At 67.1% G+C, this 92,485-nt stretch carries 83 protein-coding genes, 2 tRNA genes and 1 pseudogene; 43 read left to right on the top strand and 43 right to left on the bottom strand.

Features of this window, described 5'->3' with window-relative positions; genetic code table 11:
* The 20 genes and pseudogenes from dctM to ACTJJX_RS26670 form a co-directional block, all read right to left on the bottom strand.
* A pseudogene (dctM, locus tag ACTJJX_RS26765) lies at window positions 1-513 on the bottom strand (C4-dicarboxylate TRAP transporter large permease protein DctM); the annotation flags it as partial.
* Window positions 510-1,142, bottom strand: a complete 633-nt coding sequence (dctQ, locus tag ACTJJX_RS26760) for a C4-dicarboxylate TRAP transporter small permease protein DctQ (RefSeq protein ID WP_003105527.1) — start codon at window positions 1,140-1,142, stop codon at window positions 510-512. The gene dctQ and the pseudogene dctM, both read right to left, overlap by 4 nt.
* A gap of 18 nt (window positions 1,143-1,160) precedes the next feature.
* On the bottom strand, window positions 1,161-2,156 hold the full coding sequence (gene dctP, locus ACTJJX_RS26755) for a C4-dicarboxylate TRAP substrate-binding protein DctP (RefSeq protein WP_003105525.1): 996 nt from the start codon (window positions 2,154-2,156) through the stop codon (window positions 1,161-1,163).
* Window positions 2,157-2,396: 240 nt separating this feature from the next.
* Window positions 2,397-3,785, bottom strand: a complete 1,389-nt coding sequence (gene dctD / locus ACTJJX_RS26750) for a two-component system response regulator DctD (RefSeq protein ID WP_003105523.1) — start codon at window positions 3,783-3,785, stop codon at window positions 2,397-2,399.
* A complete protein-coding gene (gene dctB, locus ACTJJX_RS26745; RefSeq protein ID WP_003141891.1) occupies window positions 3,782-5,620 on the bottom strand; it encodes a two-component system sensor histidine kinase DctB in 1,839 nt (612 codons plus the stop codon). Before dctB ends, dctD begins: the two co-directional genes overlap by 4 nt.
* A gap of 59 nt (window positions 5,621-5,679) precedes the next feature.
* A complete protein-coding gene (gene rfbC, locus ACTJJX_RS26740; RefSeq protein WP_003105520.1) occupies window positions 5,680-6,225 on the bottom strand; it encodes a dTDP-4-dehydrorhamnose 3,5-epimerase in 546 nt (181 codons plus the stop codon).
* A complete protein-coding gene (gene rfbA / locus ACTJJX_RS26735; protein WP_003105518.1) occupies window positions 6,225-7,106 on the bottom strand; it encodes a glucose-1-phosphate thymidylyltransferase RfbA in 882 nt (293 codons plus the stop codon). The genes rfbC and rfbA overlap by 1 nt, the downstream gene beginning before the upstream one ends.
* Complete coding sequence (gene rfbD, locus ACTJJX_RS26730; RefSeq protein ID WP_016562463.1) at window positions 7,103-8,011, bottom strand: dTDP-4-dehydrorhamnose reductase; 909 nt, start codon at window positions 8,009-8,011, stop codon at window positions 7,103-7,105. The genes rfbA and rfbD overlap by 4 nt, the downstream gene beginning before the upstream one ends.
* Entirely contained in the window at window positions 8,008-9,066 is a 1,059-nt protein-coding gene (gene rfbB, locus ACTJJX_RS26725; protein ID WP_003105513.1) for a dTDP-glucose 4,6-dehydratase, read from the bottom strand. Before rfbB ends, rfbD begins: the two co-directional genes overlap by 4 nt.
* 234 nt (window positions 9,067-9,300) lie before the next feature.
* Window positions 9,301-9,376, bottom strand: a tRNA-Thr gene (locus tag ACTJJX_RS26720).
* A gap of 73 nt (window positions 9,377-9,449) precedes the next feature.
* Window positions 9,450-10,979, bottom strand: coding sequence for a DHA2 family efflux MFS transporter permease subunit (locus ACTJJX_RS26715; protein ID WP_003096173.1), 1,530 nt, complete (start codon window positions 10,977-10,979; stop codon window positions 9,450-9,452).
* Window positions 10,980-10,989: 10 nt separating this feature from the next.
* A complete protein-coding gene (locus tag ACTJJX_RS26710; RefSeq protein WP_003105511.1) occupies window positions 10,990-12,174 on the bottom strand; it encodes an HlyD family secretion protein in 1,185 nt (394 codons plus the stop codon).
* Window positions 12,175-12,188: 14 nt separating this feature from the next.
* Complete coding sequence (locus ACTJJX_RS26705) at window positions 12,189-13,667, bottom strand: efflux transporter outer membrane subunit (RefSeq protein WP_003158393.1); 1,479 nt, start codon at window positions 13,665-13,667, stop codon at window positions 12,189-12,191.
* Between the two features lie 3 nt (window positions 13,668-13,670).
* Complete coding sequence (locus tag ACTJJX_RS26700; protein ID WP_003105547.1) at window positions 13,671-14,141, bottom strand: MarR family winged helix-turn-helix transcriptional regulator; 471 nt, start codon at window positions 14,139-14,141, stop codon at window positions 13,671-13,673.
* A gap of 403 nt (window positions 14,142-14,544) precedes the next feature.
* A complete protein-coding gene (locus tag ACTJJX_RS26695; RefSeq protein WP_003105545.1) occupies window positions 14,545-15,765 on the bottom strand; it encodes a methyltransferase in 1,221 nt (406 codons plus the stop codon).
* 68 nt (window positions 15,766-15,833) lie between these two features.
* The gene (locus ACTJJX_RS26690) at window positions 15,834-16,526 is read right to left on the bottom strand and encodes an ABC transporter permease (protein WP_003096163.1); all 693 of its coding nucleotides are present in this window, start codon (window positions 16,524-16,526) and stop codon (window positions 15,834-15,836) included.
* On the bottom strand, window positions 16,523-17,218 hold the full coding sequence (locus ACTJJX_RS26685; protein ID WP_003105543.1) for an ABC transporter permease: 696 nt from the start codon (window positions 17,216-17,218) through the stop codon (window positions 16,523-16,525). The genes ACTJJX_RS26690 and ACTJJX_RS26685 overlap by 4 nt, the downstream gene beginning before the upstream one ends.
* 61 nt (window positions 17,219-17,279) lie before the next feature.
* On the bottom strand, window positions 17,280-18,032 hold the full coding sequence (locus ACTJJX_RS26680; RefSeq protein ID WP_003096156.1) for an ABC transporter substrate-binding protein: 753 nt from the start codon (window positions 18,030-18,032) through the stop codon (window positions 17,280-17,282).
* A 14-nt stretch (window positions 18,033-18,046) separates the two neighbouring features.
* Window positions 18,047-18,820, bottom strand: a complete 774-nt coding sequence (locus tag ACTJJX_RS26675) for an ABC transporter ATP-binding protein (protein ID WP_003096153.1) — start codon at window positions 18,818-18,820, stop codon at window positions 18,047-18,049.
* Between the two features lie 248 nt (window positions 18,821-19,068).
* Window positions 19,069-19,758: a DUF502 domain-containing protein gene (locus tag ACTJJX_RS26670; RefSeq protein ID WP_003105540.1), complete on the bottom strand. Its 690-nt coding sequence runs from the start codon at window positions 19,756-19,758 to the stop codon at window positions 19,069-19,071.
* 158 nt (window positions 19,759-19,916) lie between these two features.
* Between ACTJJX_RS26670 and ACTJJX_RS26665 the strand changes: the two genes are divergently transcribed.
* On the top strand, window positions 19,917-20,654 hold the full coding sequence (locus ACTJJX_RS26665; RefSeq protein ID WP_003096148.1) for an SDR family NAD(P)-dependent oxidoreductase: 738 nt from the start codon (window positions 19,917-19,919) through the stop codon (window positions 20,652-20,654).
* A 56-nt stretch (window positions 20,655-20,710) separates the two neighbouring features.
* Here the strand turns inward: ACTJJX_RS26665 and ACTJJX_RS26660 are convergent.
* The 8 genes from ACTJJX_RS26660 to ACTJJX_RS26625 all read right to left on the bottom strand — a co-directional run bounded on the left by ACTJJX_RS26660 (window position 20,711) and on the right by ACTJJX_RS26625 (window position 27,510).
* Window positions 20,711-20,786 (bottom strand) — tRNA-Phe (locus ACTJJX_RS26660).
* Between the two features lie 113 nt (window positions 20,787-20,899).
* The gene (locus ACTJJX_RS26655) at window positions 20,900-21,982 is read right to left on the bottom strand and encodes an oxidoreductase (protein ID WP_003105538.1); all 1,083 of its coding nucleotides are present in this window, start codon (window positions 21,980-21,982) and stop codon (window positions 20,900-20,902) included.
* Between the two features lie 27 nt (window positions 21,983-22,009).
* Window positions 22,010-22,282, bottom strand: a complete 273-nt coding sequence (locus ACTJJX_RS26650; protein ID WP_003096100.1) for an oxidative damage protection protein — start codon at window positions 22,280-22,282, stop codon at window positions 22,010-22,012.
* A 43-nt stretch (window positions 22,283-22,325) separates the two neighbouring features.
* Entirely contained in the window at window positions 22,326-23,393 is a 1,068-nt protein-coding gene (gene mutY, locus ACTJJX_RS26645) for an A/G-specific adenine glycosylase (protein ID WP_003096098.1), read from the bottom strand.
* Window positions 23,390-25,642: an AsmA family protein gene (locus ACTJJX_RS26640; RefSeq protein WP_003105535.1), complete on the bottom strand. Its 2,253-nt coding sequence runs from the start codon at window positions 25,640-25,642 to the stop codon at window positions 23,390-23,392. Before ACTJJX_RS26640 ends, mutY begins: the two co-directional genes overlap by 4 nt.
* A 93-nt stretch (window positions 25,643-25,735) precedes the next feature.
* Window positions 25,736-26,842 (bottom strand): NAD(P)/FAD-dependent oxidoreductase, encoded by a 1,107-nt coding sequence (locus ACTJJX_RS26635; protein ID WP_003123650.1) that lies wholly within the window; start codon window positions 26,840-26,842, stop codon window positions 25,736-25,738.
* Window positions 26,839-27,075 carry a hypothetical protein gene (locus ACTJJX_RS26630; RefSeq protein WP_003121252.1) on the bottom strand — a complete coding sequence of 79 codons (237 nt, stop codon included), beginning with the start codon at window positions 27,073-27,075 and terminating at the stop codon, window positions 26,839-26,841. Before ACTJJX_RS26630 ends, ACTJJX_RS26635 begins: the two co-directional genes overlap by 4 nt.
* 36 nt (window positions 27,076-27,111) lie before the next feature.
* Window positions 27,112-27,510 (bottom strand): acetyl-CoA sensor PanZ family protein, encoded by a 399-nt coding sequence (locus tag ACTJJX_RS26625; protein WP_003112623.1) that lies wholly within the window; start codon window positions 27,508-27,510, stop codon window positions 27,112-27,114.
* A 160-nt stretch (window positions 27,511-27,670) separates the two neighbouring features.
* Here ACTJJX_RS26625 and hisB point away from each other — a divergent pair, with 160 nt between their 5' ends.
* The 8 genes from hisB to ACTJJX_RS26585 all read left to right on the top strand — a co-directional run bounded on the left by hisB (window position 27,671) and on the right by ACTJJX_RS26585 (window position 33,383).
* Window positions 27,671-28,264 carry an imidazoleglycerol-phosphate dehydratase HisB gene (gene hisB, locus ACTJJX_RS26620; protein ID WP_003096088.1) on the top strand — a complete coding sequence of 198 codons (594 nt, stop codon included), beginning with the start codon at window positions 27,671-27,673 and terminating at the stop codon, window positions 28,262-28,264.
* Window positions 28,264-28,902 (top strand): imidazole glycerol phosphate synthase subunit HisH, encoded by a 639-nt coding sequence (hisH, locus tag ACTJJX_RS26615; RefSeq protein ID WP_003096087.1) that lies wholly within the window; start codon window positions 28,264-28,266, stop codon window positions 28,900-28,902. The genes hisB and hisH overlap by 1 nt, the downstream gene beginning before the upstream one ends.
* Before the next feature lie 3 nt (window positions 28,903-28,905).
* Window positions 28,906-29,166 (top strand): DUF2164 domain-containing protein, encoded by a 261-nt coding sequence (locus ACTJJX_RS26610; RefSeq protein WP_003112624.1) that lies wholly within the window; start codon window positions 28,906-28,908, stop codon window positions 29,164-29,166.
* Window positions 29,167-29,214: 48 nt separating this feature from the next.
* Complete coding sequence (hisA, locus tag ACTJJX_RS26605; RefSeq protein ID WP_003106336.1) at window positions 29,215-29,952, top strand: 1-(5-phosphoribosyl)-5-[(5-phosphoribosylamino)methylideneamino]imidazole-4-carboxamide isomerase; 738 nt, start codon at window positions 29,215-29,217, stop codon at window positions 29,950-29,952.
* Between the two features lie 10 nt (window positions 29,953-29,962).
* Complete coding sequence (gene hisF / locus ACTJJX_RS26600) at window positions 29,963-30,733, top strand: imidazole glycerol phosphate synthase subunit HisF (protein WP_003106334.1); 771 nt, start codon at window positions 29,963-29,965, stop codon at window positions 30,731-30,733.
* Between the two features lie 155 nt (window positions 30,734-30,888).
* Window positions 30,889-31,635, top strand: a complete 747-nt coding sequence (locus ACTJJX_RS26595) for a substrate-binding periplasmic protein (RefSeq protein ID WP_003106332.1) — start codon at window positions 30,889-30,891, stop codon at window positions 31,633-31,635.
* A gap of 90 nt (window positions 31,636-31,725) precedes the next feature.
* Window positions 31,726-32,478 (top strand): substrate-binding periplasmic protein, encoded by a 753-nt coding sequence (locus ACTJJX_RS26590; protein ID WP_003106330.1) that lies wholly within the window; start codon window positions 31,726-31,728, stop codon window positions 32,476-32,478.
* 149 nt (window positions 32,479-32,627) lie between these two features.
* On the top strand, window positions 32,628-33,383 hold the full coding sequence (locus ACTJJX_RS26585; protein WP_003096075.1) for a substrate-binding periplasmic protein: 756 nt from the start codon (window positions 32,628-32,630) through the stop codon (window positions 33,381-33,383).
* Between the two features lie 36 nt (window positions 33,384-33,419).
* Here ACTJJX_RS26585 and ACTJJX_RS26580 read toward each other — a convergent pair whose 3' ends face one another.
* From ACTJJX_RS26580 to gpmI, 6 genes are all read right to left on the bottom strand, one after another.
* Window positions 33,420-34,901 carry a hypothetical protein gene (locus tag ACTJJX_RS26580; RefSeq protein ID WP_016852229.1) on the bottom strand — a complete coding sequence of 494 codons (1,482 nt, stop codon included), beginning with the start codon at window positions 34,899-34,901 and terminating at the stop codon, window positions 33,420-33,422.
* 68 nt (window positions 34,902-34,969) lie between these two features.
* A complete protein-coding gene (locus ACTJJX_RS26575; RefSeq protein ID WP_003118013.1) occupies window positions 34,970-35,743 on the bottom strand; it encodes a divergent polysaccharide deacetylase family protein in 774 nt (257 codons plus the stop codon).
* Window positions 35,743-37,053, bottom strand: a complete 1,311-nt coding sequence (gene cptA / locus ACTJJX_RS26570) for a proteolytic complex protein CptA (RefSeq protein ID WP_003096067.1) — start codon at window positions 37,051-37,053, stop codon at window positions 35,743-35,745. The genes ACTJJX_RS26575 and cptA overlap by 1 nt, the downstream gene beginning before the upstream one ends.
* Window positions 37,054-37,081: 28 nt before the next feature.
* Window positions 37,082-38,368, bottom strand: coding sequence for a murein hydrolase activator EnvC family protein (locus ACTJJX_RS26565; protein WP_003123645.1), 1,287 nt, complete (start codon window positions 38,366-38,368; stop codon window positions 37,082-37,084).
* 149 nt (window positions 38,369-38,517) lie between these two features.
* Window positions 38,518-39,336, bottom strand: coding sequence for a CPBP family intramembrane glutamic endopeptidase (locus ACTJJX_RS26560; protein WP_016852228.1), 819 nt, complete (start codon window positions 39,334-39,336; stop codon window positions 38,518-38,520).
* A gap of 313 nt (window positions 39,337-39,649) precedes the next feature.
* A complete protein-coding gene (gene gpmI / locus ACTJJX_RS26555; protein WP_003114478.1) occupies window positions 39,650-41,197 on the bottom strand; it encodes a 2,3-bisphosphoglycerate-independent phosphoglycerate mutase in 1,548 nt (515 codons plus the stop codon).
* A 324-nt stretch (window positions 41,198-41,521) separates the two neighbouring features.
* Between gpmI and ACTJJX_RS26550 the strand changes: the two genes are divergently transcribed.
* The 3 genes from ACTJJX_RS26550 to secB are packed head-to-tail and all read left to right on the top strand — an operon-like array spanning window position 41,522 to window position 42,725.
* Window positions 41,522-41,941 (top strand): rhodanese-like domain-containing protein, encoded by a 420-nt coding sequence (locus ACTJJX_RS26550; protein ID WP_003096058.1) that lies wholly within the window; start codon window positions 41,522-41,524, stop codon window positions 41,939-41,941.
* Between the two features lies 1 nt (window position 41,942).
* Entirely contained in the window at window positions 41,943-42,197 is a 255-nt protein-coding gene (gene grxC, locus ACTJJX_RS26545; RefSeq protein WP_016852227.1) for a glutaredoxin 3, read from the top strand.
* A 36-nt stretch (window positions 42,198-42,233) separates the two neighbouring features.
* Window positions 42,234-42,725: a protein-export chaperone SecB gene (gene secB / locus ACTJJX_RS26540; protein WP_003096050.1), complete on the top strand. Its 492-nt coding sequence runs from the start codon at window positions 42,234-42,236 to the stop codon at window positions 42,723-42,725.
* A gap of 58 nt (window positions 42,726-42,783) precedes the next feature.
* Here secB and trmL read toward each other — a convergent pair whose 3' ends face one another.
* The gene (gene trmL / locus ACTJJX_RS26535; protein ID WP_003096047.1) at window positions 42,784-43,245 is read right to left on the bottom strand and encodes a tRNA (uridine(34)/cytosine(34)/5-carboxymethylaminomethyluridine(34)-2'-O)-methyltransferase TrmL; all 462 of its coding nucleotides are present in this window, start codon (window positions 43,243-43,245) and stop codon (window positions 42,784-42,786) included.
* On the opposite strand from trmL, the gene ACTJJX_RS26530 reads away from it, so the two are divergent.
* Window positions 43,244-43,711: a hypothetical protein gene (locus tag ACTJJX_RS26530; protein WP_003096038.1), complete on the top strand. Its 468-nt coding sequence runs from the start codon at window positions 43,244-43,246 to the stop codon at window positions 43,709-43,711. The genes trmL and ACTJJX_RS26530 overlap by 2 nt on opposite strands.
* Window positions 43,712-44,522: 811 nt before the next feature.
* Here the strand turns inward: ACTJJX_RS26530 and ntrC are convergent.
* The 4 genes from ntrC to ACTJJX_RS26510 form a co-directional block, all read right to left on the bottom strand.
* A complete protein-coding gene (gene ntrC / locus ACTJJX_RS26525; protein ID WP_003104661.1) occupies window positions 44,523-45,953 on the bottom strand; it encodes a two-component system response regulator NtrC in 1,431 nt (476 codons plus the stop codon).
* A gap of 2 nt (window positions 45,954-45,955) precedes the next feature.
* A complete protein-coding gene (gene ntrB, locus ACTJJX_RS26520) occupies window positions 45,956-47,032 on the bottom strand; it encodes a two-component system sensor histidine kinase NtrB (RefSeq protein WP_003096033.1) in 1,077 nt (358 codons plus the stop codon).
* A gap of 270 nt (window positions 47,033-47,302) precedes the next feature.
* Window positions 47,303-47,875: a DUF4124 domain-containing protein gene (locus ACTJJX_RS26515; protein WP_003114474.1), complete on the bottom strand. Its 573-nt coding sequence runs from the start codon at window positions 47,873-47,875 to the stop codon at window positions 47,303-47,305.
* The gene (locus ACTJJX_RS26510; protein WP_003096024.1) at window positions 47,872-48,393 is read right to left on the bottom strand and encodes a DUF4124 domain-containing protein; all 522 of its coding nucleotides are present in this window, start codon (window positions 48,391-48,393) and stop codon (window positions 47,872-47,874) included. The genes ACTJJX_RS26515 and ACTJJX_RS26510 overlap by 4 nt, the downstream gene beginning before the upstream one ends.
* Before the next feature lie 287 nt (window positions 48,394-48,680).
* On the opposite strand from ACTJJX_RS26510, the gene ACTJJX_RS26505 reads away from it, so the two are divergent.
* Complete coding sequence (locus ACTJJX_RS26505) at window positions 48,681-50,888, top strand: mechanosensitive ion channel family protein (protein WP_003111156.1); 2,208 nt, start codon at window positions 48,681-48,683, stop codon at window positions 50,886-50,888.
* Here ACTJJX_RS26505 and ACTJJX_RS26500 read toward each other — a convergent pair.
* Window positions 50,885-51,289, bottom strand: a complete 405-nt coding sequence (locus tag ACTJJX_RS26500; protein ID WP_003104642.1) for a hypothetical protein — start codon at window positions 51,287-51,289, stop codon at window positions 50,885-50,887. The two genes, ACTJJX_RS26505 and ACTJJX_RS26500, sit on opposite strands and share 4 nt — an antisense overlap.
* Before the next feature lie 147 nt (window positions 51,290-51,436).
* Window positions 51,437-52,846 carry a glutamate--ammonia ligase gene (gene glnA / locus ACTJJX_RS26495; RefSeq protein WP_003096016.1) on the bottom strand — a complete coding sequence of 470 codons (1,410 nt, stop codon included), beginning with the start codon at window positions 52,844-52,846 and terminating at the stop codon, window positions 51,437-51,439.
* 336 nt (window positions 52,847-53,182) lie between these two features.
* On the opposite strand from glnA, the gene thiI reads away from it, so the two are divergent.
* Together thiI and typA are read left to right on the top strand one after the other, a co-directional pair.
* Entirely contained in the window at window positions 53,183-54,637 is a 1,455-nt protein-coding gene (gene thiI / locus ACTJJX_RS26490) for a tRNA uracil 4-sulfurtransferase ThiI (RefSeq protein WP_003096011.1), read from the top strand.
* 216 nt (window positions 54,638-54,853) lie between these two features.
* Window positions 54,854-56,671 carry a translational GTPase TypA gene (gene typA, locus ACTJJX_RS26485; protein WP_003096009.1) on the top strand — a complete coding sequence of 606 codons (1,818 nt, stop codon included), beginning with the start codon at window positions 54,854-54,856 and terminating at the stop codon, window positions 56,669-56,671.
* Window positions 56,672-56,754: 83 nt separating this feature from the next.
* Here typA and ACTJJX_RS26480 read toward each other — a convergent pair whose 3' ends face one another.
* On the bottom strand, window positions 56,755-57,180 hold the full coding sequence (locus ACTJJX_RS26480; RefSeq protein WP_003114472.1) for a helix-turn-helix domain-containing protein: 426 nt from the start codon (window positions 57,178-57,180) through the stop codon (window positions 56,755-56,757).
* 83 nt (window positions 57,181-57,263) lie between these two features.
* On the opposite strand from ACTJJX_RS26480, the gene ACTJJX_RS26475 reads away from it, so the two are divergent.
* From ACTJJX_RS26475 to ACTJJX_RS26435, 9 genes are all read left to right on the top strand, one after another.
* On the top strand, window positions 57,264-57,848 hold the full coding sequence (locus tag ACTJJX_RS26475) for an SAM-dependent methyltransferase (RefSeq protein WP_003110179.1): 585 nt from the start codon (window positions 57,264-57,266) through the stop codon (window positions 57,846-57,848).
* A gap of 138 nt (window positions 57,849-57,986) precedes the next feature.
* Window positions 57,987-61,592, top strand: coding sequence for a DUF2339 domain-containing protein (locus ACTJJX_RS26470; RefSeq protein WP_016852226.1), 3,606 nt, complete (start codon window positions 57,987-57,989; stop codon window positions 61,590-61,592).
* Window positions 61,589-62,983: a DUF3999 domain-containing protein gene (locus ACTJJX_RS26465; RefSeq protein ID WP_016852225.1), complete on the top strand. Its 1,395-nt coding sequence runs from the start codon at window positions 61,589-61,591 to the stop codon at window positions 62,981-62,983. The genes ACTJJX_RS26470 and ACTJJX_RS26465 overlap by 4 nt, the downstream gene beginning before the upstream one ends.
* 108 nt (window positions 62,984-63,091) lie before the next feature.
* On the top strand, window positions 63,092-65,032 hold the full coding sequence (gene estA / locus ACTJJX_RS26460; RefSeq protein ID WP_016852224.1) for an esterase EstA: 1,941 nt from the start codon (window positions 63,092-63,094) through the stop codon (window positions 65,030-65,032).
* Between the two features lie 156 nt (window positions 65,033-65,188).
* Window positions 65,189-65,719, top strand: a complete 531-nt coding sequence (gene gloA, locus ACTJJX_RS26455) for a lactoylglutathione lyase (protein WP_003101793.1) — start codon at window positions 65,189-65,191, stop codon at window positions 65,717-65,719.
* A 139-nt stretch (window positions 65,720-65,858) separates the two neighbouring features.
* On the top strand, window positions 65,859-66,869 hold the full coding sequence (locus ACTJJX_RS26450; RefSeq protein WP_003095990.1) for a class 1 fructose-bisphosphatase: 1,011 nt from the start codon (window positions 65,859-65,861) through the stop codon (window positions 66,867-66,869).
* 4 nt (window positions 66,870-66,873) lie between these two features.
* A complete protein-coding gene (locus ACTJJX_RS26445; protein ID WP_003101790.1) occupies window positions 66,874-67,476 on the top strand; it encodes a DUF924 family protein in 603 nt (200 codons plus the stop codon).
* 72 nt (window positions 67,477-67,548) lie between these two features.
* Entirely contained in the window at window positions 67,549-67,806 is a 258-nt protein-coding gene (gene bamE, locus ACTJJX_RS26440; RefSeq protein WP_003095983.1) for an outer membrane protein assembly factor BamE domain-containing protein, read from the top strand.
* Window positions 67,803-68,372 (top strand): lipocalin family protein, encoded by a 570-nt coding sequence (locus ACTJJX_RS26435; protein ID WP_003095980.1) that lies wholly within the window; start codon window positions 67,803-67,805, stop codon window positions 68,370-68,372. Before bamE ends, ACTJJX_RS26435 begins: the two co-directional genes overlap by 4 nt.
* Window positions 68,373-68,514: 142 nt before the next feature.
* On the opposite strand, the gene ACTJJX_RS26430 is transcribed toward ACTJJX_RS26435, so the two are convergent.
* Window positions 68,515-69,876 (bottom strand): formimidoylglutamate deiminase, encoded by a 1,362-nt coding sequence (locus ACTJJX_RS26430; protein WP_003101785.1) that lies wholly within the window; start codon window positions 69,874-69,876, stop codon window positions 68,515-68,517.
* 100 nt (window positions 69,877-69,976) lie between these two features.
* On the opposite strand from ACTJJX_RS26430, the gene hutC reads away from it, so the two are divergent.
* The 18 genes from hutC to ACTJJX_RS26340 form a co-directional block, all read left to right on the top strand.
* Window positions 69,977-70,729: a histidine utilization repressor gene (gene hutC, locus ACTJJX_RS26425; RefSeq protein WP_003095970.1), complete on the top strand. Its 753-nt coding sequence runs from the start codon at window positions 69,977-69,979 to the stop codon at window positions 70,727-70,729.
* Entirely contained in the window at window positions 70,726-71,316 is a 591-nt protein-coding gene (locus ACTJJX_RS26420; RefSeq protein ID WP_003121232.1) for a HutD/Ves family protein, read from the top strand. The genes hutC and ACTJJX_RS26420 overlap by 4 nt, the downstream gene beginning before the upstream one ends.
* A 141-nt stretch (window positions 71,317-71,457) precedes the next feature.
* Window positions 71,458-72,480, top strand: a complete 1,023-nt coding sequence (locus ACTJJX_RS26415; RefSeq protein WP_003101766.1) for an ABC transporter substrate-binding protein — start codon at window positions 71,458-71,460, stop codon at window positions 72,478-72,480.
* 15 nt (window positions 72,481-72,495) lie between these two features.
* Entirely contained in the window at window positions 72,496-73,434 is a 939-nt protein-coding gene (locus tag ACTJJX_RS26410; protein ID WP_016852223.1) for a fatty acid desaturase, read from the top strand.
* An 18-nt stretch (window positions 73,435-73,452) separates the two neighbouring features.
* Window positions 73,453-74,250, top strand: coding sequence for a phosphate/phosphite/phosphonate ABC transporter substrate-binding protein (locus ACTJJX_RS26405; RefSeq protein ID WP_003114463.1), 798 nt, complete (start codon window positions 73,453-73,455; stop codon window positions 74,248-74,250).
* Between the two features lie 325 nt (window positions 74,251-74,575).
* Window positions 74,576-76,255 carry a urocanate hydratase gene (hutU, locus tag ACTJJX_RS26400; RefSeq protein ID WP_003095958.1) on the top strand — a complete coding sequence of 560 codons (1,680 nt, stop codon included), beginning with the start codon at window positions 74,576-74,578 and terminating at the stop codon, window positions 76,253-76,255.
* 107 nt (window positions 76,256-76,362) lie between these two features.
* Entirely contained in the window at window positions 76,363-77,805 is a 1,443-nt protein-coding gene (locus ACTJJX_RS26395; protein ID WP_016852222.1) for a purine-cytosine permease family protein, read from the top strand.
* A gap of 96 nt (window positions 77,806-77,901) precedes the next feature.
* Window positions 77,902-79,431, top strand: coding sequence for a histidine ammonia-lyase (hutH, locus tag ACTJJX_RS26390; protein ID WP_003114461.1), 1,530 nt, complete (start codon window positions 77,902-77,904; stop codon window positions 79,429-79,431).
* A 62-nt stretch (window positions 79,432-79,493) separates the two neighbouring features.
* Window positions 79,494-80,897 carry an amino acid permease gene (locus ACTJJX_RS26385; RefSeq protein WP_003114460.1) on the top strand — a complete coding sequence of 468 codons (1,404 nt, stop codon included), beginning with the start codon at window positions 79,494-79,496 and terminating at the stop codon, window positions 80,895-80,897.
* A 117-nt stretch (window positions 80,898-81,014) separates the two neighbouring features.
* Window positions 81,015-81,983 carry an ABC transporter substrate-binding protein gene (locus tag ACTJJX_RS26380; RefSeq protein ID WP_003095948.1) on the top strand — a complete coding sequence of 323 codons (969 nt, stop codon included), beginning with the start codon at window positions 81,015-81,017 and terminating at the stop codon, window positions 81,981-81,983.
* A gap of 24 nt (window positions 81,984-82,007) precedes the next feature.
* Window positions 82,008-82,859 carry an ABC transporter permease gene (locus ACTJJX_RS26375; RefSeq protein ID WP_016852221.1) on the top strand — a complete coding sequence of 284 codons (852 nt, stop codon included), beginning with the start codon at window positions 82,008-82,010 and terminating at the stop codon, window positions 82,857-82,859.
* On the top strand, window positions 82,856-83,686 hold the full coding sequence (locus ACTJJX_RS26370) for a quaternary amine ABC transporter ATP-binding protein (RefSeq protein WP_003101756.1): 831 nt from the start codon (window positions 82,856-82,858) through the stop codon (window positions 83,684-83,686). The genes ACTJJX_RS26375 and ACTJJX_RS26370 overlap by 4 nt, the downstream gene beginning before the upstream one ends.
* Window positions 83,683-85,215: an HAL/PAL/TAL family ammonia-lyase gene (locus ACTJJX_RS26365; protein ID WP_016852220.1), complete on the top strand. Its 1,533-nt coding sequence runs from the start codon at window positions 83,683-83,685 to the stop codon at window positions 85,213-85,215. Before ACTJJX_RS26370 ends, ACTJJX_RS26365 begins: the two co-directional genes overlap by 4 nt.
* On the top strand, window positions 85,212-86,420 hold the full coding sequence (hutI, locus tag ACTJJX_RS26360; protein ID WP_003114456.1) for an imidazolonepropionase: 1,209 nt from the start codon (window positions 85,212-85,214) through the stop codon (window positions 86,418-86,420). The genes ACTJJX_RS26365 and hutI overlap by 4 nt, the downstream gene beginning before the upstream one ends.
* Complete coding sequence (gene hutG / locus ACTJJX_RS26355; RefSeq protein ID WP_016852219.1) at window positions 86,413-87,213, top strand: N-formylglutamate deformylase; 801 nt, start codon at window positions 86,413-86,415, stop codon at window positions 87,211-87,213. The genes hutI and hutG overlap by 8 nt, the downstream gene beginning before the upstream one ends.
* A gap of 270 nt (window positions 87,214-87,483) precedes the next feature.
* Complete coding sequence (locus ACTJJX_RS26350) at window positions 87,484-89,856, top strand: type VI secretion system Vgr family protein (protein ID WP_016852218.1); 2,373 nt, start codon at window positions 87,484-87,486, stop codon at window positions 89,854-89,856.
* The gene (pldB, locus tag ACTJJX_RS26345; RefSeq protein WP_016852217.1) at window positions 89,853-92,090 is read left to right on the top strand and encodes a type VI secrection system-dependent phospholipase D effector PldB; all 2,238 of its coding nucleotides are present in this window, start codon (window positions 89,853-89,855) and stop codon (window positions 92,088-92,090) included. Before ACTJJX_RS26350 ends, pldB begins: the two co-directional genes overlap by 4 nt.
* Window positions 92,091-92,093: 3 nt before the next feature.
* On the top strand, window positions 92,094-92,485 hold a 392-nt coding region (locus ACTJJX_RS26340; RefSeq protein WP_034065639.1), incomplete at its 3' end, for a tetratricopeptide repeat protein.

Here is a 92,485-nt window from a genome sequence, read left to right as displayed (position 1 = left end):
GAACAGCTTGCCCACCGAGGTCTCGGTGGCGGCGGCGTAGACCACCATCACGATCGATGGCGGGATGAGGATGCCGAGGGTGCCGGCGTTGCAGACGATCCCGGCGCCGAACGCCTGTGGATAACCCGAGCGGACCATGCCGGCGATGGCGATCGAACCCACTGCCGCCACCGTTGCCGGAGACGAGCCGGATAGCGCGGCGAAGAGCATGCAGGCGAGCACCGCGGCGATCGCCAGGCCGCCACGGATGTGTCCGACGCAGGCGTTGGCGAAGTCGATCAGGCGCCGCGCCACGCCACCGGTGGTCATGAACGCGCCGGAGAGCAGGAAGAACGGGATCGCCAGCAGGGTGTAGTGCTCGGAGGTCTCGAACAGCTTGATCGCCAGCGAGCGTACCGAGTCCGGGCTGAACAGGAGGATCGTCAGTGCGCCGGAGAGACCCAGGGAGACGGCGATCGGCACGCCGATGAACATCAGCAGGAAGAGCAGCAGGAAGAGGAACAGAATGGTCATGCCTTGGGCTCCTCGTGCTCGGTCAGCTTCAGCGCGTCGGCAGCCTCGTCGGCCAGTCCCAGTCCGGTCTGGCGGTTGCGCAGGATGCGCACGAGGATCTCGGCGAAACGGATGAACACCAGGGCGAAGCCGACCGGCACGATCAGGCCGATGTGCCATTGGCGGATGCCGAAGTGGTCGAGGTCCTCGGCGCCGATGCCGGCGATGAACAGGGTCTTCACCCAGTCGTAGCTGGCCACGCAGAGCAGGCCGGCGTAGCCGAGGCAGGCCAGGCAGGCGATCACGCCGAGCACTCGCTGTACCGGTCGCGAGGCCAGCTTCACCAGCACGTCCACGCCGAGGTGCCCGGCGGTGCGTACGCCGTAGGCGATGCCGAGGAAGATCAGCCAGGCGAACAGGGCCTTGGTCAGGGCGTTGCTCCAGGTCATCTCCTGGGCCAGGGTGAGGACCCCATCGCCGATGGCGAGCAGCGTCTCGTTGCCGCCCTCCCAGAGATCGGCGAGATCGTAGAGCAGCGTATAGAGGTTATTGAGGACTACATAAACGAAGGTAACCAGCGTCATGGCGGCGAGGAGGAAGGCGATCAGGCCTTCCTCCAGGCGCGCCCAGACGCGCGCGAGCGCGTGCATGGGCTTTCCCTCTTCTTCTTATTGGGCCTGGTTGGCGGCTTCGGCGGCCTTGATCAGGTCGGCGCCGATCTCGCCTTCGAACTTCTTCCACACCGGCTGCATGGCCTTGCGCCATTCGGCCCGCTGTTCGGGAGTGAGTTCGATGATCTCGCTGGTCTTGGCCTCGACGATGCGCTGCTTGTCGCCCTGGTTGAGCGCCTCGGCCTGCTTGTTCACCTCCACGGTGACCTCGTCCATGGTCTTGGCCAGCACGCCGCGCACGTCTTCCGGCAGGCCGTTCCAGAACTTGGTGTTGGTGATCACCATGTAGTCCAGCACGCCGTGGTCGGACTCGGTGATGTACTTCTGCACTTCGTGCATCTTCTGCGAGTAGATGTTCGACCAGGGGTTCTCGGTACCGTTGACCACGCCGGTCTGCAGGCCCTGATAGACCTCGGCGAAGCTCATCTTGCGCGGGTTGGCGCGCACCGCCTTGAACTGTTCCTCGAGCACCTTGGAGGCCTGCACGCGGAACTTCAGGCCGCGGGCGTCCTTCGGCTCGCGCAGGGGCTTGTTGGCGGACAACTGCTTCATCCCGTTGTGCCAGTAGCCGAGGCCAGTGATGCCCTTGTCCTGCATCGAGGTCAGCAGCTCCTTGCCCTGCGGGCTCTGCTGGAAGCGGTCGACCGCCTGGATGTTGTCGAACAGGAACGGCAGGTCGAAGATCTGCAATTTCTTGGTGTACTGCTCGAACTTGGCCAGCGACGGCGCGATGATCTGCACGTCGCCCAGCAGCAGGGCTTCCATCTCCTTGCCGTCGCCGAACAGCGACGAGTTCGGGTAGACCTCCACCTTGACCTTGCCCGGCAGGCGTTCCTCCACCAGTTTCTTGAACAGCAGCGCGCCCTGGCCCTTGGGCGTGTGCTCGGCGACGACGTGGGAGAACTTGATGACGATCGGGTCGGCTGCCTGGACGATTCCGGCGACGGTCAGGGAAAGTGCGCAGACGAGCGCCTTCGCGGTGTGCTTGAGCATGAGACTTCCTCTTTGTTCTTGTCTGTCTTTTATGAAGAGGACGGGTGTCCTCTCGGCGTGGCCGAACAAGGGAAGTCTAGGCAGCGCAGCGGCAGATGCTGCGTGAATCGGAAAAGCGCCTGGTCTTCTGCTTGTTGGAACGCTCGGGAAGCCGTGAGCAAGCCCTGTGCCAGTCGGGCAAGGGTACGCAGGGGAGATGCTGCGGGCGCGGATGGCGAACGGTTGGCGGTAATCCGCCATTCATTCGCCATCATCTGGCGGATTTTCGCCAGGTGTGTTGAACGGCAGGCCGTGCTTGCGCAGCTTGTCGTGCAGGGTCTTGCGCGGGATACCGAGGGCCTCGGCGACGCTGCGCAGCGAATTGTGCGGGCGTTCCAGTTCGGCAGCGATCAGCGAGCGCTCGAAGGCCTCGACCTTGGCGCTGAGGTTGTGCGGCTCGTCGGCGGCGTCGGGCAGGACTCCGTCGTCCAGGCTCAGGCCGAGACCCAGGGCGAAGCGCTCGGCGGCGTTCTGCAATTCGCGCACGTTGCCCGGCCAGTCGTAGGCCAGCAGCCGCGCCGACTGGCCGGCGTCCAGTTCGCGTGGCGTCAGGCCATAACGCATGGCGCCGGCTTCGGCGAAATGGCGGAACAGCAGCGGGATGTCTTCGCCGCGCTCGCGCAGCGGTGGAATGCGCAGGCTGGCGACGTTGAGGCGGTAATAGAGGTCGGCGCGGAAGCGGCCCTGGTCGGCGGCCTGGCGCAGGTCTTCCTTGGTTGCCGCGATGATGCGGATATCCAGCGGGATCAACTGGTTGGAGCCGAGCCGCTCGACTACCCGTTCCTGCAGCAGGCGCAACAGCTTGACCTGCACGTCCAGGCTCATGCTCTCGATCTCGTCGAGGAACAGGGTGCCGCCATTGGCGTACTCGAACTTGCCGATGCGGCGCTTCTGCGCGCCGGTGAAGGCGCCGGCCTCGTGACCGAACAGTTCGCTTTCCACCACCGATTCGGCGAGGGCGCCGGCGTTGATCGCGACGAACGGTCCGTCGCGTCTGCTCGACAGGTCATGCAGGGCCCGCGCGACCACCTCCTTGCCGGCGCCGGTTTCGCCAAGGACCAGCACGTCGGCCTGGATCGCCGCCAGCGAGCCGACCTGCTCGCGCAGGCGCTGCATGCCGGCCGAGCGTCCGATCAGGCGCCCATGCAGCTCGTGGCGTTCGGCCAGGGCCAGGCGCAGGGTGCGGTTCTCCAGGACCAGCCGGCGCACCTCCAGGGCGCGGCGCACGCTGTCGAGCAGGGCGTCGCTGGGGAAGGGCTTTTCCAGGAAGTCATAGGCGCCGCCGCGCATGGCCTGGACCGCCAGCGGCACGTCGCCGTGGCCGGTGATCAGGATCACCGGCAGGTCGGCGTCCTGTTCGTGCAATTGGCGGAGCAGTTCCATGCCATCGATGCCGGGCATGCGGATGTCGCTGACCACCACCCCGGGCCAGTCCTTGCACTGCGCGGTATCCAACTGGCGCGCGTCGTCCAGGGTCGCGACCTTGAGCCCGGCGAGGTCGAGCGTCTGGCGCAGGGCCTGGCGCAGGTGCGGATCGTCGTCGATCAGCAGGACCTGGGTCTGGGCATCGAATGGCGCGAAGGGACTCATGCGCGGGTTTCCTCCTGGGGCATGGCGGCGACGCCGGGAACTCCCGGCAGCAAGTGCAGGCGCACCACGGCGCCGCCTTCGAGATGGTTGCCCATTTCCAGGCGGCCGCCGAGGGCGCGCAATAGGTTATCGCAGATGGCCAGGCCGAGGCCGAGCCCTTTGGCGGTGGTCTTGGTGGTGAAGAAGGGTTCGTGGGCGTGGGCCAGGGCGTCCTCGGAAAACCCCGGGCCGTTGTCGCGCAGGGTCAGGATCACGCCGTGCTGGTCCTGGCTGGCGATCACCCATAGGCGCCGTGGCGGAGCTTTCTCGGCGAGCGCGTCGAGGGCATTGGTGAGCAGGTTGCCGAGGATCTGCCGCAAGCGGGTCTCGCCGGCCTGGACCCACAGCGGGGCGTCCGGCACGTCGCGCAGCAGTTCGACGTTCATCGCCCGCCGCCGACTGGCGAGCATCGACAGGGCGTCCTCGATCGCCGGCTGCAACTGCACGTTCTCCGGCGCCCGGCGCGCACCGCGGGCATAGGCCTTGAGGTGGGCGATGATCGAGGCCATGCGGGTGGTGAGGTCGCTGATCTGCTCGAGATTGCCGCGGGCGTCCTCGGTGCGCTGGTGGTCGAGCAGCACCCGGGCGTTGTCGGCGTAGCTGCGGATCGCCGCCAGCGGCTGGTTGAGTTCGTGGCTGATGCTCGCCGACATGGTGCCGAGGGCCGTGAGCTTGCCGGCCTGGACCACTTCGTCCTGGGCGCGCATCAGCTCGCGCTGGGCCTGTTCGCGTTCGTGGACTTCCTGCTGCAACTGCGCGTTGGCGTTCTCCAGCTCGCGGGTGCGTTCCAGTACGCGCTCTTCCAACTGGCGCTTGGCCTCGGCCTCGAGAGCGATGCGGTCCAGGTAGTGACGGCGGCTGAGGGTCAGCAGGGTAAGCAGCAGGAGCAGGGCGAGCAGGGTCGCGCCGCCGATCAGCAGGACGCTGCGCACCGGCCGTTCGATGAGGGTGCGGGGGGCGTAGATGCTCACCGTCCAGCCGGTTTCCGGCAGCGTCCGGCTCTGGCTGAGCCAGGCGCTCTGTTGCAGGCGCAGGGGCTTCGGGTCCTGCACCGGGTAGGGGATGTTGGCGTGGATCTCGTCGCGCTCCGCCGCGCTCAGCGGCCGACTGGCATGGAAGCGCCAATCCTCGCGCGAGGAGAGGATCACCACGCCGTAGTTGTCTATCACCAGCAACTGCTCCGGGGAATTGCCCCAGAGCCGTTCGATGTGTTCGAGATCGACCTTCACCACCAGCACGCCGATGATCCGCGAGCCTTCTTTCACCGCACTGGCGAAGTAGTAACCGCGCTTGATCGAGGTGGTGCCCAGGCCGAAGAAGCGCGCCAGGCGGCCCTGCATGGCCTCGCGATAATAGGGGCGGAAGGCGAAGTTGCGGTGGACGAAACTGTCCGCCTGGGCCCAGTTGGAGGCGACCTGGGTGGTGCCGTCCGGCTGCAGCAGATAGATCACGTCGGCGCCGGTGCGTCGGCGGATGTCGGCCAGCGCCTCGTTGGCGATCTTCTGCAGCAGCGGGTCGCCAGGTTGTTGCAGGGCCTGGCGCAGCACCGGCAGGCCGCCGAGGATCTGCGGCAGTTCTTCGTAGCGGCGCAGCGTGCCGAGCAGGTTGGCGACGTAGAGGTCGAGCGTCTGGCGGTTCTGCTCGGCCAACTGCTCGCTGTAGTAGCGCTCGGCGAAATATTGCAGGGGCCAGAGCAGCGGCGCGAGAAGCAGGGCGAGGATGACCAGCGAGCGCCAGCGATGGAAATAGGCTTTCAAGACGAACGAACCTGCCGTGGCTGCGAGTATCCGGGGCATCCCGGACGGGATGCCCTAAATTATCACGCCTTGCGCCGAGTCCGGTCGCTCCCTGCCGTTCAGGGGAAGCAGTCGGCGTCGGCGAATGCCTTGCCCTGGCGGTCCTTCTCCGAAAGCAGGGGGGCATCCTGCAGCGGCCAGTCGATCTTCAGCTCGGGATCGTTCCAGACGATGCAGCGTTCGTGTTCCGGTGCCCAGAAGTCGGTGGTCTTGTAGAGGAACTCGGCGTATTCGCTGAGCACCACGAAGCCGTGCGCGAAGCCGGCCGGAATCCACATCTGGCGCTTGTTCTCCGCGCTCAGGCGTTCGCCTACCCAGTGGCCGAAGGTCGGCGAGCCGCGACGCAGGTCGACGGCCACGTCGAATACCTCGCCGAGAGTGGCGCGCACCAGTTTTCCCTGGGCTTGCCGGATCTGGTAGTGCAGGCCGCGGAGGACGCCACGGGCGGAACGCGAATGGTTGTCCTGGACGAAGCTGACCGGATGACCGCAGGCTTCCTCGAAGGCGCGCTGGTTGTAGCTTTCGAAGAAGAATCCGCGATCGTCGCCGAACACCCGGGGTTCGAAGAGGATGACGTCGGGAATTGCCAGGCGGGTCGCTTTCATCAGTACACGGTCTCGGTCAGCAGGCGCTTGAGGTATTGGCCGTAGCCGTTCTTGGCCAGCGGCGCGGCGAGTTTTTCCAGTTGCGCGGCGTCGATCCACTTCTGCCGGTAGGCGATCTCTTCCGGGCAGGCCACCTTGAGACCCTGGCGGTTCTCCAGGGTGGCGATGAACTGGCCGGCCTCGAGCAGCGAATCGTGGGTGCCGGTATCCAGCCAGGCGTAGCCGCGGCCCATGATCTCCACGCTGAGCTGGCCGCGCTCCAGATAGGCGCGGTTGACGTCGGTGATCTCCAGCTCGCCGCGCGGCGAAGGCTTCAGGTCCCTGGCGATGTCCACCACCTGCTGGTCGTAGAAATACAGGCCGGTGACCGCGTAGTTCGACTTCGGCTCCAGTGGCTTCTCTTCCAGGCTGATGGCCTTGCCGCCCTGGTCGAACTCGACCACGCCGTAGCGCTCCGGGTCCAGCACGTGGTAGGCGAAGACGCTGGCGCCGGTCTGGCGCTGCGAAGCGCTGCCGAGCAACTCGTGGAAGTCGTGGCCGTAATAGAGGTTGTCGCCCAGGACCAGCGCGCTGAGGTCGTTGCCGATGAACGACTCGCCGATCAGGAAGGCCTGGGCCAGGCCGTCCGGCGACGGTTGCACGGCATATTGCAGGTCCAGGCCCCAGTTTGAACCGTCGCCCAGCAACTGCTGGAAGCGTGGGGTGTCCTGTGGGGTCGAGATGATCAGTATCTCGCGGATGCCCGCCAGCATCAGGGTACTGAGCGGGTAGTAGATCATCGGCTTGTCGTACACCGGCAGCAGCTGCTTGGAGATGGCCAGCGTTGCCGGGTGCAGGCGGGTGCCCGAGCCTCCGGCGAGGATGATGCCCTTGCGTTTCATAGTGGTCCCTGCTCGCTCAGTTCCTGGATCATGCGTCCGGCATGGTAGCGCCAGTCTGGCAGTACCAGGCCGAAGACCTGTTGCAGCTTGCGGTTGTCGAGGCGCGAATTGGCCGGACGCTTCGCCGGCACCGGGTAGTCCTCGGTGGCGATCGGCAGGACCCGCTGCGGCGTCGCCTGCAACTCCCAGCCCCGCTCCAGCGCCTGTTCGATGACGAAGCGCGCATAGAGGTGCCAGGACGTCTCGCCGCTGGCGACCAGGTGGTAGGTGCCGCTGGCCCGTGCTGCCAGCTCGGCATCCCAGCGCAGGCGCTGCAGGACCTGGGCGGTGACGTCGGCGATCAGCTCGGCGCTGGTGGGCGCGCCGAACTGGTCGGCCACGACCTTGAGTTCGTCGCGTTGCCCGGCCAGGCGCAGCATGGTCTTGGCGAAGTTTCCGCCGCGCGCGGCGTAGACCCAGCTGGTGCGGAAGATCAGGTGGCGGCAGCCGCTGGCGCGGATGGCCTGCTCGCCTTCCAGCTTGGTCTGCCCGTAGACGCTCAGCGGGCCGGTCGGCGCGTCCTCGGCGAAAGGCACGCTGCCCGCGCCGTCGAACACGTAGTCGGTGGAGTAATGCACCAGCCAGGCGCCGCAGGCCGCGGCCTCCTCGGCCAGTACCGCGACGGCGCGGGCATTGATCAGGCGGGCGTTGTCGGCATCGCTCTCGGCCTTGTCCACCGCGGTGTAGGCACCGGCGTTGACGATGAACTGCGGCCGCTCGGCGCGAACCAGTCGCGCCAGGCCTTCGGGGTCGGCGAGATCGGCGCGCCGACGGTCACAGACCAGCAGTTCGCCCAGCGGCGCCAGGGCGCGCTGCAGCTCCCAGCCGACCTGGCCGTTGGCGCCGAGGAGAAGGATCCGGTTCATGCGTACTGCTTACCCACCCACTCGCGGTAGGCACCGCTGGTTACGTTGGCCACCCAGTCCTGGTTGTCCAGGTACCAGCGCACGGTCTTGCGGATGCCGGTCTCGAAGGTTTCCGCCGGCTTCCAGCCCAGCTCGCGCTCCAGGCGCGTGGCATCGATGGCGTAGCGGCGATCATGGCCCGGACGATCCTTGACGAAGGTGATCTGCTCGCGATAGCTGCGGCCGTCGGCGCGCGGCTGCTCCTGGTCGAGGATGGCGCAGAGGGTCTCGACCACGTCGAGGTTGGCCTTTTCGTTCCAGCCGCCGACATTGTAGGTCTCGCCCAGTTGCCCGGCTTCGAGGACCCGGCGGATGGCGCTGCAATGGTCCTTGACGTAGAGCCAGTCGCGGATCTGCTGGCCGTCGCCGTAGATCGGCAGCGGCTTGCCGGCCAGGGCGTTGTGGATCACCAGTGGGATGAGCTTTTCCGGGAAGTGGTACGGGCCGTAGTTGTTCGAGCAGTTGGTGGTCAGCACCGGCAGCCCGTAGGTGTGGTGATAGGCCCGCACCAGGTGGTCGGAGGCCGCCTTGGACGCCGAGTAGGGACTGTTCGGCTCGTAGCGGTTGTTCTCGGTGAAGGCCGGATCGCTCGGTGCCAGCGAGCCATAGACTTCGTCGGTGGAGACATGGAGGAAGCGGAATGCCGCCTTCGCTTCCGGCTCCAGCGCGCCCCAGTAGGCGCGCACTTCTTCCAGCAGGCGGAAGGTGCCGACGATGTTGGTCTGGATGAAGTCCTCGGGGCCGTGGATCGAGCGGTCCACATGGGATTCCGCGGCGAAGTTGAGGATCGCCCGCGGCTGGTGATCGGCGAGCAGGCGGGCTACCAGCTGGCTATCGCCGATATCGCCGGCGACGAAGGTGTGCCGGGCGTCGCCGTCGAGGCTGGCGAGGTTCTGCCGGTTGCCGGCGTAGGTGAGCTTGTCGAGGCTGACCACCGGCTCGTCATGCAGGGCCAGCCAGTCGAGCACGAAATTGGCGCCGATGAAGCCGGCGCTGCCGGTCACGAGAATCGTCATGAGTCATACCTTGTTCAAGCAGTGGTTGTCCGTAGGGCTGCTTCGACACGTCCCGCCAAGGTGTACCAATCGATCGTGAAGACGACGATTAGTACGGGAAAAATGGCGATCCTGCCAACCCCAGATCTGGTAGGTGCATCTGACCCGGCATTCTATTCGAAGTGCCATCACTGGGTAGAAAGGAAGCAGGATAAAACAAAAAGCCCCGCGCGAGGCGGGGCTTTTCGGGATTCATGGTGCCGGCACCAGGAGTCGAACCCGGGACCTACTGATTACAAGTCAGTTGCTCTACCAGCTGAGCTATACCGGCGAAGAGGGCGACATTATAGCCAGCCGCCGCCAGGAGTAAACCACTGATTTTCCTGCCCGTATGCCGTTCGTTCTCAGTGCCCGGAGGCGGCCGCGCCGGGCTTGGCGCCGAACGGCGGGCGGGCCAGCCAGATGATCACCAGCAGGGCGAGGAACAGCCAGCCGAGCATGGTGAAGTAGTCGATGGTGGACATCATGTAGGCCTGGCTCTGCACCATCCTGTCGAGCAGCGCCGCGTTCGCCTGGGTGTTGCCGCCGAGCTGGGCGAGGGTTTCGTGGGTGGCCGGGTCGTAGAGGCTGATGTTTTCGCTGAGATAGGCGTGGTGTTGCGTGGCGCGGCGGTTCCAGATCCAGGTGGTCAGCGAGGCGGCGAAGCTGCCGCCGAGGGTGCGCAGGAAGGTGGCCAGGCCGGAGCCGTCGGCGATCTGGTCGGGGGGCAGGTCGGAGAGCAGGATGCTCAGGATCGGCATGAAGAAGAACGCCACGCCGAGCCCCATGATCAACTGCACGATGGCGATGTGCTGGTAGTCGACCTCGGTGGTGAAGTTGGCGCGCATGAAGCAGGTGATGGCCATCGCCAGGAACGACAGGCCGGCGAGCATGCGCAGGTCGAAATGGTTGGCGTAGCGGCCGACCAGCGGCGAGAGGAACACCGGGAGGATGCCGATTGGCGCGGCGGCCAGCCCGGCCCAGGTGGCGGTGTAGCCCATCTGGGTCTGTAGCCATTGCGGGAGCAGCAGGTTGATGCCGAAGAACGCGGCATAGCCCAGCACCAGCGCCAGGGTGCCGGCGGCGAAGTTGCGGTGGGCGAACAGGCGCAGGTTGACGATCGGATGGCGGTCGGTGAATTCCCAGATGATGAAGAAGGCCAGGGCGATCGCCGCGATCAGCGCGCCGCCGACGATGAAGTTCGACTCGAACCAGTCCAGGTCGTTGCCCTTGTCGAGGACGATCTGCAGGGCGCCGACGCCGATCACCAGGGCGATCAGGCCGACGTAGTCCATCGGCGCCTTCTTGATCACCACCGGGCGTGCCTTTAGTTGCTGGTAGACGACGAAAGCGGCGAACAGGCCGACCGGCACGTTGATGAAGAAAATCCACGGCCAGCTGTAGTCGTCGGTGATCCAGCCGCCGAGGATCGGCCCGGCGATCGGCGCCACCACCGTGACCATCGCCAGCAGGGCCAGGGCCATGCCGCGCTTCGCCGGTGGGTAGATGGAGATCAGCAGGGTCTGGGTGATCGGATACAGCGGCCCGGCGACGAAGCCCTGCAAGGCGCGGAAGCCGACCAGAGAAGGCATCGACTGGGCGATGCCGCAGAGGAACGAGGCGAGTACGAACAGCAGCGCGGCGGCGATGAACAGGCGCACCTCGCCGACCCGCCGGGCCAGCCAGCCGGTCAGCGGCAGGGCGATGGCGTTGCTCACGGCGAACGAGGTGATCACCCAGGTGCCCTGTTCCGAACTCACCCCGAGGTTACCGGAGATGGTCGGCAGGGCGACGTTGGCGATGGTGGTGTCGAGCACCTGCATGAAAGTCGCCAGGGACAGGCCGATGGTCGCCATCACCAGGCTGGGCGGGGAGAAGCTGCTGCTTTCGCTCATGCTGGCGGGCTCAACGCTGGGCGGTCTTGCCGTGGTCTTCGGCGAGGTTGGCTTCGATCAGGCGTTCGATCAGCTTGTCGGCCGAGGCCAGTTGCTGCTGGTAGACATCGGTGGAGAACAGCGCTTCGCGCGGTGGCTGCTGGGCCAGGGCCGGGCCGCTCTGGTCGTGCAGGTCGACCTTGACGTCCATCGACAGGCCGATGCGCAGCGGATGCTTCTGCAATTCTTGCGGATCGATATGGATGCGCACCGGCACCCGCTGGACGATCTTGATCCAGTTGCCGGTGGCGTTCTGCGCCGGCAGCAGGGAGAACGCGCTGCCGGTTCCCACGCCGAGGCTGTCGACGGTGCCGCTGTAGCGCACGTCGCTGCCGTAGAGGTCGGAGCGGATCTCCACCGGCTGGCCGATACGCATGTGCTTGAGCTGGGTTTCCTTGAAGTTGGCGTCGATCCAGATCTGGTCCAGCGGGACCACGGCCATCAGCGCAGTGCCCGGTTGCACGCGCTGGCCGACCTGTACGCTGCGCTTGGCGACGTAGCCGGTGACCGGCGCGACGATGGTCGAGCGGGCGTCGTCCAGGTAGGCCTGGCGCAGTTGCGCGGCGGCGGCCTTGACGTCCGGATGGGAGGTGATCTGGGTGTCGTCGACCAGCGCGCGATTGGTGTTCAACTGCTGTTCCGAGCTGGTCAGCGAGGCTTTCGCGCTGTCCAGGGCGTCGCGGGCGTGGGCCAGTTCCTCCTGGGAAATGGCGCCGTCGTCGGCGAGGTTCTTGCGCCGCTTGTAGTCGGCCTCGGCCTTGGCCAGCGCGACCTTGCGGGTGGCGACCTCGGCGCGATAGCCGTCGACGTTGCTGAACAGCCCGCGCACCTGGCGTACGGTGTGGGCCAGGTTGGCCTCGGCGCGTTGGAGGGCGATGTCGGCGTCGCTGGGATCGAACCTGACCAGTTCCTGGCCCTTGCGCACCAGGTCGCCGTCGTCGGCGCCGATGCTGACCACGGTGCCGACGATCTGCGGGGTGATCTGTACCACGTTGCCGTTGATGTAGGCGTCGTCGGTGTCCTCGTGCCAGCGGCCGTAGAAGAACTCCCAGGCCACGCTGGCCAGGGTGGCGAGGACGATCACGGCGAGCAGGATCAGCAACCAGCGCTTGCGCTTCGGGTTGCCGGCGGGGGTTTCGCTGTTGGCGGTAGTCATGGTGGGTGCCTCGTTCATTCTGCCGGCGCTTTCGCGGTAGCGAGCGCAGCGGAGCGGGAATCGGGTTGGAAACCGCCGCCCAGGGCCTGGACCAGCTGGACGGAAAGATCGATCTGCTGGCTCTCCAGGCTGGCCAGCTGGCGTTCGGTGACCAGCAGTTGCTGTTGCACGCTGAGGGCGTCGAGGTAGCTGCCGACGCCTTCGCCGTAGCGACGCATGGCCAGGTCGAAGTTGGACCTGGCGATATCGCGGGCCTGGCGCTGGTCGATCACCTGCTGCTCCAGGGAGCGCAACTTGCCGAGGTTATCGCTGACCTCGCCGAGGGCCTGGACCAGCGTCTTGTTGTACTGGCCGACGGCCAGGTCGTAGTCGGCGTCGCGTTCGGCCAGGTTGGCGCGGCGGCGGCCACCGTCGAAGATCGGCAGGGAGATCGCCGGCGCCACCTGGAAGAAGCGGCTCGGCGCCTGCAACACGTCGCTGGTGTGCAGGGCGGCGAGGCCGGCCATCGCGCCGAGATTGAGGTTGGGATAGAACTCGGTCTTCGCCGAGTCGATGTTGCGGCGCGCCGCCTCGACCCGCCAGCGCGCGGCAACGATGTCGGCGCGGCGGCCGAGCAGTTCCGCCGGGAGTACCGAGGGCAGGCTCAGGCTGGCCGGGTTCAGCGGTTGCGGGCGCTGCAGTTCGAGACCGCGATCGGGCCCCTTGCCCAGCAGCACGGCGAGGGCGATGCGGGCGCTAGCGATGTCCTGCTCGGCGGCGCTGAGCTGCTGGCGGGCGGTGGCCAGCTGGGTCTGCGTCTGTTGCAGCTGGACCTTGCTGTCGAGCCCGGCGCTCATGCGCTTCTGGCTCAGCTCGGTCATGCGCTGCGAGCGCTTCAGTTCTTCCTCGGCGAGATCGCGCACGGTAAAGGCGTGGGCGAGGTCGCTGTAGGCGCGGGCGATGCTCGCCGAGAGGCCGATGCGCGCGGCCTGGCTGTCGATCCGGGCGGCATTGGCCTGGCCGAGGGCGGCTTCCCAGGCGGCGCGCTCGCCGCCCCAGAGGTCGAAGTCGTAGTTGAAGCCGAGCGACAGGTACTTGATCGCCGAATAGCGGCCGCCGAGCGGTGCCGGGGCCACGCTGGTCGGCGCGCGGATGCCGGAGTAGCTGGCCTTGGCGTCCAGCGTCGGCTGGCGCGCGGCATCTTGCGCCTGGGCCGTTGCCGCCGCCTGGCGCGCACGCGCCTCGGCGATCTGCAGGTCGGGGGTGCCTTGCAGGGCTTCGCCGATCAGTTGGTCGAGCTGCCGGTCGCCGAGCCCGGTCCACCAGTCCTGGCGCGGCCAGGCCGCTGGCGAAAGGGCTACGCCGTCCAGGCTCCTGCCCGCCTGGAGGGCGCCTGCCGGTTGCAGTCGGGCGTTCGGTTCCAGGCCTTCGGAAGTGACGCAGCCGGCGGCCAGCAGTATCGCCGAGGCCAGCGCCAATCGCTGCGGCCAGAGATGGAGAGGAGGGAAGGGCATGGATCAGGACTCCTGCAGGCTGGCCCGCGGGCAGCCGGCGTGTAGCAGAACCTTGGTCAGCAGATGGGTCAGCGTCTGCAATTCTTCCGTGCTCAGGCAGGCGACCAGCTCGTTCATCGCCGCCGAGGCGATCAGCGGAAGCTGCTCCTGGACCTTCCGTCCCGCTTCGCTGAGATCCAGGCGCAGGCAACGGCGGTCTTCGGGACAGCGGCCGCGCAGCAGCAGCCCTTTTTTCTCCAGGCGCGTCAGCATGCGCGTCATCGAGCCGCTGTCCACCGACAGCTCGCGACACAGTTCGACCGGACTGTTGGCACGGTTGAGACCGACGAAGATCAGCACCTTGAACTGGGCGGCGGTTATGTCCAGCGCGGCGAGGTGCTTCTCGAGGATGCGGTCCTTGGTCGCGGCACTGACGCCGATGAGCTGGCCAATGGAGCCCTTGAAGGGAAAGTCGGAGGCGCTGTAGTGACCCATGGTGGAGGGGATCGCTGTCTAGGCAGGGAAAGTGTTTCAAAATAATACTGCCTAGGCAGCGATTAACAAGAGGTCAACCGTTGCAATAAAAGAACAATCCGTTCCTTCGAACGTCATACGATGCCGTTTTGCAACTATTGTCGGTGCTGAAGTCCACTTTCGGATTAACCGGAAAGCCAGGCTTATGCACAAGTGGGCAAGGGATAGGAAGGAAACGCTCTAAGAGTCGCTGCGGTTATTTCGGTTGTTAACAAGATATTGTTTTATATGGATTTTATTTTTTCTGTTCATTTTTTGAACAGCATTGGCCGCCCCTGGATACGGGCCCCTCTGCAGATGTTTCCCAGAACTTGTCACCAGACTTATCCACAGGTTGTGTGGGCAACCATCCGGAACACCCGTATCAGCTGCGCTCCGCAAGGATCAGCAGGTTTCGCGGAGACAGGGAGGTCGGACAGAACTCGCCCAGGCGGACGCTATAGCCCTGTTCGACCAGATACAGGCAGCGGTCCAGCAGCAGCCAGAGTTCCAGCGGGCGGCGGAACAGGGCGCGCACCAGTTCCAGGTTGCGAACCATCGCCAGGCGCTTCCAGCCGGCCGCTTCCAGCGCCTGCCAGTCGCGCGCGGCCGGTTCGGGAAGTCCCTTGAGGACGGCGAGTTCGCGACAGTAGTCGGCGTATGGACGTTCCAGCCAGGCCACCGGAAGGGAAGGCACGCTCAGGTACTGGTCGATTCCGCGTAGCTCGCGCTGCAGCAGGTCGAAACCCAGGCGCCGGGCCATCGACTGGTCGCGCTGGCGACGGACCCGTTGGCTGGCGGTGACTGTCTCGCTCAGGGGTAGGCGCAGGTCGTCAAGCGATAGCGCGAGCAGCGATCGGCCTGCCGCTTGCGAGAGCGGCTGGTAGAAAGGCCCCGGAATGCGGTTGTAGCAGCATGGCGCCACCGCCAGTTGGCGACAGCCGGCCTGGCTGGCCAGGCGCAGCAGGCGCAGGTGCAGTTCGCCGCAAGCGTGCAGGGCCACTGGCGTATGCCCGGGAAGCAGGCGCTCGGCGCAGTCCACGGCCAGCACATCCTGGCGGAGGTGGTGGGCGGAGAGCCCCAGGCGGTCGCTCAGGCGCTGTCCGTCGGCGACCAGCGCGGGATCGTGTTCGAGGCAGGTCAGCGGTTGCCCCGCATGGGCCAGCAGGCGGCCCAGATGGCCCTTGCCGGAGCACCAGTCGAGCCAGTGGACGACCGGCCTGGCGAACTGCAGGCGCCCGGCGAACAGGCCGATCTGCTGCCACTTGCGTCCCGGTACGTCGACATTGAAGCGGTTCGGTGCCTGCGGGCGTTCCGCCAATGGCAGTTCGCCGACCGCGCCCAGCGCTGCGGCCTGGGCGGCGAGCTGCGGATAAGGCGCGGGCGCGGCCAGGCGGGTGGGCTGGTTGTGCTCCGCGTCGGCCTGTTCGAGGCTGCGCCCGCGCAGCCAGGACGCCAGCTCGGCGTGTTCGGCTTCCCACGCCAGGGTCGGTTCGCTGAACGGGCGGGGTCGCCAGAGCCGCTGGTGTTCGAGGAGGAACGCGTCCAGCGCGAGGAAGCGCTGCGACAGGGCGTCGCCAGTGAGGAACGGGAAGGTTTCGGACACGATGCGAGCGGCAGCGGGAAAACGGGGCGGCGATTATAGCCGCCCCGCAGGCATCGGAAAGCGCCCGCTCAGCGGCCCTGGGTGGCGTCGACCCGCAACCAGCGTTCGATCAGGCGGAAGATCCGCGTCAGCACGATGGTGATCACCAGGTACAGCGCGCCGGCCAGGCAGAAGAACAGCATCGATTCGTAGGTGCGGGCGATGATGGTCCGGGCCATGCCCATGATGTCGAACAGGGTCACGGTGTAGACCACCGCGCTGGCCTTGAGCATCAGGATCACTTCGTTGCTGTAGGCCGGCAGGCCGATGCGCACCGCGCGCGGCAGGATGATGTGCCAGAGCGCCTGGCGCCGCGACATGCCGAGGGCGCGGGCGGCCTCCACCTCGCCGACCGGCACCGAGTGGATCGCGCCGCGGAGGATCTCGGCGATATAGGCGGCGGTGTGCAGGGTCATGGTCAGCAGCGCGCACCAGTACGGATCGCGCAGGTAGGGCCAGAAGGCGCTCTTGCGCACTTCCTCGAACTGCGCCAGGCCGTAGTAGACGATGAACAGTTGCAGCAGCAGCGGCGTGCCGCGGAAGAAGAAGATGTAGGCGTACGGCACCGCGCGCACGTACCAGTGCCGCGAGGCGCGGGCGATGCCCAGCGGCAGGGCCAGGGCGAGCCCGGCGACCACCGCGATCGCCAGCAGCTCCAGGGTCAGCGCCGCGCCCTGGAGCATCTTCGGCATCCACTTGAGGATCAGCTCCCACTCGCTCATAGCTCGTTCCTCACGAAACCACGGCCGGCGCGACGTTCGAGGAAGTGCAGGGCGACCATGATGACGACCGTGAGGCTCAGGTAGATGGCGGCCGCGGTCATGTAGAAGGTGAAGGGTTCCTTGGTCGCGTTGGAGGCGACCTGCGCCTTGCGCATGATCTCGTCGAGGGTGATCAGCGACACCAGCGCGGTGTCCTTCAGCAGGATCAGGTACAGGTTGCCGAGGCCGGGCAGGGCGACCCGCCAGATCTGCGGCAGGACGATGCGCCAGAATATCCGTCCGGGCGACAGGCCGAGCGCCTGGCCGGCCTCGCGATGGCCGCGCGGAATGGACAACAGCGCGCCGCGGAACACCTCGGTGGCGTAGGCGCCGAAGCACAGGCCGAGGGCCAGGGTGCCGGCGGCGAACGGCGAGAGCGCCAGGTCCGGCTTGCCGAAAAGGTCGCCGAGGGCGTTCAGGCCGCTCACCGTGCCGAAATAGATCATCAGTACCCAGAGCGTTTCCGGCACGCCACGGACGATGGTGGTGTAGGTGCCGCCGAGGAAACGCAGGGCCGCGTACTTCGAAGTCTTCGCGATGGCGCCGAGGAGGCCGAGCAGCAGCCCCACGCAGACCGCCGCCAGCGACAGCTTGAGGGTCATCCAGGTACCGGCGAGCAGTTGCTCGCCGAACCCATGCAGGTCGAGAATCATGAGAAGTCAGGCCTGAAGGCGGCCACCGCCGGGACGCGCCCGGCGGTGGCCTGGCTTGGCATCAATAGATGCTGAAGGGGAAGTACTTGTCGTTGATCTTCTTGTAGGTACCGTCGGCGACGATTTCCTTCAGCGCGGCGTTGAGCTTCTCGCGCAGCGGGTCGCCCTTGCGCACGGCGATACCGATCTTGTCGTTGTCGAACACCGGTTCGCCCTTGAACTCGAACTCCTTGCCGGCGTCGCTCTTCAGCCAGTCGTACTGCACGAACTTGTCGGCCAGCACGCCGTCCAGGCGCCCCGAGGAGAGGTCGAGGTAGGCGTTCTCCTGGGTGTCGTAGAGCTTGATGGTGACCACGTCGGCCATGTTGTCTTCCAGCCAGGTGCCGGCGATGGTGGCGCGCTGGGCGCCGATCACCTTGCCCTTCAGGGAGTCCTTGTCGGTCTTGAAGTCGACGCTCTTCGGCGCGACGAACTGCAGCTTGTTGGTGTAGTAGGGATCGGTGAAGTCGACTGCCTGCTTGCGCTCGTCGGTGATCGACATGGACGCGACGATGAAGTCGAACTTCTTGGCGTTCAACGCCGGGATGATGCCGTCCCAGTCGGAGGTCACCACCTCGCACTCGGTCTTCATCTTGGCGCACAGCGCCTTGCCGATGTCGAGGTCGAAGCCGACCGCCTGGCCGCTGGCATCGATGCCGTTGAAGGGCGGGTAGGCGCCTTCGGTGCCGATGCGCAGCTTGTCGGCGGCGCTGGCGTCGAGGGCGAAGGCCAGGGTTGCAGCGGCGGCCAGCAGGATCTTCTTATAGTTCTTCATGCGGTGTTGCTCCGTTAGCGGTGGCTGGACATGAACTGTTTGCAGCGCGCCGACTGGGGGTTTTCGAAAACCTGTTGCGGCGTTCCCTGCTCTTCTACCAGGCCCTGGTGGAGGAATACCACCTCGCTGGAAACCTGGCGGGCGAAGCTCATTTCGTGGGTGACCAGCAGCATGGTCCGGCCCTCTTCGGCGAGCGCACGGATCACGTTAAGCACTTCCTGTACCATTTCCGGGTCGAGCGCCGAGGTGGGCTCGTCGAACAGGATCACCTTGGGTTGCATGGCCAGGGTCCGGGCGATGGCCGCGCGTTGCTGCTGGCCGCCGGAAAGTTGCGCGGGATAGCTGTGGCGCTTGTCGGCGATGCCGACCTTGGCCAGTAGGCCCTCGGCGATCTCGATCGCTTCGGCCTTGCTCTTGCCCAGTACGCGACGTGGCGCCTCGATCACGTTGTCGAGGATGCTCATGTGCGGCCACAGGTTGAAATTCTGGAAGACGAAACCGAGTTCGCTGCGCAGCCGGTTGATCTGCTGGCTGTCGGCGGCGACCAGGTCGCCGTTCTTGCTCTTCTTCAGGCGCAGCTCTTCGCCGGAGACCAGGATCTGGCCCTGGTGCGGGTTCTCCAGCAGGTTGATGCAGCGCAGGAAGGTGGATTTGCCCGAGCCGGACGATCCGAGGATGGAGATCACGTCGCCGTCGCGGGCGGTGAGGGAGATGCCCTTGAGCACTTCGAGGTCGCCGTAGCGCTTGTGCAGGTTACGGATTTCCAGTGCGGGGGTGGCCTCGGCCATGGATTTTCCTCTTGTTATTCGGATTGGAAGGGCCTTCCTGGCGAAGGCAAGCTAGCACAGCGCTTCAACCGGAGCCAAGCAGGCTGCGTGCCTCTGGAGCGGGGTTGGCGGCATCTTGTCGCATCGCTGCAGTGCGCTGTCGCGTAGGAACAAAACTGTCGGCTTTCGAAGAAAACTCCTGGCGAACCCTGACCTGAAGCAGAGCCTGGAGGTCGGTGTGCGCCCCGTTCCCGGGCATGCGGGACCGCCTATGGAGCCGCCGGCGGCTGCTCCGCGCGCGGCTCCGCCAGCACCTTGGCGGCGGCCAGCGGCGGCGGTGGGGTGATGCCCATCGACACATAGATGCTGGTGAAGGTGTCCATGCCGATCTGTGCCGGTTTCACCCATTCCACCGGAACGTAGAGCAGGCCGCCGCCCACCGGGATCGGCGCGGTCGGCACCAGGATCGCGTAGTGCGCGCGGCCGTCCAGTTCCACCGCTTCGGGGTTGGGCATCAGCGCCAGCACGGCGGCGCCGTCGCCGCCGAAGAAACACCACACCGGACTCATCGCGGCGATGTCGGCGTCCTGCTTCTTGTCCAGCAGGCCGACGAAACGGTCGGCCAGGTTGTACAGGTTGCCGATCAGCGGGGTGCGCCGCAGGGTCAGGTCGAACAGGTTGGCCAGCGGCCGCTTCAGGCCTAGCTGTACGCCGAGGCCAAGCAGGTAGATGGCTACCAGCAGTAGCGCGGTACCGAGCAGGTAGGCCAGTGGCGAATCGCCGGCGAGCGGCTGGCCGATGGCGGCGAAGCCGCGACCGATCAGGCTGGATGGCCCGACGAAGCGGTTCAGCAAGCTGACCACCCAGGCCAGCAAGGCTAGGGTGAGTACCAGCGGCAGCATCACCAGCAGGCCGGCGAGCCAGGTGGTGAGCAGGGAGTTGAAGCTTTTCTTCAGCATCGATCGGGGGTCCGGACAAGGTCCGCCTAGTCTATCGGCACTGCCTGGCTCACGCTCGGCCGTTCGCCGGGATGGGCGAAAGATCCGCCGCGGCGATTCGTCATTCCTTGTAGGCTGTGCGAGTCGCGTTCATTCCAGCAGGCCTTCACGGAGGGCGTATGGCGGAGAGAAAGACCCTGTTGCTGACCGGGGCGAGCCGCGGTATCGGGCATGCCACGGTGAAGTACTTCAATGCCGCGGGTTGGCGGGTGTTCACCGCGTCGCGGCAGAGCTGGGCCAGCGAATGTCCCTGGGCGGACGGCGAGGAAAACCACATCCATCTGGACCTGGAGGACATTCCCGGCGTCGAGGCCAGCCTGGAACTGATCCGCGAGAAGCTTGGCGACGGCCGGCTCCACGCGCTGGTGGACAATGCCGGCATCTCGCCCAAGGGCGAAGGCGGCGAGCGCCTCGGTGTGCTGGAAACCGACTACGCCACCTGGCTGCGGGTGTTCAACGTCAACCTGTTCTCCACCGCGCTGCTGGCGCGCGGCCTGTTCGCCGAGCTGAAGGCGGCGCAGGGAACGGTGATCAACGTGACCTCCATCGCCGGCTCGAAGGTGCATCCGTTCGCCGGGGTGGCCTACGCCACTTCCAAGGCGGCGTTGTCCGCGCTGACCCGCGAGATGGCCCACGACTTCGGCCCGCATGGGGTGCGGGTGAACGCCATCGCGCCGGGGGAGATCGACACCTCGATCCTGTCGCCGGGCACCGAGGAGATCGTCGAGCGCAGCATCCCGCTGCACCGCCTCGGCCGGCCGGAGGAGATCGCTTCGCTGATCTACTTCCTCTGCACCAGCGGTGCATCCTACGTGAATGGCGCGGAAATCCACGTCAACGGCGGGCAGCACGTCTAGGCGAACGGCGGAAAGCAAAAAGGCCCACCCGGAGGTGAGCCTTTTCGTCGTATTCATGGTGCCCAGGGACGGAATCGAACCGCCGACACGGGGATTTTCAATCCCCTGCTCTACCAACTGAGCTACCTGGGCAACGGGGCGCAATTAAACGGGTTTAGCGCGGCAGTGTCAACACCGGCGAAGAAATTTTTTTTGTTTTTTAACGCCTTACGATCCCCTCGCGGTTTCCGCCGGACTGCCGGGCCTCAGTTCCAGGCCTGGCGTTCCTCGTCGCGCAGCTCCACCGGCAGGCTTCGGCCTTCCTCGGCGGAGCGTCGTGCCAACTCCAGCAGGGCCATCAGCGCGCAGGCCTGTTGCGCCGACACCGGGTTGCGCGACTGGCCGCGGATGGCGGCGGCCAGCGCCTGGTAGTAGCGGCTCTGGTCGCCTGCCGGGGTGACCAGCGACTGGCGCAGGCCCTGGCCATCGATGTGCTGCAGCAGGTCGGGATCGCGGCCCCAGCCGGCGGAACCGGGGTGCAGTCCCTGGAGCAGTTGCGCTTCCTGGATGTCGGCGCCGGCCTTGAGCAGGCTGCCGTGGTCGCCGTGCACATTGAAGCGTGGCGCCGGATTGGCGGCGAGCATGCTGGCGCGCAGCGCTACCTGGCAGTGCGGATAATCGAGCAGGACCTCGAACCAGTCGTCGGTCTGCGCACCCTCGCGCAGCCGGCGCAGGTGTCCGTGCACACGCTGCGGTATGCCGAACAGGCACAGTGCCTGGTCGAGCAGGTGCGGGCCGAGGTCGAACCACAGCCCGGAGCCGGGCAGGTCGTGTTCGCGCCAGCGGTCGCGGACCTGCGGACGGAAGCGCTCGATGGCCGACTCGAAGTAGCGCACCGGGCCGATGCTGCCGGCCTGCAGGGCGGCCTCCACGGCGAGGAAGTCGCTGTCGAAGCGCCGGTTCTGGAACACCGAGAGGACCTGCCCAGGCCGTTCACGGGCGAGGTCGGCGAGGCGCCGGGCTTCGGCCAGGGTGACGGTGAACGGCTTGTCCACCACCACGTGCTTGCCGGCGCGCAAGGCCCGTTCGGCGAGGCTGGCGTGGGTGGCATTGGGCGAGGCGATGACCACCAGGTCGATGTCGGCGGCCTCGATGGCCTCATCCGGATCGGCGCTGACCCGGGCTTCGGGCAGGTCGGCGTGCACCCGCCCAGGGTCGCGGGAGACCACGTGCTCCAGGCACAACGCCGGTACCGCGCGGATCAGCGGGGCGTGGAAGGTCTTGCCGGCGAAGCCGTAGCCGATCAGCGCGGTGCGGATCGGAGGCAGGCCAGAGAGGGATGGGGTCATGGCGGCCTCCGTTGGGCGGGGTGGGGGTCAGGCGGATGGCGGCACGTAGCCGTCGGCCTTGGCGTAGTCCTCGCCGGAGAGGAACTTGTCCATCTCCTGCTGGAGGAACTTGCGGTCCTCGGCGTTCATCATGTTCAGGCGACGCTCGTTGATCAGCATGGTCTGGTGCTTCTGCCACTCGTCCCAGGCCTTGCGCGACACGTTGTTGTAGATGTCCTCGCCCTTCGCGCCAGGATACGGCGGGCGGTCGAGGCCGGGCAGCTCTTCGTGGTACTTGCGGCACATCACGGTGCGGCTCATGGTCGTTCTCCTGCAGTTGCCGCCGGGCCCGCGGGCCCGGCATTCACGCGGTCGTGCCGCGTCCGAGTTCCTGTTCTGCGCGCTTGAGCAGCTTCTTCACCGGAGCGGCGAGGCCCAGGCGCGGCGGGGTGGCGAGGTTATACCAGAGCCAGTCGCCCTCGGCCACGGCGCGCGGAGCGCCTTCCACCGCCACCAGCCAGGGCTCGATGGCGAGCTGGAAATGACTGAAGGTATGGGTCAGGCCGCTCAGTTCGCGGCGCTCGCCGAGGGCCAGGGAATGGCGCGCGGCGAGCGGTTCGAGGCCGTCGAGGTCGTCCAGTTCGGGGAGGCTCCAGAGCCCGCCCCAGAGTCCGCTGGAAGGCCGCCGGTAGAGCAGTATGGCGCCGTCGCGGTTGGCCAGGATCGGCATCAGCGTGCGCTTCTGCGGCAACGCCTTGCGCGGCTTGGGCTGCGGATAATCGGCTTCGCGGCCGAGCAGGTGCGCGCGGCAGCCGGAGACCAGCGGGCAAAGCAGGCAACTGGGCTTGCTGCGCGTGCAGAGGGTGGCGCCGAGGTCCATCATCGCCTGGGTGTAGTGGTTGACCCGTGCGTGCGGGGTGAAGCGTTCGGCGGCTTCCCACAGCGCCCTGGCCACCTTCGGTTCGCCGGGATAGCCGTCCTGCGCCAGGTAGCGCGCCAGTACGCGCTTGACGTTGCCGTCGAGGATCGGTGCGCGCAGGCCCATCGACAGGCTGGCGATGGCTCCAGCGGTGGAGCGGCCGATACCGGGCAGTTCGGCGAGTTGCTCGACGTCGCGGGGAAACTCCCCCGCATGCCGCTCGACCACGATCTGCGCGGTCTTGTGCAGGTTGCGCGCACGGCTGTAGTAGCCGAGCCCGGTCCACAGGTGCAGGACTTCGTCCTCGGCCGCCGCGGCCAGTGCCTCGACGTCGGGCAACGCTGCCATGAAACGGTCGAAGTAACCGAGCACGGTGCTGACCTGGGTCTGCTGCAGCATGATTTCCGAGACCCACACCCGGTAGGGGGTGATGCCCTGCTGCCAGGGCAGATCCTTGCGACCGTGACGGTCGTACCAGTCGAGGACCGCGCCGTTGAAGCCTTCAGGTGTCATTTGCGGTTGAACAGCCCTTTGAGTGCGTCTTTCAGCTCCGGACTGACCTTGTCGCCGAGCTTCTCTTCGAGTTTTTCGTTGAGGCGATTGCCGGCCAGTTTCGCGGCGACCTTACCCATGCCTTCCTTGTCCAGGCGGCAGGCCTTGGCGCCGAGTTCCAGCGGGCCGCGGCAGAGCAGCGGCCATTCGATGCCGGCGTAGCGCTGGTTGACCTGGCAGGCCGGGTCCGGCATGTCGCTCTTGTCGCCCTGGATCTCCACGCCGATGCGATAGTCCATGCCCAGCACGCGCAGGTCGATATCGCCGTGGCCGCTGACCGCCAGGCCGGGAATGGCCACTTTCAGGTCAGGGTTGCTGGCCACGCCGTTGGTGAAGTTCAGGCTGCCCTTGAGCTCGCGGAAAGGCGTGTCCTTGCCGCCGTGAGTACCGGCAAGGGCCTTGCGGTTGAGGGTAGCGATGCCCTGGCAGAGCTGTTGCTCCAGGTTGGCGTCGGGCAGCACGCCGTTGATCAGGCTGAAGCGTGCGTTGCCGTTGAGATGGTCGATCCAGGATTTCTCGCTGTTGCCGCTGGTGCGGATGTCGGCATCGAGGTCGAGCAGCCCCTTCACCGGCGGTTTCTTGCCCTGGGCTTCGAGCAGGCGCTCCACCGGCACGTTGGCGATGTGCTTGGTGGCGGTCAGCACGGCGCTGTCCTGGCGTACATCGAGGTTGGCCTTGGCGTTGAAGCGGCCGTTGTACAGCCCGCCGCGCATGTCGTCGAGGCTGATCACGCCGCCCTGGCCGCGCAGCTTCAGGCTGGCGTCGTCGATCGGCAGCTTCTCGACGGTCAGCCGGCCGAAGTTCAGCGCCACGTCCAGGTCGAGCTTGCGCAGGGTCGCGATGGGCAGCAGCGGCGCGTCGCTCCAGGCCTGCCTGGTCGGTTTTTCCGGTAGCGGCGTGTTGCCCTGGGCGGCACTGGCCACGGTGGCGTCGACTTCCGCCTTGCGCGTGGCGCTGGCGGCATCCTGGGCTTGCTTGGCCTTGGCCGGCAGGTAGCGGTCGAGGTCGAGCTTGTCGCCCTTGAGCTGGGCGCGCAGCGATTGCCTGGCGAAATCGGCGATGCCGAAGCGGCCGCTGAAGGCAGTGTCGTCCAGACCCAGCTTGAGGTCTTCGAGATTCAGGCTGTTGCGGCTGCCGGCCAGGCGGGTGTTCAGCTCGAACTTGCCGAGGGTGTTGGCATCGGCCATGGCCGGCAGGGTCACACCGATGCCGGCGAGGAACTCGCGCAGGTTCATCGGCGCGATCGACAGGCCGCCGCTGAACTTGGTGTCCTTGTCCAGCTCGCGGGCCTTCAGTTCGCCGAGGGCGCGCAACTGGTTGACGCTCAGCTTCAGGCCGTTCCACTCGGCGATCTGCGCCGACTGGTCGAGCAGCAACTGGCCCTGGGCGGAGAAGGTGGCGGTCTTGCCTTGCAGCGGCTCGCCCGAGGCTTCGCCGGAGAGCCTGGCGTCTTCCAGTTGGTAGCGCCTGAGCGCGGTGTCGAAGCGCAGGTTGCCGGTCAGCTCGGTCTTGACCCGTACCACCGGCTGGTTGGTGCCGAGGTAGGCGTTGAGCTTCAGCGGAATGCTGCTGCCTTCGCGAATGGCGCCGGTGCTCAGCTCGATGCCCTCGACGTTGTACTGCTTGCCGCTGGCTTCGTCGGTATAGGTGACGCGGGCGTTGTTGACGTTGAGGCTGTCGATGTCGAGCTTGATCGGGGTGCGCGGGCTGTCGTTCTGCGGCGCCTGCTCCGGTGCCTGCGCCTGGGCGCCCTTGCCGTCCGCTGCCGGCGGGGTGGCGGAAGGAGCGGCCGGGGCCTGGGGCTGGGCCGGCTTGCCGATGTTTTCCCAGTTGCCCTTGCCCTGCTTGTCGCGGACCAGGTCCAGGCTCAGGCCTTCGACGCGGATCGCGCTCATCTGCACGTCCTTGCGCAGCAGCGGCAGGACCCGCACCGACAGGCCGAGCATCTGCAGGTCGGCGAACGGCTTGGTCGGCGTGGCGGCGCTGGCGATGCTGGTGTCGTGCAGTTCCAGGCCCAGCCAGGGGAACAGGCTCCAGCCGATGTCGCCCTTCAGGTCCAGCTCCAGGTTGGCCTTGTCGCGGGCGATCTGGCGGATTTCGTCCTTGTAGTCATTGGGATCGAACAGGTGGGTCAGGGCGAAGCCCAGGGCCACGACGAGCAGTAAGAGTCCCAGGAAGAACAGCCCCAGGACCTTGCCGAATGCTTTCATGGACGAATCCTTTGTGCTGGCAGCGGTGAATGTGCGGGCGAGTATAACAACGCCGTTTTGCCAGGCCGACCCTGCGCGCGGCGAAACCTCGTCTCAGAGTGCGCGGGCGACCCGTTCGGCGAGCGCCAGGCTGGCGGTGAGGCCGGGCGACTCGATGCCGAACAGGTTGACCAGGCCGGGCAGGCCGTGTTCGGCAGGGGTTTGGATGATGAAGTCGGCGGCGGGTTCCCCCGGCCCGCCGAGCTTGGGCCGGATGCCGGCGTAGCCGGCGGCCAGGCGCCGAGGATCGATGCCGGGGAAGTAGCGCGAGATGGCCTGGGCGAAGGCGGGGCGGAGGGATTCGTCGACGCGGTAGTCGAGGTTGTCCACGTAATTCACGTCGGGACCGAAGCGCAACTGGCCGCCGAGGTCGAGGGTGGCGTGGATGCCGAGCCCGGCGGTGCGCGCCTCGGGCATCGGGTAGACCAGGTGGCGGAACGGCGAGCGGCCGCTGTAGGAGAAATAGCGCCCCTGGCACAGGTGCAGCGCCGGCACCAGGCGCGGATCGAGGCCTTCGGTGCGTTGCGCCAGCGCCTGGGCGAACAGGCCGCCGGCATTGACCACCCAGCCCGCGCGCAACCGGAACGCTTCGCCGACGCTCTGTCCTTCGGCGCGCCAGCCGCCGGCGTGGCGCTCCAGGCGGTCGACCCGGGTGTCCAGCGCCAGTTGTGCGCCGTGGCGTTCGGCGACGGCCTGCAGCGATTGCAGGTAGGCGTGGCTGTCGATGATTCCCGTGCTCGGCGAGAGCAGGGCGGCGACCCCGCGGACCTGGGGCTCCAGCGCGCGCAGCGTGGTGCCGTCCAGCGGCATCAGGTCGTCGACCCCGCAGGCGCGTGCGTTGGCCGCCAGGGCCTGGAGCCTCTCGCGCTCGTTTTCCTCCACCGCCACCAGCAGCTTGCCGATGCGCCGGTGGCCGACGCCGTGGCGGGCGCACCAGGCGTACAGGCGTTCGCGGCCTTCCAGGCAGAGATCGGCCTTGAGCGAGCCGGGCGGGTAGTAGAGGCCGGCGTGGATCACTTCGGAATTGCGACTGGAGGTGTGGCTACCGACCAGCCGTTCGCGCTCCGCCACCAGTACGCCGTGGCCGGCTTCGGCCAGGCGCGCGGCGCAGGCCAGGCCGAGGGCGCCGGCGCCGACTACCAGTACGTCGACGTCGTTCATGCGTCGCTGGCTGCGCGCTGCAGCACGGCGATGATCGCTGCCCGCGCCTGCGGGCTGTTCTTCCAGCAACTGGAGCCGGTCAGGGCCGCGCCCTGGGCGAGGATACTCGCGGCGTCGCAGTCGCGCAGCCGGACGAAGCTGTCCAGGCCCATCTGCTCCAGGCGTTGCAGCACGGTCGGGCCGACCCCCTTGAGGGCAAGCAGGGCGGCGCGTTCGGCGGAGGAAAAGGACATGGCGAAGCTCCGTGGCGGGGACCGCCACCGAGCATATCAGAGGCTGTCCAGCGGCAGCCCGTGGCGTGCCGCGAGGGCACGGGCCTCCAGGTGCCCGTCCGGGGCGACCAGGCGCAGCGGCTTGCCGGCTTCGGCAGCCAGGCGCCGGGCCTCGTCGAGGAGGCGTCGGCCGACCCCGCGGCCGCGGGTGATGCCGCGCACGCAAAGGTGCGACAGCTGCCAGGCGTCGTCGCCGCGCCGCAGCAGGGCGGCACCCAGCAGGCGGTCGTTGAAGCGCCCGGCGATCAGCTCGCCGGCGGCCAGCCCGGCCGCGACCAGCGCCGCGCCGTCGGCATGCGGGGCGAACAGCCAGTCCGGCGCGTCGGCGTAGATCTTCGCCAGGTCCAGGCGATCCTGGGCGCTGGGTTGGGCGAGGGTTTCGACGATCACGGGCATGCGGCTCTCCGCGGCGGGAAGAAAGGAGCGCAGTGTAAGGCCTGGCCCGCCGCCCGTGGGGCGATTCGCGCCGACGGTCGCGGCTGGCAGCGCCAGCCCGGGCCTGCCTATAATGCTGGCCCTCTTATAATTACGTGCAGTGTTAGCTGTGGAGCTGGTGATGGCCGAACGCAAGGCATCCGTCGCGCGCGACACCCTGGAGACCCAGATCAAGGTCTCCATCGACCTGGATGGGACCGGCAAGGCCCGGTTCGATACCGGGGTTCCCTTCCTTGACCACATGATGGACCAGATCGCCCGCCACGGCCTGATCGACCTGGACATCGAGTGCAAGGGCGACCTGCATATCGACGATCACCACACCGTCGAGGACATCGGCATCACCCTCGGCCAGGCCTTCGCCAAGGCCATCGGCGACAAGAAGGGCATCCGCCGCTACGGCCACGCCTACGTGCCCCTCGACGAGGCGCTGTCGCGGGTGGTCATCGACTTCTCCGGGCGGCCCGGCCTGCAGATGCACGTTCCCTTTACCCGTGCCAGCGTCGGCGGCTTCGACGTCGACCTGTTCATGGAATTCTTCCAGGGCTTCGTCAACCACGCCCAGGTGACCCTGCACATCGACAACCTGCGCGGGCACAACACCCACCACCAGATCGAGACCGTGTTCAAGGCCTTCGGCCGCGCGCTGCGCATGGCCATCGAGCTGGACGAGCGGATGGCCGGGCAGATGCCGTCGACCAAAGGGTGCCTGTGATGCAGACGGTAGCCGTGATCGACTACGGCATGGGCAACCTGCACTCGGTGGCCAAGGCCCTTGAGCACGTCGGTGCCGGCCGGGTGCTGGTTAGCAGCGACGCGGCGGTGATCCGCGAGGCCGACCGGGTGGTGTTCCCCGGGGTTGGCGCGATCCGCGACTGCATGGCCGAGATCCGCCGCCTGGGCTTCGACGCCCTGGTCCGCGAGGTCAGCCAGGACCGCCCGTTCCTCGGCATCTGCGTCGGCATGCAGGCATTGCTGGAGCGCAGCGAGGAGAACGACGGGGTCGACTGCATCGGTCTGTTCCCCGGCCAGGTGCGCTTCTTCGGCAAGGACCTGCACGAAGCCGGCGAGCACCTGAAGGTGCCGCACATGGGCTGGAACCAGGTGAGCCAGGCGGTGGAGCACCCGTTGTGGCACGAGATTCCCGACCAGGCGCGCTTCTACTTCGTGCACAGCTATTACATCGAGGCCGGTAACCCGCGCCAGGTGGTGGGGCACGGGCACTACGGCGTCGATTTCGCCGCCGCGCTGGCCGAAGGCTCGCGTTTCGCCGTGCAGTTCCACCCGGAAAAGAGCCATACCCACGGCCTGCAACTGCTGCAGAACTTCGTGGCCTGGGACGGGCGCTGGTAGGTCATGGCCAGGGCGAAGAGCAATACGCCGATCCTCCAGCTGGACGCCGCGCAGACTCAGGACGCGGTACTGGCGATCAAGCGCTTCATGGAGGACCGCTTCGAACTGGAGCTGGGTTCCTTCGAAGCCGAGGAACTGCTCGATTTCTTCGCCCGCGAGTTCGCCCCGTACTTCTACAACAAGGCCATCCTCGACGTGCAGTCGTACCTGAAGGAACGGTTCGAAAGCATCGAGAGCGATGTCTGGGCGCTGGAAAAGAGTTGAGTTTCCGCGCGCCTGTCCACCGAATACAGACTTGAACAGGGTTCACCGATGCTGATCATTCCCGCGATCGACTTGAAAGACGGCGCCTGCGTGCGTCTGCGCCAGGGCCTGATGGAAGACGCCACGGTCTTCTCCGACGATCCGGTGGCGATGGCCGCCAAATGGGTCGATGGCGGTTGCCGCCGCCTGCACCTGGTGGACCTGAACGGCGCTTTCGAAGGCAAGCCGGTCAACGGCGAGGTGGTCACCGCCATCGCCCGTCGCTACCCGGACCTGCCGATCCAGATCGGCGGCGGCATCCGCTCGCTGGAAACCATCGAGCATTACGTTCGCGCCGGCGTCAGCTACGTCATCATCGGCACCAAGGCGGTCAAGCAGCCTGAGTTCGTCGGCGAGGCCTGCCGCGCCTTCCCGGGCAAGGTCATCGTCGGCCTGGATGCCAAGGACGGTTTCGTCGCCACCGACGGCTGGGCCGAGGTCAGCGAAGTCCAGGTGATCGACCTGGCTCGTCGCTTCGAGGCCGACGGGGTGTCCGCCATCGTCTACACGGATATTTCCAAGGACGGCATGATGCAGGGCTGCAACGTCGAGGCTACCGCCGCGCTGGCCAATGCCACGCGGATCCCGGTGATCGCCTCCGGCGGCATCCACAATCTCGGCGACATCCAGAAGCTGCTGGACGCCCGCACCCCGGGGATCATCGGCGCCATCACCGGCCGGGCGATCTACGAAGGCACCCTGGACGTGGCCGAAGCCCAGGCGCTGTGCGACAACTTCAAGGCCTGAGGCGAACCGCATGGCACTGGCAAAACGCATCATCCCCTGCCTCGACGTGGACAACGGCCGAGTGGTCAAGGGCGTCAAGTTCGAGAACATCCGCGACGCCGGCGACCCGGTCGAGATCGCTCGCCGCTACGACGAGCAGGGTGCTGACGAGATCACCTTCCTCGATATCACCGCCAGCGTCGACGGGCGCGACACCACCCTGCATACCGTCGAGCGCATGGCTAGCCAGGTGTTCATTCCGCTGACCGTGGGCGGCGGCGTACGCAGCGTGCAGGACATCCGCAACCTGTTGAATGCCGGCGCGGACAAGGTCTCGATCAACACCGCCGCGGTGTTCAACCCCGAGTTCGTCGGTGAGGCCGCCGACCGCTTCGGCTCGCAGTGCATCGTGGTCGCCATCGACGCGAAGAAGGTTTCCGCCCCGGGCGAGGCGCCGCGCTGGGAAATCTTCACCCATGGCGGGCGCAAGCCCACCGGGCTGGATGCCGTGCTCTGGGCGAAGAAGATGGAAGACCTGGGCGCTGGCGAGATTCTCCTGACCAGCATGGACCAGGACGGCGTGAAGAGCGGTTACGACCTGGGCGTGACCCGCGCCATCAGCGAGGCGGTGAACGTGCCGGTGATCGCTTCCGGCGGCGTCGGTAACCTGGAGCACCTGGCCGCCGGCATCCTCGAGGGCAAGGCCGACGCGGTGCTCGCGGCGAGCATCTTCCACTTCGGCGAGTACACCGTGCCGGAAGCCAAGGCCTACCTGGCCAGCCGCGGTATCGTGGTGCGCTGAGGNCACAGGGCCGGTGATCGGCTAGCCATTCCTGAGCGCGAGTCGACACTCGCGCGGCTTTCTTTCAGGTACAGTCACGCCCCCCGCATCAGGTGCCGCTAGAGCGCCGATGCCCTGCCATAACGACAAACATTGCGACCGACAGGGAGTCCTCCATGTCCATCTTCCGTCTGGCTCTCGGCTGCGTCGGCAGCCTGGCCCTGCTATGCGCTAGCGCCCTGGCGCGCGCCGAAACCCTGGTCCTGCTGACCGAGAACCTGGTGCCGTTCAACATGGCGGTGAACGGCGGTAACTACGCCAAGGACGATGGCATCAGCGGCATCAGCACCGATACCGTGCGCGCCGCCTGCGAGCGCGCGCAGATCGAGTGCCAGCTGATCCTGCGCTTCCCCTGGGACCGGGTCTACCAGCAGGCGCTGAGCGAGCCCGGCTATGGCGTGTTTTCCACCGCCCGTACGCCGGAGCGCGAGGACAAGTTCAAGTGGGTCGGCCCGCTGGCGGTCAACGACTGGGTACTGATGGCTCGCGGCGACAGCAGCATCCACCTGAACAGCCTGGAAGACGCCGCGCGCTACCGGATCGGCGGCTACAAGAACGACGCCATCAGTCAGCACCTGGTCGACCGCGGCCTGCAGGTGCAACTGGCGCTGCGCGACAACGAGAACGTCGACAAGCTGGCCAGTGGGCAGATCGATCTCTGGGTCACCGCCGATCCGAGCGGGCGCTACGTCGCCCAGCGCGAGGGCCTCAAGGAGGTGAAGGTGGTCCAGCGTTTCCATACCGCCGAGCTGTTCCTGGCGCTGAACAAGGACACCCCGGACGAGCTGGTGCAGAAGTTGCAAACGGCGGTCGACGCGCTGCGCAGCGAAGGCTTGTTGAAGCAGATCCGCGAGCGCTACTGACGCCTCGCCGGCGATGCTGGCAAAAGGCTGGCCTGGCGGCGCGGCGCTGGTTATTCTGCCTCGCTCCAGGCCCCTGACAGGATGACAACAATGCAAAGAAGCCTGCTCTTCGCGCTGCTCGCAACCCTGCTGCTGGTCGGCGGCGCGCGCGCCGAAACCGATCCCGACTACAGCATGGTCCTGCTCACGGAGAACTTCCCGCCGTACAACATGGCGATCAACGGCAAGAACTTCGCCCAGGAAGACAACATCGACGGCATCGCCGTGGATATCGTCCGCGAGATGTTCAAGCGCGCCGGCATCAAGTACAGCCTGACCCTGCGTTTCCCCTGGGACCGCATCTACAAGCTGGCGCTGGAGAAGCCCGGCTACGGGGTGTTCGTCACCGCCCGCCTGGCCGAGCGCGAGGACAAGTTCAAGTGGGTTGGTCCGATCGGCCCGGACGACTGGGTGCTGCTGGCCAAGGGCGACAGCCCGATCACCCTGGGCAGCCTGGACGAGGCGAAGAAATACCGGATCGGCGCCTACAAGGGCGATGCCATCGCCGAGTTCCTCGGCAAGAACGGTTTCGAGGCCGACCTGGCGCTACGCGACCAGGAAAACGCGCAGAAGCTGGTCAAGGGCCAGATCGACCTCTGGGCCAGCGGCGATCCCGCCGGGCGCTACCTGGCCAAGCAGGAAGGCGTGACCGGCCTGAAGACGGTGCTGCGCTTCAACAGCGACCAGCTGTACCTGGCGCTCAACCGCGAGACTCCCGACGAAGTGGTGCAGAAGCTCCAGGCAGCCCTGGACGGCATGCGCAAGGAAGGTTTCGTCGAGGACATCCTCAACAGCTATCTCTGATTCGCTCCGTCCGGCCAACAGGGGGCCGGGCGGGGAAACGCCTTTGCCGGCCCCGCCGGCAATGCCATGGAAGGCCGACGAGCCAGGTATTTCGTCCTGACGCAGGGATGCCGCTAGCCAATAACGATAACCAAGCGAGCGGTGTGACCATGCTGAAAGTCCTGATCCAGACCCTGATCCTGGGGGTGTTGCTGGGGGCCTCCGCGGCCCGTGCCGAATTGCCCGCCGACTACAAGGTGGTGCTGCTGACCGAGAACTTCCCGCCCTTCAACATGGCGGTGGACGACAAGAACTTCGCCCGCGACGATGGCATCGACGGCATCAGTGCCGACATCGTCCGGGAGATGTTCAGGCGCGCCGGCATCGGCTATTCCCTGAGCCTGCGCTTCCCCTGGGACCGCCTGTACCGGTTGACCCTGGACAAGCCCGGCTACGGGCTGTTCTCCATGACCTACACCCCCGAGCGGGTGCCGCAGTTCAAATGGGTCGGCCCGCTGGCCGACACCAGTTGGGTGTTGCTGGCGCCGGCCGGCAGCAAGATCGCCGTGAAGAATCTCAAGGACGCCGCCCGCTACAAGCTCGGCGCCTACAAGAACGACGCGGTCAGCCAGCACCTGGAGGCCCAGGGCATCCCGGTGATCAACGCCCTGCGCGACCAGGAAAACGTGAAGAAGCTTACCGGCGGGCAGATCGACCTGTGGGCCACCACCGATCCGGTCGGCCGCTACCTGGCCAAGCAGGAAGGCGTGTCCGGCCTGCAGACGGTGCTGCGTTTCAACGAGGCCAAGCTCTACCTGGCGTTGAACAAGGACACTCCGGACGAGGTGGTGGAGCGCCTGCAAAAGGCCCTGGAGCAGATGCGCCAGGAAGGCTTCGTCGACGAAGCCGTCGCCAACTACCTCTGACTGGCGGGCGCCCCTCCGCCGGCGCGGCGAGGGGGCTCAGTTCAGGTCGTAGGCCTGGACGCCGAGGTCGCGGCTGTCGTACCAGTTGCCGCGGGCCCAGAACACCCGGTCGTGCGCCTCGTCGAAGCCGAGCACGCCGAGGTAGCCGGCGATGTCCAGGCGGCGCCAGGATGAGCCCCAGTCGTCCGAGTAGTACACCGCGTTGGCGGAGACGCTCGCCGGCTCCTCGTCGGGATACAGCCACAGCGGCACTTCGTAGTGGCTCATGGTGTTGGCCAGCAGCACATTCCTGCCCATGTAGAACTCGCGCAGCCCGGAACTGGACGGCAGGGGCCAGAACGGGCTGGGCAGCTTGCCGGTGATCTTCCATTCGAGCGCGTCGCGATCGAGCTCGGCGATCAGCGAGCGCGATTCGTCCGGGTGATCGAGCACTGCGATAACCCGACCGTCCGTGTTCTGTTCCAGGCGCTCGACGGCCACGCCGTCGGTGCGCCGGATCGCGCCCATCCGCCAGCGTCCGCCCTCGCGGCGCAGTTCGGCCTGGGTGGTGACCAATATCGAGCTGGTCAGGTAGCGCCCCTCGGGTGGGCCATAGCGGAAGGTCTGGCTTACCCAGATCGCGGCACGCTCCGCGTCCAGTTGAGCGACGTGTGCCTTGATCTGCCCGTGCTTGCCGTTGTAGTCGCCCCAGCTGACGCCGTTCGGCGCCAACTCGCGGGCGTAGGCGAGGTCGACCAGCAGCGGCGCGGAGGTGGCGATCGACTCGACACTGGCGCCGCGGTCGGGCGAATAGAACAGCCCGCTCGGCTGGCCGGGTTCCCGGCCGCCATCGGCACCGCCGTATTCGAAATCACCCCAGACCCAGACTTCGTCCTTGCCGTGGAAGCGCGGTGCGAGAGCCCAGCCCAGTCGATTCGCCTCGGCCATGAAGCCTTCCTCGAGCCGCCGCCAGCTCTTGCCCTGGTCGTCGCTGCGCAGCACCACTGTCTGCTCGCGCTGACCGTTGTCCTTGCCCGGGCGCCGCAGGCCGGTGAGCAGGAAGACGCTGGAACCGTCCGGCGTGACTTCCAGGCAGGCGGTCTCGCCGAGCCGCGCCACTTCGTGGAACACGCCGTCCGCGCCCAGGCGCGAGACATAGGTGGTTTCCGGATCGCCGCCGGATAGCAGCATGCCGTTGAGGAAGTTGAAGAGGTGGGGTTCGGACTCTTCTTCCCTGGGCTGGGCGGCCGCCACCAGGTCCAGGTCGATGACGCCCTCGGGCAGAGCCTGCTCGTCGCGGCCGACCTCGCGCCGGCCTACCAGCCAGGTGCCGGCGGGCGTCGCCCGCACGCCGGTGCAGAATTGCTCCATGGCGCGCTGGTCGATGTTCTCGACCTTGCCGACGGTGCTCTCGCCGGGGCTGGCGCCGCCTATCTCGAACTTGGCGCTGGTGAGGATCCAGATGAAACCGAGGGGAATCGCGCCTGCGACCAGCAGGGCGGCGGCGAGCAGGGGCATGGGAGGGGAAGGGCGGGCCATCGGTGCGTCCGTGCAGGAATGACGAGGACGTCACCTTAACCGCTGCCGCGACGCCGGTAAACCCGGCTTCAGTGCGGCGCCTGGCGTGGGTTGACGTTGCGGTTGCCGCGCTCGCCGATGAGCATCTGCGGCGGTACCAGCTCGATGCCCTGGGCGCGCAGCTTCGGCAGCTCCCGCGCCAGCACGTCGAGGGTGGCCTTGTGCGGGTGGCCGATGAGCAACGCCGAACCCTGCTTGCGGGCCAGGGCGACGCCGGCCTGCAGTTGTGCGGAGACCGCTTCCGGTGTGGCTTCGTTGTCGAGGAACACATCGCGCGAGACGCTCGCCAGGCCGATCCGCTGCGCCTCGCTGGCGGCCACGGTGGCGGCGCTGGTGCGGCTGTCGACCAGGTACAGGCCGCGACGCTGGAGTTCCTCGGCGAGCCAGGCCATCGCCGGGCGCACCGCGGTCATGCGGCTGCCCTCGTGGTTGTTCAGGCCTTGCACGAACGGCACCTTGGCCAGCGCCGCGTCCAGCCGCCGCGCACGCTCTTCCTGGGTCAGCTCCGGCCGCCAGGCGTAGGGACCGCCGGCCGGGTCCATCGGCATGTGCAGGATCACCGTGCGCCCGCGCTGGTGCGCCTCGCGGGCCAGTTCGGCGGCATGCGGGGTTTCCGGGATGATCGCCAGGGTTACGCCGGGGGGCAGGTCGAGGACCCGGCGGTCGCGCGCCAGGTTCTGCCCGAGGTCATCGATGACCACGGTCAGCAGCGGCGGGCGCTGGTAGGGGGCGGGGTCCTGGCGGGCCTGGGCCTGGTTGAACAGCAGGCACAGGCCCAGCAGGGCAACGCGAAACGCCGACATCAGTTGCCGCGGGTGACGCTCAGGCCTTTCAGCAGGCTAAGGGCCTGGCTGAGCTGGTAGTCGGAATCCTGCGGGCGCTCGCTCGGCGCGGCACGCTTGCCGGTGGGGCGGTCGGCACCGCCGTTGCCGTTGGCCAGGTGGCCCTGCAGGTCGGCTTCCTTGAAGCCCTCGAAGCTGCTCCGCTCCTGGGTCACCTTGGCGCGTCCGACTTCGATGTCCGGAACGATGCCCTGGGCCTGGATGGAGCGCCCGTTGGGGGTGTAGTAGAGCGCGGTGGTGAGCTTCAGGGCGCGGTCGTTGTTCAGCGGCAGCACGGTCTGCACCGAGCCCTTGCCGAAGCTGTCGGTGCCCATCAGGATCGCGCGCTTCTGGTCCTGCAGGGCACCGGCGACGATTTCCGCCGCCGAGGCGCTGCCACCGTTGATCAGCACCACCAGCGGAACCTTGTCGCTGGGATCGGCCGGGTCGGCGCTGAAGCGCAGCTCGGAGTTGGCGATGCGGCCCTTGGTGTAGACGATCAGGCCCTTGGTGAGGAAGGCGTCGGCTACCTCGACGGCGGACTGCAGCACGCCGCCGGGGTTGTTGCGCAGGTCCAGGACCAGGCCCTTGAGACGGCCCTTGTTGTCCTTGCGCAGCTGGTTCAGCGCCTTGACCACTTCCTCGCCGGTGTTGACCTGGAACTGGGTGATGCGCAGGTAGGCGTAGCCGGGTTCGAGGACCTGGCTCTTGACACTCTTGACCTTGATGATGGCGCGCTTGAGTTCGACGTCGAACGGTCTGCCGCCATCGCGGACGATGGTCAGGGTGATCGGGGAGCCGGCCTTGCCGCGCATGCTGTCGACCGCTTCGGTCATCGACTGGCCCTTGGTCGGCTTGCCGTCGATCTGCACGATCAGGTCGCCGGGCTGGATGCCGGCGCGGGCCGCGGGGGTGTCGTCGATCGGCGAGACCACCTTGATGAAGCCGTCTTCGCTGCCGACCTCGATGCCCAGGCCGCCGAACTCGCCGCTGGTGCTTTCCTGCAGCTCGGCGAAGTCCTCCGGGCCGAGGTAGGCGGAGTGCGGGTCGAGGTTGCTGAGCATGCCCTTGATGGCGTTCTCCAGCAGGGTCTTGTCGTCCACTGGCTCGACATAGGCGGCCTTCACCCGGTCGAGAACCTCGGCGAAGGTACGCAGCTCGTCGAGGGGCAGCGGGGCACTGCTACCGTTGGCCAGTGGCGCGGCGTCGGCCGGGGCGTCGGCAGCCTGGGCCGCGCCCGCGCCGAGCAGCAGGGCCAGCGCCAGGGTGGTGGGACGGAAGCAATGCAGCATGTTCAGCTCCTAATCACGAGTTCGGCGCCTATCCCTGTGCGCGGCACCAGGTAGTAGGGTCCGCCGGGCGGCCCTGATGGCGAATGGCGAAGTACACGGCCGGGCTACTCTGGCCGCCGCTGGTTCCAACGGTGGCGATCGGGTCTCCGGCCTTCACGGTGTCGCCGGCGTCTTTCAGCAGGCTTTGATTATGGCCATAAAGGCTGAGGTAGCCGCCACCGTGGTCGAGGATGACCAACAGGCCGGCTCCGCGCAACCAGTCGGCGAATACCACGCGTCCGCCGTGCACCGCGCGGACGGTGCTGCCGGCGCTCGCCGAAATCAGTACGCCGTCCCATTTCGCCCGCGGATCGTCGCCGCGCTGGCTGCCGAAGCGCGCCACGACGCGGCCATTCACCGGCCACGGCAGCTTGCCGCGGGCCGAGCCGAACGCGCCGCCGTAGACCGCGCCAGTGCTTGAGACCAGCGGGCCCGGCGCAGGTTCGCGCGGCGGGCTGGTGACTCGTCCGGGGGCGGCCTGCTGCTGGCGCGCACGCTCGCGTTCGGCGGCCAGCGCGCGCTGGCGCTCGCGCTCCGCCGCGGCGGCGGCTTCGCGGGCCTGGCGGGCCAGGGTTTCCTCGATGGTCCGCAGTACCTTGGCCAGCTCGGCCTGGTCCTGTTGGCGGGACTTGAGCTTCTGGTCGCGTTCGCGGTAGTCGCTGTTCAGCTTGGCCAGGGCTTGCTGGCGCTCCTTGCGGGTCGCTGCCAGCGCCTCGCGGCGGCTGTCCAGCTCGCCTTGCTTGCTCAGTTGTTCGGCTTTCTGCGCAGAGATGTCCTGCTCGACGTTGGCCAGCTGGCGGAGGGTTTCGTTGAAGCTGGCGAGCTGTTCGAGACGGGCTTTGTTGATGTAGTCGTAGTAGGTGAGGGTGCGGCTGAATTTTTCCGGGTGTTCCTGGTTCAGCAGCAGCTTCAGGTATTCCTCGCGTCCACTCTGGTAGGCCGCGCGGGCCTGGATGGCGAGGAGGCGCTGCTGCTCAATGCGCGCGTCCTGGAGTTTTTTTTTCTCCCCATCCAGCCGTTTCAGCTCGGCTTCGCTCTTGTCCAGCTCGTCCTGCAGGGCCTTGATCTGTTTTTCCAGGTCGCCCATCTCGGTCTCGGTGGACTTCAGCTGCTTCTGCACGCCGCTCTTTTCCTGCTGGATGCCGTCCAGCAGCTTCTTCAGCTCGCCGATGTCCTTCTGCGTCTGTTCCAGCTGGCGTTGGGTGTCGGCGCGCTCGTCGGCGAAGGCCGGAGCGAGACAGGCGAGGGATAGCAGGAGAGGAAGGAGGCGGAGCATGGGGTGGCGGGCACCTGGGAATTGGACCGGCCTAGTATGCCCGTGGCCGCCGTTAAAAAAAACGCCCCGCACCGCGCGCTGTGGGGCGCTTCCACGTATTTCAGCCGGATGGCAGCGGCGGATGTCGTCGACGACGAAGGCCACGGGCATCAGGCGGGTCTGTAGAGCGGGTAGGTGAACAGCAGCAGATGCGTCAGGTTCAGCCCGAAGTGGAACAGCGTCGCCACCCACAGGCGGCCGCTCCACAGCCGGGCCAACCCGTAGATCAGCCCGGCGAGGCCGGCGAACAGCATCAGCAGCGGGCCGCCGGCGAAGTGCGCCAGGCCGAACAGCGCCGAGGCCAGCGCCAGGGCGGGCCAGGGGCCCAGCCATTGGCCCAGGCGTTGCTGCAGGTAGCCGCGGAACAGCGCTTCCTCGGCAAGGGAAACGAAGAACAGGTTGGCCAGGACGAACTGCCAGAGCCAGGCCGGCGCGTGGAGTTCCGGCCGCAGCAGGCCGACGCCGACAGCCAGCAGAAGCAGCGCCGGCACCGCCGCCACGAGCAGCAGCCAGTACCAGGGGCGGCCGGGAGCGCGGGCTTCGTCGCGGAACAGGCTCGGCAGGCAGGCCAGTAGCAGGAACGGCACCAGTGCCTTGTCGAAGTTGAAGTACATGGTGAACGGCAGGCTCTGCGGGCCGACCACCGCCTTGTCCAGGACCCTGGGGTTGGCGAAGCCGGGTAGCAGGTGCAGGAACAGGCCCACCGCGCCGGCGACCAGCAGCAGCTCCAGGCCCAGGGCCCAGGCGCGGCGTGCCGCCAGGCGCCGGCGCAACAGGGCGAGGACGCCCAGTGCAGCCAGGGCGGCGACCGCAGGCGGAGCGAGAACCCCGTCGTAGAAGGCGAGGCAGCAGGTCGCGAGCAGCAAGACGAGGGCCAGCAGGCGCTGGAAGGACAGGGCGAGGAGCGAGGTGGCGAGGAGGAACCACATCGGCGGAAATCCTTGTAGGGCAGATGGAAAAGACAGCGCGGGCAAGGCTAGCACGGGCCTCGGCGACGTAGCGGGAGGCAGGGGGGGAGACGCGGAAAATGAAAACCGCGGCACACGTCTCGACGCCGTGTGGCCAGGCCTGTCGGCCGATCGGCAGCGTTAAAGCGGGGAAGGTGGCGTCGTGGAAACAGGGCGCGGCGCCCGGCCCGCTACGGCGGATAACGTCGCAGGCGTTATCCGTCGATGGCCTGCAGAAGCGGCGGATAACCGCGACGTGGTTATCCGCCCTGCGCGGGAGTTCGTCGTTCGCGGATCAGCCGAGGGTGACGATGCTGCGACCGGTCATTTCCGCCGGCTGCTCCAGCCCCATGAGGGTCAGCATGGTCGGCGCCACGTCGGCCAGCACGCCGCCTTCGCGGATGCTCAGCTTGCGCTTGCCGACGTAGACGAAGGGCACCGGTTCGCAGGTGTGCGCGGTGTGCGCCTGGCCGGTGGACTCGTCTTCCATCTGCTCGACATTGCCGTGGTCGGCGGTGATCAGGGCTTCGCCGCCGACCTTGTCCAGCGCCTCGACGATACGGCCCATGCAGGTGTCCAGGCACTCCACGGCCTTGACCGCGGCCTCGAACACCCCGGTGTGGCCGACCATGTCGCCGTTGGCGTAGTTGACCACGATCACGTCGTAGCGCTGTTGCTCGATGGCCTCGACGATACGGTCGGTGACTTCCGGCGCGCTCATCTCGGGCTGCAGGTCGTAGGTGGCGACCTTCGGCGAGGGGATCAGGATGCGCTCCTCGCCCTCGTAGGGTTCCTCGCGGCCGCCGGAGAAGAAGAAGGTCACATGGGCGTACTTCTCGGTCTCGGCGATGCGCAGCTGGGTCTTGCCATGCTTGGCCAGGTACTCGCCGAGGACGTTGGTCAGCGGCTCCGGCGGGAAGGCGCAGGGCGCCGGGATGCTCGCCGCGTACTGGGTCAGCATGACGAAACCTGCCAGCTGCGGGGCTCGTTCGCGGGGGAACTCATTGAATGCCGGCTCGACGAAGGCGCGGCTCAGCTCGCGGGCGCGGTCGGCGCGGAAGTTCATGAAGATCACCGCGTCGCCATCCTCGACCCGCACCGCTTCGGCGCCGGCCGGGACCACCGCGGTGGCCTTGACGAATTCGTCGCTCTCGCCGCGGGCGTAGGCGGCCTCGAGGGCTGCCACCGAGGAGTCGGCGGTGAACTCGGCCTTGCCGTCGACAATCAGTTCATAGGCGGCCTGGACGCGGTCCCAGCGGTTGTCGCGGTCCATCGCGAAATAGCGGCCGATGATCGAGGCGATGCGGCCCTTGCCGAGCCCGGCGAAGGTGGCGTCGAGACGCTCCAGCGACGGCTGCGCGCTTTTCGGCGGGGTATCGCGGCCATCCAGGAAGGCATGCAGGTAGATCTTGCCGGCGCCGCGCCTGGCGGCCATCTGCGCCATCGCCACCAGGTGGTCTTCATGGCTGTGTACGCCGCCCGGGGAGAGCAGGCCGAGGATGTGCACCGCCTTGTCGGCGGCGACGGCCTTGTCGACCGCGCCGGCGATCACCGGGTTTTCGAAGAATTCGCCGTCGCGGATGGCCTTGGTGACGCGGGTGAAGTCCTGGTACACCACGCGGCCTGCGCCGAGGTTCATGTGGCCGACCTCGGAATTGCCCATCTGGCCGTCGGGCAGGCCGACGTCCATGCCGGAGCCGGAGATCAGGCCGTGCGGCTGGGTTGCCAGGAGGCGATCCCAGACCGGCTTCTTCGCGGCGTAGATGGCGTTGTAGTCAGGGCTTTCGCTGTGGCCGAAGCCGTCCAGGATGATCAGGACCAGGGGTTTGGGCGTGGCAGTCATATGTCCGGCTCTATTTCCGCGGGGTTCAGAAACTGACCAAATTTAGTGGGAACATTGTCGTTCAAGACGTAGGAAGAGGCTGATTGATTAAACCGATGACGCCGATCCGCAACCGAATGCCGCTATCCTCGCTCCCTCTGTCCCGCCCGAACCGTGCCCGGGCCGGAACTGGCCAGCTTCACAGAAAAGGACCGGCATTCTAACCGTGAAGTTTCCCGCGACGCCATTTCCTGGAGCCGAGCGGGGCGCCGCCCGGCGGGTTCCCCCCTGGCCGGCGCGGTCTGTATACTGGCCGGCATTTTTACGCCCTGGATATCCGTCACCATGCAATTCGTTTCCCGTCTGATCGAGTTCGCCACCAACCACTACCTGCTGGTCGCGGCGCTGCTGGTCCTGCTGGTCCTGCTGTTGCTGCACGAGCTGCGCAAGGGCGGCAAGAGCCTGTCGACCCGCGAGCTGACCGCGCTGGTCAATGCCGACCAGGCGGTGGTCCTGGATATCCGTCCGGCCAAGGAGTTCGCCAGCGGGCACATCGTCGACGCGCTGAACATCCCGGCCGACAAGCTGAACAGCCGCATGACCGAACTGGAAAAGTACAAGGGCAAGACCATCATCCTGGTCGACGCCATGGGCCAGCACTCCGGTACCTGGGGCGGCGTCCTGAAGAAGGCCGGCTTCAACGCCGCCAAGCTGTCCGGCGGGATCGGCAGCTGGCGCGGCGACAACCTGCCGCTGGTGAAGTGACATGCCGCTCGTCGTGATCTACACCACCGCCTGGTGTCCGTACTGCATCCGCGCCAAGCAGTTGCTGCAACGCAAGGGCGTGGACTTCCAGGAGATCGCCTGCGACGGCAAGCCCGAACTGCGCGCCGAGCTGGCACGCAAGGCGGGATCGACCACCGTGCCGCAGATCTGGATCGGCGAGACCCATGTCGGCGGCTGCGACGACCTTCATGCACTGGAGCGCGCCGGCAAGCTGGACGCGCTGCTGTCTGCCTGAAACCATTCATGAATTGACCCAAGGGAAGGCCCGAAAATGACCGAGCAAGCTACCAACGGCGCTGCCGACGAGCAGCAACCCCAGTTCTCCCTGCAGCGCATCTACCTGCGCGACCTGTCGTTCGAGTCGCCGAAGTCACCGGAAATCTTCCGCCAGGAATGGAACCCGTCCATCAGCCTGGACCTGAACACTCGCCAGAAGCAGCTGGACGGCGACTTCTACGAAGTGGTCCTGACCGTATCGGTGACCGTGAAGAACGGCGAGGACACCACTGCCTTCATCGCCGAAGTGCAGCAGGCCGGCATCTTCCTGATCAAGAACCTCGATCCGTCGAGCATGAGCCATACCCTTGGCGCGTTCTGCCCGAACATCCTCTTCCCGTACGCTCGCGAAGCCCTGGACAACCTGGTGGTACGCGGTTCGTTCCCGGCGCTGATGCTGTCGCCGGTGAACTTCGACGCCCTCTACGCCCAGGAAATCGCCCGCATGCAGGCCTCCGGCGAGATCCCGACGCCGTCGGTCCAGTAAGCCCAGCGCTTGCGAAGAAGCCCGCCTTGCGCGGGCTTTTTCATGCCTGTCGGCCGGCTCAGTCCATGGCGAAGCCGAGCTGGCGCCAGGCTTCGTAGACGGTCACCGCCACCGTGTTGGACAGGTTCAGGCTACGGCAGCCTTCGCGCATCGGCAGGCGCAGGCGCCGATCGGTTGGCAGGGCGTTGCGCACGTCCTCCGGCAGTCCGCGGCTTTCCGGGCCGAAGAGGAAGGCATCGCCGCGCTGGTAGGCCACTTCGTGGAAGGCCCGCGACCCCTTGGTGGTGAAGGCGAACAGGCGTGGCTGGCCGAGGGCCTCGAGGCAGCTCTGCAGATCCGGGTAGCGGCGTACGCTGGCGTATTCGTGGTAGTCGAGGCCGGCACGGCGCAAGCGCTTGTCGTCCAGTTCGAAACCGAGCGGCTCGATCAGGTGCAGACTGCATCCGGCGTTGGCGCAGAGCCTGATAATGTTGCCGGTATTCGGAGGTATCTCCGGTTGAAACAGGATGACGTGGAACATGCAGGGCTCCGGAGCAGATAACGGGCGGCATTCTACCTCCGCCATCGACGATCTGCGGCGCCAGCGCTGGAAAGTCTGGGGTGCGCTGGTGCTTGCCGGGTTGTTGTTCGGGCTGATGCTCGGCAGGTTGTTCGGTCCCGCTTCGCTGCCGACGTCTGCGCCGCAACTGCTGGCGGTCGGGGAGAGCGAGCAGGGCCTGGTCCTGCGCTTCGATCGCCAGGCTGCGGTTACGGCGGCACGGGTGGAGGGTGCCCTGACGTTGCGCATCGTCGCCCGGGGCGCGGCGCAGCAGGGAGATGGACGATGGCTGGGCCAACCGTTGCGCTGGCGCGTCCGCGAGGAGGGAAAGGCGCTGCTGTTGAGCCTGGTCTCGACCCGCCCCTTGCAGGGGCGCTGGCAGTGGTCGGAGGACGGCGAGGGCTGGCGCCTGGTCGTCGAACTGCAGGAGCGCGACGGCCGGGAATAAAAGGGGGAATTCTCAGCCTGCCTGTACCGAGGTCCCCAAACGGGAGGGCGGAGGCGCGGATCACTGCGCTACCGCCGGGCATAAAAGAGGGGAGTTCTCAGCCTGCCTGTACCGAGGTCCCCGAAACGGGTGTGGCGGTTGCGCGCGGATGCTGCGTCTGCCGCCGGGTGTAAAAGAGGGGATTCCCCAGCCTGCCTGTACCGAGGCCCCCGAAATCTTCGTTATCTGCTCCAATGCAGGGGCTGTGCCAATTCTCATGAGCGCGCTGGCGGCGCGCGCGCTTTCCTGAAGGATTGTGGATAAGTCTGTGGGCGAGCTGGTGATGAATGCCTCTGGAAGCCCGTGGATCAAGGGCTTGGCGGCATCCCAGGGGTTTGTGGGAAGTCGATTGCGGAAAAATGACGGAGCGGGCTTTTCCGCCAGCGATTGATGCCGATTTGTCGCCTGCTGGTGCACGCTGCCCAAAATCCGGGCAAGGGCCGCAGCCCTGCCGAACCGGCGGATAACCGCGATGCGGTTATTCGCCCTACGCCACGGTTTGATCGACGGTGCCGGGCGGGTGCTCGCCGAGGTTGGGGCTGTGCTGCGGCCTGTAGGGCGAATAACGCCATAGGCGTTATCCGCCGCGGCCCTGCACAATCGGCGGATAACCGCGATGCGGTTATTCGCCCTACGCTACGATTTGACCGGTGGTTCCGGGCGGGCGCCCTGCCGAGGCTGGGGCGGCGTCTCGCTTGGCAGGGGCGCGCGACGGACCATGAAAAACGGGGCCCGAAGGCCCCGTTGGGTCGCTCATGGGAGCAGTGGCGCTTCAGTCGTCGCCTTCGTCGTCGGCTCCATCGACGTTCATCCCCAGCTCCTTGATCTTGCGGGTCAGGGTATTGCGGCCCCAGCCGAGCAGCACGGCGGCATCGCGGCGGCGGCCGGCGGTGTGCTTGAGGGCGGTTTCTATCATGATCCGTTCGAAGGCCGGCACGGCGCTGTCCAGCAGGTTCGACTGGCCGCGGCCCAGCGCCTGGTCGGCCCACTGGCGCAGGGCCTGTTCCCAGTTCGCCGCCGGCGCGCTGTCCTGCGGCTGGGTCAGCAGCTCCGGCGGCAGGTCGTCGATGTGCACCTCGCGGCCGGAGGCCATCACGGTGATCCAGCGGCAGGTGTTCTCCAGTTGGCGGACGTTGCCCGGCCAGCCGAGGTTCTTCAGGTACTCCTCGGTTTCCGCCTTCAGCAGCTTGGGTTCCACCGCCAGCTCCTGGGCGGCGCGGCTGAGGAAGTGCCGGGCCAGCGCCGGGATGTCCTCGCGGCGGTCGGCCAGCCGCGGGATGTGGATGCGGATCACGTTCAGGCGATGGAACAGGTCCTCGCGGAACTTGCCGTCGCGCACCAGGCTTTCCAGGTTCTGGTGGGTGGCGGCGATGATCCTCACGTCGACCTTCACCGGCGTGTGCCCGCCGACCCGGTAGAACTCGCCGTCGGCCAGGACGCGCAGCAGGCGGGTCTGGGTGTCGGCCGGCATGTCGCCGATCTCGTCGAGGAACAGGGTGCCGCCATCGGCCTGCTCGAAGCGTCCGCGGCGCTGGGCGGCGGCCCCGGTGAAGGCGCCCTTCTCATGGCCGAACAGCTCGGATTCCATCAGGTCCTTGGGGATCGCCGCCATGTTCAGCGCGATGAATGGCGAGGCTGCGCGCGGGCTGTGGCGATGCAGGGCATGGGCGACCAGCTCCTTGCCGGTACCCGATTCGCCGTTGATCAGCACGGTGATGTTGGAATGGCTGAGGCGGCCGATGGCGCGGAATACCTCCTGCATCGCCGGCGCCTCGCCGATGATCTCCGGCGTGCGCGCCTGGTTCGCCGGCAGCTCCAGGCCCTGCTGCTCCTGGGCGTGCTGGTTGGCGCGCTTGACCAGGGAGACCGCCTCGTCGACGTCGAACGGCTTGGGCAGGTATTCGAAGGCGCCGCCCTGGTAGGAGGCCACCGCGCTGTCGAGGTCGGAATGCGCGGTCATGATGATCACCGGCAGGCGCGGATGCAGTTCGCGGATCTGCGCCAGCAGGTCGAGGCCGCTGGCGCCGGGCATGCGGATATCGGAGATGATCACGTCCGGCTGCTGCCGGCCGAGGCGGCCGATCACGCTGTCGGCGCTGTCGAAGCTCACCGTGGTCATGCCTTCCTGTTGCAGGGCCTTTTCCAGTACCCAGCGGATGGAGCGGTCGTCGTCGACGATCCAGACGGTCTCTGATCGGCTCATGGTCAATGCACTCCTTGTTCCAGGGGCAGGAACAGACTGAACACGGTATGGCCGGGGTGGCTCTCGCATTCAATCAGCCCCTGGTGCTGGCTGATGATGTTCTGGGCGATGGCCAGGCCGAGTCCGGTACCGTCCGGACGGCCGCTGACCATGGGGTAGAAGATGGTTTCCTGGAGCTCGGCCGGAATGCCCGGGCCGTTGTCGATGATCTCCACCTTGCACACCAGGCGGTGACGCGTGTGGCCGATGGTGAACTGGCGCAGGGTACGGCTGCGCAGGGTGATGCGACCGAGGCGCAGGTCGTTCTGCCCGGCGATCGCCTGCATGGCGTTGCGTACCATGTTGAGCACGGCCTGGATCATTTGCTCGCGGTCGAGCAGCAGGTCGGGGATGCTCGGGTCGTAGTCGCGGACCAGGGTGATGCTGCCCTGGCTCTCCGCTTCCACCAGGCTGCTGACCCGCTCCAGCACTTCATGGATGTTGGTCGGCGCCAGGTTCGGCAGTTTGTTCGAGCCGAGCATGCGGTCCACCAGGTTCCGCAACCGGTCGGCTTCTTCGATGATGACGTTGGTGTAGTCCTTCAGCGACTCTTCCGGCAGCTCGCGGGATAGCAGTTGCGCTGCGCCGCGGATGCCGCCGAGCGGGTTCTTGATCTCGTGGGCGAGCCCGCGCACCAGCAGCTTGGTGGTCTCCTGCTTGGACAACTGCGCTTCTTCGCGGGTGATCCGCATCAGCCGGTCGCGCGGATGGACCTCGAGCAGCAGCAGCGTCTCGTTGCGGTTGAGGATGGGCGTCACCGCATAGTCGACCGTGATGCTGACGCCGGTGATCGAGGTCAGGGTCGCTTCGCGCTTGGTGAACGGATGTGCCTGTTCCACCGCCTGGCGCAGCGAGTTCAAGGCTTCCGGCGATTCGGTGAACAGCTCGCTGATGAATTGCCCGTGGCTGCGCTGGCCGCTCACGGCCAGGAGCATCTCCGCCGCCGGGTTCATGTACTCCAGGCGCAGTTCGCCGTTGAGCAGGATCACCGCGGTGGTCAGGTTGTCGAGCAACAGTCGGTGCAGGGTATCGGTCGGCATGGCGGGCAGCTGTTCCAAGGTTGGGCAGGAAAATGCAAAAAGCAAACCAGGCGCCGAAAAGGCGCGTTTTTTCTGCCGAGGCGCTGGCTAGAGGTGCGCCGGGAAGGTTTTCGGCGACGAGCGGTGACCCGAAATGGGGACAGTATAGAAAGTGGTGCGGGTAATCGCACCAATCTGGTGCGTTGGCGTGGCCGGCGGCGTTTTCGCCAGGAGAATCGGGAAATAAACCGGAAAATCCCGCGCACCGTGGAGTGGGCAGGGGAAGTTCGGCTAGCGCTCGCTTGGCTCTATCGCGCTGACCAGCGGCGTATCGACCTCCGGCAGGGGTTGCCCGGCGATGCTCACTCGATGCAGGTGGAAGGGCTGGCTCGGGGTGCTTTCGACGGTCATGCCGTCGCCATCGATGATTTCCACTGCGACCTGGTGGGTGCCGCGATCGAGGTTCTTCAACGGGAACACCGGGCTGCGTCCCGGCACTCCGGCAGGCTTGCCGTCGAGCAGCAGGCGATAGCGATGGCCGGGCAGCAGCGCCGGCTCGCTGGTGACGGTGACGATGACGTCGCCGCTGTTGGCGCGCAGGGTTGCGTCCGGTTCGGGGAAGAGGATGCGCAGTAGCTGGTAGGCCGGCGGCTTCACCTCCAGCGGCGCGGCGGGCGGACGATAGCGTATGCCCGGTGGTGCCACGCTGTTGCCCGGCGCCAGTTCGACGCGTTGGGCCTTGCGCCCGCTGGGCGGCTGGTCGGTGTAGACGCGGTTGCCCTCGGCGTCGATGTAGGTGTAGACCCCCGCTTGCGCGGCGCAGGCCAGGCACAGCAGGAGGGCGCCGAGAATGCGCGGGATCATCGTTTCTTCCCGAGGTGCACGCGCTGCACGGTGAAGGTCACCGGCGGGCTGGATTGCAGCACCCGTTCGCCGTTGAGTACCTGTACCGCGAGGCTGTGGTCGCCGCGGTCGATCTCGTGCAGGGTGAAGCGGGTGCCGCCGCTGGGCGTGCCGTAGGGTTTGCCGTCCAGCACCAGTTGCAACTGGTGGCCGCTGTGCAGGGCCGGGCGGATGCTGACGCTGACGTTGAAGGTGCCGTTGTTGGCGCGCAGCGCCTCTTCCGTGGGGAGGTCGCTGAGGGCAAGGATCTCGTAGGCGGCGGCCTCGCTATCGGCGGCCGGGGCATTGCCCGCGGAGGACTTTTCCGGCGTGTCGATTCCTACGGTATTGGTCGGCTGCAGTTCGACGGTCTGCGCCTGCACCCCGTCTGGCGGCTGGTTGGTGAATACCTTGTTGCCGTTGGCGTCGGTGTATTGGTAGATCTGCGCCATGGCCGGCAGGGCGGCGGCCAGGAGCAGGCAGCTGGTGATCAGGCGCATGGACGGTCTCCGGGTGAACCTGCCAAGCGTTGCACCGCATCGGCGCGCTGGCAAGCCGTGCATTGTGCGGCATGCGGGTATTCGAAGGTGTGCGCTGGGGCACGTTGGCGGTCGCTGTGCCCCGCCGCGCGGCTGCGTTCGTCTCAGCCGGCACTGGCGGGGCGAACCCTCGTTGCGCCAGAGTGTCTGTGCTTGCGCCGCCGGCCGGCGGCCCCGTTCGAAACGGCGGGTGTCCGGCTTGTATGATGCGGCTGTTTCGGTTTCTCACCTTGGGGACTGCCTTTCTCGTGCCGATCATCGCCCGCTTCACCCTTCGCTCCCGCGTCCTGGCGGCCCTGCTGCTGTGCCTCTGCGCCGCCCTGTTCTACTCGCCGCCGGGCGCCGCGGCGCTGCCGAACCCGTTGGCGGGGAGTTCCTCCGGTGGCGAGAAGGTCAGCGATGCGCAGTTGGAACAATCGCTGAACCAGGTCATCCAGACCCTGGAGAACGACAGGCAGCGCGCCGACCTGCTGAAAAAGCTGAAACAGCTGCGCGACGTGACCAAGAAAGGCAAGGAAAGCGAGGGTGGGGTGCTGGGGCTGATCGGCGATACCCTGACCAGCCTGGAAAAGCAGTTCCAGGGCGCGAACAGCCCGGTCGCGTTATGGGGCAACCAGTTCCAGCTGGCGCGTGCCGAACTCGAGGAGCGCTTTCCCAGCTGGCGCGACCTGCCGGCGATGGTCTTCGATTTTTCGGTGGTGATCCTCCTCTGGGCCTGCCTGGCTAGCGCGCTGCTCTGGCTCAGCCGGCGCATGCGCGAGCGCTTCGGCCTGTCGGCGGAGTTGCCGCAGCATCCGAAGACCCGCGACCTGCTGCTGTTTTCCCTGCGCAAGCTGGGCCCCTGGCTGGTGGCCTTCCTCATCACCCTGTACCTGTCGGTGGTGCTGCCGGACTCCCTGAGCAAGACCCTGGCGATGGTCATGGCCTATGTGTTGGTCTGCGGCACGCTGTTCTCCGCGCTGTGCGTGATTTCCCTCTCGCTGCTCAGCGGCCCGCACCGCCAGCGCGCCCTGGATATCCTGCGGCGCCAGGCGTTCCGCCCGTTGTGGCTGATCGGCAGCCTCGCCGCGCTGGGCGAGGTCGCCCACGATCCGCGGCTGATCGCCGGCCTCGGCGAGCACACCTCGATCTGCCTGAGTACCCTGGCCAACGCCAGCGCCGCGCTGTTCACCGCGCTGTTCGTGATGCGTTTCCGCCGGCCGATCGCCCACCTGATCCGCAACCAGCCGCTGGAGCGCCGCCTCAAGCGCCGTAGCCTGCACGACCTGGTGCAACTGGTCGGCTCGCTGTGGTTCGTGCCGGTGCTGGTGCTGGTGGGGATTTCCCTGTTCGCCACCTTCGTTTCCGCCGGCGACAGCAGTTCGGCGTTGCGCCGGGCGCTGGTCTGCGCGGTGCTGGCGGTGGTGGCGATGACCGTGATCGGGCTGATCCGCCGCCGTTCCAGTCGGGTCGGCGCCGGCCCGCGCCGCAGCGCGCCGTACATCGAGCAGTTGCAAAGCTTCGGCTACACCCTGCTGCACATCTTCGTGGTGCTGTTCTTCATCGAGGTCGCCTTGCGCGTCTGGGGCATGTCGCTGATTCGCTATGCGGAAGGCGAGGGCGAGCAGATCAGCATGAAGGTAGTCAGCTTCGGCACCACCCTGCTGGTCGCCTGGCTGATCTGGATCCTCACCGATACCGCGATCCAGCACAGCCTCGGCCTGGGCGGCAAGAGCCGGCCGAACACCCGCGCGCTGACCATGCTGCCGCTGATCCGCAACGTACTGTTCGCCACCATCGCGGTGATCGCCCTGATCGTCGCCCTGGCCAACATGGGCATGAACGTCACCCCGTTGCTGGCCGGTGCCGGCGTGATCGGCCTGGCCATCGGCTTCGGCGCGCAGTCGCTGGTGGCGGACCTGATCACCGGCCTGTTCATCATCATCGAGGACTCGCTGTCGATCGACGACTACGTCGACGTCGGCGGCCACCTTGGCACGGTCGAGGGCCTGACTATCCGTACCGTGCGCCTGCGCGACCTGGACGGCGTGGTGCATACCATCCCGTTCAGCGAGATCAAGAGCATCAAGAACTACTCGCGTCAGTTCGGCTACGCGATGTTCCGCTGGCCGGTGCCGGCGAGCATGCCGATCGACGACGCGGTGGCGCTGGTGCGCGAGGTCGCGATGGAGCTGCGCAGCGACCCGGCGGTCTACCGCAACCTGTGGTCGCCGATGGAATTGCAGGGCGTGGAGAGTTTCGACAACGGCCAGGCGATCCTGCGCTTCCGCTTCAAGACCGCGCCGATCAAGCAGTGGGAGGTCCAGCGGGCGTTCAACCTGCGCCTGCGTCGGCGCCTCGACCAGGCCGGCCTCGAACTGTCCATGCCGCGTCTCAACGTACAGTTGAGCCGGGCGCCCAAGGCGAAATCCGCGGAACCGGACGAGCAGGGCACGCCGGCGGACGGCGGCATCTAGCGCGACAGGATGACCCGGCAGATGCGGCGCATGTCGCGGTCGTCGATGCCGTCGCACTGCCACGGCGCACGCGATACCACGGCCCGGCACTGGCGGCGCATGTCGCGGCTGTCGATGTCGTCGCAGCGCTTGCGGTCGCCGCGGACGATGGCGCGGCACTGGCGGCGCGTGTCGCCGTCGCGGATGTCGTCGCAGTCGTAGCGCTGTCCCGGCGCCAGCAGCGCGCCGCAGTAACGCCGCAGGTCGCGGCTGTCGATGTCGCCGCAATCCCCGCTGTCGCCGCGTTCCAGTGCGTTGCACATGCGCCGCAGGTCGCGGTCGTGGATATCGCGGCATTCGGTGCCGGCCTGGGCGGGCAGGCTGAGGATGGCGGCAAGCAGGAGCCAGAGAGAGTGACGCATGGACGGTCCTTATCCTTGGGGCGGGGAGCGCGGCAAGTCTAACCGAACGGCGCGGCGAACTTTGCGTTTCTCCATGGGCCGGCCCATAAAAAAGGCCTCCCGAAGGAGGCCTCAAGAGGGTGACTCGTTGTTATAGGAAAGGGTGGATCAGACGCTGTAGTACAGGTCGTATTCCAGCGGGTGCACGAAGGTGCGCACCTTGATCTCTTCTTCGCTCTTCAGCTCGATGTAGGCATCGATGAACTCGTCGGTGAACACGCCGCCCTTGGTCAGGAACGCGCGGCCCTTGTCGAGTTCTTCCAGCGCCTCTTTCAGGCTGCCGCAAACCTGCGGGATTTCCTTCGCCTCTTCCGGCGGCAGGTCGTACAGGTTCTTGTCGGCGGCATCGCCGGGGTGGATCTTGTTCTGGATGCCGTCCAGGCCGGCCATCAGCAGCGCGGCGAAGGCCAGGTAGGGGTTGGCTGCCGGGTCCGGGAAGCGCGCTTCGATACGGCGGGCCTTCGGGCTGGATACGTAGGGGATACGGATCGAGGCGGAACGGTTGCGCGCCGAGTAGGCCAGCATCACCGGAGCTTCGAAGCCCGGGACCAGGCGCTTGTAGGAGTTGGTCGAGGGGTTGGTGAAGCCGTTCAGGGCCTTGCCGTGCTTGATGATGCCGCCGATGAAGTACAGGGCGGTCTCGGACAGGCCGGCATAGCCTTCGCCGGCGAAGGTGTTCTTGCCGTCCTTGGAGATCGACATGTGCACGTGCATGCCCGAACCGTTGTCGCCGTACAGCGGCTTCGGCATGAAGGTCACGGTCTTGCCGTAGGCGTCGGCGACGTTGTGCACGCAGTACTTCAGGGTCTGCACTTCGTCGGCCTTGGCGACCAGGGTGTTGAACTTCACGCCGATCTCGTTCTGGCCGGCGGTCGCCACTTCGTGGTGGTGGACTTCGACCACCAGGCCCATTTCTTCCAGGGCGTTGCACATGGCGGTGCGGATTTCATGGTCGTGGTCGACCGGCGGTACCGGGAAGTAGCCGCCCTTCACGCCCGGGCGATGGCCCTTGTTGCCGGACTCGATGTCGGCGTCGGTGTTCCAGGAAGCCTGCTCGGAGAAGATCTTGAACATCGAGCCGGAGATGTCGGACTTGAACTTCACTTCGTCGAAGATGAAGAACTCCGGCTCCGGGCCGACGAACACGGTGTCGCCGATGCCGGTGGACTTCAGGTACTCCTCGGCGCGCTTGGCGATGTTGCGCGGGTCGCGCTCGTAGCCTTGCATGGTGCTCGGCTCGATGATGTCGCAGACCAGGATCAGGGTCGGCTCTTCGGTGAACGGATCGAGGACGGCGGTGCTGTCGTCCGGCATCAGGATCATGTCGGAGGCTTCGATGCCTTTCCAGCCGGCGATGGAGGAGCCGTCGAACATCTTGCCGGCTTCGAAGAACTCATCGTCCAGCGCGTCGCGAGCCGGCATGGTGACGTGTTGCTGCTTGCCCTTGGTATCGGTGAAGCGCAGGTCTACCCACTTCACGTCATGGTCTTTGATCAGTTGGTGCGACTTGTACGACATGCTGTCCTCCAGGAGGGATTAGAGCTGGGAGCTTTTTCTGTGCCCCAGTATCGGGTGATGCCGGCCGGAATACTCCGCCAGGGCAACCTGCCTCACAAGTGAGCAAGTTGCGTGCCAGTGCCCGGAATCGGGCAGGGCCCCATGTTTGGCGGGGCCAGGTCTTCTTCAGGGTAGCTGGGCGGCCTTCGGGTGCACCGTTATGGTGCTCCATGTTGGTGCATCATTCCATTTTGGTGCAGCAAAAATAACTGTGCATATTTCTGCTCAATACGTGAGCAATTTCAGATATAATTCCGCCCCTTTTTTTCCGTCGCCCCGCGCGTTCGCGTCCCTCGCATGAAACTCATCGTCAAGACCTTCCAGGAAATCACCATCAAGAGCCGGCCGGTGCGCAAGCGCTTCATCCGGCAGTTGGCGAAGAACATCCGCGCGGTGCTGCGCGACCTGGACCCGGAGCTGAAGGTCGAGGGCGAGTGGGACAACCTGGAGGTAGAGACCGCCGTGGTCGACGCCAAGGCCAGGCGCGAGATGATCGAGCGCCTGACCTGCACCCCGGGCATCGGTCATTTCCTCGAGGTCCACGAGTATCCGCTGGGCGATTTCGACGACATCCTCGCCAAGTGCAAGGCGCATTTCGGCGACCAGTTGGCCGGCAAGACCTTCGCCGTGCGCTGCAAGCGCGCCGGCAAGCACGCGTTCACCTCGATGGAGGTGGAACGTTACGTCGGCAGCGGCCTGCGCCGCGAATGCGGGGCTGCCGGGATCGACCTGAAGCAGCCGGAAGTCGAGGTGCGGATGGAAATCCGCCTCGACCGCCTGTTCGTCATCCATCGCCAGCATCCGGGCCTGGGCGGCTATCCGCTGGGCGCGCTGGAACAGGTGCTGGTGCTGATGTCCGGCGGCTTCGACTCGACCGTGGCGGCCTACCAGATGATGCGCCGCGGGATGATCAGCCACTTCGTGTTCTTCAACCTCGGCGGGCGCGCCCACGAACTGGGGGTGATGGAAGTCGCCCACTACCTGTGGGAGAAGTACGGCCGCTCGCAGCGCGTGCTGTTCGTCAGCGTGCCGTTCGAGGAAGTGGTCGGCGAGATCCTCACCAAGGTCGACGACAGCTATATGGGCGTGACCCTCAAGCGCATGATGCTGCGCGCCGCCAGCCGCGTGGCCGAGCGCCTGGAGCTGGACGCGCTGGTGACCGGCGAGGCGATCTCCCAGGTGTCCAGCCAGACCCTGCCGAACCTCTCGGTGATCGACCGGGTTACCGACACCCTGGTGCTGCGCCCGCTGATCGTCAGCCACAAGCAGGACATCATCGACACCGCCCGGCAGATCGGCACCGCCGAGTTCGCCCGGCACATGCCGGAATACTGCGGGGTGATCTCGGTGAACCCGACCACCCAGGCCAAGCCCTACCGCGTCGAGCACGAAGAGTCGAAATTCGACATGGCGGTGCTCGAGCGCGCCCTGGAGCGAGCCACCCAGCGCACCGTCGACCGGGTGATCGACGAACTCGGCCAGGACCTGCAGGTGGAAGAGGTCGGCGAGGTGCTGCCCGGTCAGATTGTCATCGATATCCGCCATCCTGATGCCCAGGAAGACGAACCCCTGGCCCTGGAAGGCGTCGAAGTCCAGGCGCTGCCGTTCTACGCGATCAACAGCCGCTTCAAGGAACTGGACGCCAACCGCCAGTACCTCCTGTATTGCGACAAAGGGGTGATGAGCCGCCTGCATGCCCATCACCTGCTCAACGAGGGGCACACCAATGTGCGTGTTTATCGTCCGGCTTAAGCAGCCTGGCTTGTTCGGCGGCAGCATCCGCCACCGTCCTCCCGACACGTCCGCCGCCTAGGCCGATGCCCGCCCTTCGGCGTGCCGGCCGGACCGGGGCAGCGTCCGCCTGCTGCCCGCCCCTTAATTGAAGAAGCCTGTCGTGTCGGGCGCCGCCCTGTCCGACCCCACCACCGCCGCGAAGCCGCGCTTCGGGCGTTAAACGAGACAAGACTTGTGATCGAAAATCTGCGCAACATCGCCATCATCGCCCACGTCGACCATGGCAAGACCACCCTGGTGGACAAGCTGCTGAAGCTGTCCGGCACCCTCGACCGCAAAGAAGCGGAAAGCGAGCGGGTGATGGACTCCAACGACCAGGAAAAAGAGCGTGGCATCACCATCCTGGCGAAGAACACCGCGATCAAGTGGAACGGCTACAACATCAACATCGTCGACACCCCCGGTCACGCCGACTTCGGCGGCGAGGTGGAGCGCGTGATGTCGATGGTCGACTCCGTGCTGCTGGTGGTCGACGCCCAGGACGGCCCCATGCCGCAGACCCGCTTCGTGACCCAGAAGGCCTTCAAGGCCGGGCTGCGTCCGATCGTGGTGGTGAACAAGATCGACCGCCCGGGCGCGCGTCCGGACTGGGTCATCGACCAGATCTTCGACCTGTTCGACAACCTCGGCGCCACCGACGAGCAACTCGACTTCCCGATCGTCTACGCCAGCGCCCTGAACGGCATCGCCGGCCTTGACCACGAGAAGATGGACGACAACATGGACGCGCTGTTCCAGGCGATCATCGACCACGTCCCGGCCCCGGTGGTGGACACCGAGGGTCCGTTCCAGATGCAGATCTCGCAGCTGGACTACAACAGCTTCCTCGGCGTGATCGGTATCGGCCGCATCACCCGCGGCAAGGTCAAGTCCAACACCCCGGTGGTGGCCATCAGCGACGACGGCAGCAAGCGCAACGGCCGCATCCTGAAGATCATGGGCCACCACGGCCTGCAGCGCGTCGAGGTGGCCGAGGCGGAAGCCGGCGACATCGTCTGCGTCAGCGGCATGGAGGAGCTGTTCATCTCCGATACCCTGTGCGACCCGCAGAACGTCGAGGCGCTGCCGCCGCTGACCGTCGACCAGCCGACCGTGAGCATGACCTTCCAGGTCAACGATTCGCCGTTCGCCGGCCGCGAAGGCAAGTTCGTCACCAGCCGCAACATCAAGGAGCGCCTGGAGAAGGAACTGCTGCATAACGTGGCGCTGCGCGTCGAGCCGGGCGACAGCCCGGAGAAGTTCAAGGTTTCCGGCCGTGGCGAACTGCACCTGTCGGTACTGATCGAGACCATGCGCCGCGAAGGCTTCGAGCTGGCCGTGGGCCGCCCGGAAGTGGTGATCATCGAGAAGGACGGCGAGAAACAGGAGCCCTACGAGAACGTCACCATCGACATCGAGGAGCAGCACCAGGGCTCGGTGATGGAGCAGATGGGCCTGCGCAAGGGCGACCTGAGCAACATGATTCCCGACGGCAAGGGCCGCGTGCGCCTGGAGTACACCATTCCGGCGCGCGGCCTGATCGGCTTCCGCAACAACTTCCTGACCCTGACCTCGGGCACCGGCATCCTGACCTCGACCTTCAGCCACTACGGTCCGATCAAGGCCGGCGAAGTCAGCAACCGCCAGAACGGCGTACTGGTCTCCATGGCCACCGGCACCGCGCTGACCTACTCGCTGGAGACCCTGCAGAGCCGCGGCAAGTTGTTCCTCGGCCCGGGCGACGAAATCTACGAAGGCCAGTTGGCCGGCATCAACAGCCGTGACAACGACCTGGTGATCAACCCGACCAAGGGCAAGAAGCTCGACAACATGCGCGCTTCCGGCAAGGACGAAGTCATCGCCCTGGTTCCGCCGATCCGCTTCACCCTCGAGCAGGCGCTGGAGTTCATCGCCGACGACGAGCTGGTGGAAGTGACGCCGAAGTCGATCCGCCTGCGCAAGAAGATGCTCAACGAGAACGACCGCAAGCGCTACGAGCGCAGCAAGGTCTAAACCGTTGCCGTACCGGCGCGCCGCAACGGCGTGCCTCGCGGCCGGCAGGCAGGGCAGGGGTGCCCGGCCTGCCGGCCGTTTTGCTATGCGCCGGGCGCTTTCCGGCGGGGCTTGATGGCCCCCGCGGCAGCGGCCCGCAGCAAGCGGCGGAACGTCGGGCAGTCCATGTGCTCGCGCGCCGGACAGGCCGCGGCATGCCGCAGGCCGTCGCGCATGGCGGCGAGGCGGCGGATCGTCCGGTCCAGTTCGTCGGCCTTGGCCGCCAGCGCCGCGCGGTCGATCCGCAGCGCGCCGTCGGCTGCGCCCATGCCGGCAATCTCGTCCAGCGACAACCCGGCGGCGCGGCCCAGCCCGATCAGCGCCAGCCGCTCCAGCACGCCTGCATCGAACAGCCGGCGCAGGCCGTGCCGGCCGCTGGAGGCGATCAGTCCCTTTTCCTCGTAGTAGCGCAGGGTCGAGGCCGGTACCCCGGATCGTCGCGCGACCTCGCCTATGTCCAGTTGCCGCATGCCCTTGACCTCAAGTCGACTTGAAGTGGAAGACTAGCGTTTCGGCACCTGGGCCGTGACGAAATACAGACGAGGTGAACCTCATGTGGGACGAACGCTATGCCGCCGAAGAGTATGTCTACGGAACCGAACCCAACGCTTTCCTGAAGGAGCATGCGCAGCGGCTGGCCGGGCCGGTGCTGAGCGTCGCCGAGGGCGAGGGGCGCAACGCGGTGTTCCTCGCTTCGCTGGGGCTGGAGGTGCTTGGCGTGGACGGCTCCGCCGTCGGCCTGGCCAAGGCGCGCCGGCTGGCCGAGGCGAAAGGCGTGTCGATCGACACCCTGGTGGTCGACCTGGCGGACTACGAACCGCCGGCAGCGGCGTTCGGCGCGGTGGTGTCGATCTTCGCGCACCTGCCCAGTCGCGTGCGCGGCAGACTCAACCGCCTGCTGGAGCGTTCGCTGCGACCGGGCGGTCTCTTCCTGCTGGAGGCCTATCGGCCGGAACAACTCGGCCGCGGCACCGGCGGCCCGGCGGACGTCGACATGCTGGTGAGCCGTGCGGCGCTGGAGGCTGAGCTGCCGGAGTGCGAAGTGCTGCTGGCGCGGGAAATCGAGCGCGAGGTGGTCGAGGGCCGTTTCCACACCGGCGCGGCCTGCGTGGTCCAGTTCATCGCCAGGAAGAGGTAGCTCGCCACGGGGCGGGCGTCGGAATGCGTCGAATCTCTGGAATGCGGGCTGTATACTCCCGGCGCGGGTTCCGCTCTGGCAGGATGGCCAGGGCAGGTATCAGTGGATCGTGGTACCTCTTGATCAAGGATTCGACGCATGCAATGGATTTTCATGCTGGTGGGCCTGATCCTCGGCGGCTTCGCCGGGGAATCGCTGGTCGGCGCCCTCCTCGGCGGCCTTTCCGGCCTGGCCCTGGGACAGGCCGTCTCGCTGCAGAACCTGGCGCAACAGAACGAGCGCCTGCGCAAGCAGATGAGCGAATTCGCCGAACGCTTCGAGCGCGGCACCGAGGTCATCCACCAGCGCTTGCTGCGCGTGGAGCGCCAGGCGCAGGACCTTCCCGAAAGCGTTCCCGAGCCGGCCGCCGGCATCGACCAGCCGCTCGCAGACACGCCTCCCGCTCCTCCCGCCGAGGTTGCCCCGCCGCTGGACTGGGACATCGAGCTGCCGGCCGTCGAGGCTGCGCCGCCTCCGCCTCGTCCCCCCGAACCCGTCCAGCCCATCGAGCGTCAGCCGGCGTTCCAGCCTGACGCCCAGCCAGCGCCGCGCCGTGCCGCCCCTCCAGCGCCTCCACGCGAACCCTCGCTGGTCGAGCGTGGCTTCGCCGCGGCCAAGGGCTGGCTGTTCGGCGGCAACACGGTATTGCGCATCGGCGTGGTGCTGCTGTTCATCGGCCTGGCCTTCCTCCTGCGCTATGCCTCGGAACGGGTGGCGGTGCCGGTGGAGTACCGCTACGCCGGGGTGGCGCTGGCAGCGATGGCGCTGCTCGGCGTCGGCTGGTGGTTGCGCGAGCGGCGCGCCGCCTACGGCCTGATCCTGCAAGGCACCGGTATCGCGGTGCTGTACCTGACCATCTTCGCCGCCATGCGCCTGCATCCGCTGATCTCTCCCGGCGCGGCGCTGGCCCTGCTGGTGGTGGTGACGATCTGCTCGGCGATCCTCGCCGTGCTGCAGAACGCCATGGGCCTGGCGGTGGTGGCGGCGCTCGGCGGCTTCGCCGCGCCGATCCTGACCTCCACCGGCAGCGGCAACCATGTAGCGCTGTTCAGCTACTTCGCCCTGCTCAACGCCGGCATCTTCGCCATCGCCTGGTTCCGCGCCTGGCGGCCGCTCAACCTGGTCGGCTTCGTCGGCACCTTCGGCATCGGCTTCGCCTGGGGACTGCGCTCCTATACACCGGAGCTGTTCGCCAGCACCGAGCCGTTCCTGGCCCTGTTCTTCCTGATGTACGTCGGGATCGGCCTGCTCTTCGCCCGCCGCAAGCTGCTGGAGGCCGCGCAGGCGCCTGCCGAGCGCGGCGAACTGCTGCGCTGGTCGGCGCGACAGGCCGACTACATCGACGCCACCGTGCTGTTCGGCCCGCCACTGGTGGGGTTCGGCCTGCAATGCGTGGTGATCGGCCACATCGACTTCGGCATGGCCTTCAGCGCCCTGGCCCTGGGGCTCTTCTACATGGTCCTGGCGCGGGTGCTGCGCGGCCATGCTTCGGCCGGACGCACCAGCCTGCTGGTGGAAATCTGCCTGGCGCTGGGGGTGGTCTTCGGCACCCTGGCCATTCCGCTCGGCCTGGACGCGCGCTGGACCTCGGCCGCCTGGGCCGTCGAGGGTGCCGGCATCTACTGGCTCGGCCTGCACCAGCAACGCCGCCTGGCGCGGCTCTTCGCCCTGCTGTTGCAGGGCGGTGCGGCGTTGGCCTACCTGAATGGCGTGCGCCCGGGTGAGACGACGTTGCTGGAGGGTTCGCCGCTGGGCGCGCTGATGCTCGGTGCAGCGGCGCTGTTCAGCTTCTGGCAGCTGCGTCGCGCGCCGGCGAAAGCGCTGGCCGACTGGGAGCCCGCCTGCCGGCCGTTGCTGGCGGCCGCCGGCCTGGCCTTCCTCTACCTGGTCGCACCGCTCTGCCTGGCCGTCGACGGCACCGCCATCGCCTGGGCCGTGGCCGGCCTGGCGAGCTTGTTCGCCGGCTTGCGCCTGGGCTCGCGTACCTTCCTGTTCTGCGCCTTCGCCGTGCAACTGCTGGGCGGTGCGCTGTTCCTCCTGCATTTGCAGGGCGGCGATGGCCAGGGTGGGGTATTCGACTCGGGCTGGCGTGGCTTGATGACCGCCTCGCTGATTGGCCTGGCGCTGATCGGCGGCATGCTGCTGGCGGCGCGCGACCCGCTGGTGAAGGACGACAGTCGGCTGCTCATGGGCTTGAGCCTGGTGCTGCTGGCCGGTCTGGCGTTCGTCAACCTGGCAGTGCTGTTCGTCCTGCCTTGGCGCAGCGCCAGCGCGGTATGGGCCGGTAGCGGGCTGCTGATCATCTGGCTGAGCCTGGTGCTGCGCCAGCGCCTGAGCTTCTACTTCGGCCTCGCCTTGCAGGTAGTGGGCGGCCTGGCGTTCCTCCTCGCCGGGCCGTCGCTGTTCGGCTCGCTGAGCGGCGAAGGCCTGCGGCCCCTGGCCCATTCCGGGTTCTGGACGCCGGCAGTGCTGGCCCTGGCGGCGCTGGTCGGCGCCTGGCGGCTGCGCCGCGCCGGCGAGCGCGAGCGGGCGCTGGGTATCGGTACCCTCGGCCTGGCCGAGCTGTCGCACTTGCTGCTGCTCTGGGGAGCCGGCTGGTGGGCGCTGACCGCGCTGTGCGAAACCGTCCGCTTCGTGCCTTATGGCCTGCGCGAGCATGCGTTGCTGCTGGTGGCCGCGGCGACAGTGGCGTCGTGGATGCTGCTGGCGCTGCGCGAGCGCTGGCGCGAACTGGCCCTGCTGTGCCTGGCGCTGGTCCCGGTGGCGCTGTTGGCCCTGGCCAGTGCCTGGCGTTTCGATTACCAGCCGTTCGGCGAATTCGGCTGGCTGGCCTGGCCGCTGCTGTTCGCCACGCACCTGCTGTCGCTGCGACGCCTTGCCCCGTTGCTGCCGGCGAAGGCCCTGAGCGTTGCCCATGTGCTCGGTTGCTGGCTGTTGCTAGGGGTGCTGGCGCTGGAGCTGCGCTACCTGTTCGCCCTGCTCGCCGAACAGTACAACGCCTGGCGTTGGCTGGGCTGGGCGTTGGTCCCGAGCGCCTACCTGCTGCTGGTGGCTGGCGGGCGGAGCCTGCCCTGGCCGCTGCGCGACTTCCCGCGAGAGTATCGGCTGCTCGCCGCTGCGCCGGTGGCGCTGTTGCTGCTCGGCTGGTTCTGGAGCGCCAACCTGCTCAGCGACGGCGCTGCCGAGCCGCTGCCTTACCTGCCGCTGGCCAACCCGCTGGAACTGGGGCTGCTGATCGTGCTGTTCGCCCTCTACCGCTGGAGCGACGCCAGCCTGGCCTCGCTCGTCGATGGCAATGCCAGCGCGCGCCTGGGGCGCCAAGCGTTGGCCGGCGCCTCGCTGTTCGCCCTGCTGACCCTGGCGGTGTGCCGCGCCGCGCACCACCTGGCCGGCGTACCGTTCCAGGCCGAGGCGCTGGCCGCGTCGATGCTGGTGCAGGCGGGGCTGTCGCTGGTCTGGACGCTCTGTGCGCTGGGCCTGACCATCGCCGGTACCCGTCTCGGCCGGCGCGACCTGTGGATGGTCGGCGCGGCGCTGGTCGGCGTCGTGGTGGTCAAGCTGTTCTTCGTCGAGCTGGGCAACAGTGGCAGCCTGGAGCGAATCATCTCCTTCATCGGGGTCGGCGTCCTGTTGCTGGTCGTCGGCTACTTCTCACCCTTGCCTCCGCGTCGCGCCGAGGTCGCATCGGAGGCCGAGCAGCCATGACGCGCTCCTTTTCGTTCAGAACCGCCGGCCTGCTCCTGCTGGGCGCCTGCCTGTCCCTGCCGCTGTCGGCGAAGGAGTCTGCCGAAGGTTTCAGCCGCCAGGTGGCGCTGTCGCTGCAGGGCGAAGGTCCCTGGTATCGCCTGAGCATCCCGATGAGCGTGCAGTTGTCGGCTGCCCATGCCGACCTGCGCGACCTGCGGGTCTTCGATGCCGAAGGCGAGGCCTTGCCCTACGCCCTGGTGGCCGGCAGCGAGCGCCAGGCCAGCACGCCGCATGAGGCCGAGGTGCGGCTGTTCCCGTTGCGAGGCACGTCCGCCGCCGACGCGACGCAACCGAACCTGCGGGTGCAGCGCAACACCAGCGGCACCATAGTCGAGGTGCTGCCGGAAAACGCCGGGCCGGCTGCCGAGACTTTGCGCGGCTGGCTGCTCGACGCGAGCGCGGTGACGTTTCCCCTGGAGCGCCTGCGGCTGGACTGGAGCAGCCCGGAGGAGGGCTTCCAGCGCTTCTCCGTGGAAGCCAGCGACGACCTCGAGCATTGGCAGGCCTGGGGGGACGGACAGATCGCCCGCTTGACCTTCAACGGCGAACGCATCGACGTCAGCGAGGTCAAGCTTCCCGGCCGCCAGGCCCGCTACCTGCGTCTGGCCTGGCCGGCCGGGGCAACCGCGGCAGACCTCCATGGCGCCCGCCTGCAAGGCAGCACGCGGAGCACCGAGCCGGCGCCGATGATCTGGTCCGAGCCGCTGGCCGGGCGCCAGGCGGGGGACGGCGAGTACCGCTGGCAGTTGCCGCTGGCGTTGCCGTTGCAGCGGGTGCGGGTGTCCCTGGAGCAGGCGCTGACCCACACCATCGTCCCGGTGGAACTGTCCGGCCGTGATCGTACGGAGAACGCTTCGCCGCGCCGGGAGGCCGCCTGGAGCAGCCTGGCACGCGGGGTCCTCTACCGGCTGCCGATCGACGGCCGCAACGTACAGCAGAACGAGCTGGAACTGCCGGGCTGGGCGGTGCGCGAGCTGCGTCTGCAGGTGGACCAACGAGGTACCGGCCTGGGCCCGGAGGTTCCGTCCCTGAGTGTCGGCTTGCCGGCCAGCGAACTGGTGTTCCTGGTGCGCGGCAGCCCGCCGTACCGGCTGGCGTTCGGCAAGCCCGGCGCGCAGTCGGCGGCGCTGCCGCTCGGCGTACTGATTCCCGGCTATACCGAGAGCAAGCGCGCCACCCTGGGTAGCGCCAGCCTGGGCGAACCGCTGGAGGTGGCCATGGCGGCCGCGGCGCCGGCACCGGGTAGCGACTGGAAGAAGATCGGCCTGTGGGCGGTACTTCTGCTGGGGGTCGCTCTGCTGGTAATAATGGCAATGAGCCTGCTGCGTTCCTCGCCGAACAAGCCATGAGCCGGTTCCGCGCTATGCTGTTCGGCTGAGGAGGCTTTACGACGGGCCCCGGGGCGCATGCCGACGACGCGGCGGCCCGACAATAAAAACAAATCACGGAGTAAGAGAATGATCAGAATGGCGCTCAAGCCACTGGTAGCGGCCTGCCTGCTGGCTTCGCTGTCCACCGCCCCGCAGGCTGCTCCTTCGCCCTATTCGACGCTGGTGGTGTTCGGCGACAGCCTCAGCGATGCCGGGCAGTTCCCCGATCCTGCCGGCCCCGCCGGAAGCACCTCGCGTTTCACCAACCGGGTCGGCCCGACCTACCAGAACGGCAGCGGCGAGATCTTCGGACCGACCGCGCCCATGCTGCTCGGCAATCAGCTCGGCATCGCCCCGGGCGACCTGGCTGCCTCGACCTCGCCGGTCAACGCCCAGCAGGGCATCGCCGACGGCAACAACTGGGCGGTGGGCGGCTACCGGACCGACCAGATCTACGACTCGATCACCGCGGCCAACGGCTCGCTGATCGAGCGCGACAATACCCTCCTGCGCAGCCGCGATGGCTACCTGGTGGACCGTGCCCGCCAGGGCCTGGGTGCCGATCCGAACGCGTTGTACTACATCACCGGCGGCGGCAACGACTTCCTCCAGGGGCGCATCCTCAACGACGTCCAGGCACAACAGGCCGCCGGTCGCCTGGTGGATAGCGTGCAGGCCCTGCAGCAGGCCGGCGCGCGCTACATCGTGGTCTGGCTGTTGCCCGACCTGGGCCTGACCCCGGCTACCTTCGGTGGTCCCTTGCAGCCTTTCGCCAGCCAACTCAGCGGCACGTTCAACGCCGAGCTGACCGCCCAGTTGAGCCAGGCCGGCGCCAACGTCATTCCGTTGAACATCCCGCTGCTGCTCAAGGAAGGCATGGCCAACCCGGCTTCCTTCGGCCTGGCCGCCGACCAGAACCTGATCGGCACCTGTTTCAGCGGCAACGGCTGCACCATGAACCCGACCTACGGGATCAACGGCAGCACGCCCGACCCGAGCAAACTGCTGTTCAATGACAGCGTGCACCCGACCATCACCGGCCAGCGCCTGATCGCCGACTACACCTATTCGCTGCTGTCGGCGCCCTGGGAGTTGACCCTGCTGCCGGAAATGGCCCACGGCACCCTGCGTGCCTACCAGGACGAACTGCGCAGCCAGTGGCAGGCGGACTGGGAGAACTGGCAGAACGTCGGCCAGTGGCGCGGCTTCGTCGGCGGCGGTGGCCAGCGCCTGGACTTCGACTCCCAGGACAGCGCCGCCAGCGGCGACGGCAATGGCTACAACCTGACCCTTGGCGGCAGCTACCGCATCGACGAGGCCTGGCGCGCCGGGGTCGCCGCCGGTTTCTACCGGCAGAAGCTGGAAGCCGGCGCCAAGGATTCCGACTACCGGATGGACAGCTACATGGCCAGCGCCTTCGTGCAGTACCAGGAAAACCGCTGGTGGGCCGACGCGGCGTTGACCGGCGGCTACCTCGACTACGACGACCTGAAGCGCAAGTTCGCCCTGGGCGGCGGCGAGCGCAGCGAGAAAGGCGACACCAACGGCCACCTGTGGGCGTTCAGCGCGCGCCTGGGCTACGACATCGCCCAGCAGGCCGACAGTCCCTGGCACCTGTCGCCGTTCGTCAGCGCCGACTATGCACGGGTCGAGGTCGACGGCTATTCCGAGAAGGGCGCCAGCGCCAGCGCGCTCGACTACGACGACCAGAAGCGCAGCTCGAAGCGCCTGGGCGCCGGCCTGCAAGGCAAGTACGCGTTCGGCAGCGATACCCAGCTGTTCGCCGAGTACGCCCACGAACGCGAGTACGAGGACGACACCCAGGACCTGACCATGTCCCTCAACAGCCTGCCGGGCAATCGCTTCACCCTCGAAGGCTACACCCCGCAGGACCACCTCAACCGCGTCTCCCTCGGCTTCAGCCAGAAGCTGGCACCGGAGCTGTCGCTGCGCGGCGGCTACAACTGGCGCAAGGGCGAGGACGATACCCAGCAGAGCGTCAGCCTGGCGCTGAGCCTGGACTTCTGAGGTAGCGGCGACCGGCGCCCGGGCGGCGCCGGTCGCGTTTCTCGCCGACGGAACGAACGGCGCGCGCCGGCATCAAGAGAGTAGTACCCCGCTGTTACTCGCCGCCCGGTCGACCGCCATACACTGCCGATCCGTTTCGTTCGAGGGAATCGCCCGATGAGTTTCAACACCGAAGTACAGCCCGGCATCTGCATGGAGCCGGACGCCATCACCCAGGAATACGTGTTCAACCACACCATGTTGCGGGTCAAGGATCCGAAGCGCTCGCTCGACTTCTACTCGCGGGTGCTCGGCATGCGCCTGCTGCGTCGCCTGGATTTCGAGGAAGGCCGCTTCTCCCTGTATTTCCTCGCCATGACCCGTGGCGAAGAAGTGCCTGATGCGGTCGACGAGCGCCAGCGATATACCTTCGGGCGCCAGTCGGTCCTCGAGCTGACCCACAACTGGGGCAGCGAGAGCGACGACAGCCAGTACCACAACGGCAACCAGGACCCGCGCGGGTTCGGCCATATCTGTTTCTCGGTGCCCGACCTGGTGGCGGCTTGCGAGCGTTTCGAAACGCTCGGGGTGAACTTCGTCAAGCCGTTGGACCGAGGCATGAAGAACGTGGCCTTCATCAGCGATCCCGACGGCTACTGGGTGGAAATCGTCCAGGCCAGCCTGAACGGCGAGATGGGGCGCGGCTGACGACCGTCGATCGGTTGCGCGCCGCGGAAATGAACCGCGCCGCCGCCGCCGATCTCCAACCGGCGGTTGCGCGGAGTCAAGCGTGACCGCCAATTCCGCGTTAAACTGCGCGGGTTTTTTCCTCTCTCCGGAGCCATCCATGTCCCGCGTTACCCTGAGCCGCTATCTGATCGAGCAGACCCGCAGCCACAACACCCCGGCCGACCTGCGCTTCCTCATCGAGGTCGTGGCGCGTGCCTGCAAGGAAATCAGCCATGCGGTGTCCAAGGGCGCGCTGGGCGGCGTGCTCGGCAGCATGGGCACCGAGAACGTGCAGGGCGAGGTGCAGAAGAAGCTGGACGTGATGTCCAACGAGATCCTGCTGGAAGCCAACGAATGGGCCGGCAACCTGGCCGGCATGGCCTCCGAGGAGATGGACCACCCCTACCAGATTCCGGGGCGCTATCCGAAAGGCGCCTACCTGTTGGTCTTCGACCCGCTGGACGGCTCCAGCAACATCGACGTCAACGTCTCGGTCGGCACCATCTTCTCGGTGCTGCGCTGCCCCAACGAGTACCTGAACCAGAACGATACCCTGCGCGAGGAAGCCTTCCTCCAGCCGGGCACCACCCAGGTCGCCGCCGGCTACGCCATCTACGGCCCGCAGACCATGCTGATGCTGACCCTCGGCAATGGCGTCAAGGGCTTCACCCTGGATCGCGAGCTGGGCAGCTTCGTCCTCACCCACGACAACATCAGCGTGCCGGAAAGCACCGCCGAGTTCGCCATCAACATGTCCAACCAGCGCCACTGGGAAGCGCCGGTGAAACGCTACGTGGAAGAACTGCTGGCCGGCAAGGAAGGCCCGCTGGGCAAGAACTACAACATGCGCTGGATCGCCTCGATGGTCGCCGACGTCCACCGCATCCTGACCCGTGGCGGCGTCTTCATGTACCCGCGCGACGCCCGCGAGCCGGAGAAGCCCGGCAAGCTGCGCCTGATGTACGAAGCCAACCCGATGTCGTTCATCATCGAGCAGGCCGGCGGCGCCGCCACCAACGGCACCCAGCGCATCCTCGACATCAAGCCGGAGAACCTGCACCAGCGTGTCGCGGTGTTCCTCGGCTCGAAGCAGGAAGTCGAGCGCATCACCGGCTACCACGCGGAGTAGGCCGATGAGCGCGCCCTGGGAGACCTTGCTCGACTGGTGGTTCGGCACCTCCAGCGACGCCGCCGAGGTGGTTGCCCAGCGCAACGGCCTGTGGTTCGGCAAGAACGTCTGCCAGGACGCCGATGCCGGCGGCCGTTTCGGCGACCTGGTGAACCAGGCGCTGGACGGCGGCTTGCAGGAGTGGACGGCCGAGGCCGATGGCTGGCTGGCGCTGATCCTGTTGCTCGACCAGTTGCCGCGGATGATCTACCGCGACACGCCGCGCGCCTACGCCGGCGACGCCCGGGCGCAACGGGTGGTGCGCGAGGGCCTGGAAAAAGGCTTCGACCGCCAGTTGCCGCCGGTGCGCCGGGTGTTCGCCTACCTGGTCCTGGAGCACGCCGAGGACCTGCCCAGCCAGGAGCGGGCGGTAGCCTGCTTCCGCGACCTGCGCGATCAGGTCGGTGGCAGCGTGCGCAAGCCCTTCGACGATTTCTACGACTATGCCGAGCGGCATCATGCGGTAGTCGCCCGCTTCGGTCGCTTTCCCCATCGCAACGCCATTCTCGGCCGCCCCTCCAGCGAGGAGGAGACGGCGTTCCTCAGGGAACCCGGTTCGCGTTTCTGACTCCAAGGCTCCGGATTTCCCCCGCGTGTGCCAAGCTGTAGGGCAGCGCTTCCCCCGAACAAGGAGTTCCTCATGGCGTCGTTCCGTACCCTGGCCGTGGTCGCTTTCTGCGTCGTCCTGGCCGCCTGCAGCAAGATCAACCAGGAAAACTATTCCAAGCTCAAGGCCGGCATGAGCAAGGCCGAGGTCGAGGCGATCCTCGGCAAGCCCACCGAGTGCTCCGGCGCGCTGGGCATGTCCAGTTGCACCTGGGGCGACGAGAAGGCTTTCATCAGCGTGCAGTACGCGGCCGACAAGGCGCTGCTCTTCTCCGGCCAGGGGCTCAAGTGATCGGTCTGCCGATCCGGGTGCTCTGCACCCTGTGGCTGGGCTTGCTGCTGGTCGGTTGCGCGGGCTCGCCGAAGAATCCGCCGGCCACCGAGCAGGTCGACCTCCAGCGCTACCAGGGCACCTGGTACGAACTGGCGCGCTTGCCGATGTTCTTCCAGCGCAACTGCGCGCAATCGGAGGCGCATTACCGCTTGCAGGAAGACCAGAGCATCCAGGTGATCAATCGCTGCCTGACCCTGGATGGCGACTGGGAGCAGGTGGAGGGGCGGGCAGTCGCCCAGCAGCCGGGTCGCACCGACAAGTTGTGGGTGCGCTTCGACAACTGGTTCGCCAATCTCTTCCCCAACGTGGCGCGCGGCGACTATTGGGTGCTGGCGGTGGACGACGACTACCGTACCGCGCTGGTGGGCAATCCGAACCGTGAATACCTGTGGCTGCTGTCGCGTACCCCGCAGGTTTCGCAGCAGACCCGCGAGCGTCTGCTGGAAGAAGCGCGCAGCCGCGGTTACGCGGTGGACGAGCTGATCTGGCGGGTACCCGACGGCCAGTTGAAGCGGAGCCAGTGAAGGAACGCCCCGCCGGGGCGTTTTTTCTTTCCAGCGCCGTTCACGCCTGGCGGCTGGCGTGGGAAGTATCGGCGTTTAGCGCCCGACGGCTCGAACGAGTGGGGCGGATAAGCGCAACGCGGTTGTCCGCCGCTGTGCAGGGTCAGTCGAGCAGTTCCCCCAGCACCTGGACGAATGCCCGTGCGCTGCGCTCTTCCCCTGCATGCCGGCCGTCGCGCACCACCCATCTGCCGGCCACCATCACGTCGCGCACCTGGCGGTCGCCGCCGGCGAACAGCCAGCGGTTGAGCAGGGCGTCGCCCTCGGCGCTGGCCAGGTAGGGGTCGTTGCCGTCGAGCACCAGCAGGTCGGCGCGACGGCCCACGGCGAGACTACCGATCGGCTGCCCAAGGGCCTGGGCGCCGCCAGCCAGAGCAGCGTCGTAGAGCGTGCGGCCGATCATCGGCTGGTCGTCGCGGTACAGCCGGTTGCGTTTCCGGTCGCGCAGGCGCTGGCCGTATTCCAGCCAGCGGAGTTCCTCGACCACGCTGAGCGAGACGTGGCTGTCCGAGCCGATGCCCAGGCGCCCGCCCTGGGCGAGGAAGTCCGTCGCCGGGAAGATGCCGTCGCCGAGGTTGGCCTCGGTGCTCAGGCACAGGCCGGCCACCGCGCCGCTACGCGCCATCGCCGCCACCTCGGCGGGGTCGGCGTGGGTCGCATGGACCAGGCACCAGCGCTGGTCGACCGCGACGTTCTCGTACAGCCATTGCAACGGCCGGCGTCCGCTCCAGGCCAGGCAGTCGTCGACTTCCTTCTGCTGTTCGGCGATATGGATGTGGACCGGCAGGTCGTCGTGGCCGGCGGCGAGGACCGTGGCGATCTGCTGCGGAGTCACCGCGCGCAGGGAGTGGAAGCACAGGCCCAGGGAGTGGCCTGCCGCCTCCAGCGGCGCGCGCAGGCGCTGGAGCAGTTCCAGGTAGGCCTCGCTGCCATTGATGAAGCGCCGCTGGCCCTCGCTGGCCGGCTGGCCGCCGAAGCCTGCGTGACTGTAAAGCACGGGCAGCAGGGTCAGGCCGATACCTGTGGCGCTGGCGGCGCGGGAGATGCGCAGGGAAAGTTCGGCGGGGTCGGCGTAGGAGCGGCCGTCGAGGTCGTGATGGACGTAGTGGAATTCCGCCACCGCGGTGTAGCCGGCCTTGAGCATCTCGATGTAGAGCTGGCAGGCGATGACCTCGATCTGTTCCGGCGACAGTCGAGCGACCATCCGGTACATCAGCTCGCGCCAGGTCCAGAAACTGTCGTTGGGATTGCCGGCGACTTCGGCGAGCCCGGCCATGGCGCGCTGGAACGCGTGCGAATGGAGGTTGGGCATCCCCGGCAGCACGGCGCCGCCGAGGCGTTCGGCGCCGTCGGCGTTGGCGTCGGGACGAATCCCGGCGAGGACTCCGTCCGCGGAAATCTCGAAACGGACATTTCGCGCCCAGCCTTCCGGCAGCAACGCACGTTCAGCGAAAATTGCGGACATAATCAGCTCACACGCAGTCTGTTTTATTTGTATATACATATACAGACGATTAAGCGGTGCGTAAACTCACTTCATCGACGCCTCGACAAGGAGTCTCTCCGTGACGTCCTCTTCCTCCGATCGTTCCCCGCTGGCCTCGCAACTCGGCGAGGTACCGGCGCCGCTCTACGCGCGGGTCAAGCAGATGATCGTCAGCCAGATCCAGTCGGGCGCCTGGCCGCCGCACCACCGGGTGCCGTCCGAGAGCGAACTGGTCAGCCAGCTCGGCTTCAGTCGCATGACCATCAATCGCGCCCTGCGCGAACTGACCAGCGACGGCCTGCTGGTGCGCATGCAGGGGGTAGGAACCTTCGTCGCCGAGCCCAAGGGCCAGTCGGCGCTGTTCGAGGTGCACAACATCGCCGACGAGATCGCGGCCCGCGGGCATCGCCATCGTTGCCAGGTGATCACCCTCGGCGAGGAGGTCGCCGGCCCCGAGCGCGCCCTGGCACTGGACGTGCGCGAAGGCCAGCGGGTGTTCCACTCGCTGATCGTGCACTACGAGAACGATATCCCGGTGCAGATCGAGGACCGCTACGTGAACGCCGCGGTGGCGCCGGACTACCTCAAGCAGGATTTCACCCGGCAAACGCCCTATGCCTACCTGACCCAGGTGGCGCCGCTCACCGAGGGCGAGCATGTGGTCGAGGCGATCCTCGCCGAGCCGGCCGAGTGCAAGCTGTTGCAGATCGAACGCGGCGAGCCGTGCCTGCTGATCCGCCGCCGCACATGGTCCGGGCGTGTCGCGGTGACCGCCGCGCGGCTGCTGCACCCGGGTTCCCGCCACCGTCTGGAAGGACGTTTCAGCTCATGAGCGAACTCCGCATCCTGCGCGCCGTCGACTACCCGAGAATGCCGTGGAAGAACGGCGCCGGCTCCACCGAGGAGATCGCCCGCGACGGCGGCGACGGCCTGGACGGCTTCGGCTGGCGCCTGTCGATCGCCGATGTCGGCGAGTCCGGCGGCTTCTCCCGCTTCGCCGGTTACCAGCGGATCATCAGCGTGCTGGAGGGCGGCGGCATGCGCCTGCGGGTGGATGGCGCGGAATCCGCGCCGCTACGCGCCCGGCAGGCCTTCGCTTTTTCCGGCGACAGCGAGGTGCACTGCACCCTGCTCGATGGAGCTATCCGCGACTTCAACCTGATCTATGCGCCCCAGCGCCATCGCGCGCGCCTGCAATGGCTGCGGGTCGAGGGCGAGCTGGACTGGCACGGCACGGCGAGCACGCTGCTGCTGTTCGCCCAGCAGGACGGGGTAGCGATTTCCTTGCAAGGGCAACCTCGCGGGCAACTGGCTGCCCACGACTGCCTGTGCGCCGAGGGGCTGCAGGGCTTGCAGCATTGGCGCCTGACGGCCCACGAGCCGGCGTGGGTCTGTGCGGTGGAACTCGATTCGCTGTGATTCGCCGGCGCCGCCAGGAAAAAGCGTCTACACCGAAAGGGTAGGCGCTTTTGTCTATCCAAAGAATCAAACGTTATTAATCCAATATTTTTAATGCCTATATAGTTCCGCATGCCGTCCGACTCCAACCGGGAGACCCGCATGCCCCCGCTTCGCCAGATCCTCGCCGTCCTCGCCCTGGGCGCCAGCCTCGCCAGCCAGACCGCCGTCGCGGCGGAATGCCCGTACCCGGGCAAAGTGGTGTTCGCCGGGCTGAACTGGGAAAGCGGCATGTTCACCACCGACCTGTTGCGCTACGTACTGGAAAAAGGCTACGGCTGCGAGACCGACGCGCTGCCGGGCAATACCGTGACCATGGAAAACGCCCTGCGCCAGAACGATATCCAGGTCACCGGGGAGCAATGGGCCGGGCGTAGCCCGGTGTGGCGCGCGGCGGAGGAGGCGGGCGAGGTGTTCTCCGTCGGCGAGACGGTGAAGGGCGCCACCGAGGGCTGGTGGGTGCCGGAGTACCTGGTCAAGGGCGACCCGCAACGAGGCATCGAGGCGAAGGCGCCGGAGTTGAGGTCGGTCGCCGACCTGCCGCGCTACAAGGCGCTGTTCCGCGATCCCGAGGAGCCCGCCAAGGGGCGTTTCTACAACTGCCCGACCGGCTGGACCTGCGAGATCGTCAACAGCCAGAAGCTCAAGGCCTACAGGTTGCAGGACAGCTACACGAACTTCCGCACCGGCACCGGCCCGGCGCTGGATGCGGCTATCAGTGCGGCCTTCCGGCGCGGCGAGCCGGTGCTTTTCTACTATTGGTCGCCGACTCCGTTGATGGGCCGTTTCAAGCTGGTGCAACTGGAAGAGCCGCCGTTCAGCGAGAAGGCCTGGGCCACCCTGTCCGATCCGAAGAACCCCGACCCCATCGGTTCCCGCTCGTTGCCGGCGAAGATCACCATTGGCGTTTCCCGCGATTTCCATGACAAGGCGCCGGCGTTGGTCGAGCTGTTCCGCAAGGTCGAGATCCCCTTGCCGCTGTTCAACGAGCTGCTCGCCGACATGGCGCAGAATCATCGCGAGGTCGGCGAGGTGCGTGCGCAGTTTCTTCGCCAGCATCGCGAAATCTGGAGCCACTGGGTGCCGGCCGAAGTCGCCGCGCGCCTCGATACCTCCCTGAAGTAAGCCTCGCCAGCCTTCATGGCGCACTACCTGAGCGGGCGTCAGCGCACCCTGGTGCGGCGGCTCCAGGATACCTTCCAGGCGCGCAGCGAATGGCCGACCTGGCTGCTGGTCGCCTGCCTGTACGGCGGTTGGGCACTGCTCGCGAGCCAGTATGAGCGCTGGGGTTGGCCGGTACTGGCGGGACTGGTGCCGTTCGCCTCCCTCTACATGTCGTTGCAGCATGAGCTGATCCATGGCCACCCGACCCGCTGGCCGAGGTTCAACGCCATGCTCGGCTACCTGCCACTGGCCGTCTGGTATCCCTATCCGCTGTACCGTGACAGCCACTTGCGGCACCACCTCGACGAGCAACTGACCTACCCGGGGCTGGACCCCGAGAGTCGCTACGTCAGTCTGTCCGAGTGGCCGCGCCTGGGCTCCTGGCGGCGGCGCTGGCTCTGCCTGGACAAGACCCTGCTCGGTCGCGCCACCCTCGGCCCGCTGCTGGCCCTGGCGGCGATGGCGCGCCTGGAAGGTTCGCGGTTGCGCCGGGGAGAGGGTGCCGCCTGGCGCCTGTGGGGCCTGCATGCCGTGCTGCTGGGCGGGTTGCTGGCCGGGCTTTGGCGCTGGGCGGGCATCCCGCCCTGGCTGTACCTGCCGGCGGTGGCCTATCCGGCCCTCGGCCTGAGCATGCTGCGCTCTTTCTACGAGCACCGTCCGGCCCGCGAGCCGGCGCAGCGCAGCGTGCTGGTCGAGGCGGGGTGGCCGTGGCGGCTGCTGTTCCTCAACAACAACCTGCATCTGGTCCACCACGATCTGCCGGGCCTGCCCTGGTACCTGCTGCCGCGCGTGTATAGCGCAAGCCGCCGTGCCTACCGGCGACGCAGTGGCGATTTCCACCTGCCCGGCTATGGTCGTCTATGGCGGCGCCACGGTTGGCGGCCAGTGGATGCGCCGGTGCATCCCGAGCATTGAAGGCAGGCGGACGAGAGCATGATCGATACCCCGGTGGTGGCGGCGCTGGACATGTATGTCGAGCCGGACTGCGTCAGGCAGGCCGGCGCAACCTTCATCGGCGAGGTCTGCCGGCGCCTGGGCGTGCGCCGTTACGCGTCGGCCGCCACCGATCTGGCGGTGCAGTGGCGACAGCCTAACCTGTTGTTCGCGCAGACCTGCGGCTATCCGCTGATGACCCAGTTGCGCGGCCAGGTGGCGGTGCTCGCGGTGCCCAGCTACGACTTGCCCGATTGTGCTCCCGGCGAGCATTGCAGCCTGTTCGTCGCCGCCGAAGGACAGGCGCGCCAGCGCCTCGGCGACTTCCGCAATACCCGCCTGGCGCTCAACGACCACGACTCCAACAGCGGCATGAACCTGCTGCGCCATGCGCTGGCGCCGCTGGGGCGAGACTCGGCGTTCTTCGCCGAGGTGCACATCAGCGGCGGCCACCTGCGCAGCCTGGCGATGGTGGCCGCGGGTGAGGTCGAGCTGACCTCGGTGGATGCAGTGACCTTCGGCTACCTGCAACGCCACGCACCGGAGCGCCTGGACGGCCTGCGCGTGCTCGGGCGCAGCGCGCCGAGCCCGGCCTTGCCGCTGATCACCTCGCTGCACTGGAGTGCGGCGCAACGCCGCGAGCTGTTCGAAGCGCTGAACCTGACGCTGATCGAGTGCCCGCACCTGGCCGCGACACTGGCGCTGAAAAGCTTCCTCCCGGCCGGCGAGGAGCATTACCGGATTCTCCTCGACTACGAGCGTCAGGCGCAGGGCTGGGGTTACCCGCAATTGCGCTGAACGGTGTTACCGAAGGCCCCAAACCGGTGCGCGCACGCTTCGATCACGTGCACCCAGGGCCGTTCCGGCAGGCTCCTTCTCCCGGGGGAGAGGCTACCTTCGCTAATTCTTAACTACAGAAAAATCAACGGGTTGAATGAAATTCACGGGAATGTGGAGATATCGCCGGAGGGCGTGGCGGCAGAATTGGCCCTTCCTTTGCTTATACTTGTATGTACAAGCATAGATGTGTTCGGTAGACCCAGCCCGACCTCTGCTTCGTCCCCGAATTCAGGCGCACCCTCGCCGGTCGCCGCCCGTTGAACGCCACGCCCAGGAGCCTGCCGTGACCACCCCGAGCAAATTCCGCGATATTGAAATCCGCGCCCCGCGCGGCACTACGCTGACCGCCAAGAGCTGGCTGACCGAAGCGCCGCTGCGCATGCTGATGAACAACCTCGACCCGGAGGTCGCGGAGAACCCCAGGGAACTGGTGGTTTACGGCGGCATCGGCCGTGCCGCGCGCAACTGGGAGTGCTACGACAGGATCGTCGAGACCCTCAAGCAACTGAACGACGACGAGACCCTGCTGGTACAGTCCGGCAAGCCGGTCGGCGTGTTCAAGACCCACGCCAACGCGCCGCGGGTGCTGATCGCCAACTCCAACCTGGTGCCGCACTGGGCGACCTGGGAACACTTCAACGAACTGGACGCCAAGGGCCTGGCGATGTACGGCCAGATGACCGCCGGTTCGTGGATCTACATCGGCAGCCAGGGCATCGTCCAGGGCACCTACGAAACCTTCGTCGAGGCTGGCCGCCAGCATTACGACGGCAATCTCAAGGGCCGCTGGGTGCTTACCGCCGGCCTTGGCGGCATGGGCGGCGCCCAGCCGCTGGCGGCGACCCTGGCCGGCGCCTGTTCGCTGAACATCGAGTGCCAGCAGAGCCGCATCGACTTCCGCCTGCGCAGTCGCTACGTCGACGAGCAGGCCAAGGACCTGGACGACGCCCTGGCGCGGATCCAGCGCTACACCGCCGAAGGCAAGGCCATCTCCATCGCCCTGCTGGGCAATGCCGCCGAGATCCTTCCGGAACTGGTTCGCCGCGGCGTACGCCCGGACATGGTCACCGACCAGACCAGCGCCCACGATCCACTCAACGGCTACCTGCCGGCCGGCTGGAGCTGGGAAGAGTACCGCGACCGCGCGCAGACCGACCCGGCCGCCGTGGTCAAGGCCGCCAAGCAGTCCATGGCGGTACACGTGCGGGCCATGCTGGCGTTCCAGCAGCAGGGCGTGCCGACCTTCGACTATGGCAACAACATCCGCCAGATGGCCAAGGAAGAGGGGGTGGCCAATGCCTTCGATTTCCCCGGCTTCGTCCCGGCCTACATCCGCCCGCTGTTCTGTCGCGGCATCGGTCCGTTCCGCTGGGCCGCGCTGTCGGGCGACCCGCAGGACATCTACAAGACCGACGCCAAGGTCAAGCAACTGATCCCCGACGATGCCCACCTGCACCGTTGGCTGGACATGGCCCGCGAGCGCATCAGCTTCCAGGGCCTGCCGGCGCGCATCTGCTGGGTTGGCCTGGGGCTGCGCGCCAAGCTCGGCCTGGCCTTCAACGAGATGGTGCGCAGCGGCGAGCTGTCCGCGCCGATCGTCATCGGCCGCGACCACCTCGACTCCGGCTCGGTGGCCAGCCCCAACCGCGAGACCGAGGCCATGCAGGACGGCTCCGACGCGGTGTCCGACTGGCCGCTGCTGAATGCCCTGCTGAATACCGCCAGCGGCGCCACCTGGGTCTCGCTGCACCACGGCGGCGGCGTAGGCATGGGCTTCTCCCAGCACTCCGGGATGGTGATCGTCTGCGACGGTAGCGACGAGGCCGCCGAACGCATCGCCCGCGTGCTGACCAACGACCCGGGTACCGGGGTGATGCGGCACGCCGACGCCGGCTACCAGGTCGCCATCGATTGCGCGAAGGAGCAGGGCCTGAACCTGCCGATGATCACCGCCCAGCGCTGACCTCGAAAACCGCCTCCACGCCGGCGGGGCGTGGGGGCGGCCGCCCACTGTCCCGACCAGGCCACAACAAGAATGGCGGCGCGCGAGCCGCAGCGGAGTACAGCAGCATGACCCAGGGCAGCGACAGCAAGCCACTGATCGAACGGCGCTCGATCGACTACATCCCGGCGAACGAGCGCCACGGCCGCCTCTACAGCCAGTTCACCCTCTGGCTGGGGGCCAACCTGCAGATCACCGCCATCGTCACCGGCGCCCTCGCCGTGGTCCTCGGCGGCGACGTGTTCTGGTCGCTGGTCGGCCTGCTCATCGGCCAGCTCCTCGGCGGCGCGGTGATGGCCCTGCACGCCGCGCAGGGGCCGCGCCTGGGGCTGCCGCAGATGATTTCCAGCCGGGTGCAGTTCGGCGTCTACGGCGCCTGCATCCCGATCGCACTGGTGTGCCTGATGTACCTGGGCTTCACCGCCACCGGCACGGTGCTTTCCGGCCAGGCCATCGGCCAGCTCACCGGGCTCAGCGACAGCACCGGGATCTTCATCTTCGCCGCCTTCATCGTCCTGGTGACGGTGCTCGGCTATCGCGTCATCCACATCATCGGGCGGATCGCCAGCGTCCTCGGCATCATCGCCTTCGCCTACCTGTTCAGCCGCCTGATGCTGCTCAGCGACATCGGCGACCTGCTCGCCATCCGCCATTTCAGCTGGGCCTCGTTCCTCCTCGCGGTGTCGCTGGCGGCGTCCTGGCAGATCGCCTTCGGCCCCTACGTGGCCGACTATTCACGCTACCTGCCGGCGTCCACCTCGTCGTGGAAGACCTTCCTCGCCGTCGGCCTCGGCTCGGTGCTCGGCGCCCAGGCCTCGATGGTCCTCGGGGTGTTCTCCGCAGCCCTGGCCAACGGCCAGTTCGCCGGCCGCGAGGTGGCCTACATCGTCGGCCTGGGCAGCAGCGGGACCGTCGCCGCGCTGCTCTACTTCAGCATCGCCTTCGGCAAGGTGACCATTTCCACGCTGAACTCCTACGGCAGCTTCATGTGCATCGCGACCATCATCAGCAGCGTACGCGGCCAACTGGAGATCACCCGCGTGCAACGCCTGTTCTTCGTCCTCGCGATCGTCGGCGCCTCGACGCTCATCGCGCTGCTCGGCCAGCACTCGTTCCTCGCTGCGTTCAAGTCCTTCATCCTGTTCCTGCTGACCTTCTTCACCCCGTGGAGCGCGGTGAACCTGGTCGACTACTACTTCATCACCCGCGAGCGCTATGACGTGCCCGCGCTGGCCGACCCCGACGGCCGCTACGGTCGCTGGAACCTGCCGGGAATCGCCGTCTATACCCTCGGCGTGCTGGTGCAGATGCCGTTCCTGGCGACCACGCTGTACACCGGACCGATGGTCGAGCACCTCGGCGGCGTGGATATCTCCTGGATCATCGGCTTGCTGGTGCCGGCGGTCCTCTACTACCTGGTGGCGCGGCGCAAGGCCACGCGCCAGGCCCCGGCGCGAATGATCCTGCCGGCCGATCCCGGCGCCTTCGAACATCCCGCGCACGGGGCCTGAGACGAATTTCCAGGGCGGCGCGGCCGCCTTCAATCCCATGAAACGCCGCCGGCGGACGGCGCTGCCGAGCCCGCCGAACCGAACAAGGAGCCTTCGATGAGCCTGCATCTGAAACCCGGCCAGTTGACCCTGGCCGACCTGCGCCAAGCCTACCTGGCCCCCGTGCGCCTGAGCCTGGATCCCAGCGCCGACGCGCCGATCGCCGCCAGCGTCGCCTGTGTCGAGAACATCATCGCCGAGGGCCGCACCGCCTACGGCATCAACACCGGCTTCGGCCTGCTGGCCTCGACGCGGATTTCCCCGGCCGACCTGGAGAAGCTCCAGCGTTCCATCGTCCTGTCCCATGCCGCCGGCGTCGGCGAGGCGCTGGACGACGCCATGGTGCGGCTGGTCATGCTGCTCAAGGTGAACAGCCTGGCGCGCGGGTTCTCCGGCATCCGCCGCAAGGTGATCGACGCGCTGATCGCGCTGATCAACGCCGAGGTCTATCCGCACATCCCGCTGAAAGGCTCGGTGGGTGCGTCCGGCGACCTGGCGCCGCTGGCGCACATGTCGCTGGTGCTGATCGGCGAAAGCCGGGCGCGCCATCGCGGTGAGTGGCTGCCGGCCGCCGAAGCGCTGGCGGTGGCCGGGCTGGAGCCGCTGACCCTGGCGGCGAAGGAAGGCCTGGCCCTGCTCAATGGCACCCAGGTGTCCACCGCCTACGCGCTGCGCGGGTTGTTCGAGGCCGAGGACCTGTTCGCCGCCGCCACCGTCTGCGGCGGGCTCAGCGTCGAGGCCATGCTCGGTTCGCGGGCGCCGTTCGATGCGCGCATCCATGCCGCGCGCGGCCAGCGCGGGCAGATCGACGTGGCCGCGGCCTATCGCGACCTGCTCACCGCCAGCAGCGAGGTGGCGCGTTCCCATGAGAAGTGCGACAAGGTCCAGGACCCCTATTCGCTGCGTTGCCAGCCGCAGGTGATGGGCGCCTGCCTGACCCAGATGCGCCAGGCCGCCGAGGTGCTGGAGATCGAAGCCAACGCGGTGTCCGACAACCCGCTGGTATTCGCCGCCGAGGGCGACGTGATCTCCGGCGGCAACTTCCACGCCGAACCGGTGGCGATGGCCGCCGACAACCTGGCCCTGGCGTTGGCCGAGATCGGTTCGCTGTCGGAACGGCGCATCTCGCTGATGATGGACATGCACATGTCGCAGTTGCCGCCGTTCCTGGTGGCCAACGGCGGGGTCAACTCCGGCTTCATGATCGCCCAGGTCACCGCCGCCGCGCTGGCCAGCGACAACAAGGCCCTGGCCCATCCGGCCAGCGTCGACAGCCTGCCGACCTCGGCCAACCAGGAAGACCATGTGTCGATGGCGCCGAACGCCGGCAAACGGCTCTGGGCGATGGCCGAGAACGTCCGCGGGATTCTCGCCGTGGAGTGGCTGGGCGCCTGCCAGGGCCTGGACTTCCGCGAGGGCCTGAAGAGTTCGCCGAAGCTGGAGCAGGCTCGCCGCCTGCTGCGCGACAAGGTGCCGTACTACCAGGAGGATCGCTTCTTCGCCCCTGATATCGAGGCCGCCAGCCAGTTGCTCGCCAGCGGTTGCCTGAACGCGCTGCTGCCGGCCCGGCTGTTGCCGAGTCTTTGATACCCGCCCCCGGCCGCTCGGCCGGGGCGCTCCAGCAAGAACAACAAGAGGAGAGCCGAGGGATGACGCACGACACGGGGCTTCGGCGCGGACTGAACGCCCGTCATATTCGTTTCATGGCACTGGGGTCGGCGATCGGCACCGGCCTGTTCTACGGTTCCGCATCGGCCATCCAGATGGCCGGGCCGGCGGTGCTGCTGGCCTACCTGGTCGCCGGCGCGGCGGTGTACATGGTGATGCGCGCGCTCGGCGAGATGGCGGTGCACGAGCCGGTGTCCGGCTCGTTCGGCCATTACGCCAGCAGCTATCTCGGCCCCTTGGCCGGGTTCGTCACCGGCTGGACCTACGCTTTCGAGATGATCATCGTCTGCCTCGCCGATGTCACCGCGTTCGGCATCTACATGGGGTTCTGGTTTCCCGACGTGCCGCGCTGGATCTGGGTACTGTCCATCGTGCTGTTCATCGGCGGGCTGAACCTCTGTCATGTCAAGGTCTTCGGCGAGCTGGAGTTCTGGCTGTCGCTGGTCAAGGTCGGCGCCATCGTCGCGATGATTCTCGCCGGGCTCGGCATCATGTTCTTCGGCTTCAGCCTGGGCGGCGCGGCGACGTCCGCCACCGGCGTGCACAACCTGTGGCAGCACGGCGGCTTCCTGCCCAACGGCTGGGCCGGGCTGGTCGCCTCGCTGTCGGTGGTGGTATTCGCCTTCGGCGGCATCGAGATCATCGGCATCACCGCCGGCGAGGCGCAGGACCCGCAGCGGGTGATCCCGCGGGCGATCAATGCGGTGCCGCTGCGCATCCTGCTGTTCTACGTGCTGACCCTGTTCGTGCTGATGGCGATCTTCCCCTGGCAGCAGATCGGCAGCAACGGCAGTCCCTTCGTGCAGATCTTCGACGGCCTGGGGATCGAGTCGGCCGCGGCGATCCTCAATGTCGTGGTGATCACCGCGGCGATTTCGGCGATCAACAGCGACATCTTCGGCGCCGGTCGCATGCTCTACGGCATGGCCCGCCAGGGCCAGGCGCCGGTCGGCTTCTCGCGGGTGTCGCGGCACGGCGTGCCGTGGATGACCGTGCTGCTGATGGCGGTTGCCCTGCTGCTCGGCGTGGCGCTGAACTACCTGATCCCGCAGAGCGTATTCCTGTTGATCGCTTCCATCGCCACCTTCGCCACCGTGTGGGTCTGGCTGATGATCCTCCTGGCCCAGGTCGGCATGCGCCGGCGCATGGGGCCGCGCCAGGTCGCCGCGCTGAAGTTCCCGGTGCCGCTGTGGCCATTCGCGCCGGCGGCGGCGATCGTCTTCATGCTGTTCATCTTCGTGGTGCTCGGCTATTTCCCGGACACCCGCCCGGCCCTGTGGGTCGGGGCTATCTGGATCGCCTTGCTGGTGATCGCCTACCGGCGCTGGGTCAGGCCGAAGGGCGATGCCGCGCATGGCGTGCTTCAGGCCCAGGGAGGGCTGTGACGGAACCGACGGCGGCCTGAGCCGCCGGCCAATAACAACGATCGAGGCCGTTCCCCCGGGCGCGGCCCGCAGGTTTTCCAACTGCCTTTCCCAATCGTGCATCTGGAGCGTCGAACCATGCGATACAAGAAGTCGATGTTGAGTGTTCTCTGTGCCCTCGGCCTGCTCGCCGCCGCGGCGGGCGCCCAGGCGGAAGGCTGGTGCGAGTCCGGCAAGGCGGTGAAGTTCGCCGGGCTGAACTGGGAGAGCGGGACCCTGCTCACCGAGCTGATGCAGTTCGTCCTGGCCAAGGGCTACGGCTGTACCACCGACAGCCTGCCGGGCAACTCGATCACCATGGAGCAGGCGCTGAGCACCAATGACATCCAGGTCTTCGCCGAGGAGTGGATCGGCCGCAGCGACGCCTGGAACAAGGCTGCCGCGGCCGGCAAGGTGGTCGGCGTCGGCGAACCCATCGTCGGCGCGGTGGAGGGCTGGTACGTGCCGCGCTACGTGATCGAGGGCGACCCGCAGCGCAAGCTCGAGGCGAAGGCGCCGAAGCTGCGCTCTATCGCCGACCTGGCGCAGTACGCCGAGGTCTTCCGCGACCCGGAAGAGCCGGGCAAGGGGCGCTTCTACAATTGCCCGGCCGGCTGGACCTGCGAGCTGGAGAACAGCGAGATGCTGAAAAGCTACGGCCTGGAAGAGACGTTCACCAATTTCCGTCCGGGCACCGGCCCGGCACTGGACGCGGCGGTGCTGTCGAGCTATCGGCGCGGCGAGCCTATCCTGTTCTACTACTGGTCGCCGACGCCGCTGATGGGCCGCGCCGACCTGGTGCGCCTGGAGGAAAGGCCCGGCGTCGACAAGCGCATCAGGATCCAGGTCGGCCTGTCGCGGACCTTCCACGACCAGGCGCCGGAGCTGGTGGCGGTGCTGGAGAAGGTCAACCTGCCGGCGGAGCTGCTGAACAGCGACCTGGCGCGGATGGCCAAGGACCGGATCGATGCGGCGCGCCTGGCGCGCGAGTTCCTCAAGGAGCACCCCGAGGTCTGGCACGCCTGGGTCGACGAGGACGCGGCGAAGAAGATCGAAGCGGCACTCTGAACCCACGACCGACGAGAGCAGACCATGTTTCCCGAACGCCTGACATTTTCCATCGCCGACTGGGTCAACGCTTGGGTCGACGCCCTGGTGACCAACTACGGCGACCTGTTCCGCAAGATCTCCGACACCCTGCTGTGGGCCATCGTCAACCTCGAAGGGCTGCTCCGCGCCACGCCCTGGTGGCTGTTGCTGGCGATCGTCGCGGCGATCGCCTGGCACGCTACCCGGCGCCTGCTGCCGACCCTGGTGATTACCGGCCTGCTGTTCCTGGTCGGCGCCGTCGGCCTCTGGGACAAGCTGATGCAGACCCTCGCGCTGATGCTGGTGGCGACCTTAATCTCGGTGCTGATCGGCATCCCCCTGGGCATCCTCGCCGCGCGCAGCAACCGCCTGCGCGCGGTGCTGATGCCGCTGCTGGACATCATGCAGACCATGCCCAGCTTCGTGTACCTGATCCCGGTGCTGATGTTGTTCGGCCTGGGCAAGGTGCCGGCGATCTTCGCCACCGTGATCTATGCCGCGCCGCCGCTGATCCGCCTCACCGACCTGGGCATCCGCCAGGTCGACAGCGAGGTGATGGAGGCGGTCAACGCCTTCGGCGCCAACCGCTGGCAGCAGCTGTTCGGCGTGCAGTTGCCGCTGGCCCTGCCGAGCATCATGGCGGGGATCAACCAGACCACCATGATGGCCCTGTCGATGGTGGTGATCGCTTCGATGATCGGCGCCCGCGGCCTCGGCGAAGACGTACTGGTGGGCATCCAGACGCTGAACGTGGGCAAGGGCCTGGAAGCCGGCCTGGCGATCGTCATCCTCGCGGTGGTGATCGACCGCATCACCCAGGCCTATGGCCGTTCCCGGCACGAGACGAGCAAATGAGCGGTGCGCAGATGAACAAGATCGAAGTGAAGAACGTGTTCAAGATCTTCGGCCCGCGCGCCGATGCCGCGCTGGCCCTTATCCGCCAGGGACGCAGCAAGGGCGAAGTGCTGGCGCAGACCGGCTGCGTGGTCGGCGTCAACGACCTGTCGCTGACCATCGGTGCTGGCGAGATCTTCGTGATCATGGGCCTGTCGGGTTCCGGCAAGTCGACCCTGGTGCGCCATTTCAACCGCCTGATCGACCCCACCAGCGGCGAGATCCTGGTGGATGGCGAGGACATCCTGCGCTACGACATGGAAGCCCTCCGGCAATTCCGCCGGCGCAAGATCAGCATGGTGTTCCAGAGTTTCGGCCTGCTGCCGCACAAGAGCGTGCTCGACAATGTCGCCTACGGCCTGAAGGTTCGCGGCGAAAGCCGGGCGCAGTGCCACGAGCGGGCCCTGCACTGGATCGCCACGGTGGGCCTGAAGGGCTACGAGAAGTCCTATCCGCACCAGCTTTCCGGCGGCATGCGCCAGCGTGTCGGCCTGGCCCGCGCGCTGGCCGCCGACACCGAGATCATTCTCATGGACGAGGCCTTCAGCGCCCTCGACCCGTTGATCCGCGCGGACATGCAGGACCAGTTGCTGGAACTGCAGAAAACCCTGCACAAGACCATCGTCTTCATCACCCACGACCTCGACGAGGCGGTACGCATCGGCAACCGCATCGCGATCCTCAAGGACGGCCAACTGATCCAGGTCGGCACGCCACGGGAAATCCTCCACCAGCCGGCCGACGACTACGTCGACCGCTTCGTCCAGCGGCGGGTGGCGAACCTATGAGCGACCTACCGAGCGTCGTGTTCGGCGACGGCCCGCTGCGTTGGCAGGAACTGGTCGCGGTGGCCCGGCACGGTGCGCGCCTGGAACTGTCGGCGGCGGCCTGGGCACGGATCGACAACGCCCGCGCCATCGTCTGCCGTATCGTCGCCAACGGCGAGCGTGCCTACGGCATCAGTACCGGCCTCGGCGCGCTGTGCGACGTCCTGCTGGAAGGCGAGCAGCTCGCCGAGCTGTCGCGCAACACCTTGCTCAGCCATGCCTGCGGGGTCGGCGAGCCGCTGCGCGACGAACAGACCCGGGCGATCATCTGTGCCGCCGTCGCCAACTACAGCCAGGGCAAGTCCGGGCTCGACCGTTCGCTGGTGGAAGGGCTGCTGGCGCTGCTCAACCACGGCATTACCCCGCAGGTGCCGGCCCAGGGCTCGGTGGGCTACCTGACCCACATGGCGCACGTCGGCATCGCCCTGCTCGGCATCGGCGAGGTCAGCTACCGCGGCAGCGTCGTGCCGGCCGCCGCCGCGTTGGCGGCGGAAGGCCTGGCGACGGTGCGCCTGGGAGCCAAGGACGGGCTCTGCCTGGTCAACGGCACGCCGTGCATGACCGGCCTCGCCTGCCTGGCCCTGGACGACGCGCAGCGCCTGGCGCAGTGGGCCGACGTGATCGGGGCGATGAGCTTCGAGGCCCTGCGCGGCCAACTGGCGGCGTTCGACGCCGAGATCGTTGCGCTCAAGCCGCATCCCGGGATGCAGCGGGTCGCCGCCAATCTGCGGGCCTTGCTGGCTGGCAGCCAGGTGCTGGAGAGCGCCCGCGGCATCCGCACCCAGGATGCCCTGAGCATCCGCTCGATACCGCAGATCCATGGCGCCTGCCGTGACCAGTTGGCCCACGCGGCGCGGCAGATAGAGACCGAACTCAACTCGGCCACCGACAACCCGCTGCTGCTGGGTACGCCGGAGGCCTACCGGGTGGTATCCCAGGCCAATCCCCACGGCGAATCGGTGGCGATGGCCGCCGACCTGCTGGCGATCGCCGTGGCCGAGCTGGGCGGGGTCGCCGAGCGGCGCCTGGATCGCCTGGTCAACCCGCTGGTCAGCGGCCTGCCGGCGTTCCTGGTGGGCAAGCCGGGAGTCAACTCGGGGATGATGATCACCCAGTACGTCGCCGCCTCCCTGGCCGGCGAGAACCGCCAGCTGGCGCAGCCGGCGGTGGTCGACAACTTCGTCACCTCGGCGCTCCAGGAGGACCACCTGAGCCTCGGCACCAGTGCCGCGCTCAAGCTTGGCAGGGCCCTGGAGAACCTCCGGCGGATCCTCGCCATCGAGTACCTGCTGGCCGCCCAGGCCTTCGAATTCCTCGCCCCGCAACGCTTCGGCCAGGGCACCGCGGCGGCCTGGGGCATCCTGCGCGAGCGCGTGCCCGCGTACGACACCGACCGCTGGCTGGCTCCCGACATCGCCAGCGCGGCGGCCATCCTCGGCGAGCGGAAGAGTCTCGCCCGGCTGGCCGCGAGCATAGGAGACCTGCAATGAAACGACTCTGGCAGCATTGCCATGCCGCCACCCTCAAGGGCGGCAAGTACTCGATCGTCGAGGACGCCGCCCTGGTCACCGACGGTCCGCTGATCCACTGGATCGGCCCGCGCGCCGAACTGCCGCCCGGCGACTACGCCGAACGCATCGACCTCGGTGGCGCCTGGCTGACCCCGGGGTTGATCGACTGCCACACCCACGCGGTGTTCGGCGGCAACCGCAGCGGCGAATTCGAGCAGCGCCTGGAGGGCGTCAGCTACGCCGAGATCGCCGCCGCCGGCGGCGGTATCGCCAGCACCGTACGCGCCACCCGCGAGGCCAGCGAGGAAGAATTGCTGGCCAGCGCGCGCAAGCGCCTGGAGCCCTTGCTGCGCGACGGCGTGACGGCGCTGGAGATCAAGTCCGGCTACGGCCTCGACCTGGCCAGCGAACGCAAGATGCTGCGGGTCATCCGCCGCCTCGGCGAACGCCTGCCGGCGACCGTGCGCAGCACCTGCCTGGCTGCCCATGCGCTACCGCCGGAATACGCCGGGCGCGCCGACGACTACATCGAGCATATCTGCTCGACGATGCTCCCCGCGCTGGCCGGGGAGGGACTGGTGGACGCGGTGGACGCCTTCTGCGAGCACCTGGCGTTTTCCCCGGCGCAGGTCGAGCGGGTATTCATCGCCGCCCGCGAGCTGGGCCTGCCGGTGAAGCTGCACGCCGAGCAGCTATCCTCGCTGCACGGTTCCAGCCTGGCGGCGCGCTACCGGGCTTTGTCGGCCGACCACCTGGAGTACATGACCGAGGACGACGCCCGCGCCATGGGCGAGGCGGGCACCGTCGCGGTGCTGCTGCCGGGCGCCTTCTACCTGTTGCGCGAGACCCAGCTGCCGCCGATCGATGCCCTGCGCCGGCACGGCGTGGCCATGGCCATTGCCAGCGATCTCAATCCCGGCACCTCGCCGGCGCTGTCGTTGCGCCTGATGCTGAACATGGCCTGTACCCTGTTCCGCCTGACCCCGGAGGAGACGCTGGCCGGTGTCACCCTGCACGCCGCCCGGGCGCTGGGGCTGGAAGCCAGCCACGGCAGCCTGGAGGTCGGCAAGCTGGCCGACTTCGTCGCCTGGGACATCGAGCGTCCGGCGGAGCTGGCCTACTGGCTGGGTGGCGATCTGCCGAAACGCGTCATTCGCCACGCCGAGGAGGTATACCGTGGATGAAGTCCTGAGTTTCAAGCGCGGCCGCGTGCCGCTACTGATCAGCATGCCGCACCCCGGCACGCGCCTGACCCCGGCGGTGGACGCCGGCCTGGTGGAGGAGGCGCGGGCGCTGACCGATACCGACTGGCACATTCCCCGGCTCTACGATTTCGCCGAGGAACTGGGCGCCAGCACCCTGGCTGCCCACTATTCGCGCTATGTGGTCGATCTCAACCGCCCTTCCGACGACAAGCCGCTGTACAGCACCGCCACTACCGGCCTGTATCCGGACACCCTGTTCGACGGCCGGCCGCTCTACCGCGAAGGCATGGCGCCGTCCACCGAGGAACGCATGCGCTACCTGGCCGAAGTGTGGACGCCCTACCACCGGACCATCGCCGAGGAACTGGCGCGGCTGAAGGCCGAGTTCGGCTACGCGCTGCTCTGGGACGCCCACTCGATCCGTTCCCACGTGCCGCACCTGTTCGACGGCCGACTGCCCGACTTCAATCTCGGCACCAACGCCGGCGCCAGTTGCGATCCAGCGCTGGCGGCCCGCCTGGAGGCGGTCTGCGCTGCCGCCGAAGGCTACAGCCATGTGCTCAACGGGCGCTTCAAGGGCGGCCACATCACCCGCCACTACGGCCAGCCGGAGCAGCACGTCCATGCCGTCCAGCTGGAGCTGGCGCAGTGCACCTACATGGACGAGCAGGCCCCGTTCGCTTACCGCGCGGACCTCGCCGAAGCGACCCGCGCAGTCATCCGCGAACTGCTGGAAAGCCTCCTCGCCTGGGGTCGCGAGCGCTACGCCTGAGGTGCTCGGAGGCGGCGGACGCCTGGCCCGTCCTGGCGGACGTGAATGCCGCGGATGGGGTGGGGCGTCCGTGTCGGCATTCTGGAAATTTTCTGTTACAAATTTATTGAGGTCAGCGTTGATGCGGCCGGGAGGCCGAGTGCGCAAAGAGTTGCACAACTGTTCTCCTCTATCCTCTCGGCCAGCATTTCCATCGCGCGGGCGCAGGCGCGTCGCGCCCGGAACCGAATACGCCAGGAACGCACGGCTGCGTTTCCAAGAGGACAGTGAATGTTCGCCCCCGCCAACCAGACGCACTTCAGCCTTCGCATCGAAAACCTCCGGCACGACCTCCAGGTACTCGCCTTCCGCGGTCGCGAAGCCATCAGCCAGCCCTTTCGCTTCGACCTGGAGCTGGTCAGCGAGCGATCCGATCTGGACCTCGACGCGCTGCTGCACCAGCCGGCCTTCCTGATCCTCTCGCCGAGCGGGCAAGGGGTCCACGGACAGCTCACCAGCATCGCCCAGGGGGACTCCGGCAAGCGCCTGACCGGCTATCGCGCGACCCTGGAGCCGCGCCTGGCCTACCTGGGGCTGTGCAGCGACCAACGCATCTTCCAGCGCCTCAGCGTGCCGGAAATCATCGGTCGGGTGCTGGAGGGCCACGGCATTCTCGCCGACGCCTACCGCTTCCAGCTGGGCCCGACGCCGTACCCGGCCCGCGAATACTGCACGCAGTACGACGAAACCGACCTGGCGTTCCTCAGCAGGCTCTGCGAGGAGGAAGGCATCCATTACCACCATGAGTTTTCTGCCCAGGGCCATATGCTGGTCTTCGGCGACGACCAGACCTCCTTTCCGCGGCTGCAACGCCCCGTCGCCTACGTGCAGGACGCCGGGCTGGTCGCCGACCAGCCGGTGGTCAAGCGCTTCGGCGTGCGCTTCGACACCCGTGCCAGCCGGGTTACCCGGCGCGACTACGACTTCGAGCAACCCGCGTTGCAGATGCAGGCCGCCCATGGCCCGCAGCCCGGGGCGCAGCAACCGGACCTGGAGGACTACGACTATCCCGGCCGCTTCACCCACCGCGAGCGCGGCAAGCACCTGAGCCGGCGCGCGCTGGAACGGCATCGCGCCGACTACCTACAGGCCAGGGGCGAAAGCGACGAACCGGCGCTGCTCAGCGGACACTTCCTGACGCTGTCCGCGCATCCCCGCGGCGAATGGAACGATCTCTGGCTGCTTACCGAGGTTCTCCACGAAGGGCGGCAGCCGCAGGTACTGGAAGAGTCGATCGACAGCGACGTCGCGCAGGGCCAGGGCGATTTCCGCCAGGGCTATCGCAACCATTTCGTCGCCACTCCCTGGAGCGCGCATTTCCGCCCCCCGCTGGAGCATCCCAGGCCACGCGTGCTGGGCTGCCAGACAGCGGTCGTGACCGGCCCCGCCGGCGAGACCATCCACTGCGACCAATACGGCCGGGTCAAGGTGCAGTTCTTCTGGGATCGCCTCGGCCAGGCCGACGACAACACCAGTTGCTGGTTGCGCGTCGCCTCCAACTGGGCGGGCAAGCGCTATGGCGGCGTCGCCATCCCGCGGGTGGGCATGGAAGTCCTGGTGGGTTTCCTGGAGGGCGATCCGGATCAGCCGCTGGTCACCGGCTGCCTCTACCACAGCGAAAACCGGGTGCCCTACGAGCTGCCGCAGAACAAGACCCGCAGCGTTTTCAAGACCGACAGCTACCCCGGCGGCGGCGGTTTCAACGAACTGCGCATCGAGGACCGCAAGGGCCAGGAACAGATCTTCGTCCACGCCCAGCGCGACTGGGACGAGAACATCGAGCACGACCAGAAGATCCGCGTCGGCCACGAGCGCCACGACACGGTCGAGGGTGATAGCTACAGCGAGTTCAGGGCCGAGGAACAGCGCACGGTCCATGCCGACCGCAAGGTCGAACTGAAGGCGGCCGACCACCTCAGCGTCGCCGACGCGTTGCACCTGAGGATCGGCACCGGCCAGTTCGTCGAGGCGGGCGACGAGATCCATTTCAAGGCCGGCGACAAGGTAGTGATCGAGGCAGGCATGGAGCTGACCCTAAAGGGCGGTGGCAGCTTCGCCAGGCTCGACCCGGGCGGTGTCACCCTCGACGGCGCCCAGGTGATGATCAACAGCGGCGGCAGCCCCGGCATCGGTAGCGGCGTTCGCGCGCTGTCGCCGCTGCAACCGCTCGCGGCCGACGCCGCGGCGGCGGGAGGCGCCTTGTTGGGAGCCATCGCCCAGAAGGTCGGCGAAGCGCCGCAGAAACTCCTGCGTTTCGAACTCAGTCCGTTGCCCGGCGTGCCATCGGCGGCCAGGCAACCGTATCGGCTCTACGCCAACGGTGCCTTCAAGGAGGAGGGCATCGCCGACGAAGGCGGCGCAATCAGCTTCGAACCGCTGCCGGGCGAACGCACCTATCGCATCGAGACCGCCAATGGCCACGCCTACGAGGTGGAGATGGTCGACCAGCCGGACGCACTGCAGGCCGACGATCGGCTCGCCCAGCAGGGGTTCCGCGACTACCGGGCGGAAATGCCCCAGCACAAGCCGCGTTCCGCCCCGGACGCCTACCGGCGCGACGCCTCGCGGCCCGGCGCCGCCGACAAGGATGACCCCACGCCATGAGCGACCTGTACAAACCGCAGACCCTCAAGCTATACGCGCAACAGGCCGGCAGCGTCCGGCTGACCCTCGACTGGTTCGCCAACAAGGCCTTCTACCCGCCGCGCGCGGGTGTGCACATCAAGCCGCTGATCAATGGCCAGGCGGCCTTCGACGCGGTGCATGCGGCGATGGAAGCGGCCCGGCAGAGCATCGACATCATCACCTGGGGCTTCGACCCGGCCATGCGCTTCAAACGCCCCGACGGACCGCGAATCGGCGAATTGCTGCAGACGAAGGGCCGCGAAGGAGTGCAGGCGCGGGTGCTGGTCTGGAGCAACCAGCTCGCCAGGCTCAAGGAAAACACCATCCCCGGGGCCGGCGTCGGCGGTTCCGGCGGCACCTGGGTGGGCTCGGGCGTCGCCAGCGGCAGTGCGGTGGACAACGAGGTGCTGCGGCTGGAGCATCGGCGCCAGCATAACCTCAACCTCATCGCGCGGCAGCAGGAAGCCCTGGAGCGCTCGGAACGGCTGCACCGCGAAGGCAGGCTGCCGAGCTTCGACCCGCGGGGCGCCGCCCACGCGCGGGCGCGCATCGCCGAGCTGGAGGCGGAGAACGCCGAGATCCAGCGCACTCTCGACAGCAGCGAGGCCCGGGGCTACGGCGGCAAGCGCGGTTCCGGCGGCACCCGCCAGGATCCCTGGGGGCAGATATTCACCCGCGACTGGTTCAAGGCGGTACGCGGCGGTGGGTTGCAGAACGTCGAGTTCCGTACCCGCGACTTCGAGCAGACGGCCAGGCCGGTGATGAACGGCGAGCAGGTGCGCCTCGTCAACGGGCGGCTGCAAAGCCTGATCCACCTGTTACGCGCCGATGGCATCGACGACCTGGGCATCGGCCAGTTGCTGGTACTCACCCAGTTCGCCAGCCATCACCAGAAGATGGTCCTGGTCGACTATGGCAGCCCGCAGGCCATCGGCTTCGTCATGGGTCACAACATGCACCGCAACTACTGGGACACCAGCGCCCACCTGTTCGACGACCGCGCCGCCGGTCGCGATCCCGGGTTCGGGCCCTGGCAGGATATCTCCATGCAGGTCCAGGGCCCGGTGCTGGCCGACCTCAGCCGCAACTTCAGCGAGGCCTGGGACCTCGAGACGCCGTGGTACAAGCGCTGGTTCTCGACGCCATCGCTGACCGCCGAGCGCGACGCCTTGCCGCTGCCGAAGATCGCCACGCCCGCCAGCAACAGCGTCGCGCAGATTTGCCGAACCCAGCCGCAGGACGGCGAGCGCTCGATCCTGGAGCACTATCTCAAGGCCCTGGGCAATGCCACCGACTACGTCTACATGGAAAACCAGTACTTCCGTTATGCCGGCTTCGCCGAGCGCCTGCGGAAGACTGCGCAGGTGCGCAAGGCCCGGGGCGTGCCCGGCGACCTGTACCTGTTCGTCGTGACCAACACCCCCGACTCCAGCGACGCCTCGAAGACCACCTACGACATGATGAAAGGCCTGGGCCAGGAGCAACTGATGCCGCAGGTACAGCGCGACCTGGCGCATGACTTGCGGGAAAAGCGGGAGCAGTTGAAGCAGGTCAGGGAAAACCTACATCCCGATCCCTATGTCCGGCGCGGCCAGGAAAACAACATCGAACGGCTGGAGCGCAAGATCGAGGCGCTCGAAGAGAAAGGCGTGACGCCGGAAGTCGAGCAACGCCTCGGCGATCTCGGCGCGCAGGAGATTCCCGAACTGGCGAAGAACACCGGCGAGGACGACAAGCCCTACCAGCTCGCCGACGTGCCCGGCCTCAAGGTGGTCATCGCCACCCTGGCCACCAGCGACCCCGCCCCCGGCAGCCCGCCGCCAGTACGCATGTCCGCCGAAGCCGAGGCCGCCCTCGGGGCGCCGCCGCTGAAGGCGCGCTACAAGCACATCTACGTGCACTCCAAGCTGCTGCTGGTGGATGACCTCTATACCCTGCTCAGCTCGGCCAATATCAATGTCCGCAGCATGCATAGCGACAGCGAATTGGGGGTTGCCCAACCCAATCCGGATTTGGCGAGGGCGATGCGGGAGGAGTTGTGGGGGGCACATGCTTATAAGTTGGCCGAAACGACCGAAGAAAACTTCAAGCTGTGGAATCAGAAGATGGATAAGAACTGGAAGCAGCAGCGAAATGGTGAATCTCTAACGACCCATTTATTGCGGTTCTGGGATGTCACCACACCCTATAGTCCCAATTTTACGGTGGACTGAGCGATGCGTATCTCTATTTATCTGTTCACTTTCCTGCTGAGTTTCGGAGTTTCCGTTATGGCCGACAGCAAATCATTCGTCTGCGTTAATGAAAAAGACCATCTTCCTCCGTTGGATTCGCAAGCCGATGCTTGGTACCGCGAAGCAGCCGCCTTGGCCAAGCCCGATACTCTGCGGCCCTGGGGCCGTATCGTCGAGCTTTACAGCAAGGCAGTGGAGCGTGGCCACTGGAAGGCCATGCATAACTTGGCGAACCTCTATCGTACCGGTTGGCCGGGAGGTGTGGAGAAGGACACTCAGAAAGCTCTAGACCTTTACCAGAAAATGATCGATCTGAAGATTCCTCAAGGTTTCTATAATATGGGGGCAATGATCGGTAATCGTGCCGGGGTCAA

Source organism: Pseudomonas sp. 22490 (assembly GCF_052044465.1).
GTDB classification, from domain to species: domain Bacteria; phylum Pseudomonadota; class Gammaproteobacteria; order Pseudomonadales; family Pseudomonadaceae; genus Pseudomonas; species Pseudomonas aeruginosa.
Note: the sequence above shows the minus strand (reverse complement) of the source record. Positions and strands in the feature narration are given on the sequence as shown.

Bases quoted from the DNA above. Each gene is read 5' to 3' on its own strand.
- gpmI (WP_003114478.1), bottom strand. From the start codon at position 41,197: ATGACTGCCACGCCCAAACCCCTGGTCCTGATCATCCTGGACGGCTTC.
- ACTJJX_RS26610 (WP_003112624.1), top strand. From the start codon at position 28,906: ATGGCCAGGGCGAAGAGCAATACGCCGATCCTCCAGCTGGACGCCGCG.
- ACTJJX_RS26450 (WP_003095990.1), top strand. From the start codon at position 65,859: ATGTCCCGCGTTACCCTGAGCCGCTATCTGATCGAGCAGACCCGCAGC.
- ACTJJX_RS26630 (WP_003121252.1), bottom strand. From the start codon at position 27,075: ATGTCCTTTTCCTCCGCCGAACGCGCCGCCCTGCTTGCCCTCAAGGGG.
- rfbC (WP_003105520.1), bottom strand. From the start codon at position 6,225: ATGAAAGCGACCCGCCTGGCAATTCCCGACGTCATCCTCTTCGAACCC.
- hisB (WP_003096088.1), top strand. From the start codon at position 27,671: ATGGCCGAACGCAAGGCATCCGTCGCGCGCGACACCCTGGAGACCCAG.
- gloA (WP_003101793.1), top strand. From the start codon at position 65,189: ATGAGTTTCAACACCGAAGTACAGCCCGGCATCTGCATGGAGCCGGAC.
- ACTJJX_RS26650 (WP_003096100.1), bottom strand. From the start codon at position 22,282: ATGAGCCGCACCGTGATGTGCCGCAAGTACCACGAAGAGCTGCCCGGC.
- estA (WP_016852224.1), top strand. From the start codon at position 63,092: ATGATCAGAATGGCGCTCAAGCCACTGGTAGCGGCCTGCCTGCTGGCT.
- rfbB (WP_003105513.1), bottom strand. From the start codon at position 9,066: ATGACGATTCTCGTGACCGGCAGCGCCGGCTTCATCGGCGCCAATTTC.
- rfbD (WP_016562463.1), bottom strand. From the start codon at position 8,011: ATGAACCGGATCCTTCTCCTCGGCGCCAACGGCCAGGTCGGCTGGGAG.
- pldB (WP_016852217.1), top strand. From the start codon at position 89,853: ATGAGCGACCTGTACAAACCGCAGACCCTCAAGCTATACGCGCAACAG.
- ACTJJX_RS26365 (WP_016852220.1), top strand. From the start codon at position 83,683: ATGAGCGACCTACCGAGCGTCGTGTTCGGCGACGGCCCGCTGCGTTGG.
- rfbA (WP_003105518.1), bottom strand. From the start codon at position 7,106: ATGAAACGCAAGGGCATCATCCTCGCCGGAGGCTCGGGCACCCGCCTG.
- ACTJJX_RS26705 (WP_003158393.1), bottom strand. From the start codon at position 13,667: ATGCCCTTCCCTCCTCTCCATCTCTGGCCGCAGCGATTGGCGCTGGCC.
- dctD (WP_003105523.1), bottom strand. From the start codon at position 3,785: ATGAGTCCCTTCGCGCCATTCGATGCCCAGACCCAGGTCCTGCTGATC.
- ACTJJX_RS26515 (WP_003114474.1), bottom strand. From the start codon at position 47,875: ATGATCCCGCGCATTCTCGGCGCCCTCCTGCTGTGCCTGGCCTGCGCC.
- dctP (WP_003105525.1), bottom strand. From the start codon at position 2,156: ATGCTCAAGCACACCGCGAAGGCGCTCGTCTGCGCACTTTCCCTGACC.
- cptA (WP_003096067.1), bottom strand. From the start codon at position 37,053: ATGCTGCATTGCTTCCGTCCCACCACCCTGGCGCTGGCCCTGCTGCTC.
- ACTJJX_RS26475 (WP_003110179.1), top strand. From the start codon at position 57,264: ATGTGGGACGAACGCTATGCCGCCGAAGAGTATGTCTACGGAACCGAA.
- ntrB (WP_003096033.1), bottom strand. From the start codon at position 47,032: ATGCCGACCGATACCCTGCACCGACTGTTGCTCGACAACCTGACCACC.
- ACTJJX_RS26375 (WP_016852221.1), top strand. From the start codon at position 82,008: ATGTTTCCCGAACGCCTGACATTTTCCATCGCCGACTGGGTCAACGCT.
- hutI (WP_003114456.1), top strand. From the start codon at position 85,212: ATGAAACGACTCTGGCAGCATTGCCATGCCGCCACCCTCAAGGGCGGC.
- ACTJJX_RS26395 (WP_016852222.1), top strand. From the start codon at position 76,363: ATGACCCAGGGCAGCGACAGCAAGCCACTGATCGAACGGCGCTCGATC.
- ACTJJX_RS26690 (WP_003096163.1), bottom strand. From the start codon at position 16,526: ATGAGCGAGTGGGAGCTGATCCTCAAGTGGATGCCGAAGATGCTCCAG.
- ACTJJX_RS26675 (WP_003096153.1), bottom strand. From the start codon at position 18,820: ATGGCCGAGGCCACCCCCGCACTGGAAATCCGTAACCTGCACAAGCGC.
- glnA (WP_003096016.1), bottom strand. From the start codon at position 52,846: ATGTCGTACAAGTCGCACCAACTGATCAAAGACCATGACGTGAAGTGG.
- dctB (WP_003141891.1), bottom strand. From the start codon at position 5,620: ATGCCCCGGATACTCGCAGCCACGGCAGGTTCGTTCGTCTTGAAAGCC.
- ACTJJX_RS26480 (WP_003114472.1), bottom strand. From the start codon at position 57,180: ATGCGGCAACTGGACATAGGCGAGGTCGCGCGACGATCCGGGGTACCG.
- hisH (WP_003096087.1), top strand. From the start codon at position 28,264: ATGCAGACGGTAGCCGTGATCGACTACGGCATGGGCAACCTGCACTCG.
- ACTJJX_RS26670 (WP_003105540.1), bottom strand. From the start codon at position 19,758: ATGCTGAAGAAAAGCTTCAACTCCCTGCTCACCACCTGGCTCGCCGGC.
- ntrC (WP_003104661.1), bottom strand. From the start codon at position 45,953: ATGAGCCGATCAGAGACCGTCTGGATCGTCGACGACGACCGCTCCATC.
- ACTJJX_RS26410 (WP_016852223.1), top strand. From the start codon at position 72,496: ATGGCGCACTACCTGAGCGGGCGTCAGCGCACCCTGGTGCGGCGGCTC.
- ACTJJX_RS26680 (WP_003096156.1), bottom strand. From the start codon at position 18,032: ATGAAGAACTATAAGAAGATCCTGCTGGCCGCCGCTGCAACCCTGGCC.
- ACTJJX_RS26640 (WP_003105535.1), bottom strand. From the start codon at position 25,642: ATGAAAGCATTCGGCAAGGTCCTGGGGCTGTTCTTCCTGGGACTCTTA.
- bamE (WP_003095983.1), top strand. From the start codon at position 67,549: ATGGCGTCGTTCCGTACCCTGGCCGTGGTCGCTTTCTGCGTCGTCCTG.
- ACTJJX_RS26385 (WP_003114460.1), top strand. From the start codon at position 79,494: ATGACGCACGACACGGGGCTTCGGCGCGGACTGAACGCCCGTCATATT.
- mutY (WP_003096098.1), bottom strand. From the start codon at position 23,393: ATGACACCTGAAGGCTTCAACGGCGCGGTCCTCGACTGGTACGACCGT.
- ACTJJX_RS26595 (WP_003106332.1), top strand. From the start codon at position 30,889: ATGTCCATCTTCCGTCTGGCTCTCGGCTGCGTCGGCAGCCTGGCCCTG.
- ACTJJX_RS26575 (WP_003118013.1), bottom strand. From the start codon at position 35,743: ATGTCGGCGTTTCGCGTTGCCCTGCTGGGCCTGTGCCTGCTGTTCAAC.
- hutH (WP_003114461.1), top strand. From the start codon at position 77,902: ATGAGCCTGCATCTGAAACCCGGCCAGTTGACCCTGGCCGACCTGCGC.
- ACTJJX_RS26420 (WP_003121232.1), top strand. From the start codon at position 70,726: ATGAGCGAACTCCGCATCCTGCGCGCCGTCGACTACCCGAGAATGCCG.
- ACTJJX_RS26715 (WP_003096173.1), bottom strand. From the start codon at position 10,979: ATGAGCGAAAGCAGCAGCTTCTCCCCGCCCAGCCTGGTGATGGCGACC.
- ACTJJX_RS26465 (WP_016852225.1), top strand. From the start codon at position 61,589: ATGACGCGCTCCTTTTCGTTCAGAACCGCCGGCCTGCTCCTGCTGGGC.
- ACTJJX_RS26550 (WP_003096058.1), top strand. From the start codon at position 41,522: ATGCAATTCGTTTCCCGTCTGATCGAGTTCGCCACCAACCACTACCTG.
- ACTJJX_RS26470 (WP_016852226.1), top strand. From the start codon at position 57,987: ATGCAATGGATTTTCATGCTGGTGGGCCTGATCCTCGGCGGCTTCGCC.
- ACTJJX_RS26405 (WP_003114463.1), top strand. From the start codon at position 73,453: ATGATCGATACCCCGGTGGTGGCGGCGCTGGACATGTATGTCGAGCCG.
- ACTJJX_RS26370 (WP_003101756.1), top strand. From the start codon at position 82,856: ATGAGCGGTGCGCAGATGAACAAGATCGAAGTGAAGAACGTGTTCAAG.
- ACTJJX_RS26710 (WP_003105511.1), bottom strand. From the start codon at position 12,174: ATGACTACCGCCAACAGCGAAACCCCCGCCGGCAACCCGAAGCGCAAG.
- ACTJJX_RS26665 (WP_003096148.1), top strand. From the start codon at position 19,917: ATGGCGGAGAGAAAGACCCTGTTGCTGACCGGGGCGAGCCGCGGTATC.
- ACTJJX_RS26655 (WP_003105538.1), bottom strand. From the start codon at position 21,982: ATGACCCCATCCCTCTCTGGCCTGCCTCCGATCCGCACCGCGCTGATC.
- ACTJJX_RS26685 (WP_003105543.1), bottom strand. From the start codon at position 17,218: ATGATTCTCGACCTGCATGGGTTCGGCGAGCAACTGCTCGCCGGTACC.
- ACTJJX_RS26430 (WP_003101785.1), bottom strand. From the start codon at position 69,876: ATGTCCGCAATTTTCGCTGAACGTGCGTTGCTGCCGGAAGGCTGGGCG.
- ACTJJX_RS26445 (WP_003101790.1), top strand. From the start codon at position 66,874: ATGAGCGCGCCCTGGGAGACCTTGCTCGACTGGTGGTTCGGCACCTCC.
- trmL (WP_003096047.1), bottom strand. From the start codon at position 43,245: ATGTTCCACGTCATCCTGTTTCAACCGGAGATACCTCCGAATACCGGC.
- ACTJJX_RS26700 (WP_003105547.1), bottom strand. From the start codon at position 14,141: ATGGGTCACTACAGCGCCTCCGACTTTCCCTTCAAGGGCTCCATTGGC.
- ACTJJX_RS26500 (WP_003104642.1), bottom strand. From the start codon at position 51,289: ATGCGTCACTCTCTCTGGCTCCTGCTTGCCGCCATCCTCAGCCTGCCC.
- ACTJJX_RS26635 (WP_003123650.1), bottom strand. From the start codon at position 26,842: ATGAACGACGTCGACGTACTGGTAGTCGGCGCCGGCGCCCTCGGCCTG.
- hisF (WP_003106334.1), top strand. From the start codon at position 29,963: ATGGCACTGGCAAAACGCATCATCCCCTGCCTCGACGTGGACAACGGC.
- ACTJJX_RS26565 (WP_003123645.1), bottom strand. From the start codon at position 38,368: ATGCTCCGCCTCCTTCCTCTCCTGCTATCCCTCGCCTGTCTCGCTCCG.
- ACTJJX_RS26580 (WP_016852229.1), bottom strand. From the start codon at position 34,901: ATGGCCCGCCCTTCCCCTCCCATGCCCCTGCTCGCCGCCGCCCTGCTG.
- hisA (WP_003106336.1), top strand. From the start codon at position 29,215: ATGCTGATCATTCCCGCGATCGACTTGAAAGACGGCGCCTGCGTGCGT.
- dctQ (WP_003105527.1), bottom strand. From the start codon at position 1,142: ATGCACGCGCTCGCGCGCGTCTGGGCGCGCCTGGAGGAAGGCCTGATC.
- ACTJJX_RS26560 (WP_016852228.1), bottom strand. From the start codon at position 39,336: ATGTGGTTCCTCCTCGCCACCTCGCTCCTCGCCCTGTCCTTCCAGCGC.
- ACTJJX_RS26625 (WP_003112623.1), bottom strand. From the start codon at position 27,510: ATGCCCGTGATCGTCGAAACCCTCGCCCAACCCAGCGCCCAGGATCGC.
- ACTJJX_RS26530 (WP_003096038.1), top strand. From the start codon at position 43,244: ATGCAGGGCTCCGGAGCAGATAACGGGCGGCATTCTACCTCCGCCATC.
- ACTJJX_RS26510 (WP_003096024.1), bottom strand. From the start codon at position 48,393: ATGCGCCTGATCACCAGCTGCCTGCTCCTGGCCGCCGCCCTGCCGGCC.
- ACTJJX_RS26585 (WP_003096075.1), top strand. From the start codon at position 32,628: ATGCTGAAAGTCCTGATCCAGACCCTGATCCTGGGGGTGTTGCTGGGG.
- ACTJJX_RS26415 (WP_003101766.1), top strand. From the start codon at position 71,458: ATGCCCCCGCTTCGCCAGATCCTCGCCGTCCTCGCCCTGGGCGCCAGC.
- thiI (WP_003096011.1), top strand. From the start codon at position 53,183: ATGAAACTCATCGTCAAGACCTTCCAGGAAATCACCATCAAGAGCCGG.
- ACTJJX_RS26590 (WP_003106330.1), top strand. From the start codon at position 31,726: ATGCAAAGAAGCCTGCTCTTCGCGCTGCTCGCAACCCTGCTGCTGGTC.
- ACTJJX_RS26380 (WP_003095948.1), top strand. From the start codon at position 81,015: ATGCGATACAAGAAGTCGATGTTGAGTGTTCTCTGTGCCCTCGGCCTG.
- secB (WP_003096050.1), top strand. From the start codon at position 42,234: ATGACCGAGCAAGCTACCAACGGCGCTGCCGACGAGCAGCAACCCCAG.
- grxC (WP_016852227.1), top strand. From the start codon at position 41,943: ATGCCGCTCGTCGTGATCTACACCACCGCCTGGTGTCCGTACTGCATC.
- ACTJJX_RS26350 (WP_016852218.1), top strand. From the start codon at position 87,484: ATGTTCGCCCCCGCCAACCAGACGCACTTCAGCCTTCGCATCGAAAAC.